Raw genomic sequence first — 115,343 nt, forward strand, 5'->3', positions numbered from 1 at the left:
AATGGATGTTGCAATATACTACGCTTCTGATCTAGAAAATAAGGAATCTCATAATCTTGCAGTAACGGTGCAATAATATGCTCATAATCAGACAACTGACGGACAAATACACCCATCTCTTGCCATCGTGCACCTTCTTCACGAGCAAGCCGGATCATTTCCCGAATAGCACTTTCTACTTCTGAACGACGATCAGGTGCAGCATACGTATAAATATCCTGACGTTCACCAGCTTGCTTAATATAAGGGGCTTGTTGCCAGCGATGAGAAGAACGATACGCATTTTCTAAATGAGCTAACTGCGGACTAGATTGAAACCGAACTGGGATATCCACACGGTTCTCTGAAAGATTCTCAACATCTATCGTAAAAGACTCATCAATAGCGTTAGCATACTGCTTTAATTTGATATAGGTAGTAGCTGTCTGGTGAAAAAGTTCCAATTCATGAGGAGGTTCACCATCATAAGGACGATCTAATGTTAAAGCAATCGTCACTGAATTGGCTTTTTGCAATAATGCTGCAATCACACCATATTCTTGTGGTGTAAAGCTATGAAATCCATCGATCCAAATATCAATATTATGAAGTACCTGTGATTCTGGAATCGCTAGCGCAAGATCGGTTAAAGTATTTTCTCCATCTACATACAATCCTTGCAAATCCTGTTCAAAGTCTTGATAAATCCGTTGTAAATCATGCAATTTATCAATTAATAAAGGAGAACGAGCTGAAGTCGACAACCGTTCACTATATTCATTTAACTGCTCTAAAGTAATCGTATGACGCTTAAATTCATTATATAATTCACTTAATTTACCGATAAACCCGAACTGATCACTAGACGTACCAAACATCCGTAATTGCGATTGATGTCGCTGAATAAGTCGATAAAGAAGCATTTTTTTACCTTCTTCACCAATCGGTGTTTTGGCACTTCCACCTACATCTTGTAGCACCCAATTCGCTAGACGGCGAAAACCATACGTTTGTACACGTACATTTCCTTTGGATTGATGAGAACGAACAAGTGCATATTGGGCTTGAAAAGAACCCTGTTCAGGAACCAGTAGCAAGATAGGCGATCCATCAGGTTGTTGTGTAATATTATCAATGATTCGCTTAGTAATTGTGGTCGTTTTGCCACTTCCAGAGCGACCTAATAAAAAATGCAATGGCATATGAGTTCACCCTTATTTATTATAGTATAGTCTTCACGATGCATAAAAATTGTTCTATTAGAGCGGTGCAATCGATGTTGACGTCGCAAAAACTCCTTTTTGTAGAACGCCGCACCTGGAAACTGCTAACCCGATAAGTAGCGAATATGTGTTCTATTTTATTATAAAAAAAGAATAGCCATCTGACAATGACTATTCGGCGTTGCTCTTGTTCGGATGTAGTTCTAACTCATAACGCTGACAGGCAATTTCAAACACATCATCATACGTAAACAGTATAAAATGACGCAGTTCCTTTAGCTCTTGCTTCTGCTGCGCTCGTTCCAAAAGTGGAGACTGACGATATTCCAACCAGTTCGACTTAATGTCCGATTGCCCTGGCGGTAGCTGATCACTATACAAATCGAGTTCTACCATATTAAAGTAGAACACCCCTTCAAAGCGAAGCGTGTACATGACAAAATCGTCTGACTCGCTTTTACTTGCTAGCGCACCATTAAACTCACCTGCTAACGTCATTCTGCGACCCAGCCCATAGTAAAGCTTATCCACATAGATCGCATCACGTCCATACAGATAACCGAGTGGCGTGATCACCGCTTCAATTTCACTTTTTTGCTCTGACAATGCAATTCCTCTTTCATGATCGATTTTATATTTATACATGATTTTTGTGAATGTGGATGTTGTAATTAAAATAAATGATTAATTATATATTTCAAAGCATATACAGTCTACTGTTTATTGTACTACAGAGACCCTAGATCAACAGCTAACATGTAAGAGGTAGCTTTAACATTCCAGAATCACGAATAGATTATTCAAGTCATCTAGCAATTTTATAAACACTCTATTAAAATTACGATTTAAAACGTTTTACTACGTACTTCAAAGATAGCGAATTTCAAATAATGTCCTTCGTCCACGCCCAAAATTTGTGGATGGTCTTTGCCTGCTGCACGCCATTCAATTAGACGTAATACTTTGCCAGCATCTTTGGCTGCATCTTGAATCGTTTCCAAAAATAGATCAGGACGCATATGATAAGAACAACTAGCTGTCACTAGATATCCACCTTCATTGACTAATTTCATGCCGTGTAAATTGATATCTTTGTATCCACGAACAGCACCTGCTACAGCACTTTTCGTTTTGGCAAAAGCAGGTGGATCCAAAATAACTACATCCCAAGAACGTCCACCCGCAGCAGTCATCGGTTTGGATGTATCTTGTTTGCTCTCTGCGCTACTACGTAATTGACGTTCATCTAGACCTTTAGCATTACGACGCAAATAATCAAAAGCATCATCGACGACAAACTCTACCCGATCTTCGAATCCGTTTAGACGTACATTTTCTTTGGCACTTTCGATTGCATGTGCCGAAATATCAAGACAAGTTACTTTTTTAGCTCCATAATGACACGCATGTAGCGTAAAGCTTCCGGTATGTGAAAAACACTCTAGCACATTTGCTCCATCCCAGTAAGGGAAATCTACAATTTTGCCATTGCGATTCATAGGCTTATGCGTTACATGTCCATCTATTTCTACTTCAGCCAATTCGATTCCGCTACGATCACCCCAACCAAGCATCAAAGGAGCAATCGAAGCACGATTTTCACGCTGATCAAAGAAATATCCTGTTTTCTGACCTTCCACAATATCGACTTCGATCAATAGACCATTTTCGGTAACGGTCACATGGCGAGGACATTCTCCGTACAATACACCTGTTACTTCTTCTAATCCTTCTAATTTACGTACAGACACATCGCTACGCTCATAGATACCAAGCGGCTGCATCACCTGTACCAATGCATCAATAATAGGTTGACGACAAGCATCCATACCTAACGTCAATAATTGTACAACCAATACTTCGCCAAACCGATCAACAATCAATCCCGGTAGAAAATCAGCTTCTCCATAGACCAAACGATACGCATTTTCAGTAGGCAAAAAACGATTACGATGTTTAAGACAGCGTGTAAATCGCTCTACAAAAAAAGCAGTATCCATTTCTTCTAAAGGTTGATACGATACAACCCGTACAGTGATCTGCGAAGCAGGATTATAATATCCTGTAGCTAAAAAGCGCTTCTGATGAGTCAGTACACTAACCAATTGCCCGGGAATAGGATCTCCTTCAACCGAAGCAATCTCATTTTGAAAAACCCATGGATGAGCTTGTTCTAATCTTTTTTTACGTTTGGGCTGCAATATCACGCTTGCCAATAGTGTTCCACTCCTTTTTTGTGTTCCTGCTAATCATTTATAATCGTTACCCTTTGTTAGCGTTCATTTCGCCAGTTTCATACATAATACATGCCAGTGCTGTCATTGCCGCTGTCTCGGTACGCAAGATACGTCGTCCTAATCCTGTAACGATAGCGCCACTCGCCTCAGCCGCTTCTACTTCTTGTTCACTAAATCCACCTTCAGGCCCTACGACAATCATCACACGTATCGCTTTGGATGCAGTCGTATCTTTGGTCAGCAATAACGATTCAGCAAAAGGTTGAACAACATCTCGAAGCTGATGCCCGTTTTCTTTTTCATAACAAAAACAGATCAAATCATAATCTGCAAACTGCTTCAATAATTGCTTCCACGATACAGGTGAATCGACCTGCGGTACACGACTGCGATGACTTTGTTCTGCGGCTTCTTTAGCTATTTTGCTCCAACGTTGAATCCGTTTCACTTCTTTACGTTCATCATATTGGACAACAGTACGCTCAGATAAAAACGGCAGAAAAGAAGATGCACCGATCTCTGTACATTTCTGAATAACACTTTCCATTTTATCGGCTTTGGGCAGACTTTGAGCAACTGTCACAAATACGACCGGTTCTCCATGTTGCTCTAATCGTTCTACGATCGACGCAGTCACTACGCCTTCGACAAGTTCTGTAATTTCAACCAATACATCTAAAGATTGACCGTTACAAGCAATCACTTGATCGCCTATACGGGATCGCATCACTCGACTAATATGACGCGCATCTTCACCAGTAATACGTACTTCTTGCTCGTCAAACTGGTCTGTGGGTACAAAATATCGCTGCATACTTCATCTACTTTCTATGTGCATTTGATAACGTGCTAACTCAAGTTAATATCATACAACTTTTAAAGGGACAGGGCTAGGTGTAATGTATCGTTCACCTGCTTCTGTCCCTTAGATTCAGTTACTTTTTAGTTCGATCTGTACTGCATTTATCCACCAAAAATGATTTTAGCAAAAGTATAAAAACTAGTAGCTAAATAACCTGCAAGATTGTACAAAGGTTGAATCGTAACCTCACGCAATGGCTGTATAAATACAAGTAATAAAAATAATAACATTGCCCATTGCTCCACTTGTTGCAATTTAGCACTAGCACGTCTTGGTAACCAATCACTCAAAATTCTATAACCATCCAAAGGTGGTAAAGGAATTAAATTAAATACGAATAAGAAACAGTTCATAGTTACCATGTAATATACAAAAGTACCAATAGCAGCATCAATTCTATTATTCGCAAAAGAACCAATAATACCAAAATAATTTAAAGCATAATAAATAATAATAGTGAAAAGTGCTAAAACTAAATTACTAATAGGACCTACAGCAGAAACTATGATTCCCATTAATCTTGGATTTTTAAAGTTCTCACGAGTCACTGGCACAGGCTTTGCCCAACCAAAACCTGCAATTAGCAATAAAATAAGTCCAAATATATCCATATGAACTGCTGGATTCAAACTCACGCGTCCAAGCAAACGAGCTGTAGGATCACCTAGTTTATTTGCAAAATAAGCATGCGAAAATTCATGTACTGTAAATCCAATAACTATTGCTAAAACATAAAAAGGTAATTCATTTAATCTTACAAATAACAATTCATTCAAAAAATCCATTCCTTACCTCTTTCTCGCAACAAAGGCAATCCAATCTTCATCCCGATGTGCGCCTTCGATAATAAATCCGGCAGCTTCTAAAGCTTCACGAACAACATCTTCTTTATTTTTATAAATGCCTGATGCGATATATACACCGTCCGGTGTTAGTGCTTCATATACATCTTCAATAAATAACAAAATAATTTCTGCTAAAATATTAGCAACTACCACTTGCACCGGTAACGTTACATTCAGCTTGGTTGTTGCATCTGCTTTGAGCACAGATAACAAATCACTTTCAAAGACAGTGATCTCTTGTTCCAATCCGTTCAGATGCGTGTTTTCTTTGGCACTGGATACAGCTACCGGATCAAGGTCAAGCGCAAGCACGCTTTTAGCTCCTAATTTAATGGCTCCAATCGCCAAGATACCCGATCCTGTACCTACATCAATGACTTCTTCTCCGCCTTTGATCACCGTTTCGAGTGTGCGTAAGCAAAGAGATGTTGTAGGATGTGTCCCTGTACCAAACGCCATTCCCGGATCTAATTCAATAATCTTTTCGATATCACTCTCAGGTGTGTAATCTTCCCATGTCGGCTTGATCGTTAGACGCTCAGAGACACGAATCGGTTTGAAATATTGTTTCCACGCATTCGCCCAATCTTCTTCGTCAACCGTTTTGAACGACATCTCTGCTGTACCGACTTCAATATCGAATTCATAAAGTTGTGCTATACGTGCACGTACTTCTTCCATCAGAATATTCATATCGGTTTCTTCTGCAAAATAACCTTGTACCACTGCTAATCCTTCAGGAATATCATTAAGCGGAAGTTCGTACCATTGTCCATATGAAGTATCGCGTGGCTTGTTCAATGTACCTGATTCTTCAATCGCTACACCACCAGCTCCAGCTTCATGCAGAAAGTTAGAAATCATTTCTACCGCTTGCTCTGTTGTATGTATAGTTAACTCATGCCATAACATTATTAATTTCCCCCTAATAGTAAAACATACGTACGATTTATTGTACTACATCTGTACGCCCAAATTCAAAATTCTCTTTCACACATCATTAACAACCGAATGAAAAGCCCGGCTCATAAAGAACCGGGCTTTCTACTCAGAGATTCTATGATTTAATCACCGCGGAAAGCACGTTTTACACGATCAAAAAAAGATTGCTCATTTTCATGAGTGTGCTCACCGTTTAATGCTCCAAATTGACGAAGCAAATCTTTTTGCTCATCACTTAGATTGCTTGGAGTTACAACAACCACTTTGATATGTTGATCCCCTTGACCTACGCCACGTAGACGAGGAACACCTTTTCCTTTAAGACGGAAATACGTTCCTGTTTGCGTACCAGCAGGCACTTTAATTTTCACTTTTTCATTCAATGTAGGGACTTCAATCTCATCACCCAAAGCTGCTTGAGCAAATGTGATTGGAATCTCACAATAGATATCATCATCTTCACGCTCGAAGAAATCATGCGGTTTAACGCGGAATACGATATATAGATCACCTGGAGGACCTCCACGTGAACCACCTTCGCCTTCACCGTTAACTCGCATTTGTGCGCCGTCATCTACACCGGCTGGAATACGAACATTGATTTTGCGTTGTTTTTGTACACGACCTGTACCGCCACAAGTACCGCATTTTTCTTCAATAATCGTACCTGATCCACCACAGTTAGAACAACTGCGACGGTTAACCATACGACCGAATGGTGTATTTTGTACCACTTCTTCTTGACCGCTACCATGACAAACGGAACATGTTTTAGGTTGAGTCCCTTTTTTGGCACCTGTTCCGTTACATGTATCACAATTTTCAGTACGGTTAATCGTAATATCGGTTTCTTTACCGAATACCGCTTCTTTAAATTCAATCGTCATCGTATATTGAAGGTCATTACCACGTTGTGGAGCATTGGGATCACGCTGTCTGCCTCCACCACCAAAGAACATATCGAAGATATCGCCAAATCCTCCTCCACCTGAAGAGAATCCGCCTCCGCCCATGCCCTGGTTAGGATCGATATGACCAAATTGATCATATTGAGAACGTTTAGAAGAATCGCTTAATACGTCATATGCTTCTTTTACTTCTTTAAATTTCGTTTCTGCATCTGCTTCTTTGTTTACGTCTGGATGATATTTACGGGCTAGTCCACGATATGCTTTTTTAATTTCATCATCGGAAGCACTTTTGCCTACACCTAGCACTTCATAATAATCGCGCTTATCTGCCATCGTTCCACCTCGACTCCTTGTAATATAGATATCTTATTTCGCCAAATCTGTATACACTTTATAATCTGTCGCACATTAGCTACACAATATCCAAGTGTATCCTTATAAACAAACGAAAGTCAAAGCACGGGATGCCCCGGCTTTGACCTTCCCACTTCATAAATGTTATTTATGTGGTGCTGATTATTCTTTATCTTTTTTCTCGTCTTCGTCAACCACTTCGTACTCAGCGTCAACAACGTTATCTTTTTGAGTGGTTGTGCCTTCAGCACCTTCTGCTGCTTGACCTTCTTGTGCAGCTTGCTCATACAATTTAACAGCAAGAGCTTGAGCCACTTCACTTAGCGCTTCTGTAGCAGATTTGATTGCTTCTACATCGTCGCCTTCCAAAGCCGTTTTCAATGTTTCTTTAGCTGCATTTGCTTTTTCTACTTCAGCTGCATCTGCTTTTTCGCCAAGATCTTTGATTGTTTTTTCAACAGAGTAGATCAATTGGTCACCACTGTTTTTAACTTCAACCAATTCTTTACGTTGACGATCTTCGTCAGCATGAAGCTCAGCATCTTTCATCATACGTTCAACTTCTTCATCGCTCAAGCCGCTAGAAGATGTGATTGTGATTTTTTGGCTCTTACCTGTACCTTTATCTGTAGCAGATACATTAACAATACCGTTCGCATCGATATCAAAAGTAACTTCGATTTGTGGTACGCCACGAGGAGCAACAGGAATATCACCCAACATGAAACGGCCCAATGTTTTGTTACCCGCTGCCATTTCGCGTTCACCTTGAAGTACATGGATTTCTACACTTGTTTGGTTATCAGCATATGTGGAATATACTTGTGATTTACTTGTAGGGATCGTTGTATTACGCTCGATCATTTTAGTAAATACGCCACCTGCTGTTTCAATACCAAGAGACAATGGAGTTACGTCAAGCAAGACAACGTCTTTAACATCACCAGTCAAGACACCTGCTTGTACAGCAGCACCCAATGCTACAACTTCATCAGGGTTAACACCTTTGTGAGGGTCTTTACCTGTTAATTTTTTGATTGCTTCTTGTACTGCTGGAATACGTGTAGATCCACCAACCAATACAATTTTGTCGATTTCGCTAGCGCTTAGACCAGAGTCTTTGATCGCTTGACGAGTAGGTCCAAGTGTACGCTCAACCAATGGAGCAGCCAACTCTTCGAATTTAGCACGAGTTAAGTTTACTTCTAAATGCTGAGGTACGCCATCTACAACAGTGATAAACGGAAGAGAAATCGTCGTTGTTAATACACCAGACAATTCTTTTTTCGCTTTTTCAGCTGCATCTTTCAAACGTTGTACTGCTGCTTTATCTTTACTCAAGTCCAAGCCTTGATCTTTTTTGAATTCACTTACCAAATAATCGATAACCACTTGGTCAAAGTCATCACCACCAAGATGATTGTCACCACTGGTTGCTTTTACTTCAAAGAATCCGTCGCCTAGTTCAAGGATCGATACGTCAAACGTACCACCACCAAGGTCATATACAAGGATCGTTTGATCTTCTGATTTTTCCAAACCGTATGCAAGCGCTGCTGCTGTAGGTTCGTTGACAATACGTAGTACTTCAAGACCTGCAATTTTACCAGCATCTTTTGTTGCTTGACGTTGGCTATCGTTGAAGTAAGCAGGAACAGTGATAACTGCTTGAGTTACCGTTTGACCCAAGTAAGCTTCTGCATCTGATTTTAATTTTTGCAAAATCATAGCTGAAATTTCTTGTGGGCTGTAGCTCTTATCATCAATAGATTCTTTGTGATCTGTACCCATATGACGTTTGATTGAGCTAATTGTACGGTCAGGGTTAGTGATCGATTGACGTTTTGCTGTTTCACCAACAATACGCTCACCGTCCTTTTTGAAACCTACAACAGAAGGAGTTGTACGTGCACCCTCTGGATTTGGGATAACGACAGCTTCGCCGCCTTCCATTACTGCTACACATGAATTTGTTGTACCTAAGTCAATACCAATTACTTTACTCATCGCAAAACTTCCTCCTAGCATCTATTTAATATATTTTTAAAAGTTGTTGTAATCATACATTCAGCAATAATACATCTTAAAGAAAAAGTTGTATTAGCTACTTACTTTAACCATTGCCGGGCGAAGTACTTTATCTTTCAGTACATAACCTTTTTGCAATTCTTCAACAACGATACCTTCTTCATGCTCATCAGACTCGACTTGCATCACAGCCTGGTGAAGTTCAGGGTTGAATGGTTGCCCTACAGCGTCCATTTGTGTCAAGCCTGCTCCTTTAAGCACTTCGTCCAACTGACGGAAGATCATATCAATACCTTTGTTAAATGATTCTAGTTCAGGGCTTTCCGGCTTAGTCGCCATAGCGCGTCCAAAGTTATCAACAACCGGAATCAACTCGGTAATCAATTGCTCGGAAGCATATTTCGCCAAGTTTTCTTTTTCCTTTTGTGTACGGCGACGGAAATTATCAAAATCCGCTTGAGCACGTAGAACACGTTGTGTCTGCTCTTCTAGTTGTGCCTGTACACGTTCTAATTCAGCTTTGGATACCATTTCATCTGATCCAGTATCGGCTGTTGTAGAACCTTCTGTTGCTTCAGGAGCAGGTACTTCGCTCTCTACAGCTTCAGTTTCTGTATGATTAACCGGGATTTCTTGCTCCGATTGATTATTTTCTTGAAAGGATTGCTCTTTATTCAAGATTGTTCACCTCCTTAAAATACGTTAATAACAGATTATTATATTTATATTGAAATAGTATCTACTAGCGATACCAATGATTCAAAATTTTAGTCATATCACGAGACAATACATTTAGAATACCGATTACTTTAGCATATTCCATTCGTGTAGGTCCCAGTATACCAATCGTTCCTAACGATTCGCCGTTCACTTCATAAGTGGCTGTAATTAGACTACAATTTTCAAAAGCCTCATGTCTATTCTCTGTACCTATACGTACTTGAATACCATTTGGTGCCGAAGCTTCGGTAATTATTTTGGAGAGTGTTGGAGTTTCTTCGAGTAGATCAAGAATACTTTTCACTTTATCCATATCTTTAAATTCCGGTTGAATCAGCATATTGGTAGCACCGCTCAAAAAAATCTTCTGTTCTTGATCCTGATCAAAAGCAGCATTGAGTGTACTCATCACTTCTTCATAATGATTCATATGGCGCTGCATCTCTTCTCCAATTTCTGAAAAGATACGTGATTTTAGTTTATACAGAGGAACGCCGATCAATTTGCTATTCAGTAAATTGACTACCTGTTCTAATTCAGAAACAGCGACACCTTCTGGAATACGAATTTTACGGTTTTCTACTTGTCCGGTATTTGTCACTATAATCGCTAGCGCTGTCTGGTCATCCAGTGAGATTAACTGAAAATGACGTAATGATGTATTAAACACTTCAGGCCCTAATAGAATCGAAGTATAGTTTGTCATATGCGACAAAACCATAGCAGCATGCTGTATAACCTGCTCTGCGGCTGTTAATTTCTCCGTAAAAAATTGTTTGAGTTCTTTTACATCTGAAGCGCCGATCGGTTGAAAAGGAGTCAGATGATCCACATAATAACGATATCCTTTATGAGAAGGAATACGTCCAGCTGAAGTATGCGGCTGTTCTAGAAAACCTAACTCTTCTAGATCCGCCATTTCATTCCGAATCGTAGCCGGGCTGTATTGCACATCGCCACGTTTGGATATACTGCGGGACCCGACAGGCTCTGCCGAACGAATATAATCATCCACGATCGCATTTAGAATCATCTTTTGACGCTCGGTTAACATGTAGTTCCCTCCTTCTAATCATATCCAGTTTGATCTTGAATTTGATGTAACACTTTTGCTTATCGTTAGCACTCAATCAACATGAGTGCTAACGACTAATACAAAAATACCAAACTGACTCGATTATTGTCAAGTTAGTTTGGCTGTTTTTTAATATATATTTAATTATATGGCTATACTTTTTGATTTATACAGCAATAACTTTCAAAACAGCGATTTCATCACAACAATGTTGTTTGGGGCAGTGAACGCAATCTGTCCATACTTTTTCAGGAAAAATGCTAGTATCTACGACTTCAAATCCATTCTTTTTGAAAAAAGAAACTTCATACGTCAAAGCCATCACTTTAGGAAGTTTTCTAGCAGCAGCATGTTCAAGTAGTGTATCTACTAACTTGGAACCTATACCCTGCCCTTTATGACCATCTGAAATACCCAAAGAACGGATTTCAACAAGGTCTTTACCTAATTGACAAAGTGATCCACAACCGACCAACTCGTTATCAATCTCAGCGACGACAAAATGTTTCAATTGACGTTGCAACGCCTCACGTGAACGCGGAAGCATAATCCCTTGCTCGGCATAACCTGCAATCATTTGATACAGTGGTTCGACATCTTCCAGTACTGCTGCTCTACAAGTCACTACGGCAGGCATTTTGCTTTCCTCCTCATAAGGTGATGCGGATCTATTGAGACTATTTAATCATTTGATCTAATCCGTATACCATTTATGTTTGTATTTTTAATTTGAAATGTTTATTTAAAAATCGCTTTTTATTTAATAGATCATTGGAATTGTAAACTGTCCTCATATACTTCAATATTTAATCTTATAAGTGAATACGTATAAATATACATTAAGATGAATGATATTTCAATAGATTTTTAGAAGAAATTTATATTATTTTTATCGGATAATGACATTGCTTTTGATTATAGTTTTTTTGATTTACCATAAAAATTTTAGCTTTACATTCATATTCTCTATATCAATGAGCTGATCTATCGGTATTTTCTGTTGATGCTTGTTTATATATAGATCACTTTTATGTTATACGCTTTAGATTGCACGATATATTAGTTACCATTTAACCAAATTCGCATTAATTATTCATGTAATTGCATAATTTCGGTTTTATTTAGCTGTTTATTATCGATTTTTATGTAAAATACAAACAAAAAACCTGAAGAATTGCTCTTCAGGTTTTTACTATATCGTTATATTATTGAGCAGTTTCTGCTTCGTGCACTAGACTGCCTACAAATTCTCCAAAAACATCGTTACCGAATAACAGCCCTTTTTCGCTTAATTTATAACCTGCTGTTGTCGGTTCAATTAAAGCTAACCGTAATAATTTTTCAATTTGCGGACGGAAAATATCATCTAACTGTGCTCCATCAAATTGACGTACAAAGCGTTCTTTGGATACTCCATCTAACAAGCGCAAGCCTACCATCATAAAGTCTTCCATTGCTTCTTCGCGATCTACTTCAAACTGTTCTAATCGCGGTAAGCCTTTCATTGCGGCTTCATTGTAAGGATTTACACCTTTGATATTCATATGACGCTTCCCGCCAACATACCCGTGCGCTCCTGCGCCAAGCCCATAATAATCTTCATTATGCCAGTAAGTGGTATTATGACGACTGCTATAGCCCGGTTTGGCAAAATTACTGATCTCGTACTGCTCGTAACCTGCTTTTTTCATGCGTTCCATCAGAAGAAGGTACATATTCAATTCATCATCTTCATCTGGTAATGGAAGTTGATTTTTTTGGAACATTGTATGGAATAGTGTATTTTCTTCAACTTTCAAGCTATAAATCGAATAATGAGGCAAATCTAACTCTAACGCACGATCAATACTGTATGACAGCATATCTAAAGTCTGATTCGGTAAACCAAACATCAAATCGATTGATAAGTTATTTAAGCCTACTTTACGTGCATTTTCCAGACTACGATATACGTCATCAATATTATGGATACGCCCAATCCCTGTTAATAGCTCATTTTGAAATGCTTGTACGCCAAAACTTACACGATTGACTCCGCCAGCTTTCATAATTGCCATTTTTTCCAGATCGGTTGTACCCGGATTCGCTTCCATTGTAAATTCGATATTTTTAGACCAATTTGGAAAATGCTTGCGAATACTTTGTAAAAAGTATTCCATTTCGTCGTTTTTGAGAACAGTTGGTGTACCTCCACCAACAAAAATCGTATCAATAACCCCAGGTGGAGTCTGTTGTACTGTATATTCCATCTCACGTTCCAACGCCCGTAAATAATCCATTACTGGCTGATCTTTGAGAACATAAGAATTAAAGTCGCAGTAAAAGCACTTATTCGTGCAAAAAGGAATGTGCATATAGATCGCACGGGGCGCGTCGCTGTGTACATTGCTATTCATGACTCTTTTTCCTCCCCGTTTGTGGATAGTAGTGTTGCTAATACGTTTCATAGTGACAAGCACTTATACTGGCATGTGCTTATAATACCAAGCGCTGATAGTAAGATATTTTGCTTTGCAAAAATCATTTTGGATTGAACTTGGTCGCACTTATACTGCCAAGTGCTAGGACAAAAGGGAAAGCCTTGCGGCTCTCCCCGAATGATCCTAGTATTGCAATTATCGTAGTACAAGATTAGAAGAAGTACTTATAGTGCCAAGCGCTGAACGTAAGATATTTTGCTTTGCAAAAATCATTGTTGGATTGGACTAGAAGAAGTCGCGCTTATGGTGCCAAGCGCTAATCGTAAGATATTTTGCTTTGCAAAAATCATTGTTGGATTGGATTAGAAGAAGTCGCGCTTATGGTGCCAAGCGCTTTAATCATCGATTTTTAGTACTGCCATAAATGCTTCTTGAGGCACTTCGACATTACCGACTTGTTTCATCCGTTTTTTACCTTCTTTTTGCTTGTCTAGCAATTTACGTTTACGAGAAATGTCACCGCCATAACATTTAGCCAATACGTTTTTACGCATCGCTTTAACCGTTTCGCGGGCAACAACTTTGGTTCCGACAGATGCTTGGATAGGAATCTCAAACATTTGACGCGGAATCAATTCACGTAATTTTTCACAAATAATCCGTCCGCGATGATATGCACGTTCGCGGTGAACGATAAAGGATAGTGCATCGACTTGTTCGCCGTTAAGCAAAATATCCATTTTCGCCAGATTCGATTTGCGGTATCCAGACACTTCATAATCAAACGAAGCATACCCTTTAGTACTGGATTTCAATTGGTCAAAGAAGTCATAAACGATCTCAGACAAAGGCACTTGATACGTAATCGTTACACGAGTGGTATCCAGATATTCCATGTTTATAAATTCGCCACGCTTATTCTGACACAATTCCATAACTGTACCTACATAATCGTTCGGTACGATAATAGATGCTTTGACATAAGGCTCTTCTACATATTCGATCTTGCCCACTTCTGGATAGTTCGAAGGGTTGTCGATCGTCATGACATCGCCGTTAGTCAATGTTACTTTGTAAATAACACTTGGAGCGGTTGTAATCAAAGGAATATTGAACTCACGCTCAATACGCTCTTGAATAACATCCATATGAAGCAGTCCTAAGAATCCGCAACGGAAACCAAAGCCAAGTGCACTTGAAGATTCAGGCTCAAAGCTGAGCGAGGCATCATTCAATTGCAATTTCTCTAAAGCTTCACGGAGATCGATATAATCGGAAGATTCGATAGGATACAGTCCGCAATATACCATTGGATTGATTTTGCGATAACCTGGTAAAGGTTCTGGTGTTGGATTCTTAGCATCAGTGACCGTATCACCGACACTGGTATCGCCAACGGTTTTGATCCCCGCTACAATAAATCCTACATCCCCTACGTTCAATTCATCGACAATCGCCATCCGTGGCATGAATGCCCCTACTTCAATAACTTCAAATTCTTTACCTGTTGCCATCATTTTAATTTTGGAACCGGATTTGATTTTGCCATCAATAACACGAATATAGACAATAACGCCTTTATACGGATCATAATGAGAATCAAAAATCAATGCTTTAAGCGGCTTATTCGGATCTCCTGTAGGTGCAGGTACTTTTTGTACCACTTGCTCCAAGATTTCCTTAATACCGATTCCTGCTTTGGCAGAAGCCAGTACAGCGTCGCTTGCATCCAGTCCAATAACATCTTCGACTTCTTGCTTCACCCGTTCAGGATCAGCACTTGGAAGATCGATTTTGTTGATGACTGGCAAAATTTCTAGATTGTTATCTAATGCCAAATAAACGTTAGCTAACGTCTGAGCTTCGATACCTTGCGCCGCATCAACGACAAGCAAAGCGCCTTCACAGGCTGCTAGACTACGAGATACTTCATACGTAAAATCGACGTGTCCCGGTGTATCAATCAGATTCAGCAGATATTCCACACCATCATCTGCTTTGTACACAAGACGAACGGCTTGTAATTTGATCGTGATTCCACGTTCACGTTCCAAGTCCATTTGATCGAGTACTTGTGCTTGCATCTCACGCGAAGTGAGCGCGCCTGTATATTCCAAAATACGGTCAGCCAAAGTGGATTTACCGTGGTCTATATGCGCAATGATTGAAAAATTACGAATTTTTTGTTGTCTTACTGACATATCAGTCATGCCTTACCCCCAACACAAGCCTGAAATATACTGCTGATTATTGAAAAAAATCAACAATCCCATTAATCCGTTTATTATAGCAGTTGAGCGATTTTACAGCAATCCCACATCTGAAATATCATTGCTTATAGTCAATAATGGTATTGCATTTGCCTAGGGTACATGATAGAATATTTAAAGTTGTGAAGAATACGTATATGCTCTACAGGAGGTGAATGTAATTGCCTAACATTAAATCCGCGGTGAAACGTGTAAAAACTAGTGAAAAACGTCGTGCGTTGAACGCTTCTCAGAAGTCTGCTCTTCGTACAACAGTTAAAGCTGCTGATACTGCACTTGTGAATACTGATGTAGAAGCTGCAAAAGCTGCTGTAATCGCTGCTTCCAAGAAGCTTGATAAAGCTGCTACTAAAGGTCTTGTCCACAAAAATGCGGCTGCTCGCAAAAAATCCCGTTTGGCTAAAAAACTAAACGCGATTTCTAGCCAAGGCTAAATTTCGTGCAACAGATGATTGAATGTATTCATCATCTGCATATGATAAACCCCTGCTTCGGCCATTCCGAACAGGGGTTTATTTTGTTGCTTTGAAGTCACAAAAAAAGGCTTACCCACAGATGATAGATTGCGGGTAAGCCTTTTTTATTTATTTTGGTATATATTATTTTTATACATTGCTTATGCAACGCATCTCAAGCTCCCAAACGTAACAAAAACATTTCCAGCCCCAATACTTTATCGATCGCTCCTGTTTTCATCTGATAATCCAATCTGGCTAGATGTGCCAAAATCGAGCGTAATTTCTGACTATCGAATTTGCGAGCCTGTTCACCGGCTAACTTCACTACATACGGATGCAGACTTAATTGAGAAGCCATCTGCTGTTGCGAATAATTCTGCCCTGCTAATTCTTTAACTTGCAACATAATTCGGAATTGACGAGCAATCAGAGCGGCAATTTTAATCGGCTCTTCACGTTGTTTTAGTAAATCATAGAAAATAGTCAAAGCTTGCTCTAAGCGAACAGCAGCAATCTGCTCGACTAATGCAAATACATTTTGCTCTGTACTGCGTGCAACAAGGTGATGCACATCTTCTACTGTGATTGTACCGCCTTTGCCTGCGTGTAGACACAGCTTATCCATCTCTGCCGCTAAAATACCCAATCCTGTCCCTGCAGACTGTACAAGTGCCTCTGCGGCGGTTGTAGAACATTCACATTCTAACTTTTTAGCATGACGGATCAACCATTGTAACAATTCGTCTGCACCCATTGGTTGGAACGGTAAAAGGCAAGCTGATGATGATTTGAGCGCTTTGACTATTTTTTTACGCTCATCTAACTTTTCACCCTGTACCCAGAAAATAATAATACTGTAATCAGCAGGATGTTCCATATATTTAAGTAACGAATCGATACGATGTTCGATTTTGGTATCTTTGCCTGCTGTCAGCACAGAAGAATCTTTCACAATCATTAATTTGCGCGGCACCATAAAAGGAATCTCTTCTGCTTCTTCAATTACCGTTTCCAGCGGTGTATCTGCAAGATCGTACTGAGCCAAAGCAAAGTCTTTATGTTCAGGTTCGATCAGTTGAGCTGTCGCAAAATCAATAAATTCACGAATACGATATTTTTCATTGCCATAGCATACATAAATAGCGGCTGGCTGATTATTTTTAATATCTTTACTTGCTGTTTTTAAGTCCATACTCCGTCCCCCCAAGTTCGTCCTTTTTATTTTAACGGAAAAAGGAGCATACGACAAAGAACTTTCCAACATACTCGGAAAGTTCTTTGTTTACACTTGTTATCACGTACATCGATATTACTGAAGTCCGGCTGTAGAAAGTTTATACCATTTGGTTTTGCCTTCTTTAGCTACTTGATAATTAAATGTTTTGCCATCTTTGGTCCATTGACCGTTTAACCACGTACCATCAATTGTAGCTGTAGCCACGACAGTGCGACCATTAATATTGTTTTTGGATAAGCTATCGAGTCGCAACGTATTCGATGTGGTTAACACCACGGCAAATGATGAACTCGGAGATACCCACTCTTGTTCTTGTTGTATCGTATTCGTACTAAATGAACGAACTTTGCTATCATCTTTGGCTTTAGAATCAGCTTCCGGTGCTAGACTATACGTTTTAGGTTTGGCATCATTATTGGATGCCTCAGGCGTAGTGCCAGAAGCATTGTCTTTAGATGCTGAACTATCTTTGGATGAACTATCATCTGTACTTGCTTTTGGTGCTACTGGAGATGATGATTCATCGTTATTTGCAGTACTTGGGGTAGTGCTGTCTGTTGATTTGGAACTGTTGGAAGAACTGCTATCTGCTGTTCCTTCATCTGTCCCTGTTGCAGGAGATGATTCGCTCGTACCACTACTATCTGTATCTGGTGCGATTTGTTGCTCTCTCATCAACTGATCTTCATTGTTGCTTGTACCATTGCCTGAACTCGGCGGACTTGATTCTGGTGCAGTCTGGGAACTTGCTGGCGGATTGCCTCCCTTGTTGCCTGAAGAAGGAGTGCTTTCCTGGCTAGTGCCTGTACCTGTATCAGGAGTCGATTTATCCGGCGTTGTTGGTTGTTGATCTAATGTTCCACTTCCACTGTCAGGTGTTACTTTTTGTGATTCTTCAGACTGTGGTTGTGTGTTCGTTTCAGGTGAAGTTGTTGATTCAGGCGTATTGGTTGCAGGTGCTTGTAAGGTAGCATCTTGTTCAGCTTTCGATTTCGCTGCGCCTGTTTCTTGATCTTTGGTCTGTTGCTCCATACTTATCGCAGACGGTGCTGGTCCTGCATCTGAAAGTGTTTTGGGTTCATAAGTTGCAATCGAAACTCCAAGAATAACACCAGCAGCAACCAGTCCACCAATCGTTCGTACTGGCAAGCGATCTCGCCATGAACTGCGCTGTCTACGACGTTCTGTAAATTCATCTTGTTTCTCATGTTGCGGTTCCATAATGCCAATATCAGAAGCAATCTCAGCACGACGTTCGGCATCGATATCATCTAAAGTAGGTAATATAGAATCGACTAGACTAAATTTGGGTTTGACATCAGGTAATTTCTCAAGCTGTAAAGATAAAGCGCTCATTATTCGAAATGTATCCGCATCATCAGGATTATTATCGATATGGCGGAACAGGATATCAGCATCTTCCTCGCTTAGATCACCGTCCAAATAGCGGTTCATCCATTCTTCCGCTACTTCACGTTTCATCCAGTCACTCCTCCTTTCTCATAATCTGCAAGCAGACTCTGTAATTGTTGACGGGCACGAAACAAATACGATTTCACAGTATTCAATGGCAAATCAAGACAATCTGCTATTTCGTTATAGGATAAATCTTGAATATAACGGAGTACAATAACGGTTCGGTGATGCTCCGGTAATTGATTGATCGCTTCACGTACATCTTCTGATGTATAAGCACGCATAACATCGTGTTCTACATTATCGCGACCTTCAAAAACCATCTCATGCTCATCAATCGAGACCGTCGGCTTGCTACGTCTAAATTTATCAATACATACATTTGTTACGATTCGTTGTACCCATGTTTTGAATTGTGCTTTTTCTTCATAGGAACCGATTTTGGTATAAATACGGATCAAAGCTTCCTGAGCCGCGTCTAGAGCATCTTGTTCATTATTTAAAATGTAATATGCCGTTTTGTAGACATGATGTTCTATCTCTCTTAATAGGGTGATTAGAGCATCCCGGTCTCCCGCTTGGGCGGCCTTGATGAGTCCCTGCTCCACCACGGAGGATCCCCCTCTCCTTACAACTATTCAGACGCAATCTATTGCCTAATAGTTGCAGTTATTTTCAAATTAATTTTAATGTTTTGATTCATTTGAATAATTAGTGGTCTACGCGCTTTATCTTGCATTGCTGGAAGATGTGAACTCTGTTGTTATAAAGACTTACCCTATGTAGGATTCATCCGAATCGAATGCACAGATGTAAACGGTTCAAGACTGTATTTAGAATAACAGAAACACTTGTATTCGTCATCCCGACAGCGGAGATGAATACAAATACAAGTGTATACATTAGCTTATCTACAATACAAGTATTATGGTAAAGGATACATGACCCGCTGTAACATTTCTCCATCTGGATGTACTTGAATCTGTATTTCTCCTTGCAGATCGGTTCGGGCGACTTCTGAATCTACCTGTTCTATTCGCTCTAGTACTTCTTCTGTAGGATGACCATATGTATTGGTAGCTCCTACAGAAATAACAGATAGAGCAGGTTGCCAGTACTGTAGCCATTCACTGGAAGAAGACGTTTTGCTACCATGATGTCCAATTTTGAGTACATCAATAGGAAAAGTAGACTCCGCTAATGATGCTGTAAAAACGGAATTATTTTTAAAAGTAGAAGATTGTTGAAGCTGATATAAAATCCCTTGTTCTTCTGCTTGATCTGCATCTCCTGTAAACAAAAAATGACGTTGATTCATCGTAAGTAAAAAAACGACAGAATAATGATTTTGATTTTCTTCGCGTGGTAATCCTTTGGTATAGGTAGATGTTGCATTCCTTTGATTCGGCGTTTCCGGAGCTAAAAAGGTTAACGTTGTCTGATCATCTATCTGTAATTCACTACCCGGTATAGGTGCAATCAAAGGAATCTGTTGATCCAGTATAGTCTTCATTAAAGGATTGAGACTGTCTCCATCCGGTAAAGTACCATTAAAAATAAAATGATGTACAGGAATCTGTTCGATAACAGCTTGCAATCCTCCTGCATGATCATGATCACCATGAGTTAAAAGTACAGCATCTAAATGATGTATCCCTCGTTTTTTCAATAATGGCACAAGTAACTTGTTGCCGATCTCGTATGGATTCTTTCGTTTTCTCCATTCTTGTCCAAGACGTTCAAATGTCATCGTTCCGCCACCATCTACTAGTATCTGTTTTCCTTGTGGCGTAGTAATCAAAATGCTATCTCCTTGTCCGACATCTAAATACTGGACTGTTCCTGCTCCTGAAGTGATAGGTTGAGTATATCCATACACAATTAAACCCATCATGACTAAGCCACTTGCACAACAAGCTATATACCTACGCTTCATCCATGGAGATATATAAGAGATAGTATGCCAACTAGATTGTATTTTACGCACAAATCCCAAAGAAGATTGAACATGATAACTACTATATTTATTAAAATGATTTGCTACAAAAAGACGTTGATCTAACGGCTGAGTGTAAGCCTCTTGCTGATTAGTGGTATCACCATTTTTCAAAGAAAGATGCACAGATTGTTCGCGAAATTGCCACTGCATTATATGTTGTAGACAACGCAAACCTGTATACAGCATTACATAATATAACAAGATCCATAGGATAGACGGTGAATACCAGATTGTTAACATTCCGGGTACGATATCGATCCAATCTACCAGATGAAATGTCCATGTATTAATCCATGAGATCACATTGCCTAAGCTATTCGCTACTGGCAACCACAGATAACTAAGAGCAAGTACAAGCGACCCAGCAGGCAATACAATCAAACTTACAATTGGAACAAGAATAAAATTAGCAACCGATGATAAAATCGAAAACTGATTAAAATAATAAATCGTTAAAGGAAACGAAATCATCTGAGCTACCCATGTTACTGCTAACGCTCCTGCCCATTTGGGTGGTAGCTTCTGAAGCAACGGTTGAACTAACGGCACAAAAATAACTAATCCAGCAGTCACGATAAAAGATAATTGAAAACTAACATTCAGTAAATAATAAGGTTCATATAACAACATTCCTATACAAGCAGCACATAATATATGTAATCCATCTTTGAGTATTCCACGACTAAGCGCATATAGACCAATCATTCCCATTATTCCTGCACGAACCGCTGAAGGAGAAGCACCTGTTAATAACACATAAATAGGCAGTAACACTATGACAATTAAGCAAGCCCGTTCTTTGGTGATCTTCATCTGACGCAATAACCACAACAAAATCGCTGTATAAATCGCTACATGCAGACCGGATATAGCAAGAATATGAGTTAATCCTTGTCTGGAAAAAGAAGCAAATGTCTCGGGATCAAGGTCACCGGAATCACCTATCAATAACCCTTTCATATATCCACGATCATGATCATCAAATAGCATATCAATTCGCGCTCCCAAATTAGCTCGAACTTGATCGTTATAACGTAATAATTTCCATGTCCACATCGTTATTTGAGATAAAGGTACAGTTGTCTGTGTTAGCGATGTTGCTCCTTTGGCGCTAATAATCCAGTGGACATATTGAGTACGTAGATAATGACGATAATCAAATGTATTAAAATTACGAGCTTCTCCAGGCACTTTCCATATCCCTTGAATCTTTACATGGTCTCCACGTTGCCATAAAGCTACTGTCTGTAATTCTGCTTCAGTTGCTAATTTCAGTTGAATTCTTACCTTTTCTGGTGTAGTAAGTGATTGATTTTCTTGTAATTGATATATATTCATAAAAAAAGTAACCAGATCTCCATCGACTTTGATCGGACTGGCAATTATACCTTTACCTTGCACCGGCTGGTCGATCATCTGTGACTCTTGGAGTTGAAGTGTAGCCGGAATATCACTACTATTACGTACTTCATTCCAGTGCCAGTAGATTGACGCAATCAACATTACAGAGCCAAGTATAAGTATAGAACGTTGAACCTGCGGAAATATCAGATACGCTGAAAATAAAATCAAACTTAGTCCGCTCAATACCCACCAGATATATTCGCTTGTTAGACAAGCGATCATGCTTCCTCCAACCCATACCACGCATAAAGCAACCAGTGGACGTGTTTGCAATACTTCTCTCTCCGTTCTTATTTGTTTTTCGAAAAAGAAATCAATCGTTCTATATGATTATGATGTGATGCAACAGGCATTCTATTCTTGAGAATGGCTATTCTATGCTCTATATTCATCTTGCCCTCTACGCAAAAAAAAGAACCATTACCTTACTAAGCCACGTCCATCTTCTACAGATGTTGTGTACTTACAAGATAATGGTTCTTCCATATATCGTTCCCTATTTGCGATGAGGGCAGATGAATCGTATGAGATTAGCTGATTACTGTGGTATCAGGTGGTGGATTGTAATGATCCAACTGACGGAAAATAATACCTTTTTGCTGCATCATAGCTGTAACTTTGCGCGTATCTTTAGGATAAGGACGATAATACACGATCTCAACAATACCACTATTGGCTAACATATTTGCACATGTCCAACAAGGCTCATCGGTAACATATACGACCGAACCTTCGCGGTCAGCACGATCGGTAAAAAGGAGTAAATTCTGTTCAGCGTGAATCGTACGGATACAACGTTGCTTTTTGACCATTGTTTCCACACCATCTACTTTGACCAGTTCTACTTCTTCTGAGATCATACAACCATCTTCAGAACAGTCAGGTACACCCATTGGTGCTCCATTATAAGCGGTACCGAGTAACTTTTTACCTTGTACCAGTACTGAACCAACATGGCGACGTGGACATCGTGAACGTGTCGAGACCATATGAGCAATATCCATAAAATACGTATCCCAATCTTTACGTACCACTCTTACTCCCCCTTACATCCCCTAAAGCTGTACATAAGGCAATATCTTGGCTAACATTTTGCTACCGATTCCTTTTACATTATCCAGTTCATTCACACTGCGAAAAGCGCCATGCGTATTGCGATAATCAATAATCGCTTGTGCTTTCTTTTCTCCAATACCCGGCAATTCAGTTAGTTCAGACAGACTCGCATGGTTAATACTAATCTTGCCATCCTGTGTGCGGGCTGATGGTGCTGGATTTGTAGCAACAGTCTCGGTATTCGATGATGTTGAACTTGTAGACTCTGATGTTGCGATCGGAGTCTTGATCGATGGTTGCTGACTTGTAGAAGCAGTTTCAGTAACGACCGTATCTTTGGCTTTGGCTACCTCGACTACCTTCTCTTTAGGAGAATCTGTTGCTGATGAGGTTTCACCTTTGGAGCGATCTGTCTGATCTGTTGTTGCTTTGGATGTAGATTCATCCAAAGTCGAACTTGGTGTTGTCGTTACTACCTGATCTTCTACAAGTGAAGCTTGTGCTTGTTCATGTAAAGCTGTCCATTTGGTTTCTTGATCGCTGGATTGTAAAGTTCCAAACACAATCAATCCTGTTCCAAGCACCGCGGAGACTACCGCTGTCCACATGATATCCCGTCTCATAATGACACCTCTGCCGTCGGGATTCCAGTACATTACCGGAATCCCGGTAATAGACTCCCATCGCATAGGAGGTTAAACGATGTTACTTTTGTACGTTCAGATCAAACAATACATATATTAGCTATATCAATCGGTCAGTGATTAGTTAGCAACAATATTAACTAATTTGCCCGGTACAGCAATTACTTTACGAACTGTTTTGCCTTCAATCGCTTGTTGAACTGCTTCTAAGGATAGTGCAGATTCTTCCATCGCTTTGGCATCCAGATCTTTAGCAATTTTGTTACGTTGTACAATTTTACCATTGACTTGAATAACAATTTCTACTTCAGATTCAGTTGTCCATTGCTCATCAAATGTAGGCCATTCTACATACGTAATACTTCCTTCGTGACCCAGACGAGCCCATAGTTCTTCTGCAATATGTGGAGCAAGAGGAGATAACAATTGTACGAATTTCTCCATTAGATCACGTGGCAATACGTCTGTTTTGTAAGCATCATTCACAAAGATCATCAACTGACTAATCGCTGTATTGAAACGAAGTCCGTCTAAGTCTTCTGTTACTTTTTTGATCGTTTTGTGAGCTGTACGTTTGAATGCTTCATCGCCTTCACCGTCTGTGATTTTGGCATTCAATTGTCCTTCATCTGTAATAAATAGACGCCATACACGAGATAAGAAGCGATACATGCCTTCTACACCATTTTCATTCCAAGGCTTCGTTGCTTCAAGTGGTCCCATAAACATTTCATATAAACGTAATGTATCTGCACCATATTCGCTAACGATATCATCTGGATTAATAACATTACCACGAGATTTACTCATTTTCTCATTGTTATTACCTAGAATCATCCCTTGATTGACAAGCTTTTGGAAAGGTTCTTTGGTATCGACTACACCGATATCGTATAGCACTTTATGCCAGAAACGAGCATACAATAAGTGAAGTACAGCATGTTCTACTCCACCGATATATAGATCGACAGGCAACCATTCTTTTTGTTTCTCTGGTGAACACAAAGCATCATCATTATGTGGATCAATATAACGCAAGTAATACCAGCAACTACCTGCCCACTGTGGCATCGTGTTTGTTTCACGACGTGCTTTCATCCCTGTTTCTGGATCGATCGTTTCTACCCAGTCAGTGATATTAGCTAGTGGTGATTCTCCTGTACCCGAAGGTTTGATCTGATCGATATCAGGAAGCAATAAAGGTAATTCTGATTCAGGAACAGTCTTCATCGTTCCATCTTCTAAATGCAAAATAGGAATAGGCTCTCCCCAGTACCGTTGACGGCTAAACAACCAGTCGCGTAGACGATACGTAACTTTACCTTGTCCCTTACCATTTTCCTCAAGCCATGCAATCATTTTGGCAATCGCATCTGTTGTATTTAATCCATTTAAGAAATCAGAATTCACATGTTCGCCTTCGCCTGTATACACTTCTTCTTGTACACTGCCTCCAGCTACTACTTCTTTAATTTCCAAATCGAATTTTTTCGCAAATTCCCAGTCACGAGCATCATGTGCAGGAACCGCCATAATAGCGCCTGTACCGTAACCTGCAAGTACATAATCAGCGATCCAGATTGGTAATTTCTCGCCACTTGCTGGATTAATTGCATAAGCACCTGTAAATACACCTGTTTTGTCTTTTGCTAAATCTGTACGTTCTAGATCACTCTTATGTGTTGCTTGATCTTGATACGCTTTGACAGCATCTTTTTGCTCAGGTGTTGTAATCACATCGACTAACTCGTGTTCAGGAGCCAATACGCAATATGTTGCACCAAATAAAGTATCTGCACGTGTTGTAAATACGGTTAGATTTTTATCGGTTCCTTCAATATCAAAATGCACTTCTGCACCGACAGATTTGCCGATCCAGTTACGCTGCATATCTTTGATACTTTCGGTCCAATCCAATTCTTCCAAATCGTCCAAAAGACGCTCTGCGTATTCTGTAATACGTAGTACCCATTGACGCATCGGTTTGCGGACAACCGGATGTCCTCCGCGTTCACTTTTGCCATCAATAACTTCTTCATTCGCAAGTACTGTTCCTAAAGCTTCACACCAGTTCACAGCGACTTCATCTACATAAGCAAGCCCTTTGTTATACAATTGGATAAAGATCCATTGTGTCCATTTGTAGTACTGTGGGTCAGTTGTGCTGATCTCACGATCCCAATCATAAGAAAATCCTAGTGATTTAATTTGACGGCGGAAATTATCGATATTTTTGAATGTAATATCACGTGGGTGTTCGCCTGTATCCATTGCGTATTGTTCTGCTGGTAGACCAAACGCATCCCATCCCATCGGATGAAGTACATTAAAACCACGCATACGCTTGTAGCGAGACACGATATCTGTAGCTGTATATCCTTCAGGATGCCCTACATGCAGACCTGCTCCAGATGGATAAGGAAACATATCCAATGCATAAAATTTCGGTTTACCTGGTTCTTCTTGTGTTTTGAATGTTTTGTGTTGATCCCAATATCCTTGCCACTTCGGTTCGATCTGCTGTGGATGATAACCAGGTTGAGTTGTTTTTGAATCTGTCATCAATGTGTCCTCCTTCGATCTTAACGATCGTGTGTGTCTGTCGTATACCTGTATTTCATTCATAGCTTACTGCTCATATGCGACAAAAAAACCTCTCATCCATAGCGCATAATATCGCTAGGGACGAGAGGTTGTGTCTCGCGGTACCACCCTAGTTAGTGAACAAGCATACTTTGCTATCCACTCACTTAGTTGCCTGATAACGGTAGGAAGCCGATGTCGTTCAGAAATAGGATAACTACGCTGACTATGTACTGATAAAAATAACAGCGTATTCCAATATTCTTGCAACATATCTCCAAGGCGAGTTCATATCAGCATCATATCGACTTGCACCACCCGTCGACTCTCTATCATTACATGCTTACTAATATTACTATTCCTTTTCACTGAGCATTGTATTATAAAATATAACAATAGCTCTATTTTAAAAAATTCGCCCTGGAAAGTCAATGATTACGCAATATTCTCTTGTACTTTACGTTTACCGGCTACTTTAGCAGCATCTTCTTCTGGAGTTGTAATAAACTTGGTAATAATCGCGCTGATAAAGTAAAGAATCGCGAATACCCATACCACTCCTTCTGCACCGATCACACCGATAAAAGCAAATGCGATAGCAGGAGCAATAAACGCCGATAAACCAGCACCTAGATTGACGATAGACATCGCAGGGCCTTTGTTGCCTCCTGCTACGGATGGAGCAAGTGCTGCAATAGGAACATAGCCCGCTAACAATCCACCCCAGATAAATCCAACAATCGTGGTGATCCACAAGTTACCGTTTGTCCATTCAGGGACATAGAACAATAATAATGTGAAAATACCACAACCTACTCCACCGAACCACATTACGGTCTGTCTCCAACCAAATTTATCACCAATAATACCGAATAATAAATTAAACACGATATTTCCTAAAAAGATCGTTCCCCAGATGTTCAACCATGTACCTGTTGCGATTCCGTATTGTGCCATATGTAATGGTAAAAATACAGGGAATCCGTAAGAACCTACGCTATTAATAACCCGTACAATACCGCTTAATCCAACTTTGGGATGGGTTTTGACGATCGTTAATCCTTTACCCAATTCGCGTAACGTTTCACGAGCGTTGCCTGCTTTTTTGGGTAAACGGTCACGATTGATCAACAGAGCAAAAATAGCACCGATTCCAGCAAGCACAACAGCACTCCATAACGTCTGCATATATCCTAGATTTTTGATCGCATAACTGGAATAATATGCACCTAATACAAACATCCCGCCTGAGTAGGCTACCCAGAACCAGCCAATTGCTGTACTTAATTTGTGCTCAGGACTACGATAAGTTACCCATGTTAAAAAAGAATAAGCAAACAATGGATACCCAAATCCTTTAACCGCATACGTTAATAACATAATAGGATAATTTAGATCGGTTATACCAAAAGCGATAAAAGCAGATGTACCGATTACATAAGCGATAAATCCAATGAACATTGATTTTTTGGCTCCAAATGCTTCTAAAAATACGCCAGAAAACCATGACGCAATTGCTAGTGTAATACCATATACCGTAAATAAAAGACTGGCATCCTGCACGCTAAGCCCTCGTTCTACCAGATAAGGGCTTAACCAACCTGCTTCTAATCCATCTCCCATCATAAAAATCAATACTCCGAGATATCCCCATACTAATGTTTTGGGAATCCCTATACGATCTAATACGTTCATGACATACACTCCTTTTTCAACTTTACTGGTAAGCTACTGTTCTCAAATACTACTTTCAGATGAAGAAGTCGTTGTCGCAGACTCCGCTAATTGTAATTGTGCAAAAAAGAGCTGCGCCTTATGCCATTGTTGGTAATCTTTTTGCAATGCCTCAGAAGATTGTGGTTGAAATGTAGTGATCTGTTCTGTCTGAGTAGACTGTATATCCAAAGCTTCATTACAGATATAAGCTGCTCCTACAATCGAAGCATGTTCAAATCCTGTGCGGATACGGATTTCTTTACCTAATAGATCAGCAATACTTTGAATAAGTGTACGGCTCTGTAGTCCTCCTCCACATGCCCAAATATACGGACGATCCAGCAAGACCACCTGTGCCAATTGATCGAAATTCACTTTGATAGAAAAAGCAATCTCGTGTAATGCTGATCTGACAAAATGAGCCCGGCTTAATTGATCTGACAGCGGAGCATCGAATAGAAATCCGCCACGTACCCGCGCATTTTTGGCAGAAGATAAATAAGAACCTAATGCTGCTACACATTGACTTTCTTCCAGTTCATTCATCTCTTGCTCCATCATGGCGTATCCTTCATTGGGATAGAAAATAGATTGCAATTTCTGATAGTTCAGACCGGTGATACCTGGATTCGTTTCGATCAAAAATTGATGTGGTGTTGTATACGCATTAATCCAAGCTTGTGCTGATTTATCTGTTGTAAATGTATCTGTAATCTTAGCGATAGGTGTAGTTGTACCGGATACAATAACAATATCTTCTGCTCCTGCACCTGTACTATGGATAGCCAATTGCGTATCCCCGCCACCTACGATAACAGGTGTATCTACAGGCAAGTTCAATTCTGCTGCTGTACCCGATGTTAATGTCCCGAGCACGCTACCTGAAGGTATTAATGAAGGCAACACTGTTGGTGCAATGCCAAAGGTGTGACACATTTCTGTAGACCAATCACTATGTTCTACATTATAGAGAAGAGTCTCACATGCTTGAGACGGTTCGTAACTTAACACACCACTAAGCGCATACGTTACCCAATCGCTAATACTGGTAAAACGATTCAATCGTTGATACTGCTGAGGATGACGCTCCCGTAATCCGACTAATTTCATTGCTGAAAATAAAGCAGACGGTGCTCTGCCTGTGATCGGATAAATAGAAGCTTGGTCGCTATAGTGTTCTTCCCACTCACGTCCCCGATTATCAATATTCGGTAATCCTAGATAAGATTCACCTGCTTCATCAATCAGTACGATACCTTGACGCTGGCTCGTTGAAGTGACAGCGATAATCTGAATATCAGGAACGTTAGATAGTGCTACTTTAGCAAGCCCTGCAATCTGTTCCCACAGTACTTCCGGTATAAAATGACGTGCATCTGGATACTGATTGTCATTGTGATACAAAATATCAGCTCGCTCAATCGACAATACGTTACCGTTGATATCGACAACAGCTACACGAGCATTACCGGTACCGATATCAAAGACTAGATAGGCTTGTTGTGTCATCGTTAATATCCTCCAAAATCGCTTTATTATAAAGTACTTTCACTGCGGTGTTATGATGCTCAAACCACTCTATGAGTGCCGTATTCATAATTTCTACATGATGATCTTCAACTTCATAAGTGGCACCTGCTAAATGTGGAATTGCTAAAACATTTGGCAATGAAATCAGTTCATAATCTTTAGGAAGTGGCGGTTCTTGATCAAACACATCGATAATCGCTCCACGAATCTGATTTTGTTGTAATTGTTCAACCAGTGCATGATGATCTACTACTACAGAACGGGCAGTATTTACAAAAATGGCGTCTTTTTTCATTGATTGCAATAATTCTGTACCGATTAATCCTTTGGTATCTTCGGTTACAGGTAAATGAATCGATACAATATCGCTTGTAGCAAATAACTCAGCTAACGATACTTTTTGATCACGCGGATCAGGGCTGGTTACATAGGGATCGTAATAACGAATATCACAAGGGAAGCTCCGTAGTATGCCTGCTGTACGCTGGGCCACTGCTCCAAAACCAACCATACCGACTGTTTTGCCAGCCAGTTCATTGCCTTTAAACTTGAGATAAGCAGTTAAGCTACCACTTTGCCATTCCCCTGCTTCTAACCATTGACTGGATGAAATAATACTGCGTAAAAAGGTAATTAGACTACCGACTACCATTTCAGCTACAGCTTGTGCATTACGTGCTGGCGTATAGAAAACAGGAATACGACGATCTGTAGCTACAGGTACATCTACATTAGAAGGAGTTCCTCGACAGACACCGATAAATTGCAATTGAGGTACAGCTTTAATCACCTTTTCAGTAATTTGATCCAATTCTGCAATAATCGCATCTGCTCCGGTTGATTGTAATAAAGAGATTAATTCATCTTCTTGATAAGCTTGCCCATGATCTTTCCAGCAACGGTAAATGACTTCTCCAAACGTATCTGCTAGTTGTTGACGACCTTGCTCATGATAAGGGGCAGTAATTAATATTTTCATTATTCAATCTCCTTTGGTACACTTAGGTGCAGTGTTATTTAAGTGAAGCTTTAAAGTAAGAAAGTGACTTGATATAGAGAGTTCTTGGTTTGCTACTAATAACGTCATCATTTGACAATATAATCAACTGACTCACCGACAATATACAAAAAACCTCTTTCCCACATCAAGGAAAGAGGTTCGCTATCTATTCATTATAATATTCAAATCATACGAATAAAATAATGCAATAATTCATCCTGCTTTCCTATCTCCCAAGCGATTCAAGCTTGCTGGAATTGGCACGTTTTTGCCGAGGTTTCATAGGGCCAGTCCCTCCACCTCTCTGGATAGAAAATCTAATGTATGTAGTTGTCGAAAAAAACTTGCAAATCGATATCAGACACGATAAGGTATAAAACATCTAAATTTGTCGAATTCGAAATAATTTTCTTTATTCTAATTAAACCTAGTAAAAAAGTCAACATTAAATCTAAAATTTAATTTATGATAGTTTATAACGTATTCAAAGTCTATTTCTGCCATTATTAAGGTATGGGTATTACGAAAGGAGCATGATGTATGTCTAGTTATGTTGATCAACAAGATGGAGTATTTCCTTCAGTCTGCTCGCTCGATTGTCCTGATCAGTGCGGACTGCTTGTTCATAAAGAAAAAGGTAAAATTATCAAAATCGCTGGAGATCCTAATCATCCTGTTACCAAAGGGAACATCTGTAACAAAGTTCGTAATATGACAGAACGTATCTATGATACTAAGCGCCTGACTACTCCGCTCAAGCGGATCGGAGCAAAAGGCGAAGGTCTTTTTGAACCTATTTCTTGGGAAGAAGCGATTACTACAATTACTTCCAAGTGGAAAACATTAATATCCACTTCCGGCCCTGAAAGTATTCTCCCGTATAGCTTCTATGGCAATATGGGCAATCTATCTGCTGAAGGGATGGATCGCCGCTTTTTCCACCGGATGGGGGCAAGTCTTTTAGAGCGCACCATTTGTACAGCCGCTGGTTCAGCAGGTTATAAATATACAATGGGTGGCAGTATTGGTACCGATCCTGAAGATACGGTAGATACAAAGCTATTTATTTTCTGGGGCATTAATGCAGTTAGCACTAATATGCATCAAGTGACTTTAGCGCAACAAGCTCGCAAAAAAGGCGCTAAAGTTATTGTGATCGATGTGCACAAAAATCAAACTGGACGATCTGCGGATTGGTTTATTCCGATTTTGCCAGGAACAGATAGTGCACTCGCTCTAGGGATGATGCATATTTTATTTGCTGAAGACAAAGTGAATGAGGATTTTATGAAGCAATATACAGTAGGACACGAACAATTGCGTGAGCATGTAAAGCAATATGACCCTGCTACTGTATCCACAATTACAGGCGTGCCTGTCGATGATCTATATCAATTAGCTCGTATGTATGGCGATGCTAGCCCTGCTCTGATTCGTATCGGAAATGGTCTACAACATCATGATAACGGCGGGATGAATGTACGTACGATTGCCTGCCTACCTGCTATCACAGGACAATGGTTAGTACGCGGTGGCGGTGCTATTAAGTCTAATACGTTCCAACTAACATTTAATGAAAATGCATTACAACGTCCAGACTTATTGGCTAATCGCAATACTCGTTCTTTTAATATGAATCAATTGGGACGGGTATTATTAGAGGAGTCTGAACCTGTGCAATCGCTATATGTGTACAATTCTAATCCAGCAGTTGTGACTCCAGAAGCTACGCTTGTCAGACAAGGATTAGCACGAGACGATTTGTTTACTGTTGTGCACGATCTCTTTTTAACTGAAACAGCTAAATATGCAGATATCGTTTTGCCAGCAACATCTGCTTTTGAAAATACCGATTTCTATGCTTCGTACTGGCATCATTATATGCAGATTCAACAACCAGTTGTTGCTCCATATGGAGAAAGCAAATCCAATACCGAAGTATTTCGTTTGCTTGCTAAGACCATGGGTTATGAAGATGAAGCATTACAAGATAGTGATGAGCAGTTAATTCGGCAAGCGCTGGATCATCCTGCTAATCCTGCACTGAAAAATATTACGTATGATTCATTAGTTCAGCATCAATATGTCAAAGCAGATCGACAATATATTTTCCCGGATCGTCTGCCTACACCAAGTGGCAAAATTGAACTATATTCAGCCGATATGGAACGTGATGGATTACCACCACTACCAACCTATACACCACTTCATGAGCAGGGCACTCATCCTTATATTTTTGTACCGGGGCCTAATCATAACTTTTTAAATTCAACCTTTTCGAACAATGCCAAACATATCGGTCTTGAAAAGTCACCCAAGCTATTTATGAATACAATAGATGCGCAAAATGCTGGTATTGAAGATGGCGACTGGGTAACCGTCTGGAATGAACGGGGGTCTTGTGAACTGCTTGCTACTGTAGGTGAACATGTATTGCCCGGCGTTGTCGTCAGCCAGGGGCTATGGGCAGACACTGACAATCAGCAAGCTACCCATCTAGTCAATGCACTCACGTCAGATCGCTTGGCTGATATGGGCGGTGGTGCAACCTTCTTCTCCGGTCGTGTCGATGTAATCAAAAAATTAAGTTAACTCCTTTTATCCAATAATCGTTCACTTCACACACTATGGCGTTCGATTAACGTATAAGGAATCTGTCGCTTGACCGGCATGATAGTAGCATCAAGGCTACGTTCATAAAATAAAGAAAACGCTTGTCTGCCGATTTCTTGTAAATTCTGATCGATCGTAGTGAGTTGTAATCCGGCAGAGATCGGTTGGTTATCATACCCGATAATTGCTAACTGCTCAGGAATACGCAATCCATATTGACGTGCGCCTAACATAACACCTGCGGCGGCTTCATCCCCTGTTACAATTAACGCAGACGGAGGTGACTCCATAGTCGCAATCCGCTTGGCAATCTGTTCACCATCACTCATATGGATACAATCTGGAAAAATCCACTCCTGATACACTTCAAGCCCTGCGGCATGGAGTGTATTTTGGTATGCACGAAATCGCTCCTGACTGCTTGCACTTGTTTTGCGACCGATACAATAACCGATACGAGTATACCCATGATCTAATAAGTACTGAATCCCGCTACAAAAAGCTCCATAATGATCGGTATATACAGCGGATAGATTGGATTCTTCTGTATATTCGCAGACAACGATCGGCCCTGAATCACTGTATGATTGTAATTCTGCCCAGGGTAATACACGTGAACATGCAATGATTCCATCCACCTGTCTTGTACTGAGCATATGTAGATATTCTCGTTCTTGATCTGGATTATACGAAGTCTGACATAGCAATACATGATAACCATATTGATAAGCTTCTTCCATCACACCTGCAATAATAGCGTGATAATACGGATGATGACTAAATGGTAAAATCAAACCAACCGTTTTGGTTTTACCACGAATCAGATTAATAGCTTGTGAATTAGGGGTGTAGCTATTTTGCTCAATGACCTGTTGTACCCGTTCTCGTTTATCTGCTCTAACATAAGGATGATTATTGAGTACTCTAGATACGGTAGACACCGAAACTCCTGCTTGCTGGGCGATTTGCTTAATATTGACCATAAGTGACTCCTTTCTTGTCATCATAAATCTTACACGATTACTTGTATCATAGCTCAAAATAAGACCAACGATAAACAACCGCCTGTTTTCTTGAACATTCTATCCAAGACAAGGCGGTTGTTATACATATCATTATTAAATTATAACTGTTCTCCGTTACTTTCAATTACTTGCTGATACCAGTAATAGCTTTTCTTCGGAATACGACGCATATCTTTTTCACTATCTTCGTCACGATTGATATAGACGAATCCATAACGTTTCTGATAGCCATTCAACCAGCTTAACAAATCGGTAAATGACCAACTGCAATAACCAATTAGATCTACACCGTCAGCAATCGCTTCACGACATTGTTCCAAATGAGAACGCAGATAATCGATGCGATAATCATCTTGGATACTTCCATCAGCTTCTAGCTTATCGAATTCGCCTAATCCATTTTCAGTAATAAAGACAGGCAGTCCATAACGGCTCGTAATACGACGTAATCCAATTCGCAAGCCGATTGGATCGATCGCCCAGTCCCAATTTGACGTTTCTAAATGAGTATTAGGCTTTGTTTTGTATAGACCTGGTCGTCCTGTATCTTCATTACTTCCTTTTTGTCCGGTAGTATTCATTTTGCCTTCAGCGACACCATCAATCGGATTAAATTCATACGTAATCGTCTGATAATAATTAACACCGACAAAATCAGGAATCCCTTTAGTTAATAATTCGATATCGCCTTTTTCAAATGTGGGAGCCAAACCGTGCTCTTCCAGATAACGAAGTGCTACCTGTGGATAATGACCCAGACAATACGTATCCAGCCACCAGTTATTTTGAAATTCTTCTGCATTCTCATACGCCAACATATCACGAGGCTGACTACTAGCCGGATAAGAAGGAGAATAAGCAAAGCTAGGGCCAATTTTACCGTTCGGTACGTAGTGACGGAAAGATTCGATCGCTTTGGCATTAGCTAGAAAAGCAATATGATTGGCTTCATAAAAACGTTTGCGATCATGCACACCCGGTGGATGCATCGCTGTAATAAACGCATGGTTAGAATTATAATTTTGCTCATTAAGAGATACCCAGTACTTTACTCGATCTCCATAACGTTTATACAATGTAATACAGTATTGATTGAAATCTTCGATCATTTCTCTGGATTCCCAAGCTCCGTATTCATCTGCGAGTGCTTGTGGAGCATCCCAGTGGTATAACGTTAATACCGGTTCGATCTGATTAGCTAACAATTCATCAATTAATTGATCATAAAAGATCAAGCCTGCTTCATTGACTTCACCTTTACCCTGTGGATAAATACGTGGCCAGCTAATCGAAAAGCGGTATGCTTTAAGACCTTGTTGCGCCATTAGAGCAATATCTTCTTTGTAACGATGATAATGATCTACAGCTACATCTCCATTGGTACCTTTGAACGTTTTGCCCGGAATTTTGGTAAATGAATCCCACATCGAAGGTCCTTTACCATCTTCGTCCCAAGCACCTTCTACTTGATATGCCGCCGAAGCTGATCCCCATAGAAAATCAGTCGGGAACGCTTTTTTCTGTTCGTGATGCATTTGTACTCCTCCTTCAAGCTAATGATGCTTTTATGATAAAGTATGAAATGCATTTCAGATCAAGCTTTGTTTATGATAGTGGCTTAGCTAATTGTACCTGATTCCGTCCAGCCGACTTGGCTATATACAATGCTTGATCTGCTTGTTCAAACATGTTTTCAGGCTGATCCTGCGGATAACAACTTACACCGATCGATATCGTAATATGAATCACTTGTCCATCGTCTAATTGAAAATCGTGAGCTTCGATCTTTTTACGAATCGATTCTGCTATTTTTAACGTTTTTTCGATTCCACAGTCATTTAAGATCGCAGCAAATTCTTCTCCGCCTTTACGAGCACAGTGATCATTAGAACGCATAGCCTCTTTTAACAATTGAGCTATTTGAATCAATACCGTATCTCCATTTAAATGTCCATACGTATCATTAACATCTTTAAAATAATCAATATCTAAAAGGAGCAAACCAAAAGGTTGTGGATAATGCACCAAATTTATCGTTTTTTGTTCAAACATTTTTTCAAATGCACGTGGATTATGAAGCCCTGTCAAAAAATCAAGATTGGCTGCTTCACGCATTAATAACAATGCATCATCGGTACGTTTCATATAACGAAGTAAATAATAAACAAACAATACCCCGGGAATATAAAACGCTGCAAAGACTATAATCGGAAAAAAGGAGTGTTCCCCTAGTACAGAAATTACAGATAAAGCATATACACACAAAATCCCGATCATCATGCGTAGCCAGTAAGATAACGCCAGCTCTTTGCCTTTTCTCATAAATAATCCTGTAATCACAAACGTAAAGATCGCATTAAAAAATCCGATAAATGAACTAAAATTGATAGGGTCTATTAAAAATAAGCGATACACTCCAATAATGACAGCCGTGATCAAACTACTTAATGCTCCACCAAAGTAAAACGACAATATAATAGCCACCTGACGAAGATCCAGTACTATCATAGGTGACAAACGAAAAGAGAAATATTTAGTCAATAAAATTCCAATTATTCCCGCAATAACACCGGATAGCAATTTGACATACAATGACTGGATATTGATTCGTTTACTCAGCCATTTTAATATTAAATTACCAAAAAAGAGTGTAGTTGTTAGAAATGTAAGGTTGTTCAGAAGCGATTGAATAATAGTCAGCATCTCAAAATCCTCATCTGTGAATTTGCAAAGCAGTATAGATTATTATATCAAAAAAAGCTCCCTATACTGGGAGCTTCTATTAAATCATATCATATTATTTAATCGCTACAAAGAATAATCTAGCAGCATCTTCCCCAGCTTCTACCCATTCAAAATCAGCATAACAATGCACATCTCGAAAACCGGCTTTGATTAATTCTGTTTTCAACCATTCTGGATCATAAGAACGTTGAACATGAGTTTCTTCAAAACGTTCATACAGCGCATGACGCTCTTCACCTGTACGGGCAAAAATCGTCAAATGATGCTCAATCTCGGTACGAACTTGATCATATTCACATGTCCATAAATACGAAACAGAACGCTCATCTAACATAAAGGGTTGCTCTTCATCATAACGGCGTAATGTCCGCGGATGGTGGACATCAAAAACAAATGTACCGCCTGATTTGAGCCCTTTGTATGTCGATTGAAACGTATCAACGATATACTCGGGTTCTGTTAAATAGTTCAAACAATCGCAAAACGAAATTACGCTATCGACCGGTTCAGGCAACATCCAGTGCGTCATATTTTGACACACCCAGTTCACACTACCGTTTTGAAAAAGGCGATGTCCTTGTGGAGTCGATTCTAGCTTGTCTTTCGCTACAGATAACATATCTGATGATAGGTCTATTCCTGTCACCTGGAAACCTGCATTCACAAGCGGAATCGTAATACTACCGGTTCCACATCCAAGTTCTGCCACTGTACGAGGCATACCATATTTATCCCAGACTTCACGCACAAAGCGTAGCCAATCCGGGTAAGGCATATCTGCCATTAATTCATCATATACATAAGCAAATTTCCGGTACGACAATACGCTAACCGTCCTTCCGTACATCTGCAATATCGATTACAGAATGATCAATTCATACTACTAACGGCTAGTCTTTAAGATTGCTTTTCTTCTTCAGATGAAGATGCTTCAGAAGAATCTGCTGGCTTAACTAGCATCGTCCAGTTTTCTTTCTGCTCTACAATACCTTCGCGCATCAATTTACCAAGTGCACGCTTGAACGCAGATTTACTAATGCCAAATCGTTGCTTGATAATATCAGGTGTAGTGGTATCTGAATACGGCATAGCTCCATCAGGACGTTCTTGTAAGAAAGCAAGTAAGCGCTCTGCATCTTGATCGCGGCCCACTTCTTTACGAGGAATCATCGATAGATTCACACGTCCATCTTCGCGAACTTGTGTTACACGTACATTGACTTTTTCACCGAGACGAAGCATACGACTGCGCTCGCTTTGATGAATCATACCCAATGCTCCAAATCCAAGTACGCCACCTTCTACAATCACAAATGTTCCCATTTGTAATGGACGATAGACTTGTGCATCTAACCACAGGTTCACCCATGATTCAGGAGCGTGAAAAGTATGCTCCATAAATTCAAGTTCACCTGCTAATTTAGCACGTAGACGACCTTGACGATCATGCTCCATCATCACATAGACTTCATCGCCTACTTGCGGACGAAGTTCTTTGAGTTCTGGCATTTCGCTCAAAGGTAATAACAACTGACGACCTAGTCCCATTTCAAGAAAAGCTCCTAGACGTGGATGTAGATCAGCTACAGTTAGCTTTGCCATTCCACCTAGTGTCAAAAATGGCTTTTTCATCGTTGCTGCTAGACGGTCTTCGGTATCATGGAAAATAAAGACTTCGATATGATCGCCTATTTTGATTTTTTTGGTGATTTCACTGTAATGAAGCAATACATCGTTTTCTCCATCGGATAGAAAAAAACCATACGGCGATACTTCACGCACCAATTCAAGCGTTAATACTGTACCGGATTCAAAACTCATACGTTCTCCATCACTTTAGCATCTGACCACAGACGCTCGATATTATAGTATTCACGCTCATCACGATGGAAAATATGCACGACGACATCGCCAAGATCCATTAGTACCCAACGAGCTGCATTCACGCCTTCCATACCACGGATCTCTGCTTTGGCATCATGCATTACTTTACGGATTTCACTTGCAATCGCTTGTACTTGTGTATCCGAGTTACCATGACAGATTACAAAATAATCAGCGATCATGGATACACCACGTAAATCTAGTGCTACCAGATTGCTTGCTTTTTTACTTTCAGCTGCTTCTACAGCAAGTTGCAATAATTGTTCAGGATTCAATTTCATTAAAGTTCCCCCTCGAGTTCTAGCTGTTTGACCAAATCGTTGCGAGATAAAACCGTTAACGGAAAAATAACTTGTCGTCTAGCCAGCAATAAATGAATCGTCGAATCAAATCCAGCTACCAATCCAGCTTCAAGACTATGCTCAGCTAGACTGCGAATATGATCTACTCCTGGAAAATCACGTCCAGGTTCTATATAATCAGCCAAACAAATTACTTTCTCCAACACAGTCATACCGACACGTCCAGAGGTATGATAACGAATCGCATTCAATATTTCTTCATCGTCCACACCGTATTCTGTCTGTGCCGTATATGCTCCCACTTCAGCATGCCATAACGGCTTGTCATACAATAATAGTTCATCATTTAACGCTTGTTCGCGTAATACTTGTTCTTGACGTTCAGTACTCCAATATTTCGCTACATCATGCAAAATGGCAGCAATCTCTGCTTTGACCGGATCAGCGCCATATCGCTTAGCAAGTACAATTGCTGATTGCATTACACCTTCGGTATGCTTCCAGCGTTTTTGTGGCATTTGAGCGGATACAGATGCCTTCAACTCATCGCGTGTCAGGTTCATAGATACCGCTCCTTTGTATATATTCATTCACTAGATCATGTACCATATAACGAACAGATTTTCCTGCTGCTAGACGTTCACGGATATCTGTAGATGAAATATCAACTTGTGGCATATTCACCAGCACTACTTTTTCCTGCAAATAATCCGGTAAATCTTCTTTACGAATGACCGAACCCGGACGACCTACACCGATAAATGTAAGCACCTGTGCCAGTTCTTCAATCCCATGCCATTGTGTTAAAAAGTTCACCATATCTGCACCGATAATAAAAAAGAATTCATGCTCTGTATACCTTGCTCGTAATTCACGAATTGTATCAATTGTGTAGGATACGCCTCCGCGGACAAGCTCTATATCCAATGTACGAAAAGCAGGATTCGTTCCTACTGCAAGCTCCACCATCTGAAGACGTTCGTCTCCTCCAGCTCCCGCTTCGTGCTTATGCGGCGGAATATGTGACGGCATAAACCAGACTTCATCTAACGTACAACCTTGAAGCGCTGCTTCTGCTGCTAACATATGACCGATATGCACAGGATCGAATGTTCCACCCATAATACCGACTTTCATGAATACACCACCGAATACGATTTTATAATAAAAATAAGATCAATTACGCTTTTGGTAATTCAATTTGTTTGTGGTCTTTGGATTCTTTGTACAAAATGATTGTACGCCCAATCACTTGAACCAACTCGGATTTAGTGCTTTTTGCTAATTCTTCTGCCAAATCTTTTGGTTCTTCCAGACAGTTGTTTAATACTGAAATTTTCATCAATTCGCGCGTTTCAATCGCATCCAGTACATGACGAACAATCCCGTCATTCATACCGCCTTTACCGATTTGAAAAATCGCATCCAAATGATGAGCTTGTGAACGCAAAAAGCGTTTTTGTTTTCCTGTTAACATATATTTCTCCTTCAATACCTATTCTTTTTGATGATTCATCGCTTCTAGTAAAGCACTACGCATCACAGATATAGGCGCAGGTTCCCCTGTCCAATACTCATACGCATAAGCCCCTTGATAAACAAACATACCTAATCCACCAATTACCGTACAACCACGACTTTTAGCTTCACGTAACAAACGCGTTTCTAACGGATTATAGATCAGATCGCTAACGACAATTCCTTCTGGAATTTGACGCTGTTCTAGTGGTGTATCATCACTATTCGGTGACATACCGATCGAGGTTGTATTAATAAGTATATCGGTCTGCGGAAGAACTTTATCGAGTGTATCGTAGCTACCACTTTGTACTTGTAAAGTGTCATGACTGAACTCTTGAGCTAGTTGTTCAGCTTTATCCAATGTACGATTAATGATCGTTACACTTGCTGGTTCTTCTCGCAACAAAGCATATACTACTCCACGCGCAGCACCACCTGCACCTAGAATCGTAATATGTTTACCCGATAACTCACTATTTAATTCTTCTTTTAGAGATCGGACATAACCGATACCATCGGTGTTATATCCTTTTAATTTGCCATCTTTGATAACCACTGTATTAACAGCGCCACAGCATATCGCTGATTCATCCAGTTCATCCATCAATTTCATCATTTCAACTTTATGAGGAATGGTGACATTGAATCCGCTAAAGCCTAGCGCTTTGGTACCTGCTACAGCTTCAGCAAGATGCTCTGGCTTCACATGTAAAGGAACATACATCCCCGGAATACCTGATGCTTCCAACGCAATATTATGCATAGCTGGTGATTTGGAATGCCCGATAGGATCTCCCATAACACCTAACAAAAGCGTATGATGAGATGAATTTGTTTTCCGGTTTGTCATTGTATAGTTCCTCCTGTGAATTAAGATAGGCTTACATTAAATCAATGATGGACGCATCATTACTTTGACACCTTTAGGTAAATGAATAGCAGCTAATGCGCCTGTACTGCCGTTCACTTTGATCCAACCCAAGCCTGAAATAAATAGATCGTATTGTGAGCCGCGAGGAACACGGAATTCATGACGTGTCCATTCTGGCAAGTCTGCTAAATGTTCTTTGGTTGGAGGTGCAAGCATTACTCCTGCATGATCTGCAAATAAGTCATCTGCACGTTCCAATTTGGTACGATGAATTTTGAGACCGTTATTAATGAAGCAAGTAAATGATTGACGACCACCTTCAAGGTAATCGAATCGTGCCATCGCTCCGAAAAAGAGTGTCTGACCTTCATTTAATTGGTATACCATCGGTTTAAGCGGTTTGTCTGGCATAATCGCAGCCAAATCCTGCTTGGTTACGAGTTCCGTATAACGAGATTCATATACTATTCCCGGTGTATCAATAATAAAATGTCCATCATCTAAAGGAATATTCACAGTATCTAACGTTGTACCCGGATAACGAGAAGTGGTTAGTTCTTCTTCCAGATCACTATAATCCGAAATTAGACGGTTGATCAGTGTAGATTTCCCTACATTGGTCGCTCCAACTACATACACATCACGATTTCCACGCATCTCACCTACAACTTCAAGAATACGCTCAAATCCTGTATTTTGCTTGGCACTACAAAGAATGATTTCTTCGGTTTTGAGTCCGATTTCTTTCGCTTCTTTTTGTACCCAGTTACGCAATTTGTTCCAATTGGTGACTTTCGGCAACAAATCAATTTTGTTCACAGCTAAAATCACAGGATTATTGCCTACAAAACGTTGCAATCCTGAAATAACGCTACCCTGAAAATCGAACAAGTCGACAATATGGATTACCAGTGCATCTTTTGTGCCCACTTCACTGAGCAATCGCAAGAATTCGCTCTGATCTACCGTTACTGTCGACGATTCATTATAATTGCGGATACGGAAACAGCGCTGGCAGACTAGAGGTGTTCTTTCTAGTGCTTGTGCTGGTAAATATCCTGGTAATTCAGGCGCGTCCATCTGTAGTGTAATACCGCATCCACTACATTTCGCACCAGCGGTAAGACCGCTTTGTTCTGTCATTTATTGTTTTCCTCCTCGGACCATAGTCCTTTTCTACGCAGTCGTTTTCTGGCAAACCGTTCGACCTTACGGTTAACTTTGGTTCTCCAACCTTCATCAGCAGCAGCGATAGGCAATACTAGAATCGTAAATAAACCGAGTCTGTTGCCACCATATACATCTGTTAACAATTGGTCGCCGATAACAATAGTCTGTTCTTCGCTCCATTTCATCAGCGTCATTGCTTTGCGAAATGGTGCATTGGACGGCTTGCGTGCCGCATGCACAAATTTGATATCCAGTGGTGTAGCAAATAAGGATACCCTGCTCATATTGTTATTCGAGACGATAATCAGCTCGAAGCCGTATTTTTTTACTTTAGCAAACCATTCAATCAATTCCGGTGTCGCATTTGGCGCTTTGGCACCAACGAGTGTGTTGTCTAAATCTGTAATGATTCCACGATAACCTTTGGCATACATTGCTTCTAGATCAATATCAAATACAGTATTCACGCGCAACTTGGGTACGAGCATCTCAAACAAGCTTTATTCACCTCGGTTTCATACGACAAACTATATCATAAGTGTAACCTATCTGACAAAAAGAAACGCCGCATCAGCGGCGTTTTTTTGTAGGATCTATCAATAGTTTGTCCAACGTTTTGAACAATCATTCAGCCATCCACCATTATACTACTTTGTAGCCCTTTTGCGCCATCTTTTTCGCAAGTTTTGCAGATGATGTTGCATAGAGGTCCACTCTTCCTCTGTAATCTGATCTGGACTGTATTTCGCTTTTTCAAACAATTCAAGTAAAGGTGTTAATTGTGCCGCCAGATCAGGGCGTACCTCTTCCCACCTGCTTACCGATTCACGCAATGTTTCATATGAACGGCGATCCATGCCATGACGTTTCATCCATGCTAACCAGCGTTTGGATTCAGCCATAATTTTTTGCTGTGGTGTCAAAGCTTCGCCTTGACGCATACGCATAATCATAAAGCTTAGTTCACGACGATAACGAATAATCATTACCGCTGCCCACGCAAGTATTACACTGCTAGCAATCCAGATGACAGAAGTAGGTACAGCAGGCTCGTTATCTTGCACAGGAGTAGCTGTTTCCTCTTCTTCTGGTGTTTGTTCTTCTTCCTCTGGTTCAGGTGTTGGAGTATCATCGGATGGAGTCTGCACTGTTTCTGTTACCATCGGCATATCGAATCCTGGTGTTGCTTCGATCGGTACCCATCCATAATCGGCAAAATAAATTTCTGCCCATGAATGTGCATCTGCATTAGTGACTGTGTATTCTGTAGCTCCATCCGGGAAATAGTCGCTAGTGACATAACCGGAAGCTTGTCCGGGAGCATATCCTTTAACCCAGCGTGCAGGAATATCTAATGAGCGTGCCATCATGACCATCGCTGTAGAATAATAATCACAATATCCTTCTTTGACTTCAAATAAAAAGCTATCTACAAAATCACGACTTTTTTTCTTTGATAAATCAGGATTGTTAGTATAAGCAAAGTTATTTTGCAAATACTGTTGCAATAACTCTACTTTTTCATAAGGTGTATCTCCAGAAGCTGTTACTTCTTTGGCTAGATTGCGTACACGATCTGGCAATTCAGAAGGCACTTGAAGATACTGGTCTAGCGATTTGTCTGCATACAATTGATTGAATGTTTTCTTTTCCAGTTCTTTGACAGGTATAATCGGCACTCTGGAAACGAGTGAATACGATTCTGGAAATTTACGATTCTGACGGGTAGGGCTCCAGTGAATTTCACCGGGGTTACTGCGCCAGTCCAATTGTGATGTATCTGAACCGCCATCTACATCGGTAACTCTGCCTATCGTATAAGCACCGAATAGTACAGGATAGGTTACATTATCTTCAGACAACATCTTCACCTGTTGCTTAACGGTTTTCTTTTCAACATCTGAAGATTCATCCAGCGGAAGCTCACTACCCGCTTCTACCGACTGCAATTCACTCCAACCATTGCTAGAGCGATCAATCCAACCTTCTCCTGAATAGACAGTACGCGTTTCTCCGCGCCAATAACTACGGCTGGTAGTGCTGACTGTCATTACCGGCGTATAGTCAAAATTAAATCCGCCACCCAGATTGGAATCTTCGCGACTGTATCCTGAAGAAGCTCCTTGTCCATTTAACGGGTTAGAACCGTTGACCGTAATGACTGCTTCTCCGCGCCAATTTTTCCATGCCGTATACGGATCTTTGAGCGTAGGTTGGACTTCCGGTACATTGACCCCTACCAGTAAAATGATCGAGAAAATTACGGCGATATTAAAAATAATTTTGAGCGGATATCGACGTAGATGTTTCCATCCTTTGGGGAATCGTTGCTGAAAATAACGAAAATGATTACTGACCAGCCAGCCCATCCCTGCAAATACAACCCATGCTACTTCTTCCCACATCATGGACGTGGTAAAAGAATCTAAAATAGATAAAGCCGCAATATTCGTACCGACAAACATAATAATTGCTCGGCGTGATGAACCGATTCGTGCAGAGACTTCGATCAATACCCATGCAGATAATATAAACCACAGATACGGGGAAACAGTATCTACAAATGTCTCTACATTGTCTGTTAACGAACCTTCTTGCCAGCTATAAAAACCGTAATGATCAAGCACATAATAGACTGTACCTAACACAGCAAATAATTTGATAATCAGTCGATATATGATTTTGAGCGGGATTAAAATATCAATAATCGCTACAACCGCCATTGTTGCCAATACCAATGGAGTCGTTTCTTGATACCAGACTCCATCTGCATAATTAATCCATTGCAGTGCAATAATAAAAACCCATACTAAAGATAATGAATAGTACCAAGAGCGACTTATACCATTCCACCATTTTTTCAAATCGCTCCACCTCCCAACGCAGCTGGCAATTGCTCTAATGAAGAAATAGGATAACAGGATACACCGCGTGCATGAGCAGACTGTGACCAGTTAATCACTGCTTCTTTATTTTTTTCTATAGAAGGATGAATTAAAAATTGAAGTGGTGTCATCTGACGTATACGAGCAAATTGAAAAATCTCCCACACTTTCTCATTCATCAACGGCGTAATCAGAATAAATAAAGTTCCTGCTGGAAACATACGCGCATGATCTTCCAGTTGATCGAGCAAGCGACCTTTGCCATCTGCGACTACATCTACTAGATGCAGACGCATTCGCTGACGTTCTCCTATATGATCTGATGGCAAAAATACACCTTTGTTCTGTCCGGTCGTAAATAACCCCATTCCCATTCGTTCCCGCACCCCATAATCAAGCATAGATGCTGTTGTCGATACTGCTAATTCAAAAGCAGCATCCGATTCATAATGATCAGCTATTGCATCAAGCACTAAGATGGTTTTGGGTAACGATTCATGTTCAAATTCTTTCGATTTCCAGTTGCCTGTACGTGCAGTCGCTGACCAGTGAATACGCGAAATTCGATCTCCATATACATAATCACGTACCCCGTTGATCTGGTTCGTTTCCGGTCGTGACATTAATTGCGAAGTTTGCTGTCCACCAAGTCTGGAATAACGTGATCCCATTTGCCAGTTCGGGATAAAAGCGATCCGTGGCAACACCAGAAATTCACCGGCCGCTGTGAACTGCCCTTTATTTTCAATCAATCCAAAAATATCTTCACTGATACATTCGGTACCATAAAAGCGATAACGTCCTCGTTCCAGCGGAGGAGTCTGAAATAACAGCTCTCCTTTGCCTCGCATACTCGGAATCAGACTTTCTTCAAAAGACCATGATTCTCCATTATGACGCTTAAGCGTTTCGCGAATAATAACATATGGTAATGGTAAAAATCCCGGAATCGTCACATCCAGACGCACCTGTACCTGATCACCAGCAAGAATCATTTCTCCCTGATCTCCTGCTGTCGACAAATGACGCTGACCATGTGCGCGTCCGACTCCTCGAAAGCCACCACCAATTAAATATAGCGATAATAAAGAAACCATAACAAATAACATGACTGATGTTTTGCCACCTTGAAAAAGCACATAAAACAAACATCCAATCCATACCATAAACACCAACCATAATTTGGATGGTTGGCGTTTCCACTGCAAATTCAGACGCAAGTATGAAAATAAGGCTCTCATACTTATTGTCCCATAGATACAGGAGCATGAATTTGCTCCAAAATCTGCGCTACAATTCGTTCAGAACTCATACGCTCCATACGAGCTTCTGGACGTGGAAGAATACGGTGTGGAATCACATAAGGTGCTAACTTTTTGACATCATCAGGCAGTACATAATCACGATTCTGTATAAAAGCATAGGCTTTGACAGCCATCATAAAGGACAACGTTGCCCGTGGACTCGCGCCAAGCAACACCGATGCGTGTTCACGTGTATGACGGATAACACTGACCAGATAATCGCTAACCGATTCATCTAAATGAACATTGCGAATCTCCTGCTGAATATCAGCGATATGCTGCATATCTGTTACCGGTTCTAAGCGATCCACAGGTTGTCCAGCAGCGCCATGACGAAGTAAATTACGCTCTGTCTGCTCATCCGGATAACCCAATGTAATTTTCATCATAAAGCGATCCAATTGAGCTTCAGGCAACATATATGTTCCTTCAAAATCAATCGGATTCTGTGTTGCACATAACATAAATGGATGTGGCAATGGATGTGTCTCTCCATCTACTGTCACACTGCGCTCTTCCATAACTTCTAATAAAGCGGATTGTGTTTTGGTCGTTGCCCGATTAATTTCATCGGCAAGCAAAATATTCGTCATTACCGGACCTGGACGGAAATAAAACTGCTCATCCCGGGGATGGAAAATAGAAACGCCTGTGATATCACTTGGTAAAATATCTGGATTACACTGAATACGGCGATATTGTCCACTCATTGATTTAGCGAGTGCTTTGATCATTTGCGTTTTACCTGTTCCTGGAACATCCTCAATCAGAACATGTCCTCCAGCAAGCAAAGCGGTAAGTAACAGCTCTATTTCAAATGATTTGCCTAATATACATGATTCTAGATTGGATCTTACAGCTGCAATAACTTGCATCGATTCTTTGCGTGCCGACATATATATAAAACCTCCTGCTTCTGGTTCATATTGTTATATTATGATGTAATGACTCTAACTTTGTGAAAAATGCGTATATAATTATATTGTACATGAACGATAAGTCAGAGTCACTTTAATGGCTGATTACAATTTGAAGTCAAGGCAAATAATTGGACATTTTTCGACATGAAGTTCATACTATAACAAAGAATAACACTGTTAAGGAGTGACCTACGTCAATGGATCAACAGACGCTTCAGATGTTCAAACAATTAACCGAATTCCCCGCAGTATCGGGTTTTGAAAGAGAACTTCGGCATTGGGTTAAAGAGAAAATGGAACCTTATACCGATGAATTTGTACAAGATCGATTAGGTAGTTTATTTGGTGTTATTCGCGGTAATGAAAATGGACCGAAAATGATGGTCGCAGGTCACTTTGATGAAGTTGGATTTATGACAACAGGAATCACCGAGCAAGGGCTGATTCGTTTTCAACCTTTAGGTGGATGGTTCAGTCAGGTGGTACTTGCTCAACGTCTGCATATTATTACCGATAACGGCCCTATTGTTGGAGTGGTCGGTTCTACTCCTACTCATTTACTAAGTCCTGAACAACGCAACAAACCAGTGGATATCAAATCGATGTATATTGATATCGGTGCAGACGATCGTGCCGAAGCTGAACAAATGGGATTGCGTCCCGGACTACAAATTGTACCGATCTGTGAATTTACACCCATGGCTAATCCCAAAAAAATCATGGCAAAAGCTTGGGATAATCGCTATGGAGTCGGTCTTGCTATCGAATTGTTGCAAGCGGTTCATGGCGAAAAGCTTGGCGGTACATTGTATTCAGGAGCGACAGTACAAGAAGAACTCGGGCTTCGTGGTGCACGTACAGCGGCTCAGTTGATTCAGCCGGATCTGTTCTTCGGACTGGATTGTAGTGCTGCTAATGATATGACAGGAGATCGTAATGCTTTTGGTCATTTAGGCAAAGGTGCGTTATTACGCATTTATGATCCGACCATGTTTACGCATCGCGGAATGATTGAATATATTCAAGATACAGCAAGTACTCATCAGATTCCAGTACAGTATTTTATTTCTGCGGGTGGAACAGATGCGGGACAAGTGCATGTCAGCGGTACAGGTGTGCCTTCTAGTATTATCGGTATTTGTGGACGGTATATCCATACCTCATCTTCTATTATTCATACCGATGATTACGATGCCGCCAAAGAATTACTGATTAAGCTTGTTAAAAATATGGACGCTTCTACGTATCAAACTATGTTAGATCGTGCTTAATCTGCTAGATTAGATGTAGTCATTCTTTCTATTCCTATCTTTTTACTTAATAATATACGTCCCAAACCGATTATTAGATCTCTTTATAAGAGAAAAGTAATCGGTTTTTTTATCATCTCATCTTCTATGTCTCTATGATTTTCTAACTAAATATGCCATCCATATGCCGACTTTTTCTTGGTTTAATCTACATAACTCGTCATTTGTATTTATTAAAAATAAGACTGTATCCACCAACCGTTTAACCCTATCGGCACATGTAATTCAGTACAATACGCTTTATAATGATGAACAAACTAGACAGATAAAAGGAGAGAACTCATGACTGCAAAGACTGTGCTATACCAAAAATGGTCTAGACATCTGATATTGTTGACTGTATTTTTGATGCCTCTAGGTTCGTTTGTCTACTCTACACCTGTAATTGCAGAAGAAGCTTCTTCTACTTCTGCATCTAACAGCGTATCCACTCTATCTGATGTACCTACAGTTACTCAAAATGTATACGTTTCTCCTAAAGGAAGCGACTATTTGGGTTCAGGAACTGTACAAGCTCCTTATCGCACTCTTCCCAAAGTTCGCTCTGTGTTACGGGATACGTATAGTGAAAGACCTGCTGGTGGTACAACGATCTGGTTACGAGAAGGCGAATATGAACTATCTGCTACATTAGAACTGAATGAATTAGATTCAGGTACTGCTGAGCAACCGATCACGTATCGTAATTATCCTAATGAACAAGCGGTGATTACCACTGCCAAAACGATTGATCCTAGTCTCTGGAAACCACTTAATGCGGAAGCAACAGCTCGTGTTCATCCTGCTGTCTATGCTGATCAATTAGTAGAATTAGATGTCCAATCGTTAGGGCTTAAAAATACGTCTGGCTTTCCCGGAGGAACAACATTTACCAAAGAATGGGGTATTGTCGATCTGATTGTAGATGGGGTACGCGAACCGATCTCTCAATGGCCGAATCCTCAGCAAAAAATAGGCAAAAATCGTGCAGGTTGGGTCACAATGAATGGTTCTGCTGATCCGCAGTCATTTTATTATGGCGAAGGTGGACAACCGAAAGATGGCATTACAACTGACGAAGTGAATGCCGATCAGACTGATCGGACTGCACGCTGGCAACGTTCTATCGAACAAGGTCATGATTTGTATCTCAAGGGATTCTGGCGTACCGATTTTGATCCGGTAACTAGTAAAGTCGAAAGTATTGATACAACACGTCATATCGTTCGGTTGGTCGATATTCCAGAAGGCGGAATCGGTTCGAAATGGAGCAAAGAAGTTCCATTAGTTCCTTCTACTAATCCATCTCCCTCTGCGACAGTTGTTCCCTTTACTGTGCCCGATCAATCTCCGGTAACGATTCATGATGATACGTATGTGACAAAAGATGTCTATGTAACTCCAGATGTCTATACCCAGCCAAGTGTTCCCTTCTCTCCTCTGACTGTCACTTCTGTTACGTATCAAGTGTATCGAGTCGGTACAGGTACAGAAGAATGGCAAGCTCTAAATCTGTTAGATGAGATTGATATGCCTGGCGAATGGGCTTTGGATTTTAAAGATCAGAAAATCTACTATTATCCTGACAGAGATATTAATAAGCAAAATATTATTATTGCTGATCGTACCGGCCCTATTATCAAATTAACGAATGCTTCTTACCTTAACTTTGTCGGTCTGACGATTGAAGGTGGATTGAATAATGGGATCGAAATGCAGAGCTCACATCATATTTCACTGGACAGCAATACCATTCGAAATATAGGTGGCGGTGGTGTTCTTGATTATTACGGTCATCACAATGTCATGCAAAATAATACTATTTATGAAACAGGAAGTTTTGGGATGAGTATCGGTTATGCAGGTAATCGTGATACTTTGACTCCAGCACAGTCTGTGATTACGAATAATCATATTCATAATACCGGTACCCTGATTGCTTTAGAAGGATTAATTATTACACAGTCGATAGGTATGACGATCAGTCACAATCTGATTCATGATGTGCCCAAGCATGGCATACGATATGTGTATAACAATGATCTGTTATTTGAATATAATGAACTGCATCATATTTCACTGGAAGATGGTGATGCAGGTGCTTTCTATACCGCTCAAGATTGGACTTCCTATGGTAATGTATTGCGATATAACTATGTACATGACAGTCCACGTGCCAATGGCTTTTATGCTGATGATGGAGATAGCGGAGATACATTTACTAACAATATAGTCTCCGGCGTATCCAAAGCTTTTCTTTTTGGCGGAGGTCATCATAACCGGGCAACCGGAAATCTGATTGTTAATGCCACATCCGGTATTCAGATTGATGATCGCGGAATTGCTCGTAAATATACAGCAGATAGCACTTATGCGGAACAATTAATGGCTAAAAATCCTGTAGCAGAACCCTGGAAAACGTATGGACGAGTTCTAGCAGATACGTATGGATATGACAGCAATCTGTGGCAAAATATACTGAATTCCAAGTGGCATCCCGAATATCCAAACGGTACACATTTCAAAGATAATGCAGTTGTTCAGTCAGGCGCTCTCGTTATTCCCAAAAAAGGAGCAGTCATTATTCAAAATAATCCAAGAATTAGCAGTATACAATCGGCTAAGCTGAATCCTACTACGACAACTGGCGTCTATACAGAAAACCCAACTATTCTTGCGATCTTTCCAAATATCAATCAAATTTATCCTCAAATAGGACTGCAAAAAGAAAATACTACTTCTACCTCTTCTTAATTGATATATCTTATTCACGTTAAATCAATATCATTTCAATCTAAATAGCCAAAAGCTTCAGACGCTGATCTGAAACTTTTGGCTATTTTCTTATATAGGAGCTATAGTCATCGGGGCTAATGCTTGCTGACTGAATAGGAAGGACATACTAATATACTTTGATTTTATATCGCATTTGATACCTATAAGAATGAGACATTAAGGCGGTTATCAGTTGTTGAGACATATACTATACTGAGGGTGGCTAAAGAAACACTAACACTTTCATTTTACTCTTCTATATCTCTTCTACTTCTTCCCATTCCTTATTCTACTATTCATTCTATTTGTTCAAGTGATTTGCACTTCATTACATTTTACTTTTCTTGATCTTCTTTCTAATACGTGTATAACGAAATGATTGATCAAGAATTCATTCCAAACTATAAATGACCTAATAACCCTACTCGATCATAATAAAACAGCTACCGTTAGCCATGTTAGAGTACATCTATTTGTTTATCACCTATTGATAACAATAGCATCAAGGATATTTAGGAGGAAAATATAATGACAACAACTACGAAATGGGTAGCATGGATATTATCTCTCAGTCTTATCATTACTCTTCTACCAACAGGGCAAACCAGTTATGCTGCAACAACTCCTATGCTTAGTAGCGGAAGTACAGTTGCAACTAACGTGAACGTATATGTCGATCCAACTGGAAATGATGTTACAGGTACAGGCACCAAATTAGCACCTTTCAAAACACTATTCAAAGCTAGATCAACAATACGTGCATATAAAGGCAATTTACCTGCTGGCGGTGTTACCGTTTGGGTGAAAGGTGGAACGTACAATTTAGCAACAACGTTCGATCTCAATGCCCAAGATTCAGGCACACCTGACAAGCCAGTCATTTATCGCACCTATCCTGGAGAAACGGTTACGTTAACGACAGGCAAAGGAATTGATCCAACATCATGGCAACCGCTAAGCGCAGATGCAGCAGCACGTGTGAATCCTGCGGTTCAACCAAGTAAACTACGCGAGCTCGATGTAGCTTCGCTCAATATACAGAATATTGCTGGTTTTTCAGGCGGCACAACATTTACAGAGCAATGGGGTATTGTTGATCTGATCGTGGATGGTATTAGACAACCGATCTCTCAATGGCCTAACGAAGATCAAAGTATTGCAGCAAATCGTGCAGGTTGGGTGACAATGAACGGTTCCGCAGATTCCAAATCTTTTTATTACGGTGAAGGCGGTACACCAGAAAATGGAATCTCAGATGATGAGGTTAACGCAGATGGTACTAATCGTATCCAACGCTGGAAAGCTTCAATGGCTAAAGGACATGACCTTTATCTTAAAGGATTTTGGAGAACAGCTTGGAGCCCTGTCACTAGCAAAGTAGGCGCTATTTATCCAGATGATAATATTATCTCTCTATACGATATTCCAAGTGGCGGTATGGGCGATAAATTTAGCAAAACAGTCGTAACCAATACATTAAAAAGTTCAACTGTAAGTATGGATGTCTATCGACCTAATCTAATGGCTTCTTCTGTACAAGCAGATGTGTATGCACCGGTCGTGTCTACTCCAAGTACTCCGATGTTCAATGTAACTTCCAGTGTGTACGGATTAACTGATGATCCTTTTATTCCAGATACAAGTGTTAGTTATCGAGTCGGTACAGGCAAAGAAGAATGGAAAGCAATTAACTATTTAGATGAAATCGATGTTCCTGGTGAATGGGCACTAGATTTTAAAGATGGCAAAATTTATTACTATCCTACAGGTGATATTACTAAACAAATCATTACTTTATCTGATAACAAAGCATCGATTATCAAAATGAGTGATGCTTCTTATATTCAATGGCTTGGATTTACAGTTGAAGGCGGTATGGGAAACGGGATCGAAATGCAGCGTTCTCATCATATGAAGATTGCTGGAAATACAATCTGTTATGTCACAGGTACAGGGATTGTCGATTACTATGGCAATAACAATCTGATTCAAAGTAATGATGTCTATGAAATTGGAGCCGCAGGAATCTCGATGGGATACTCTGGCGACCGTACTAATCTGGTATCAGGTAATTCCAGAATCACAAATAACCATATTTTCAATATCGGAACGTTGGTTAGTCTGGAAGGTATCGTTATCCGTGAATCAGTCGGTACTAAGATTGATCATAACTTGATCCATGATACACCGAAGGCGGCAGTTAAGTATACTTCAGATAACAACCTTTTGTTTGAGTATAATGAAATCCACAATACGTCTTTAGTAGAAAGCGATTCAGGTGCTTTTTATACACCACAGGACTGGACTTCTTATGGAAATGTTCTTCGCTATAACTTTATTCATCATAACAAACGCTCGCATGGATTTTATTTTGATGATGGAGATAGCGGTGATGTGGTGAGCAAAAATATTATCCAACAATCTCAGATCGCTTTTATTATGGGCGGTGGACACGATAATCTGGCACAAAACAATCTGATTATTGCTTCCAGAGCAGCAGGACAGATTGATGATCGCGGAATTACACGTGGCTATACGGCTACAGGCGCTTATGCTCAGAATCTGATTAGCAAAAATCCAACTTCTGGCGCATGGCTACAATACGGCAAAGACCTAAAAGCGACGTATGGTTATACCACCAATCTATGGGCAGATATTCTTAACCCTGACTGGCATCCTGAATATCCAAATGGTTCTTCGATCTCAGATAATGTATTTGTTCAGACAGGTGCAGTGACTACACCCAAAAAAGGATCTTTTACAGTCGCTAATAATGTGATTCTAAATACTATTGCTGATGCTCAATTTTATAATGCTAACACGATGGATTATCGTACCAATAATGCAAGTATTCTTAGCAAATTCACTGATTTAAATACGGTTTTCCCACAGATCGGATTATCTCAAGATGAATACAGAGTGCAAGTAATTTCTAGATCAGCTTCAGGCGGAATGAGTAATCATTAAAATGAATAGGAATTTTCATATTATTGTGAACTTTTTATGAATATAGTAGGTCTTATCTGCTCTCTCCTGCTACTTGCGATTCATAAAATAAATTGATTTCTGGGGATAATTGGTAACTAACCATCTTAATTATCCCCCTTTTTATCAGAAAAAGTCGATTTTTAACTTAAATTAACCAAATTTATCTATAACCATTACAAAATGGGCAAAAGTATCCGACAAAGTAACTAGTGAACCTAATTCGATAATTATAAAAGCAAATATCCACTTCCAATAGACCTGACCTATAGGTAAACCATATTTCAATATGAAAGGATGTTTTATAATGTTTAGAAAGACGCCGTTAGCGATGTTAATGGTGATAACTACACTACTTGTTAGTACTTTGTTGTCACCTGATTTCGCTTTTGCAGATCGCACAGTCAATGGAAATGTTGTGACCTTGAGTAGTGGAGCCACTACCAATACAGGTCTTAATATCTACGTAGATGGTTCAGTAGCTGCTTCAGGATCAGGTACTAAAGATGCTCCATTCAAAACGATACTTGAAGCTAGAAATGCTATTCGTGCCAAAAAAGGAGTTTTACCCGTTGGAGGAATTACAGTATGGGTCAAGGGCGGCACATACAAATTCACTTCTACACTCGATCTGAATGCTTCCGATTCTGGAGCACCTGGTAAATCGATCGTCTATCGTACGTATCCTGGAGAGAAAGTTATTATTTCTAACGGTACATCTGTTGATCCTACTCTCTGGAAACCATTAAGCAGTGACGCACAATCAAGAGTAAATCCAAAAGTAAGTGCAAGCAAATTAGTTGAGCTTGATGTGAAAGCTATGGGACTTACGAATATTAACAGCTTCCCTGGTGGCAATTCTTTTTCCGATAAATGGGGCATTATTGATCTAATTGTTGATCATGAACGTCAACCGATCTCACAATGGCCGAACCCGGGTGAAATGGCTGGTTCCAAACGTGCAGGCTGGACAACAGCTAACGGTTCTGCTGACGCTAAATCTTTTTATTACGGTGAAAATGGTATTCCTACAGATGGACAAACTGATGATGAATTAAATGCAGACGGAACCAACCGTTCTGAACGTTGGGCATCTTCAGTCAATGCAGGACATGCTCTTTATCTTCAAGGCTTCTGGAGAACAGTATGGAGCCCGGTAACAAGCAAAGTACAAAGTATTGATAATGGAGAAGGAAGTATCTCTTTACTGGACACACCTTCAGGTGGTATGGGTTCCAAATGGAGTAAAGATATTGCGAACTCTAATCCAGTGTACCGTACAGGAGATGGAACCGAAGAATGGCGTGCGGTTAACTATCTAGATGAAATTGATGTTCCCGGTGAATGGGCGCTTGATTTCAAAGATGGTAAAGTATACTACTATCCAGATGGCGATATCAAAACAAAAGATGTAGAGATTGCTGATAATGCGACACCGATCATCAAAATGTATGCTACTTCTTATCTTCAATTACTAGGCTTCCAATTAGAAGATAGTATGAGCAACGGTATCGAAATGCAAAAAACAAATCATATTACAATAGCTGGTAATACGATTTTGAATGTAAGTGGTGGCGGGATTGTAGATTACTATGGTAGTTACAATCTAATTAAAAGTAATGATATTTATGATACAGGTGAATTTGGAATTAGCTTAGGTTATGCCGGTGACCGAACAACTACATTTACCAAATCCAATACACGTGTTACCAATAACCATATTCATCATACCGGTCTACTCGCGCATCTTGCTGGTATTATCGTACGGGATTCTAACAATGTATGGATAGATCATAATCTAATCCATGATGTTCCCAAAGACGGTATCCGTTATGTAAGCAGTACAAACTTAACGTTTGAATTTAATGAAATTCATAATACCGCATTAGTAGAAAGTGATACAGGTGCTTTCTATACTGCACAAGACTGGACTTCATATGGTAACGATCTTCGTTATAACTTTATTCATAACAATGTACGTGCTAACGGATTTTATGTCGATGGTGGCGATGCAGGCGATAACTTCTATAACAATATTATTCAAGGTTCTGATCGTGCATTCCAATTTAACGGTCATCACAATATCGGTCGTAACAATGTGGTTGTTGCTTCTTCCAAAGTACAGATTGAGAACCGTAGCGATGTGCTTACAACCGATGTAGTGGCTAATGCGATTATGACCAAAAGCTATGGTGTAGGTAGTAGCTTTGCTGATGGATTGCGTTCCAAAAATCCTGCGTCTGGTGCTTGGGCAAGCTTTGCAAATGAACTCAAAACACGTTATGGCTATACCGATAACTTATGGACCGATATGCTCAATGCTAACTGGCATCCAGAATACTCTAATGGTTCTAAATTAGTCGATAATGCACTAGTTCAAGTAAATAGTGTGATCAAACCCAAACTAGGCAATATTACGATTGAAAAAAATAATATTATTCCTAAAGTAACTGATGCTAACTTCTTCAATTACAGTCAAATGGACTTACGTACAAACAACAGACAAATTCTTGATAAATTCCCGAACTTGAATAGCATTTTCCCTCAAATCGGATTGCAACAAGATATGTATCGTATTCGTGTCGTAACTCGTGCTGAGACAGGCGGATTCACCAATCACTAAGCTGCTTTAACTTTTTAGATCATCAGCCGGGCTCTTATGTAGTCCGGCTTTTTGCTGTGTCCAATACCTCCTGTTCTTCCCTCCTCTCTATTGCCTGATTGATTAGTTATCAGACTGAACGGGTAAAAGCACTATGAATCCGAACGACACGAAGACGATACAGACTTATAACAGGAGGAATTCATTATGCTAGGTAAAAAAACAATTTTTATTACAGGTGCAGGTAGCGGACTTGGTAAAGGTGCTGCTCTAGGACTTGCCAAAAAAGGACATAAAGTTATTGCTTCTGTTGAAATTATTCCACAAGTGACTGAACTTCGAGAAGAAGCGAAAGCGCAAGGACTCGATATTGAAGTCATCAAATTAGATGTCAATAAACCACTTGACCGTATTCAATTGGAAAAATATGATTTTGATGTATATGTAGCAAATGCAGGGATTGGTGAAGGTGGCCCACTGGCTGAGATTCCAGTTGATAATATCCGCCAAATTTTTGATACCAATGTATTTAATTCGTTAGAAATGGTACAGATTGTCGCACGCCAATTTGTCGCTAAAAAGAAAGGTAAAATTATCTTTGTCAGCTCTATCGCTGGACTTAGCGTAACTCCTTATCTGGGTGCATACTGTGCTTCCAAACATGCTGTAGAAGCTATGGCACAAGCACTTAAAGAAGAACTGAAAGAGTTCGGTATTCAAGTCGCTACAATTAATCCTGGTCCATACAAAACAGGATTTAACGATAATATGTTTGAGCAAAAAGAAAAATGGTATGACGAGAAAACGAACTTTACCAAACGTTCTGATCTGGCAAAAGGCGAAAAAATGCTAGCTCAACAATTCGATCCACAAGACATGATCGACAAAATGGTAGAAGTGATCGATGCGAAGCACCATCCTTTCCGCAACGTATATCCTGAGCCATCTGAACAACAAGTAAAAGAATATCAAGCTAAACTTTGGGAAGAAACAGTCTAACTCTGGTACTGTTTTGAGTTTATCCAATACTTTATCCAAAGCACACAGCGCAGGCATAATCACTGCCTCTACTGTGTGTTTTTGTATGTAATTTCAACGGTAATGATTCTATCTTCTTCTATAGACAAAAGATCACTAGAGTACTTTGAAGTACCTATCGCACTTCAAAGTGCGTACTTCTCAACGGTTGCATTATCCTGCAAGCTAATCATGTAACTTATTATGATTAAAGGAGTGCAATAGATGAATAGAGTAACCCATTCTTCTCGTAAAGTAGCGTTAGTTGTAGGGGCAAATGGAGTGATTGGTAGTAATCTGATTGATCATTTATCGACATTACCGAATTGGGAGATTATCGGGTTATCCCGTCGTGGCGGTGTATCTACAGATCGTGTTACTTATGTATCGGTAGACCTTTTTCAACGTGATCAAATAGATCAAGCCTTACAATCATTTCCTACGATCACTCATATTTTTTATGCGGCATATCAAGATCGTCCCACATGGGCAGAATTGGTAGAACCTAATCTGAATATGCTAATCCATATCGTAGAAAGTGTAGAGACTATTTCCCCTACGCTTCAACATGTAAGTCTGATGCAAGGTTACAAAGTCTACGGTGCTCATCTAGGCGCATTCAAAACACCTGCACGTGAATCTGATGCAAGTCCGATGCCACCTGAATTTAATATGGCTCAGCAGAACTATCTTATGCAACAACAGCAAGGGAAAAGCTGGACATGGTCTGCGCTCCGTCCTTCTGTCGTGTGTGGATTTGCTGTAGGTAATCCTATGAATCTAGCGATGGTGATTGCGATCTATGCCACTATTTCCAAAGAACTTCAATTGCCTTTGCGATTTCCGGGTAAGCGTGGAGCCTATCACAGTATTCTCGAAATGACAGATGCCGGATTACTCGCCAAAGCTACAGTCTGGGCAGCGACTACTCCTGCTTGTGCGAATCAGGCTTTTAATATTAACAATGGTGATTTGTTCCGCTGGGAAGAGTTGTGGCCTACCATCGCTACGTATTTTGAGATGGAGACAGCTCCACCTTTATCCATGAGTCTGGATACGATGATGAAAGACAAAGAAGCTTTGTGGAACGATATCGTTACCAAATATGGATTAACTGCTTATACGTATGCAGATGTATCTTCGTGGGCGTTTGGTGATTTTGTATTTTCGTGGGATTATGACTTTTTTGCTGACGGAAGCAAAGCACGTCGATTCGGATTTCATGAATATGTAGATACAGAAAAGATGTTTATCGCTATTTTTGAAGATTTTCGCAAACGTAATATTATTGCCTGATCTTATCGTGTACAACTTATCAAAATAATCGTGTATTCCTTTCTTCCAGACAACATTATAAATAAATTACACTATATATGTAGAAATGGATACTTTTCCTCTATATGTATCGTCTATCAAAAGCCGACCTTAGTGATAAGGTTTCGGCTTTTGACGATTTATATCACTTGAGAAGGAGACTCTACAATACGAGCTTGATCGCCATACTGTCTATGTAGATGAACTTCTCCCCATTTACACATCATATGAAGTAACTCGGTGAGAGTTGTTCCATACTCGGTTAATTCATACTCTACTTTGGGAGGCACTACATTGTAAGACGTTCGCAATACTGTCCCTGCTTCTTCCAGTTCACGTAACTGCTGGGTTAACATTTTTTGAGTAATCGTTGGGATTAACTTTTTCAGTTCGCTAGTTCGTTTTTTACCAAACGTCAGATGAAATAAAATCACAGGTTTCCATTTGCCACCGATTACTTCTAATGTGACTTCAACTGCTGTATTATAGACTTTTTCTTCGTCTTTCATAATATAGTCCACCTTTCTGACTAAAGTAGGTTGATACCTTAATAAAAACAGTTTCTCTGGGATATGCTATGGTAATCTTACTACATTCGCATCACAGATACACGATATTTGACAGTTGTTAGTGATTCTACCTATACTAATGCCAACTCATTCTATATCAAATTATATTTACAAGGAGGTGTTCGCTTGAAAGCATCAAGTTCGCGGATCATCCTTTTGGGATTGGTATTATTCGCTTTATTGGCAGGAGTATTATACTACAGTCTTCATACTAAAAAAGAAGCATATCCGTTAAGTAGTGGAGCTGTAAAGGAGTCTGGAGTGAATATCTATATCGCCAAAACAGGTAATGATCAGACTGGAAATGGTAGTAAAACCAAGCCTTATGCTACATTGCAACAAGCTCAGAAAACGATTCGTGCCTACAAAGGTAAACTTCCTCAAGGAGGCATAACGGTCTGGGTGAAGCAAGGGAATTATCTCATGGATTCTAGCTTTCAACTGGATAAAAAAGATTCAGGTACAGCCGCTTCTCCAATTACATATCGTACTTATACAGGAGAACAAGTTACGCTTTCTACAGGCAAGCCAGTAACGGATTGGCAACCACTCAGTCAGGAAGCTCAAGCTAGAGTTCATCCCAAGATTGATCCCAAGCAGCTAGTAGAATTGGATGTACGCAAATTAGGAATGAAGCATATCAATGGCTTTGCAGGCGGCACTTCATTTACAGAACAATGGGGCATTTTGAATTTATTTGCCAACAATCAAATGCAACCTATTTCCCGTTGGCCGAATACAACAGAAGTAGCCGGCGGACAACGAGCAGGCTGGGCAATCGCTCAAAGTGTCTATAATGCTCAATCTTTTTATTATCAAAAACCAGGTTCTTCAAGCACTAATATTTTAGATGAAGATGGAACCAATCGTTCTAAGCGCTGGCAGAATGCGATCCAAAACGGTCATTCTATCTATTTACAAGGTTTCTGGCGTACCCTTTGGAGTCCAGCCAGTATTCAGATCAGTCAAATCGATCCAGCTCAAAAAACGATTAAACTTCTCGATACACCACAAGGTGGAATGGGTTCTAAATTCAGTGCGATGGTTGCTCCTTCTGCTCTATCAAAAACAACCAATGAGCAAAATGACAACAGCAGTACACCTTCTACGTATCGTGTTGGTGATGGTTCTGAAGAATTCCGAGCCCTTAATCTGCTAGAAGAAATCGATACACCTGGAGAATGGGCTTTGGATTTTAAAGATGGCAAAATCTATTACTATCCTCCTTCGGATATTCATAAATTGCAGACAGTAATCGGTGATCAAGATACACCTATCGTTACTATGGATGGTACCTCTTATGTACAATTTAAAGGATTCACATTACAGAATAATATGGGCAATGGCTTTGAAATGAAAAGAAGTCATCATATTACGATTGCAGGCAACAATATTCGCAATGTAAATGGTGGAATATTAGATGTAGATGGTCATCATAATATGTTCCGTAGTAACAATATTTATGATACGGCAAGTTTTGGGATTAGTCTGAATAGTGCAGGAGATCGCGCTACATTATCGTCTGCCAATACGCGAATTACCAATAATCATATTCATCATATCGGCAAGCTGATCCATCTGGAAGCGATTATTATTCGTGATTCAGTCGGTGTACGGGTCGATCATAATTTACTGCATGATGTTCCCAAAGATGCAGTTCGCTATGTATTTAGCAATAAGCTGTTGCTTGAATACAATGAAGTGCATAATACATCACTGATCGAAGGCGATACCGGTGCTTTCTATACCGCTCAAGACTGGTCTTCGTATGGAAATGTATTACGTTATAACTTTATTCATCATAATAAACGCTCAAATGGTTTTTATGCGGATGGGGGTAGCAGTGGTAATACGTATGAATACAATATTATTCAAGATACATCACGCGCCTTTTTATTCGAAAATGGACATCATAATCTAGCGATGAACAATTTATTAATTAATGTACAATCTCTTGAAATTAACGATCGTTCTAATCAGTTAAATTATGGATTAGGTAGCGATAATGCCAATCGTCTGCGAGAGCTTCAACCATTGACAGGCACCTGGAAAAAATACGGTGAACAACTTGCTAAAAAATACGGCTTAAAAGGCAATCTATGGAGCAGTGTATTAAATGATAAATGGAATCCTCAATATCCCAATGGCAGTAAGCTTAATCATAATGTGATTGTAGGTGCTGGTGGACAAATCAAATTGCCGAAAAAAGGTGATGTAGCAGCAGTAGGTAATACGACACTAAGTAGTACCTCAGATGCAGGATTTTATAATCTAGCTACCCTTGATTTGCGCACCAAAAATGCCAAAATATTAGAGAAGTTTCCTGACTTGAATACTGTTTTCCCAACGATTGGATTGTACAAAGATGAATACCGTACTAAAGCCTTTAATCGTGCAGATTCAGACGGTCTTTCTGACCATCAATCTACTTCTTAATTAAGAATATGGTTCATATTACTGACTGATCAGTTGTGCTCTAAGGCAATTGATCAGTCCTCTTTTTATTTTCAGACATTATACTACCTGCACTTGACAAGCAATCTATCGGTATGCTCAAATGGTTACAAAAAAGAAACTAATTTATGAACAAATTGAAATTTTATTAAAAAAGTATGAAATTATGCTTTGCTATATTTGCATCTGTATTTTATTATATAAAAGCATCCGCTGATTTTACCAATTTATATGTATTTTAGGAGGTGATTAACTAATTAAATCAAAATACCCATCACAGCAGGGATAAACCATCATCCCAACAACATCAATGGATTTTGAAATGGAGGGAATTTATATTTATGAAGAAGTTCCAGAAAATCATATCGCTCACAGCTATGCTTGCTTTGAGTAGTGCGATGGCGGTTCCATACGCATCGGCTGACAAAGTAGGAAGTCAAGAAGTTATCAATCTTGATAGCGGTGCTGTGACAAAAACTGGTTGGAATCTGTACGTTGATACAGCCGGAAGCGATACGGATGGGAATGGCACTAAAGAGAAACCATACGCCACCCTGGAAAGAGCACGTGATGCTATCCGCAGTCTAAAAGGCGACCTACCCGATTATGGAGTAACCGTATGGGTCAAAGGTGGAGAATATGAATTTTCCAACTTGCAATTTACAGCTGAAGATTCAGGTACACCGGATAAACCTATTATTTACCGTACGTATTCAGGTGAACAAGTGACATTAACCAACGGGATTCGTATTGATGCTTCCGATTGGAAACCGCTCAGTGCCGCAGCCAAAGCACGTGTTCATCCTGATGTAGATGCCAATGCCCTTTATCAGTTAGATGTGAAGTCACTGGGACTGAAGCATATTAAGCATTTTGAAGGTGGCACTTCGTTTACCGAAAAATGGGGTATTATTGATCTGATCTCTAACGGTATTCGTCAACCTATTTCTCAATGGCCTAATGTTACCGAATCTGTAGATGGACATCGCAAAGGTTGGACAACAGCGAATGGTTCAGCAGATGCCAAATCTTTTTATTATGGTGATGGTGGTATTCCTGAAAATGGAGATACAACAGATACGTTAGATCTGGACGGAAGCAATCGTGCAGCACGCTGGCAGAAGTCTTTATCTCAAGGACATGCTCTTTATCTTAAAGGCTTTTGGAGAACGGTCTGGAGCCCTTTGACCAGTTCTGTACAATCGATCGATACCAAACACAATGTCATCACACTTAAAGATATTCCTGATGGCGGTATGGGTTCCAAATGGAGTGCGGCAGTAACAGACTATGCTTCTGCTACCTCAGCCACAGCCAACACATACGGTGATGATTCTCAGGCGGCATCCAGTATTGCTCCTTCTGCTTCTGCAACAAGCGAGCCAGCAGCAGACGATGCATTACATGATACAGACTCTACCCCACAATCATACAAATTGTTTAATGCACAGGGTGAATCTGGATCTGTCCGCTTAAAAGAACAACTCACTGAAGATTCTCAATTAACGACAGAAGCGACTGATGCAGATCATAATCTATCGTTACCTTCTGAAGTTACTGAACATACAGGTAATGATGCAACCGTAACTGAACACAGTACCGATTCAGTGAAATTACCTTCATCCGTCAACAAAGATGTATATCAATCAGCAACTGCAAGTACGTACCTTACGCCTAGCTCTTATTCATCCAAAATCAAAGCTCCTTATCGGATCGGTTCAGGTACAGAAGAATGGAAATTGATTAATTATCTGGATGAAATCGATGTTCCTGGTGAATGGTCACTTGACTTCAAAGATGGTCAAATTTATTACTATCCTAAAGGCAATCTGAAAAGCCAAAACATTATTGTAGCTGACCAAGAAAATCCAGTGATTTCTGTCGATGGAGCTTCTAATCTAAAAATGCTAGGATTCACGGTTGAAGGTGGTATGGGTAACGGCATTGAACTTAAAAATACCGACCATATTACGATTGCAGGTAATACGCTTCGTAATCTAGGAAATGGTGGTATTCTCGATGTAGATGGGACGAATAACCTTTTCCAAAGTAATGATATTTATGAAACAGGCGGATTCGGTATCAGTATTAATGATGCAGGAGATCGCAAAACGTTAGAAGCTGCCAATAGTCGTGTCACCAACAATCATATTCACAATGTAGGGGATCTGACTCATCTGGAAGCGATTCTGGTGCGTAATTCAGTCGGCGTCAAATTCGATCATAATTTACTGCATGATGTGCCTAAAGATGCTGTTCGTTATGTGTACAGTAACAATCTGGTGTTTGAGTACAATGAAGTGCATAATACGTCCTTGATCGAAGGCGATACAGGCGCATTCTATACCGCTCAAGATTGGGCTTCTTATGGTAATGTACTTCAATACAATTTTGTTCATCATAACAAACGTTCTAATGGATTTTATTCAGATGGTGCAGATAGTGGCGATAACTATCGTTATAATATTGTGCAAGGTTCAACCAAAGGCATTTTGCTCAATGGACATGACAATATCGCTAACAACAATCTAGTGGTCGATTCCAATATGATCCAAGTCGATCAACGGGGCGACAGTAATTCTCATGGTGTGAATAGTATCTATGCCGATCAACTTCGTGAAATGAATCCAACAAGCGGCGTATGGAAAGAATATGGAGCCAAATTGCAAAAAATGTATGGTTATGATCATCCATTATGGAGCAGTATTCTTGATCCGAACTGGCATCCTGAATATCCGAATGGTACAAAAATGAATAACAATGTAATGGTCAATACACCGAATATTGTTGTTCCCAAATTAGGCGATGTTGCAGTAGAAGGTAATCAATTTATCTCTAGTGTTAGCGGTGCAGGATTCTACGATTATAGCAAAATGGATTTGCGTACAGACAACAAAACCATTTTAGCGAAATTCCCGGATCTGAATGAAGTTATGCCTAAGATTGGACTAAGCCAAGACGACTATCGTACCAACGTAGTAACACGCGCAGAATCTGGTGGATTAACGAATCACTAATTCAATATTCCTTATCTATATTATTTATCTATTCATCTATATAAGCAGAACCTTTAGATCAATGAGATGATTCTCTGATCTAAAGGTTCTTTTTTAGTTTTCTTTTGGAGTTTCTTTCTTTTTTACATAGTTACTATATTTTTTTCATGGAAAAGACTTGTAATTAATTTTCTCCATGTTATAATTATCTTAATATTAAGATTTCAAATGTAAGCATATTTATAAATAGATCGTTTGACTTTGAGGAGGATATTCATTATGGAATTATTAGGTATTCATCACGTTTCGATTATGACAGGTAAAGCGGAAAAAAATTACGATTTTTATACTAAAGTTATGGGTATGCGTTTAGTGAAAAAAGGAGTTAATCAAGACGATACTACTTCGTATCATCTATTTTACGGTGATGCTGTTGCTTCTCCTGGTACAGAATTAACTTTCTTTGATTTACCGGGTATCGGACCTAGCTATCAAGGGGTATCTAGTATTTCAGCAACATCTTTACGAGTAGCGACAACAGAAGCTTTGCAATACTGGTCTGATCGATTTGACCAATTGAATGTGACTCATGAAGAAATCAAACAACGTGCTGGACGAGATACATTGGCTTTTCAAGACTTTGAAGGTACACGCCTTATTCTTGTAGCCGACAACGGCGAACAAGGTGTAGCGGCTGGAACAGCTTGGGATCAATCTGAAGTACCTGTAGAATACGGGATTCTTGGACTTGGACCAACTACACTAACACTAGCTCAACCTGCTTCGACCATTATGATTCTGACTGAAGTGATGGGATTCCGTCATACAGGCTCATATCCTTCGCTTGCAGGCGATTTTGCAGATATTGAAGTCTATTCTACTGGACAAGGTGGCGCAGGCGCAGAAGTCCATATCGAGACACGTCCTGATCTACCACATGCACGTCTAGGTCGCGGTGGTGTCCATCATGTAGCGTTCCGTGTACCAGATGAGTCCGAATATGATCTATGGTCAGACAAATTATCCAAATTAGGTATTCCTAATTCAGGTAAAGTAGATCGTCACTACTTCCGTGCTCTTTATTTCCGTGAACCGAATGGTATCTTATTCGAATTATCCACAGACACACCAGGATTCGATATTGATGAATCGATGGATTCGTTAGGTGAAACCCTTTCTCTGCCTCCTTTCCTTGAAGGCAAACGTGCACAGATCGAAGCTAATCTTCGTCCGCTTGTACTGGATGAAGTATAAGATAAACAACAGAATAAAAAATAATCTAATCATCTTCTAATAATAGAATATACACAAAAAGAGCAACTCTTAAATGAGCTGCTCTTTTTGCACTTCTTTTTCCCATATCGTACTGGGAATTTCTTTTTTTAACACAGGTGCAACTTCTGTTGCAAATCGTTCAAGCTGTTCTAACTGTTCTGTTTCGGTTAATCCATCTACGCTGATACTTAATGCCTGATGTCCAAATGCTCGGTAATAATCTAGAATTTTCTCAATGACTTGATCAGGGCTTCCGATAAGAGCCGGACCATTTGCAATATTATCTTCTAAATCTACAAAAGGCGATTGATTGTGCTTCGCAGCATCTGTAGACTGAAAATGATCATAATATGGACGATAACGACGAATAGCTTCTTCACTCGTATTCGCTAGATACAGGCTTCCTGCTCCTGCGCCAACAATGGCTTGAGATGGATCATGACCATAATAAGCTAACCGTTCCCGATAATGATCAATTAATGCTTTATATTTGTCCTGTCGATGAAAAGAATTGGATGAGAAAATCGGTTCTCCATACTTGGCTGCCAATTCTGTAGAACGTGTACTTGAGGCACTTCCATGCCAGATTGGAATCGGCGATTGAAATGGACGCGGTTGACTTGTAAACTCATTCAATGCCGGACGATATTTCCCCTGCCAATTCACCTTTTCTTGACTCCATAATTGTCGTAACAATTCATATCTTTCTGCTAATGAATCCCATTGTTCTTCTTCAGTGATTCCGAATAATCCATAATGGCGCGGATCGTTCCCTTTACCAATAATCAATTCCAAGCGTCCATTAGATAAATGATCAAGAGTAGCATAATCTTCTGCTACTCTTACCGGATCAAGCACACTTAATACCGTTACAGTCGTCAGCAAACGGATACGTGATGTACGTGCTGCGATTGCAGTCAGCACAATAGCAGGTGAAGAAGACAAAAAAGGTTCTCCATGTCGCTCACCTACACCATAAGCATCATACCCTAGACGCTCTGTTAACTCTGCTTGTTTTAATATATTTTGGAATTTCTGTTGTGCTGTTAAGGTCTCACCTGTTAGCGCATGAGGAAGGTTCGCAATAAGACTGAATACGACAAATTTCATATGTTAATTACCTTGAGAAGAGGTTTGTTGAATTTGTTCTGCTTGCTTACGTTCTTGCAAATAAGCTTCAAAACGCTCGGGATGAACCACTTTACGCATTAAATGCATCGGTCCTTCTCCTTTGCCTGCATCTCTAGCTCGTATACTTTCATATCCTCTACGCTCATACATCGGTAATAACCACGGGTGTTTTTCGGCTGTACCGAGTGTCACCGCAGGTGCTCCTACTTCATCACGAATAATATGTTGTTCGACCCAGTTTAACAATTTGCTACCTGCGCCGGTTCCTTGTACATTCGGATCAACTGCAAACCACATAATAAACGGTAATCCTGTCTCAGCTGTTAATTCTTTGACCCGTTCAGGATCAGCCAAAGTTACAGTTGCTACAATCAACCCATCTTGTTCTAACACATAACATTTATTATGCGTAATATTGTCTTGAATCAATGCTAGATCAGCATGAGCTGCTGGCCATGTTAATCCTAATTCACGAATAGTTACATAGGCTTCATACGTGATATGAAGTACACGCTCTGCATCTTCCAATGTTGCCAAACGATAAATGTCACTCAATTCTGTCACCTCTTTATTCCGACTATGTTCATCAGATTATTATATTATAATCTAACATTGATTATACCACTTTTCTAATTGATTTTTTCTATAGGTACTTATGGAGCCTATCAATTCATAAGCTACAGTGTTGGGGAATCGATAATCGTTAAACGATTCCAGATCTGTTGCCAATTTTTCTGTTGAACACGTTGCTGATAAATATGAATATCTCCTCGACTCTGAAGAAAGCGTGGATTGACACGGATCTTCATTTCAAAAACATCCCTTAGTCCACATGGAGCGACCAGAATCAATTGATCCTGTTCATCTAATCTAATCCCTAATGCTGTAGCAGTTTCTGGAAAACATGATATCGCATCAACGGTAGAATGATAGGGCGCAATCCGATTAGCAATATGCATGCGTGCTTCATTTTTCACTGACCATGGTAATTGTGGTTGTATCCGGGAAAGCTCTTGTTCCCATACTTTTTCTATTTCTTCATCTAGATCACTAGCATCATAATAGACCACATCAATATCTGATAATGGTGTACGAGGTTCTATCTGATGAAGTTGATCCCAGATTTTCGAACGCACAAATCCAGCGCATACCCAACTATCTGGCAATCCTAGATCCCGTACATTTCGCAAAATCTCCATCATCCAGCAATCAGCAGTGATCCATTCTATAATAATTTGGTGTATCATCTGTTCGTGATCGCTATGAGGTACAGGCATATCTATTATCTCCTTTATAAAAAAGATTTAAGATCGTCTATCTTTTCGTTTGAACTATTTACTTGCTTTTGAATTGCATCTTTCATATAGCGGGCAAATTCTTGTAATTGTATAGTCTCTAACGCAGTAGAATCACTAACTCCTTGATATTGATCAAGGCAAGTCTGGATAAGCTTGGAATATGTAGCAGGAACATGTGTTAATCCCCACTCTCCGCCTTCTTGTTTGGAAGAAATTACATTTTCTCTGAGGAAAAATAAGATCCGACACAGATTGAGTGTGAAATATACAGGTGATGCAACAATATCGTCTTCTACATGTTCAATATCTGCCAAAATCGAGCGAATATACCACTGTGGATCAATAGGTACAAATACTTCTTTGATCTCTTTGCCATATAGGGTTACACCTCGATCATACGTTACAAATATATGAGCTGCTAGATCAGGATCTTCTGCTCCTTCACAGACATATTGCTTATCTGTTCGATACTTTTCCCGGTGATATGCAGAATAATGGAATTCAAATGGAGTAGGATATACAAACTGCTTCACATCGTTTTCCAATAATATACTTATCTCAAATCCACTACTAGACATCAGATGTTCTTCTAATTTCAAAAGTCTGTTAGCGATATGGAGCTTTGACGAACGATTGACTTTCTGTTGCACAATAACCAGCAAATCGATATCACTGTGATGCGGATGAAAACCACCCATCGCTAAAGAACCATGAATATAAATGCCTACCAAATTATGCGCCAATTCTTCTTGAAATAAATGAATAATGTCTGCTACACCATAACAATTATTTGATATCATCGCTTGAATGTCCACTATTCTCTACTCCTTTATTCGATATCTGATGCAATATCTTCTATTTTGTACTGTCTCTGTTATGTACTCCTTCTACTAATAATATACCAAAAAGGCATCCCTAACTTTCCAGGAATGCCTTGGGTATGATGTTCTACTGATAATCCACTTCTTCGGTAAAATGAATCTGTTGCAATCGCTCTTGAATCCGTTGAATTTCAGCCGACGTTAGCGGTGCGTTGGGCGCAATTTTGTAATTACGTCCGGTCACATAGCTCACTTCTGTATGACTATCAAAAGCATACGGTGTCTGCGGAACAGGTGTTTTCGTATAATCGGTAAAATCGATCACCGACCATGCTTGATCTCCATCTTGTTTACGCAAAATAAGACGTTGGTACGCATTTTCAGTCCATAAATAACGAGTATCGGCTGGTGAATTATTGCCATCTAAAGCTGTTGTATATCCGGAGCCTCTGAACATTAATGTAAATTGGGATTGATGATTGGTCGCTCCTGATTGGGTGCGATACGTTTGACCAAGCTCATTAATCCCTACAATACTCACATCACGTCCTGCTGGAAAATGATCGACAAAGTCTTTCCATCCATTGAACAAGTTATCATGACGTAACACCCAGTTTGTATCAATCACTATAGATAAATAATTAACTGTATTCATCATTTGATACGGATTATCGACATATTGCTGTGCTGTATATAGTTGAGGCTCAGCATTCGAATCTTTCACATACGGATCACCCGGATGAATCGTCCAACGGGAGGACTTTTCCACATACCTTGAACCAATCGGGTCGATCGTGACAGGATTCATAAATACAGCTCCGCTATTGTCTACATCTCCTTGCGCTGGCACTAATGGATTATATTGATTCGACCAGTAAGGCATTAATGGCGAACCTTCTCCAAATAATTGATTCACATTATACTGTGTCGCTGCCCAGCCCATATACGAAGTGATCTCAAAATGATCTTTGAGCCATGTCACCTGCTCTGGATTGACGGCAAAGCTAGACAATGAAGTAGGACGATATGCTACCGGAATACTGGTAAATACTGAAGGTTGCCCTACTGTACCTGATTCATGCAACGCATTCATAGCATTATAGCGATACATATACAACCACTCATTCATTTCATTGCCCCATTGTGCTAATGTATAGTGATTGTTCGGATAACCTGACAAAATACCTACTTCATCTCCATACAGATCCACATACTGTAATACTTGTTGTAATTGTGGACGATTGCTTTCTTGGAAAACAAAATTGTTATCGATTGCCCATGTAATGTGTAAATGCGGATCAATCTGTGCCAGCATACTACGCATCTGTTGCATTTCAGCTAGTGTCGTCGAAGAACCTGATCCTCCTTCTAACATCACAGATACAGCAAAATATTGCTTTCTACGTTCACCTGCTACGACTTTCAGCTCAAATTCTTTATTTAGATATACGCTGGTCGAAGGTGAGGTTACACTGATTTGAAACGGAATTGTACTGCCTACAGGCGGAATATTATGCACATTGATAATACGTCCCTGTTCATCAATAATTCCTGTATCATTTTCAAATCGAATATGCAGGTCGGCTGGTAAATACTCAGGTGCAATCGGCTGACCGTACACATCTTGAAGCACATAACGAATACGCCATGAATCCAACTTGAGCGATACCGATTGATCTAACGTATACGTATCCATATAAACAGAGCGAATGACACGATCTGGCTCCGCTTCCGGCTGTTCTACAGGTGGAGTTACTGGTGGTGGTGATTTGATAGTGACCATCACCATCGTCGTGACATGAAGATCAAGCTTCGCTTGTGGTGATACAAGATGAAGTGTGACCGGAATCAATCCACCTGTTGCGGGAATATGTTCAGGATGAATAATTTTGCCACGGGTATCAAATATATTTAATTTATCTTCAAATTGATACGTAAGATCGGATAATATTTTCTCAGGCCAAGCAATCTTCTGACCTTGATACCAGAAATAAAATGATAGTTGATAATTATTATATGTTGCTGGATCATTCCACAATACAGGAGCGTCTATACTCACACGATCAAATACAAATATAGGCTCAACTGGAGGTGAAGTTACTGGTGGAACAACAGGTACTTCAGGATCGGGTCTAGGATTATTTTGATTACGGTCTTTGTCTTTGGCATTTGCTCGTTTTCCTGTGATCTCAGGTGTTGTTTCTACTTTATCTATGGTTGTAGCAGGTGATTTACCGCCTATCGTCAGTACAGGTTGAAGGTCTGGCTCTGCCTCACTCGCTGGCTTAGATACAGGCTTATTCCCTTGCGCTAACAATTGCTTTGCACGCTGATGTAACTCATCTCCAGATTGTAGTACCCGATAAGCGACCAGTATAGCCGCCTGACGTTGAACAGGCTGTTTTGGTGCAAACAGATGTTGCTCATTTCCTTGCATCAAGCCTAACTGCTCCATCAGCCATACGCTGGACTTGGCATAATCTGAAATATCTGCTTGATCGGCAAATGTAGCTATGCCTTCTTTTTGCAAGGTATCGGTTAATCCTAGATAACGAGCATACCAGACCGCTATGTCTTGACGGGTAATCGATTGCTTTACACCAAATGTGGTTGCATTGATCCCATTGGTAATCTGATGTTGATACAATGCACTGACATAAGGAGCAGCCCAAGGAGAGACATCTGTAAAAGGTAGTACTGTTCCTGGTTCGGATGTCCAATTCAAGCTTTTAACAAAAACGCTCGCCCATTCCTGTCTGGAAATCGAGCGTTGCGGTTGAAAGCTTCCATCTTCATAACCTGTAATGACTCCTTGCGCGGATAATGACGTAATTGCATCAAAAGCATACGATTGTTTGATATCGGTAAATGCTTCTGTGCTAGTGGCTGAAACGCTTGTCGCATTCGTACATAATAGTAATATCATCAGCAAGCAAGCTACATACTGCCTCATGTGTGTTGACCCCACTTTGAATATCATAAGATTATTTAAAGCTTGTTGATATAACGAACAAGCTATAACGTTGTATTCACCTCCAAACACATCGTATGAACCTTTATTTCAAAATTAATACAATACTTTAGACCCATACATACTGGTATGTACTCTTCGAAGTAGGGTAAAAGTTGAACAACTATACTACTAATTTATTTACGTATATATCGAATTATACAACAATTTATCGGAATATTAAGGAAAGGTTTGAAGAAAAATCGAAAAAAGCCGCTTTATTATAAACGGCTTTTCGGTATTATGCATATAAATGGATATTTTGTTAGTTAATTCTTATTCTCTTGTCTACGGCGTCTTAATTCTTCCGTAATTTTACGTCCTGTTGGCGTTTGAGCGAGTCCGCCCCGAGCTGTTTCACGATGTTCACTTGGCATCGAACGTCCGACTTGTAACATGACATCGACCACTTCATCTGATGGAATAGCGCTACGTACTCCAGCTAGTCCCATATCTGCCGCTGCTAACGCATTTACTGCACCTAATCCATTACGAACAATACAAGGAATCTCGACTAACCCTGCTACTGGATCACAGATTAATCCAAGTGTATTTTTTAGAGCCAGCCCTACAGCATGCATCGCTTGTTCCGGTGTACCACCACGCATCTCAACCACTGCTCCAGCGGCCATACCTATTGCTGAACCGACTTCTGCCTGACATCCACCTTCTGCGCCTGAAATCGAAGAGTTGTTAGCAATCACATAACCGATAGCACCGGCTGCGAACAATCCTTGTACCATCTGTGTATCATCCCAACCAAAACGCTCTTGCGAACTGACAAATACTCCCGGAATAATACCACATGAGCCTGCGGTAGGCGTAGCGATAATCCGTCCCATTGAAGCATTCACTTCTGATACGGCTAATGCATAAGCCATCGCACGCGTCGCATCACTGCCTGACGATGTATCTCCGCTTAACATATAGTCATGCACACGACGTGCATCTCCACCAGTCAGTCCACTTCGTGAAACGGTATCTTCTGTGATTCCGCGCTCGACTGCTTCTTTCATCACCTGATAATAATCAGTCATTTGTTGAATAACGTCTTGCTCGCTTACTCCTGTTTCTTTCACTTGCTCTTCAATCATCAGTTCCGCTATCGTTAGTGAACGTTCTTCACATAACCGAACAATATCTTTTAATGTGCGAAATTGCATATCACACTCTCCTTTAAACTTCGTTTACTTCAAATCAATAACAGCTGCCCGGGTAACATAAGGCAATTGCAAAATCTGGTTAAGCACAGACTGGTCAGGTACAGTATCAAGTTCTATCACAGTCATCGCTTCTCCGCTACGTGCTTTGCGATCAACATCCATAAATCCGATATTCAGTTCAGCATCGCTCAGTGTACGTGTAATATCAGCAAGTACTCCTTTACTATCCATATGCTCAACTGCTAACATCGGATATTGGCCCGACCCGCGCACATCGAATCCATTTAACTCATGAATCTCAATATTGCCTCCACCAATCGAAGCACCTGCGACTTCGGCACGTTCTTCTCCATGCTGTACAATAATACGCACAAAGTTAGGATGAGGATAATTGCCTGTTCCTTTATCAAAAGAAATCGTAATGCCTTGACGATCCGCTTCTTCAGCTGCATCCGGTAAGCGATCATCATCGGTATCATAATCAAGCAAACCGCCTACTAGAGCAAGATCTGTTCCATGCCCCCAATACGTCTCTGCAAAAGAACCATACAAAATAATCTGTACATGCTCAGGACATTTGCCCAAAAAGTGTCGCGCTGCTCTACCCAAACGTGCTGCTCCTGCTGTATGTGAACTAGACGGTCCTACCATTGCAGGTCCAATAATATTAAATACATTTTTAAATCGCATCATTTTTCTTCTCCCTTATCACCAAAATATGCGCGCACAAAAAAAGACAGTGAATAGCCTGCGCGTGGCCTATTCCTCTGTCCTCGTTACCTGAGAGTTTAGACCGAACACAACTGTCGGTGGTACTCCTTGGGTGGCTCATATGCTCTCTCCAGAGTTGCATCCAATAGCGGTTCGGGTACCTGAGAGATTAATTAACCATCGCCAAATAGTTAGCTTGCTCCTTCGGTGGTGGATCACATACATCCACAGACTCTCCCTCTATCTTCATGTGCAGTTATTTATTTACGTGATTGACCTGATCTTATTAACGTGAATACGTTCAATATCTTTAGCTTAATTCAGCACACCTGACACTGTCAATTGATTGATTTGAAAAACAACTAATAAGTGGTAGACATAACAAAATCCTTTCCCGATATGCTCGAAAAAGGATTTTGCTAGTGAATCTATAGAACATTTTATCTTATATACTTGTAGATACAACTATCCTCTTAATAACGATTCAGCGCCATCTACAAATATCTCTGTACCTGTTACATGAGAAGCTTCACTAGATGCTAAAAACAGCACAAGGTTAGCTACTTCTTCGATTTTGCCAGGTTCACCTTTAAGCGGATGATCACCTTCAGGGAATTCCATAGGAATCTCTACTTCTTTTAGATCATCACTTGGATACGTATTATCATCGATTTCAGTATCGATCGCTCCCGGACAGATAGCATTGACTCGAATTTTGTAACGAGCCAGTTCCAATGCCGCCATTTTCATAAAAGCAACTTGCGCTGCTTTGGTAGAGGCATATGCAGAGAATCCTACATTAGAGAATACACGATTACCATTGATAGAACTTGTAATAATAATACTACCACCATTTTCTTTCAAATGAGGGATAGCATATTTTACAGTTGCAAATGTACCGCGCAAATTGATCTCTACCGTTTGATTCCAATCATCTATTTCCAAAGTTTCAATAGGAGCTTTGCTACCGTTGATTCCTGCATTAGCAAATACAATATCCAATTGACCTGCTTCAGACGCTACTTGTTTCATTGCACTTTCAATCATTTCTGGCTTGGAAATATCGCATTCGATTACATATGCTTTACCGCCAGCTTGTTCAATTTCAGCTTTGGTTTTTTCTGCATTTTCAGGCGTACGATCTAACATATATACAACAGCACCTTCTGCTGCAAATCGTATCGCTGATGCTTTACCTATTCCTGATCCGCCACCTGTTACTGCTGCTACTTTACCGGTTAATTTTGTTTCTGCCATGGGGATAAGCCTCCATATTTCAGAATTTGTCTTTTAAAGATAAACGTTGTAGCTCTATGATAACGTTATCTCGTTTCCTATTGTAAGTACCCTAGCAGACAGAGCAGTGAATCAGATGATTGCATATTATTCAGTGTGCTGAATAGAATCGTTCTTTTTCGGTTTGGGTAGAATCACAGAAAAGGTAGAACCTTTATTGGGTCTGGATACAAAATTCAATTCACCCTGATGATCTTTGACGATCCGCTCTGTAATATATAATCCAAGCCCTGTTCCTCGAATATTGTGCTTGGAAGCAGAACTTGCCCGGAAAAATTTTTGGAATATGCGACTATGATCTTCCGGTGGAATCCCGATCCCTGAATCTTTGATCGACACCGAAATATGATCCTGTAATTCGTTGATAACAATATGAACCATCGAATCATCTGAAGAGTATTTAAGAGCATTACTAATCAGATTTCGAAAGACTTGAATTAAGCGTTGCTGATCGCCGTTAATAAATACTTCATGCAATCCTTCATGGTGAAGCATGATACGGTCTCTTGATTCTGGATTCCATTGATCACAAATACCTTGCAACATTTCATATAGCGGAATATAAGTCATATGATACTCGGCATAATCGGCTTCGATCCGCTGAATATCTAGAAAATCATCTATTAAATGAGACAACCGCTGTCCTTCTTGATGAATCGTTTCTATAAAAGCATGCCTTTTTTCAATCGACATATCTTCATAGATCATTAACATTTCGATATAACCCATCATTGCAGATAATGGTGTGCGCAATTCATGAGAGACTACGCTCATCAATTCATTTTGCATCTGCTTCATATGCTCTTCTTCAGTGCGATCTCGAAAAACAAGAATCACACCATGTTCAATCTGTTGCACCGTATCTGTTACTGGAGTGACATAGAGCGATAGAATCTTTTCATTTTGTAACAATACCATCTCGCCTTGATTCCATGTGTGTTCTCCTTGCAAAAATCGCTCTAACTTTTCGATCCATAAAGACGTTTCGGTGACCAGTTGACTTTCTATATCACGTAACAATTGCTGGATAGGATAACCGGTATAATCTTTGATGGAAAATAGCGATAACATCGTCGGATTAATAAATGAAATAATCCCTTGAGAGTCACACATCACAATGCCTTCTTGTACCGATTCCAGTAAATTGCCGGTAATACTTTTTTGCTTTTCTGCTGCACCTTGTTCTTCTCGTAATCGATCGGTCAGCACTTCCAATTGACGTTCATGTTCATAACGCTCAGCTTGCGCTCTTTCTTGTTGCGTCAAGTCATGTACAAAAAATGTCTGAAACGAAGATTCTTCGGCTAGAATCTCACTGCGTGTTAATCCCACTTGAAAAGCTGTACGGTCTGCATGAATAGCTGTGACCGGGCAGTTGTTGTCTCCTGCTGGAATCGTATCTAGTAGTAATAATTCCGATAATGGTCTACCCATCACTTGTTCACGTGTATAGCCAAACATCTTTTCAGCGGCAGGATTAAACTCTGTTATTTTTTTCTGATGATCTGTTGAAATGATGCCATCGATAGCGTATTTGAGAATAGCACTTTTTTGAGCTTCACTTTCCGCCAGATCAAATGTACGTTCAACTACACGAATTTCTAAATTCTCTTTATCATGTTGAATTTGCAAAAACTGCTCTTCTAATACCAGTGATACTAATTTGAAGTTATCAATTAATGCGTGAAATTCAACAATATTACTATCCGGCCAATCTATCGGCTTATTTTTACTCAATTTATCAGGAATATTGTTAGACGCTTTGGCTAACTCCAGTAAAGACTTAGTAATTTTACGGCTAATCGGACCTGCCAACAAAATCGCTATCCCGATAACAATCAAAATCGTTGTAATACTTTGAATATAAAATATATAAATACGTTCTAAATAAAACGCCGCTGTCAATTTTAAAATTAATCGATAATTATGATCTAATGGAATATCCATAACAAAGTACGACTCCTGCCATCGCTCGATCAGGGTTAACCGATTTATAGGGAAATGATGAAAAATAGTAGCTCCATCTTTGGTAGTAGAAATAATCAAAGATTCATCATTTCTAGACTCTACAAGTTGTTGTGTCGTCTCGCTATTGAGCGTGCTATACATAGATGTACCTAACGGGCTTACGACAACTGAATCGATATAAAAGTTCTTTTTATATATGTTCATTAACGGTTTGGTTTTGCGCATATCTGACAAACTAATCTGTATATCTTGCTTATACACTTGTGAAGAACGTTCCATATATGAAGAATACAACCCTTGAATATCATAAAATTGTTGATGACTAATAACCACTAATAATAACAACGCTGTAAAGATAACGAAGGCAATTAAATATTTAAAAATAATACGTCCCAGCGAAATCGAATAGATCGGCTGATTGCCTATCGCTACCCGACTCATAATACTTTCTAACAAAATCGAAGCAATCAATAAATTAATAATGCTATTAAAACTTTGCTCAAGAAGAATCAATGCGATCATTTGAATATCAATAGGATGAAGACGATATTCATACATACCATATATCAGAGGTAGACCTATACATAACCAAAAGATCAGATCTGCTTTGAATAAAACTCCTCTGCTAAATCGCTTGAAGTACAAATGCAAAAATAAAATCTCCAAACCAAACAAGCCGGTCATAAAAAGATAAGACCCGCCAAATCCAAAAGGTATATTTATAGCGAGTAAAGCAGGCACAGCAAATCGTAATCCATATAACCGGAAAATAATCAGAAGTGCTGCGCTGCCCAGTGCAAACCGTAAATTTAAAGATAAGTCCAATTTAAAATAATTGCCTGCTATGCCAAAGATCGTTAAGATGATTGTTCCTATCAAAGGAGATCGGAACCAAAGAAGTATTCTGTATTTCATGACTAACGGTCCTTTCTACCACGGACAGCAGGTTAACCCGAAAGACCTTCTGATAACAAACCATCTGGAGTCACTCCAGGATATTCGTATCTTATAATGTCAGTCTCCGATACAGCTTTGCCTATCTGTGACTCAATAAATTCCAGTTCACCTTCAGAAGCACCAATACAATGCTTCATCCCCGGTTCTACAACGATAACATCACCTGGAGAGATCATCGTGATAACTCCATCAAGGCAGATATATCCTATACCTGATATAATCGTCCATACTTCTTTACGTAATTTATGTTCATGATAACTGATAAAGCGACCTGATGTAATCACGACTCGTTTGGTCACTGTCTCTAGCCCGCCTTCATCTTGCCGATGAGAAATAATCGTTTGTTTGCCCCAGAAGCGTTCTTCAAACCGCGGAGCAATTTCTATCTGTCCCACCATCTCTTTAATGCCTGTAGCATCTTCACGATTGGTCACTAAAATACCGTCAGGCCCTGCCACTACGATCACATTAGGAACATTCCATATACTTACCGGTATATCGAGTTCGTTAATAATACGAGTATCTTGAGATAAAGGAGAGATATATCCTGAACCGGTCACATCAAAATCCATTTCACGAATTAATGAATCCCATGTTCCCAAATCTCTCCATTCTCCATGAAACGGTAATACAGATATATGCTTTGTTTTTTCTACAACCGCTAGATCAAAACTTGTTTTGGGTAATGCTAAATAGTGCTTTAACAATTCATTATAGTTAGAGTTCCAACCTTGATTTTCAATATGGTCTAGCAAAAATCCTAAGCGGAATGCAAATACACCGCAATTCCACAATGCCCCTTTATGTATTAACGATTGGGCAGTGATTATATCTGGTTTTTCTAAAAAGGAGCAAACCCCAAAATATTCCTTATCCACCAGTTCAGACATCAATGGTACAATATATCCGTATTTGTCTGAAGGCTCCGTTGGAGAAGCACCCATTAAGACCATCTCATCACCAGACTTCTCCAATATAGATGGAAGCTTACGCAAATGCTCAAAAAACTCGTCACCGGCATAACCGTCTACCGGCATGACTCCTATCATTTCATCACGTGTAGCACCAGCATGATGATATAAATATGAAGCTGCTAAAGCGATTGCCGGAAACGTGTCTCTTTGCGCAGGTTCTTCAATAATCGTAGCATCGATACCAATTTGCCCACGAATCAGATCAGCTTGATACCCGCTAGCTGAAAAATAAGCTTGCTCTGACAAACCTGCATCTTGCAATTGTCTCCAGATTCGCTGTAGCATACTTTCAGGCTGACCTTGATGACGAAGAACAGGAAGAAATTGTTTGGGACGATTAACGTTCGATAAAGGCCATAAACGTTTACCTGACCCACCGGACAACAATATCATGCGCATATATGAAACCCTCTTCCGAAAAATGTAGTAAGAACTTAAAAAAACTGTTCATTTTAGCTGTTTCTGCCGAAAATAAATATAGGGAGTCGAATGATACTATAGTCCTATTCCATTTTCTCATGTATATTTTAAGAAAGTTCTCTTTTCCGTATAAAATTTCATGCTAATTGATTCGCATTTTTTTAACATTTGGATTACTTTCATTGTTTTAAAGCTGAAATTGCTATGTTTACTTGAAATTCTATTCTTGATCTTTCTATATATTTCGCTTAAATATCGTTGTATTAAGCATGTTATAGAATAGTAAAGGGAGATATTCAACAAGCCTATTATTTTTCATACAGGAGAGTGACAGCGATGTCTATCAAAGTTCTTCTTATTGAAGATGAGAAAAGTCTGGCAGATATGATTGCATTTTTTCTTCAAGAAGAAGGTTACCTTACCGAAATGATTCATGATTCCAAAGACGCTATTCAAAAACTGTTTCATTTCAAACCGGATATTATCGTAACCGATCTTATGCTTCCTGATATGGATGGAAGTGAATTAGTCAGTCAGATCCGCAAACAATCTACCGTACCTGTATTGATGATATCTGCCAATACGATGCTGAATGAGCGGATCAAGGCACTGGATAACGGTGCTGATGACTTTTTGTGTAAACCATTTAGTCTCAAAGAATTGGATGCTCGCATCAAAGCATTGCTACGTCGTAGTGGCCCGACTATTATTACCGAGCCCAAAGTCAATGTATCTAAAGACAAAAAAGGACGAATTTCTGTGAATGACTATCGTCATAGTCTGTTTGTCGAAGAACAAGAAGTTGAAGTCACTCATATCGAATTTGCGATTATGAAAGAACTGTATAATTACCCTGGCAAAGTCTTTACCCGCAATGAACTGATGGATCGTATTAAAGGAGGAGATCGCGCTTATCTGGATCGTACCATCGATGTACATATTTCCAGCTTGCGTAAAAAGATAGAGCGCGATCCCAAAAATCCTCAGCATATTCGTACAGTATGGGGTACAGGATATAAATATGTGATGTAATATCAGCTTATCATTGGATTGTTTTACATTCGCCTTCGCTTTTTCCAGCGTTTATAAGGAAGAATACAAGCGATACCAGCTAATATCCCTATACCGAACAGTATCCAGCCTATACGATAAGCAGAAGCTAGAATAATAACAACAGTGCCACTTCCACTGTCTTCGCTCATAAACCCAGTGGTCACGCCATTCACAGCCAATCTTGCTCGCTGAGTCTCTCCATTCAGGCGGAATTCCCAGAGCGGATTCGGCGATTCTGTTTCACGAATCAGCACTTGCTCATGATTCGGATTGCTGAGTATAAAACTTCGTTCCATCGAATTTTCACGATTGGCTTTGATTGTAGCTTTATGTGAAGGAACTGTAAAAAACTGATCGATATCTTGACCTTCAAATAACATGAATTGATCGACCATGATCATCGCTTTATACGGAATAATAGAGTAATTTTTAATTTGAAAAGAACCTTTTACTTTCTGATCTGCATGCGCTAGCATTTGGAACTGCATCATCGCGGTTCCGGCTGGCGCTTTTATAATTTGATCGTAATGGTTCCACTTCGTTTTATCCTCTTCTTCTACTTCATTAATATAAGAAGTCTGCAATATCTGAGAATCAGCATTCAAAAATACTAATTTCATATGACGCTGTTTGACATGTTGTGAGATCGCATCCAGAGTGACTGAATATTCTTCTAATGGACTAGCTTTCATTTTTTGAGAAGCATAGATATTCCAATCACAAGAATAACTAGGTGCATATTCGATCGACATGCCTTGAGCAGATATTACTTTGCGTGTATGACCGGGCTGAATATCTGTCATACATTCGGCTGAACTGTTTTGAAGCAAGCTTTCGCTCGTCTCTTCACTTGGCAGTACATTCACTTCATTCGCTTTCATCAAATGAATATCTTGATCGGTCGTTAGGGAAGGCACCTGACTATCCAACACCAATTTCAATTGATATGTGCCTTTCGTTAGCAACAGATCCTTGAACTCTATCCGCCCGTAATTACGCAGTAATCCTGGAATACTTAATTTTTGCTTGGCGAATCCATCTTGATCAGGCAATGTCTCGATAACTGTATTTTTGGTCGTAGTATTTTCTGTCGATCGGGTATATGCTTGATCACTTGTTATCTGGCGGGAAATGACTTCGCCTGTTTTTTGATTGATCCATTTCATCGTTAAGTTGCCTTGATATCCGGAAGGAATATTTGCCAAAATCGAGGCAGAATAGTTGGCTGTTTTGAGAATATCTACTTTTTTCTGCAATGTTCCTTGTTGATAACTGATTCCTCGTCCCATACTTAACAAAGGAAAAGCACGTTCTGTCTGCGTATTCCCTTGTCCGGAGAAATCATTTTCAGCTTCTAATGTAAAAAATAATTTACCTCGCTTCACTGCTTGCTCTACCGGAAATGATAACTTCTCTGCTTGATCGGTAGGTACAATCGCCAGTAAGTTGATCGCATTAAATCCTTTTACATTATTGACTGTAATCGCTGAATCTCCTGCGGGAAAATGATGTTCTCCCAGATCAATCCATTCAAACTGATTGCTTCCTTCATGTTGAGTAGTAATCTTCACCTGTTTGTCAGGCAATCCAAATACCAGTTCTCCACCTTGCTTGTTCATAAATACTCTCGCATACACATGGGATGTCTGCTCTTGCTCCATTTTTTTATGCATTGTAAATGTATTCGGTTTACGATATTTCCCCAGATCTAACAGCTGAATATCATGAATCCACCAGTAATTTTTTTGTTCAGGACGTTGCTGGGTTAACAGATCAATTCGCATCCATTTACTACCCGGTGGAGATACATATTCCCCGTAGAAATTCACCCCGTTGAAGTTATTTTCTTCCGAAGGAGCCACAACATAACTCACTCCAAGTTCATCCATATGCTCATCATAAAATCTCATTTTGACATGCATTTTATTGGTACCTCTACCTGAAGCAGTAATATTAAATTGATACGGATTATTTTCTTTGGCTTCGATCATGCCTGATTTAGCAACTTGCCAGATATTGTTGGCATCGCCTTTAATAATTTCTCCATGCAACGTAGGAACATCATTCAATCCCTCCAGAGGATTCGCCTGTACACTAAACATTTGCGGATTATCAGGTGTGAAGAACTTTTCAGTTCGTAATAATGAATCAAAATCGACAACAGTTCGTCCTTCAAGCTTGCTCATCTGATAAGGCTGTACGTCTAATTTTTCACTGGCAAAAGTGACTGCAATTCCTGCATCCATCTCCATATCGAATGAAAAATTTTTAATATTTTGTGAAGAAAGATACCAGAGCCAATCGTTGGTAGAAGCAAATGTTTTGGACCATTTTAAAAATGCATTTCCATCTTCAATCGCATCAAATGGACGTAAATAATCTTCTTCTGGCAATTGCGATAAAAATAAATCATTATACGAAGAAGCTTCAACATAATCGCCTTTACGTACGGTCTGAATCGTATTCAGCTTCGGATTCAGCGTAGTGAACAACACACCGAATTGATTGAAATTAAAACCAGGTTGATGGCTATAACTTTCCAAGCGACTATATCCGTATGGTGTAACCACTTTGGCAGGTAAAATATTCATATAATCAGGCGCCTGATCCAATTGAAAGATTGAAAAGATCGAATTTTGATACGTTCGCTTCAATCCCGCCTGATCTTCTAGCATCGATAATTGAAATTGTTGCCGCTTTTCCTGTCCTTCATATTCGTTATGATAGACAAGTTGATTAATGCCAAACGTAGAGAACAATGAACCCATTTTCGAGCTCAACCCATTGTCCAACATATACTCTAGAAAATTTATATAATACGTAATACTTGGATCGTTACCTTCATGATGAAAAATCGTATTTTTGGGCGAAGAATAGACTTGAAAATCACCGGTCGCTTTTTGCATCGATGTCTCGCCTTTATTCCAGTAAGGTGTAGCTACGCCGTTAAAACTCTGAATCATATTATCTGCGATCGGAAAATATAACGCTTTGCTATCATAACGATCAGGATCTGTTAATTTATTTGCCATTTCGGTATATTCTTTAGGCACTGTCACGGGCTTATAGTACCCTGCTACAAATTGCGTACGTAAAGGTGTTACATAAATAATCAGACACGCAATCACCGCTACAAAAGCAGTATGTTTGATTATTCGCTGTATTCTGGAACTTCCAAACCATTCAAGTAACTGTATAATCCCAAACGTCAACAGCACTCCAAAATTCAAAGCTATCAACCCAATAAATTTATTTGGATCACGAAAAACAGAACCGATCACAGGTGTCTTGGTTACCAAAATCACAAAAAATCCAGCAATCGAAGGAAAAGTAGTTCCAGTAGCTGCAATCAAGAAGAATAATGTTAATAAAGTGAAAATCAAAATAATTGGATTTTTGTGTGAACGAGTGACCATCGCATATCCGATAAGCAGTAATAACACCCCACCACCGATATAAAATACGATCGGTAGACTGGATAATGGAAACATAGGCCACCAGTAACTTAGCAAATAAGCAACATTTTTCAGTGTACTGTTACGGCTAAATAACGATAACGTATCGACCACATTGATATTGTGCTGGGATGCCTGTGCATCCATAAGGATACTTCCCATATACAAAGACAACCAGTAAAAACTTAATAAGCCGAAAAAACAGCCGAAAATGAGCCATTTACGAGCAAAATTAATATACAAAGGTTTTAAAAAAGCCCAACCATTTTGTCTATACGTCCATGTTAATTTGATTAATAAAAGAGCTGTAAAAAATGCTAAATAGATCATGCCAAAAAAGAAATAGTGAATCGCGGCTGCGCTAATAGTAAATACCGCTGCCAACATAAAAAGATCGATCCAATTCCGCTGATATAATTTATGTAGATGATAATGATGAATCTGTTGCTTCTGAAACTTCGGATCAAAACTACTAAAGAAAAATCGCAACACTAATGGAAACAGACTGTACCCGCACAATAAATAAATATGCTGAATACGAAAAACAACCCATGGATTCAGCGCATAAAATAAAGCTCCGACCACTATCGCAAAAATACGTGTTTTGGTAAAACTAGGCGAGTAATACACACTAACTAATCGCTTAGCGAAAGCATACATCGAAAAAGCAGAAATAAATAATAAACCTGTAATAAATGATTTGAGCAACACGGGGCCACTTTCCCCGAATGCTAATGATAATAAATAGAAAGGCAGAATATACAAAATACGTGGTGCATTAAATAAAGTAGACGTCGACCAGCGCTCATTCCATACCCCTGCAATTTCTTCTAGATAGCGATGAGAAGTTGCTCCAAAAGCGATATCGCTAAAAACAATTTGTCCGGGGCTATAAATAGGGAGTAAAAACAACAGGATGGCTGCCAGCATAATCATGACAGCTACCAGATCATAGCGATACATTTCGATCCATTTTTTCATACGACAGCCTCCTTTCTACTCTTATGTCTTATCTACTTGTTGAATACTGTAGCTAGAGATCACTTAATATAATCACTTCAGGCTACATCGTAATTAACGTCGTAATTGAATAATCGCTTGTAATCCGCGATCAGTATTACGTAATTTGAGCCGTCCACCAATCGTTTTGAGAAAAGCATCCATATGATACAGACTGATCGTATCTGCATTGTTATTTTGAGAATAATCTGACTGAAAATAATTCCAGCGCATCTTATCATCAATACCTCCACCTGTATCTTCTATCGTAATTACAATCTCTTCTTCTTCCATACATGAACTGATTTTAAGTGTTTTGTTCGCTCGCTTGGATCTGGGTGCAAATGCACCTTGTTCATTCATATCTGCTGGTGCTTCATAATGATGTGCCATCGCTGTTACTGCATTTTCGACCAATCCTTGAATCGTGCGATACAACATAGCAGATTGAGCAGCGATCGGAGATACAGGCTCCTGCTTCACGATCACTTCAATCCCTTTCATATCCAGCGCACGATTCGCCCATTTCAACGACTCTGTAATCACTTCATTCATATCGGCAAAATGAATACCTGCTGCACCATGCATCTTCTGCTCTAATTCTTCACGCAATTCTTGTACAGATAGAGCCAGTTCAGCAATATAAGATTCCTGCTTCAATCGTCCTTGTGTGAAATTCTGGTTCAGCTCGCGGAAAAATTCAAGTTCAGCGCGTGATGCAGAATCTCCTCGACTGGCAGAAGCTTCTAAATTGTCTGCTAAATTATTATAAAAACCAAGCAACTTCAGATCATCTCCACCTGTTAAGCGTGTTGTTCGATTCTGTAGTTGTTGTAACTGTTCTTCCATCGACTGCAACATCGGTAAATAGTACGTATCTTGTTGCTGTTTTAAATCTTCTTCACGACGTTGATCCCGTACTTGAGTATTGATGGTATTGTCTTTGATCACCCGTCTACGATAAAACACCATTACAATAGCCGCTATAAACAAAATCGGTATATAGATTAACAACATCCGATTTCGGAACTGATTCACATTTTTGACAGTATCGTTATCCATTTCATGAACAGCGATATACAGCGCATGATTATCATCAATACGACTGAATCCAATGCCGTATTTCAGATGATTGTCTTCGACTATTCCTGTGTTACCGTCTAGTAATTTCTTAGTAACTGTTGTAATATCGACTCTACCGATATCTGTTGATGTCCGTGATCCTACTACTTTGAATTCTTCATTATAGATTAATGTCTCATAATGGGTAGGATCAGCTATAATGCGTTGGGTTAACATAGCGGTATCAATCGTACGCACTGCAAATCCATTTTGGCTTGTGCCTTTGATCCGACAGATCATATATTGTACAGGTTGATTATTTTCTGTCGTAAATCCTGTAATCCCACAGCCATTTTGCAACGTTTGGATCTGTTTGACAGCGGCTTGCATTACCGGGTTATCATGTCCACCGATCAGTTCATATTGATTGTTCAGCACATAGAATTCACCTGGATTGCGTGTTATTCCATTGGTATAAGATCGTTTGGCATTATCCAATATATTTTTGCCAATCGTCGCTGCCAATTCATTAAGTTCTACTTGCCACGTCTGATACTGGCTATTGATATTGGTAGAAGTAGCTTGCACAATATCTTGCAGACGTGTTTCACTAATCTCGGTAATCTGTGTCTGATATTCACGAACAGCAAACCATTGGATTGCAAATAGCAATACCGCTGAAATGCCCATAACAACTGCATACAAAATCAGCCGTTGCCATATGGGTCTAATAAAAGCCCAACCTTTCATGACGATTTCTCTCCTTTGCGTTGCTCCAAACGATACAGTATCGCTTGCATAAGACATTCCAGTTCAAATGTAACCAATGGCAATCGTGCACACCATAAGTGCGGTGTTCGGCGTTGCAGTGCTGCAAATCGCACAGCATCTTCGGGTTCTCCGTAGCTAAGGAGCAACAGTTCGCAATGCTTCGCGATATACAGAAGGTCTAATTCTTCTTCCGTATACTCGCGAAGATTCACGATATAAATGTCGTAAGTTTCATCCATATGTTTGAGTCCATGAGATACAGTTAATGTCAGATTGGCATGCTGATTTCCTTGATATTGGTGAAATAAACGCATTCCTTTTTCCCATAGTGCATGCTCGGCTGAACTGAATCGTTCGCAAAATAAGCGCAGTTCGCAAGCTACACTCGTATCTTTTAAAAATGCCAAAATATTGATATTATACATGTAGTTCCTCATTTCTGAACCTATGATTGGAGTTATCCAGAGCTTATGAAAACCCAAAGTATTCTGTTTGTTGATGATAATAAGATGGTATTAACGATTCTTGAACGCTGGTTAGAAGAGGAAAATTTTCACATTCATATGGCTAATAACCCCAAAGAAGCTTTACGGATTATTGAGCAACACCACATCGATGTTGTTGTATCTGATTTGCTAATGCCAGGTATCGATGGGCTTGCTTTTTTAACAATGATGAAAGCAGATTATCCCCACGTCGTCCGCATTATTTTATCCGGTCATTTACATACACAATCGATGCTAGCTGCGATTAATCAAGTGGGAATTTTCAAATTTCTTACCAAACCGTTAGAACTCACTGACTCGTTGAAGCAGATATTTTATGAAGCATTACAACAAGCCGAACGAAATCAATTGGCTCACCATGCTGAGCAACAGTTCGCCAATCATTTATCGGCATTTATTATCGATATGATGAAGGTAACCGATCAACCGTATGTATTGCTCAATCATGATCATCTGGTTATTGCTCATCATCACTCGTTCGCTCACCTGTATACAGTCGGACAATCTCTGCTTCATCCGAGCTATGACGGTATTCAGTTAGATTCACATTCGTTGTATATTCCTCGTCACGAACTTGAAAATTATCAATCATCGATTTGCAATATCCGCCAGTTAACATTCGGAGATACTTTATTGCGATTTATTTATTTTCATTAATAGGTAACGATTGGGCAGAACGGGAACTGCTTTGCAAAAGTGCAGTTACCCCGAGCACGCTAAGGCAGATATACATCCATACCATTCCGACTGTTAACAACGGATGACATAGATAACAAATCAGATTGTCACGTGAATACAATACCGGACGGAAAAAGTACCATCGCTCTAACGCTTTGCGTAATCCTCCTTCTTCTGTAGAAAGAGTACGATCCATTACGGAGAAATAATACGCTTTTTTACGTAATACATCATTCAGATATACTTGCTTTTCATCATGGTAAATACGCGTAAAAGTAGCACGCCGAATCTCTCCGCCTTCTTCTACATAACGTAATGTCGGTTGAATTTCTTCAAATGCGATTTGATCGGCATTAAATCCACCTGTTGATTCATAAGCATCTATACGCCAGAATCTTGCTGCTTCTATCGAACGCTTACCCAGTTGCTCTCCTGCATTATTAATTACGTTACGTTCAAACACTTTCACTTTAGAAAAGAAGTTAGTTGCTGTTGAATAGGCTTCTTCCGGTACAACCAGTGCCCCCACTTCAGGATGTTCATTCAAAAATGAAGTGCACTGACTTACTAGCTGATTCGCCAAAATCATATCAGAATCAATCACAAATATATACTTTGCATTCAATCGCTGTGCTTCCTCAATCGCTGTAACTCGCGCTACCCCACGTTCTCCATGAGGCAATGCCAATACGGTGATCGGAACAATACTCTCTTCGGACAACTGCTGAATCGTCTGAACTGTATGATCGCTAGAACCATCGTCTGCAACAACGATATGAAGAGATTGATAATCATGCTGATTCATACAGCTACGTAGACAATCCACTACCGTTTGTTCATTATTGTACGTGGAGAAGAGGATGACGACTTTGTCCATGCTCTTGTGCCTCCTTTACCAGATGATCAACAAATGTATCGAATGCTGCTCCGGTATGATTAAAATGGAATTTAAGCGCATATTCATATGCACGCTTACGCATACCTGCATAATCTTCTCCGCCCATTGCGGCACGCTCCATTTGCTCGGATAATCCTTTTACATCGCCATGAAAGCAGAGATAGCCTGCTTTGCCAAAATCAGTCGCATCAACAAGCCCTGGAGAGTTACTAACAATACTTGGTGTGCCTACAGCCGCCGCTTCGGTTACCGTCAATCCCCATCCTTCACGTAAGGATGGAAATACCAATGCTTGCGCCCGGCTCATCAATTCAAGCTTGCGTTCTTCAGAGACAAATCCATGAAAAATCACATCTACTTCTGGATCATTTTCTTTACCGTACGTTAATCCATATTGATTCATAATCGGCAACAATGCACACTGTACATACTCTTCATTTGTGCGACCAGCAATCCACAATTTAGCCTGCGGAAATTTCTTTTTCAATTCGCCAAAAGCTTGAAACACCAGATCAATTCCTTTGTATTTCACAAATCGACCGACATACATAAAAGTAGGTTGCTCTTCTTTCGGTAAAAATTGCTCTGGCTGCCAGTGCTCAAATTCAATTCCTTCCGGCAATAAATGAACACGCTTGGCATCAAAGCCCAGTTGTAACAAATCATAACGAGTCGATGGTGATACAGTGATCGTCTGATCTTTTTGCGCTAACTTCAGCATCCATGGCTCTAGTGCATGACCGATATGATTCAGTGGAAAGCTAGCATTTTCATACCAGATCTCACGAGTTAATTGATGGATAAAAAAGATGCGTTTGGCTGGTTCTACCCAGAATGAAGTGAAGAATTGATGTGTATTGGATTGATTGACCACATAATCAATTTCGTTACGATGCTGACGATAATACCGAATCGCATGACCGATCACACTATAGATATTACCTTGACGAATATAGGTCACTCCATCGATCTCTTCTTCAGCCGGTAACCCTGCAAATTGAGGAGCAAAATGAATAAAACGATAGCGATTTTGCTGGGAACGTTTTAACATTTCATGAGTAAAAATTTCTGCGCCTCCACTTTTGGGAGAACGAATATCACGCCATGATAATAGTAGAATAGTGATTTGATCTTTTTTTACATTGATAGAATCCATAGTCTTGCTCCTTCAATTCAAAATAGTAGGGTCATGCGGCTGAACAGAATTGGATCGGATCGTCTGACGTGGATATAAATACCTCCACGCATCGATAATAAAATAAATAGCTAACACGCTATATAAGCAAAGTTCAGCATACAAAAAGCTTTGTGGGCTTGTATGCCATGAGCCAAATGAAATCAACAACAATATAGCTCCAGCAAGCATTCCCCACATAAATGTACGCCGTCCCATCAGTACGTGAACATGTACGAAAAAGAGCACAATCGAAAATAACCAGTATACCCAACCACCCAGTATTAAATATTGTTCTGCGGATTGATAGGCTTTGCCAAATAGTAATGGAATCGACATTGGAAAAATAAATGTAGTTCCGATATAGACACAGATCGCCGCGCAAAACATCAATCCACTGTAGATACCGATCAATTGACGTAATCCTTTTTTGTTATCACCGTTAGCTCCCAACTTGGGGATAAAAGCTGCGATCAGACTATACGAGACATAATAGACAAGTTGACTATATTTCAGTGCAATAGCATACCCACTGCTTTGTACAGGGAAATAATGCTGTACTACAATCATGTCGATAGAAATAAAAAACAATACAAACAGATTGGTAATCAGACTATCTGTAAAATCCTGACCAAGTGACTTCCAAATACCTGATAACTGATGGGTCTGTGCAGTTGTAGAAGATACTCTATGCTGACGAATACTGAATATCCATCCATGTATCAATGACAATAACATTCCTGCGCAACTACCAATCAATACAGCTTTTAATGTAAATCCTGAAGCTGCCAGTATAAAAAAGACCGTCAATTTACCAAGTACTTCGATATAATAATTAATGTTGAGCGCTAACATACGTTCTTTGCCTTGCATATCACCACGGGTCATACTCACAATCGTATGCAGGAAAACAAGTATGTAAAGGAGTAGTAATGAACTAGCATCAACGCCAAGCATCGAACGCAATACAGGTAAAAGCATCAATAGGATAATACATGAAGCCAGGCTCAATATTATGGGTGTTTTGATCAACAATGCACCTAAAGGCAATTGCTTGAGCGCTAATGTTCGATCTTCTTTTGAGACCACTTTGGCTGTTAACAGTTGAACCGATAAGCCCAGAACTGACAATAAAGCGAACAAAGCCAGTAACGCATTTGCTTGTCCATAAGCAGCCCCTGTTAAGTACCAACTAGCCGCAATATGAAAGAAAAAATTGAATCCGTTTAGTAACACATTAAAAAAAGGAAAAAAGATAGCACGTACCCGACTGATCATTTTAACGCACCCGCCGATCCAGTCGCCAGATATCGATTAAAGATCGCAAAAAGCGAGCTGAATCTTTCCACACTTCAATATGCGAACCTTCGCGGTCAATACATTTGACAGGAATCTGTAACACACGTAATTGTAATCGTTTGGCAATAAACATCATTTCCAGATCAACTGCTAGTCCAAGCTCTTGCTTTAGATGAGGAAACATTCGCTTTACGGCTACAGAACTCATAATTTTGAGACCGGTCTGTGAATCAATCACACCTGTTGGCAAAAATGGCCTACAAATCTGTCGTTTGCAAAAGCTGACTATTGAACGTACCAGTGACCGATTTTCGGCGGTCATGTCTTTGGTGCCAATCACTACATCGTAATATCCTTGCCTGACCACATTGATCATTTTGGCAATATCCTCGATAAAAAAGGAATCATCTGCATCGACAAATACATAATAATCAGCTTCTATCGTACGCATTCCTTCTAAATAGGTGCCTGCTTTGCGTGTATTACGCTCTAATTGCTGGGCTTTGAAAAGCGGGCTAGCATTACGATTAATTCGATTGATCACCATACTTGTTGAATGTTCTAACGATTCTAAAAGATGCTGCGTTCTATCCAAGCTTCCATCGTCTATGACATAGATAGAACCTTCTACCAGATGACTGCGAATAAACGTTTGCAACCGTTCTGCAAATTTTTTCACATGAATAAACCGCTCTTCTTCGTTGTACACCGACAAAATAAAAGCAATATGCGGGCTTTTAGCTGGATATTCGGGGTACAATAAACTTTGAATTTCAGAGAGCATTTCTTCGCTATGATTATCTTTCCAGTACAATAATCGCAATCGACCTACTCCTGTAATGCGCACGAGATGTTGATCACTGACAGGCTGAGCAACATCAGTAATTAACAATAGTGCCATTTGTGGAAAATACAGTCTGATCTGATTAGCCGTTTGTACAGTTCGTTCAGGATCTGTATACGCGATAATGCAACAACGTGCAGTCTCATACATTTCCAGTTCATCCGGTTGATCACAAAACGATGTTTCGTAAAAATAAATAACATTTTCGTAGTCAATATTTCGGATATGATCCGTAAAAATGGTTATATGTCCATGCATGAAAGTACCCTCCGTTTAGTGCGGATACCTTATTTTGTCTAAAAAGGATTAAAAATGTTTTTACTTTAGTATAAAAGTACTACTTCTATTTTTAATACTTTATTAACAAAATAACATATAATCATTGATATAAAAGCATTTTTTATAAATAAAAACTAAAAAGCAAGATGTTAAGAGTTTTATCTTTAGACCTATTTTTCTTAAAAATTAGAAATAAATGGTTCTTTTTTACTAGTACTAAAGATTTTTATTGTGTCAATAGGAAGATTTTCGAGTAATCGTTTCCAGCTTGTAAGGGATAGAGTATAATCATAAAGGCATAATTCTTCAAAAATAAACCAATATTATACTTATATTTAGGAGCACATCTATGAATCCACATGCAACCTCTAAGAGTCCTGCTATTCCTTTAGAAATTCTTTATGTGATTGGTATTCTGGCTATTTCGTTTTCTTCTATTTTTATTCGCTGGTCAGATGCAGAAGTATCGGTGATCGGTATGTACCGATTATATTTCACCAATTTACTATTATTACCGCTTGCGATTCGCTATCGCAAAGAACTATTTCGGATTCAGCCCAAAACATGGTTGATGTTAGGAATTTCAGGCTTGATGCTTGCTCTACATTTCCTGCTCTGGATGGGTTCGCTACGCTTAACTACTGTAGCTAGCTCCACTGTGATCTTGACACTGGAACCCATTATGGTCGTTATTGGCTCCTATTTTCTATTCCGCACCCATACGAATCGATTTATGATTATCGGTATGGGTATGGCTGTTATCGGATCGGTGGCGATCGGTTGGGGAGATTTTGCCCTTTCAGGAACAGCATTACAAGGCGATATTTTATCGTTTCTTGGTACGATTGCAGTGGCTATACATATGCTGATCAGCAAACATATTCGTTCTCATATGGAAGCTTTGATTTATAATTTCTGGGTGTTCTTTATTGCAGGTAGTGTAATGGCACTTTACAATCTGTTCAATGATATTCCGTTTACCGGTTATGCTGCTAAAGATTGGGGCGTATTCTGGTTACTCGCTATTGTGCCTACTCTATTTGGACATTATTTGTTTAACTGGCTTTTGAAATATATGAATGCTGGTGCTGTGTCTATGGCGGTATTGGGTGAACCCGTTTTTGCTTCACTGCTTGCTTTCTGGTTACTGGGCGAATCGTTAACAGGTATTCAATTAGGTGCTGGTGTATTGATTTTACTCGGAGTATGGGTATTTATTCGATTCGGTAAAGACAAAACTGAAGCGTTAGTACCTCCTGATCTGATGGCGACAGAAGAAGAAATGGTAGAGCGAGAGAAATAAAATGCAATACGATGCATAAATGATGTGCAATGAATTGGGAGTTCAACACTGCGGAGAAATAATCGTTCTTTTCGTCGCTGTTAAGGACAGATAGCTTGATAGATGGCTGAGCAGTCGATATCTATCCTTAAAGGCGAGCGCTTCGCTCTTCAGTACGATTATTTCTCCTCCGCTTCGCTTGAGATGATCATTTTATACACCTTAAAAATCTACAACAAGTATAGAAAATTACGGCTTGTATCATAGTATTTCAAGTTATTTCTTTTAATGAAATTTAAGTATGTAATATGTTTACTTTTACATTAAATCATTCTATTTGATTATTGTTAAAGTGAATCAAAAAAGGCTACTTCCGGATTAGGGAAGATAGCCTTTTTATCTACTTTTACGTGTACGATAAGTTGATCTTCGATTTGTTTGTTGTTGCCAGGGGGAAGAAAGAGTAACAGGTTCACTTTCAATGATGTCCATCGCTTCTTCATGATCGTTGGACTTGAAATCTTCGATCAATTGAATCAGATCGTTGCGATCCAGTAACTTTACAGCATTGACTCCGGCAAGTGTCTCACAAGCTTTGGTAAAATAAGAGGATGTGAGTACGATACATTTGTCAGCTTCATAATAACGCATCGACGAATAAATTTCTTGTACAGCACTGAGTCCGATTTTGTTATGTTCAGCATAGCATTTGGCTTGCAGTACGTTGCGTATTCCTTCTCGATCGGTAAATACCAGATCTGCTCCGAAATCTCCACTCCCCTGCGTTTTGTATGTATCTTCATATCCTAATTCGGTGAAAAAGTGGTATAGATAGCGTTCAAATTCTGATCCTTCCATCTGATCGATATCCTGCATCGTAATACGGTAAGGATCAAGCTGTTGTCGGCGTATTCTGGCTCTTCGGCGCGATATACTTTTGATTACAAGTATGATGATCAATATCGCAATTATCGCTATGCCCGCATAAATCCATAGCGAATACTGCGCAAACATGTCGTTGATATTCATGATGATGTTCTCCTCTAATTTATCGTTACCCTGAGTGTAACAAAAAAAGACTTGAACCGAAATACAAACGTTATACTGGAACGCTACTGGCTCAAGCCTTTTTCTAAAAGAGAGAGATAGATAAGTACAAGCAATAGAGAAAAAGAGTACTACAAGAATTACTAACAGGAATTATAAAAGGAAATATATCGTATAGTGAACTAGCTTTTCATTAAGCTTATTTTCGGTCTAATGTATATCTATTTTATTTCTTACGATAAACCATCTCTACTGGCATAAAGCTATCTTTTATCCACTATATTATTTGCGAGCAACTTCACTCTGATGTTCTATAATGTAGTTGATATAGTCTTTTGCACTTTGATTAATTTGTTGTTCTGTTGCTTGAAAAGATGCGCCAAACATAGCGAAGTGTGGCAACGCTATAGCTCCTATATGTTGCATACTGGCTTGAAATGGACTCAGTAATTGTTCTACTGTAAACATGACCGAACCTTCTGGACGATAATTTTCTTGCTTGTTTCCAATCGCTATCGCTAAGCCTATCTTTTTACCGTTCAGCTTATTACCAGACGATCCATACGCCCATCCATATAAAAATACATCATCTAACCACTTTTTGAGTAACGGTGGATAGCTATACCAGTAAAATGGAAATTGTAAAATAATATGGTCATAGGCTTCTAGTAATTGTTGTTCTTGAGCTACATTGATATTCCAATCAGGATACGCTTGATATAACTCATGAATAGTGACTTGATCCGGGTACTGAAGCAACTCCTGGTGCCAGCGTTTATTGACTTTGGACGTTGCAAGATTAGGATGTGCTAATATAATCAAAGTTTTCATCAGATCTGATTTCCTTTCGTTATGGGAGAATATTGCCATTATGATATAGCTTGACGGAAAAGAAAATACACACAATAAAGTCATGTACTTACTTTAAAGTGTGTATAGACTTTACCTTCGATCTGATGTAACAATAAAGAATCAAGCTTGTGATCAACGTTGATCCCAGCTCAATCTGAACAGCAAAATAGCTTAAACGGAGGGATATAGAATGAAGCAATATCATTTAGGTATAGAAGCGACACTTGAAATAATCGGTGGGAAATGGAAAGCTTTGATCATCTGTTTGTTAATGTTATCTGATAAGATGCGTACCAGTGAATTACAACGCAATATTCAAGGCATTTCGCAAAAAGTACTCATTCAGCAATTACGTGAGCTTGAACAAGATGGGCTAGTCAGTCGATATGTCTATCAGCAAATGCCTCCCAAAGTCGAATACTCTTTAACCGAATACGGCAGAACTGCCAATACTATTATAGAAATGATGTGTGCATGGGGCACAGAAAATATTTATATCCGCCAGCAACAAGGAGAAGACATTGAACTATTAGACAACGAATTAACGCAGGATTTTAAATACACTATATAAAGATCGCTTGCTATATAAGATAAAAAAGCACAAACAAAAAGCCATCTATAAGATGGCTTTAGCGATATCAATCACTACGCAATATTTAATTATTTTTTGCTCACTTTTAATTTCACACTAGTATTAGTATAGATCGCTTTGACACTATAACCTTTAGGTAATCCTGTTGTCGTGATCGAAGAGAATTGTCCATGTTGCACAGATTTCTTGCTGATTACAATTTTCATACCATTTGCTGGCACAAAGTTATTGGTAAAGTTCAATTGTAGCTTACCGTTATAACTAGCTTTTCCTTTGATTTTCAAAAGATCTGCTTTGCTTCCGATATTCAGTTCCAGTGTACCTTTAGCATTTTGTTTGAAATCACCATCAATCGTCCACATGCCAGTAGTCTGCTCAGCAAGTGTACCGCCCTGGTTCGTTACATTTCCACGTCCAAAGGCTGTCGCTGTGGTTCCTTCGAGTGTACCTTGCATCACCGTTGTATTTCCGCTAAATGTGTTTTTACCTTCTAGATAAAGCGTTCCTGTTCCCTTTTTAATCAGACCGCCTTTGCCGGCGATAGCATTACGCCAGTGATCTTCCTGATTGAATCCACCTTTGTAAGCATCCATCGTCACTGTAACATTACTCATAAATGCACCATATCCATCGGCTGCGGCAAATAAATTCAAACGTCCCCACCCTTCGGCATCATCCAATACAGGATAACCGGAAGGAATTCCTGTTGTTGCCAACACAGCACGACGCTGTTGGTCGTTCAAGTACGGCTGGCGGGTCTCTAACAATACTTCTGCCCCTTTAGGTACGGTTACAGGTTGGTCTTTAGCAGATACTTGCGGGAAATGGTATGTTAAGCGTTCGGTATACATTTTTTTATTTGCTTGGTAATCGCTGAAGCGGTCTGGCGCTGTTCCTGTTTGTGTTATTAATACTTTTTGAGCTTGTTGGTATGCTTGCTTTTTCAACTCTTTGTTCGCTGGATCATTCAAAATCGCCGCAGATAGAGCGGTCGCCATCACACGTCCACCCATCACATCAAAAGGAGAATGCATGCCTGCAACTATTCGGTTATTTCCAAGTTCAGAAGCACGCGTCAATAGCTCCTGATAGCGTTCTGGAACAGCATAAGCCATTGCAAAAGCACTTAAATATGCCGCATTCGTATGTCCACTTGGGAATCCACCATCAGACGTAGGATCAGACTTAATCTGTGGAACTAATGTTGGAATAACCAGTGCTGGCGAATCCCAACGGAAAGGACGTTTGTAATTGTAAAAGCCTTTTGCTGGATTGCTCGATGAATAATCTCCACGTAACTTGTTCACCAGACTGACAACACTTCCCAGACTGGAGTTAGGATCACCTGCATTGTTCCCTTCATCATCATACTTTTGCGTGGTTGCATCTGCCGGAACGTCTGTAATCGTTGTCGTGGCTCCTGCATCTTTGCGATACACATCTGTCAGTGAACCCAGACCGTCCATGACACTGTAACTCTGGTTGCGGCGATCATCCAGATAAGCCGCTTGCGCTTGACTGGCTGTACGCTTTTTGGCGATATCTATAACCATTTGAATATTCTGGTCTAAAATTTTATGATTCACTGCTGTACCAGAATCCCATGTCGTACCCGGTGTCCATAACTTTTCAAATCCAGATAAAACACCAATCACAGGATTCGATGACACAGACAGATGGTCTTTCGTATTGTTTTTATAATTTTCTACAAAATAACCCCATGCTGGCTTAACAGGAGTCAAAGCATCTTTGGCTTCTGCCGCATGCGAATAATGTCCACCAACCGTACCTGCGAATACAGATAACGTCAGGGATAGTCCTAGCATTTTGAACTTGGATAATTTCATAATAATGTAAATCCTCCTCAACATTGCGTATCTATGTACTTTCCACATCTTACGGTACTTTTGTTAACGCTATATCTGCTATTTATATGAAGTTTGTTAAACGTCTTTACTTATTCCAAATAGATACCTGTTGAAATATCATGTACACTATACAAAAAGACATTACAGTATAGAAGGAGCTACATATTATGCAAAATATAGTATCAATGAAATGGCTACTTGCTCGCTTATATGAACCGGATATGGTGATTGTAGATTGTCGGTTCTGGCTCAATGACAAACCTGCTGGGGCTATCGCTTATCAGGCAGAACATATTCCGGGTTCAGTCTATCTCGATTTGGAAACAGATTTGTCGGCTCCTGTTACAGCACATGGTGGTCGCCATCCGTTACCTAATGTAGATCAACTGGCACTCACTCTTGGCAAAGCTGGAATTCATTCAAATAGTCGTGTCGTGGTGTATGATGATAACAAAGGTCTTAATGCTGCTAGATTGTGGTGGATGCTTCATTATGTAGGACATGAGCAAGTGTATGTATTAAACGAAGGATTTACCACTTGGAAAAATGCGAACTTCCCTGTCACTAGCGATCAGCCTGTTGTGATTCCAACCACTTTCGTTCCAAATGTACAGCCTGAACTGTTAGCAGATATTGAAGAAGTTCGTCAGGTGTCTCAAGCTTATATTTCGGCAGAGTCTACTTCTTCTGCTCAGACGCAGGATAACGCTTCTTTGCCTGTACTGATTGATTCTCGTGAACACAAACGTTACTTGGGACTGGAAGAACCGATTGATTCCAAAGCTGGTCATATTCCTGGAGCAGTCAATTATTTCTGGTTAGATATTCAACATGGTGAAGAAGATCAATATGATGATGTGGAGCAGTTGGAAAAACATTTTGCAGGATTGGATAAAGAGCAGCCGATTATTGTGTATTGTGGTTCTGGGGTGTCGGCTTGTCCGAATGTGTTGGCGCTGAACGAAGCTGGGTACAAGAATGTGAAGTTGTATAGCGGGAGTTGGAGCGACTGGATTAGTTATGAGGAGAATCTGGTGGCTACTGGTGAGGAAAAGTAGCATTCTAAGATAGTTAACAAAGAAGCGAATCCAAGTCGTTATTAAGACCTGAATTCGCTTCTTTGCTGTTCTATCGTATTTATTCCCAGAAATGCTTCATCTCTCGATATCCCACATCCCACACCTTTTCATTTCCTTCTATCGTAATGGTAATTTCGTTCGCTTGTTCGAAATACCAATCAAATACTTGTGGCGTACGCAATGGATCATCTTTTTCGAAATTGGATAAAAAGATTTGTCGCCCGTCCACAGAAACACTTACACTTCCTTTCAAATCTTTTTGGTCTGGAATTCCATAATTTAAGTAAAAATAAAAATCTTTGCCACCAAACTTATAAGTATACGTTTCGGATTTCTTATTGTTTGCATCATATACATTAAATTGAGGAGTGATTTTTTGACCCTCTATTTTGAAAGGAAGCAATGCAATTTTTTTCGATGTGACTCCACTGCTGTTTTCCCACTCGTTTAAAGCAACAAACGATCCCGGATTTTTGGCAACAGCTTTATCGATTCCGGCACCGATTCCCCATGATACGACCAATAGTAAAATAATACAAATGCCCATAGTGATAACACTTCGCCAAGTACCTTTCATACGAATGCTAACGCTATAAGCCACGAAACCGATCACTGCGCCGGATGAATTTTTCAACACATCGCCTATATCGAAGCTTCCACGTAAGGTAAAAGCCTGTATAGTTTCAAGCACAAGGATAGACAACATAAACAAGATAATGAATCGAACAAATTTTATAGGATACAACAGTGGAATTAAGATGCCAAAAGGAATAAAAGCCGCCGTATTTCCTAGACTCACAATATCCATTATCGTTGGGTGTAAAAATTCTAACGGATTAGGCAATTTAAAAAAATTATCGGGTACAAAGATAAACGTGTAACTGTCAACTTCAGAATCGCCTCTACCAAAAGCAAAAAACATAAAATAAAGAATGAAGAGCGTATACAGCAGTGTTGTGGTGAGAATAAGTCTACGTCTTTTTAACATTGTTAGCTCCTTTGGAAAAAAATTGTTCAATACTCTGTATAAAAGACAGATTTTCGCTTTCTTTTGTATCCATTTCTTAGGAGCCTAGTATTGAACAAGTCATTAAAACCACAAAAAGTCTCGTGAAATAGCAAAAAAGGATTGATCCTATACCGCGACCAATCCTTTATATATTTACTTTTGTATTATTATTGTTATAGATTCAGTTAAGTATAGATACCAAGCTAAGAGCTATTTAGTTACTCCACTGTTTGTATCCCAAAACCGCAAAATTAAGATTCATACTTGACTTACATTTCTAAACGTATCTCCTTATGTATACTATTATTTTAAAGCTACACTGGCTTCTGTTAATCGATCTTGAGCTTCTAAATATCGTAATGTTTGTTCAATAACTTCATGATTTATTTCTTTCAATATAAGTAAATGACTAATATTAAAACCTGAAAGATGCGCTTGCTCTTCAAAATAATGTATCAGTTTAGAAGGAGTTGTGATTAGACACCATCGCTTACTTCCATCTGAAAAAATAAGATCAACCTCCAACAAATCATAGTCTATTGGATCATCTTCTGACTTCCATTCTTTCAAATACGGTAATGTGATATTTCCATCAATAAAATGGGCTTTAGATATCCAAATTAATCTGCCATGGTTACCAGATATTCTATACTTATCGTCACGCTCGTTGTTTACGATATATTGATTGCCTCTTTTAAGCGCATGCTCATATACACCTACACTACAGCAAGTTACAATCTGTTGATCCATAAATGGATTTACTCCTATCTTTAATTCAGTATTTTTGATGTCTATCGATACTTTATTACATTATAAAACCATTTGTTTAATTGATAAGAGAACGGTATACTTCAATAAATTCAAGAATATTGCTAATCATTTGATAACAAAACAACCGAAATATCTGCTCCACAGTTTCAATTTCTAATCACAGCGGGTAAGGAACATCTAACTGCATCTCTCCACTTTTCACTAAGGGTGAGTTGTGGTTTTTTATGATTGACTTTAATTATGCTAACGTATTCATAATGGCGTATCTACACGTCGAGAGGAGCAACATCATGACGGTTCAAAAAGCGCTGATTTCAGGTGCAAGTATTGCCGGGCTTAGTACGGCATTCTGGTTGAGCAAAGCAGGTTGGGAAGTTACGGTTATCGAACGTGCAAGTGCTTTTCGTGATGGTGGACAAAATGTCGATGTGCGTGGCATTGCGCGTGAAGTTCTTCAAATGATGGGCTTGGAAGATCAAGTTCGCAACCAGACGACAACAGAAGAAGGAACTGCATTTGTAAATGAAAAAGGGCAAATCGTCGGTGCATTTCCGGTAGAGGATTCAGATGGACTGACGGCTGAACTGGAAATTCTGCGTGGAGACTTGGCACGTATTATTTTAGATACGTTACCAGAACAAGTTCAGGTTCGTTATGGTGACTGGATCGAAAATATTGTAAATCGCAAAGAACATGTTGAGATTGACCTGCATTCTGGCAAAACCGAAATATACGATTTGCTTATCATCGCAGAAGGTGTACGCTCTAGAACACGGGATAAAGTGTTTGGAGATCGTGTATCCAGACGTGAACTGGGTCTGAATATCGCATATGGTACGATTGAGCGACAAACTGGAGATGATCGATGGTGGCGTTGGTATACAGCTACAGGTAGTCGCCAAATTTCACTTCGTCCTGATAATCAAGGAACGATACGTGCGATGCTCGCATTTAAAGATCGCGATCGTAATCTTGCATCTATTCCTTCAGAACAGGCTCGTACAGAATTGCGTACTATTTTTGCAGGAGCTGGCTGGGAAGATCAGCGTGTGATTGATGGATTTGCTACATCAAAAGATGTTTACTTTGATTACCTTACGCAAATTATGATGTCCACATGGTCAGAAGGCAGAGTATGTGTTACCGGTGATGCGGCTTGGTGTGTGACTCCTATCGGTGGTGGCGGATCATCGCTCGCATTGATCGGCGGATATGTTCTTGCGGCATTCCTATCACAACCTGAATCCAATGAAGCAGACGGAATAGCTATTTGTCTAAACAAGTATGAACAATGGATGCGCCCTATTGTAGATAAAGCACAGCATTTGCCGCCTGGAGCTCCCGATCTATTTTATCCTAAAACCAAACTTGGAGTCGGCACAATGCAGACCCTTGTACGAATCGCTAGTATGGGTCCTATTCGCAAACTTGCTTCCCGTATCGGTCATGTAGCCCGTACTGACCAACAACTACCTGATATCAGACTTGTACAGACAACAATATAAGTATTTTATTTATAAAATTCTCTGCACACATAAAATGGATATTATAATTGTATTGACCTGATGTTTAGCCTTCTTCATGTACAGGTTATCTCCTATAAAAGATACAGAACTTTGCTTTCTGTCCAATCTCTTATAGGAGAATAATGTTGTATATAATCAAAGTTTAGAATTTTCCTTGAGATACTCCGGTTATTTTTTCGATTATTTGAGGATCTAATTTTAATTCTATCATTTTTCTTATCAAATTATCTCTTTCAGTCCATATTCCAAATGCTTTCCCATTTTCAAATCCATCGTCTCTGGCTTCTTCAATATCTTTTGAAACATCCATATACTCACTAGTTAATTCACCGCACCACGAAGATTGCTCTTGATCATACATAATTTTCGCTTCTACCTGAATATCCTCAGCATATAAAATGATTTTTTCTCCATCGATAAGTTCAAAATAGTTCATATCAAAAGCAGGGATTCTTATTCTATTAGGATTAGGGTTATTAAAATCTGTACATATCTTTTTCATATTGTTCTCCTTCATTTGCCTGATGTGTACTTAGCAAGTTGATCATAAAGTCAAAAAGCTCTATAGAATATCTATGTTTATCGGTACAATGTGGCAATTCATTTCTAATCTTTCCTATATTACTCTCAATATCAACCGATTCGATAAAATGTACCAACCCCGGACAAAAGTCATTTAATGCTTTAAAATATCGTTTGTGCGGTTCAATAAATTGCAAATTCAATTCAAACCCTCTTCTTAACCGAGTAGAATCACCTGCTTTGCGTTGTCTGAGATTAGCTTCATCGGTATAAAGAACAAAATAGGTATCTGGAAACCCTAACTTCTGTTGCTCTATCAAAGGACGATAGAAACGTTCGACAAATGCCAAACTTTGCCCATCAAATAAAGTAAAATCAAAAGACCAGTTATACCAGAATGGTTGAAATAGATCGATATCAATAATAACTTGTGTATGTAATTCTTTCTCCAGCGCAATATTCCATCGATCCAATTGTCGCTCAAAAAACCATTCAGGATATGCTCGTTCTGGCTTTTCCCACCAAGCCGCAACTTCGGGAATGTGAAACGCTTGGTTTTCCCTAGCAAGTGCAATCGAAGTTGCCGTTTTCCCTACGGCACTTGCGCCTTCAATACTTATAATCGTCATAACCTATCCTTTCTTTCATTTTCTAAATTGTTTGGATGCAATAAAATCATAATAAACTGTAATACAATCATAAAGGGCTTGATATTCATTCTACAAGATAAGTACAAAAAAGAACTGATCATTGAAGATCAATTCTTTTGTATGCAACATATACATCGTATAACTATATCGCTATCTTTGATTCTCTATTGATGATAGCAAGCCGATACTTCCTGATTGACCTTCTAATCAGCTCGTCCACTGCTTATATCCCATAACTGAAAAATGGTTATTTGTGCTATTCACAATAATACGGAAGTTTTTATAGTCATTTTTAGGTAATTTCAAATGTTTTTTCTGGATTTTGGAATAAGGTTGGAATGGTGTTACAAATACAGGTTCCCATCCTTTGTCTGTCTGAGCTTCTAGACTAAAAATAACGACTTCTTTGTTTTGACCTTCGAAAGGAAAAATAGTGAATTGTACATCTGTTATTCCTTCCGCATTGATATTATCCAAAATACGTGGTGTAGAGCTAGCCACGAATGTATAAATAATATAATAATCCAGATCAGGTACAGGATCTCCTGGTTGTGGCGGTTCTGGTATAATAATCGGTGCTGCTTGCGTACTACTAGAAGGCGTTTCTGCAAAAGCAGTAGACGATTGACCTGCCAAAGCACCTACAGATGCGAGACTTAATGTTAAAGGAATAACTAAAAGATTTTTTAAGAAATGATTAGAAATTTTCATCATATCTTCCTCTCGTTATTATTATTGACTTACTGTGCATCTATTTGCTTCTATATTGCTGATCATCCTCCTTATTTTATTTGAATATAATTAACCTATTTAGTTAATTTATTCCATTTGAAATATATCATATTTAGAAATAAATGGATATAAAAAATAAAGAAATAAAGGTTATTTATTTCTGATTGAGATTCACATCACAAAAAAAGATCGCTCATAGAGCGACCCTTTTGTATTATTTCCCCACTGAAGCAATAAACTTCTCCAATGCTGTAGTATCAGCAATATTATGATTACATTCTTCATGATCTATGCAAATATACTGACCCACAGAAGCAATATTATCTGGTGATCCACTTGCTTTGATTTTTACATTAAAAAATCCTAGCTCACGATGTCGATTACAAAACATACAAAATCCTTTTTTGTTCATCGAAGTCATCTGTCCTTCAATCCCCACCATCTGATCTTGATACGGATACACGATATACAGACGATTTGTAGCAATATCTGTCCATCTTAAATACGTAGTATGTGTATAATCGATCATTTCTAGATTAGGTGTTTTGAGCTTTTTGGCTTTGGGAAATAGCTTCTGAATCTGCTTTAATGATACTTCTGGAAATGGAATCACATAAGCATCCAGTTCATCCAGATAATTTTCCAGATCATGAGTTGCTTCATAAGTAGACAACTGTTCTAACAGACTTTTTTGTTCTGGAGTTAAATGTTCAAAAGCTTGTATAACGTTCATAACAGCAGTTTCTCTAACCGTTTCTAACACTTTGCGATCGCCAACGCTACGCATCGTTTTCAACAGAAAGTCTGCCTGTTTTTTAATAAAATTTAATTGATCATTGTGAATAAATGGTGTTTGCATTGCTTTCAGCCCCTTATATTTATTAAATCATTCATAAGGTGCAAAGCCTACGTATACCCACATACGTTAAAAACCGGGCGATATCATTACATTTATCGCGCCCTACACAAAGATATGCGCCCCGTTTAGGCTTTGCGTAAGGCCTTTGTAGTGAACGAGCAATCTAGCACTGCTACCAACATTGCCACGGTATGACCCCCAATTCAATAGTATATGAAAAGTATAGCAGTAATTTGAATTTATTGACAAGTTATCGTCTAGCCTTGTTTTCAATCTACCTTCGTTTTTAATGACTTGATAATTGATCTACCAACTCTTCTAATTGCTTCTTATTGCGTATAATCACAACTTTTTTGTGTTGTTTCACTTGCTCCAATTTTTCTAATGTTTTAACTCGATTTCTTTTCCTATAATTCCATACCCATTTCAAAAAACCGATATCAAGCTTTTCGGGGCAATCTTCATTAAGATCAGGCCTTGTTCTGCCATGATACTGTATTCTTCGCTTCACAATTCGATACATACATAACCATCTAGGCATATCCAAAAAGACAATAACATCGGCTCGCTCGATCCGTATATCTAATGTTCTAGAGTAATTTCCATCTATAATCCACCGATCTGTAAGCGCAAATTCTGTGACTTTCTGATCCCATGCTCCCTGCTCTGTTGCTTGCCAGTAATAACGGTCTAGATGAATAATAGGTAATTGTAATATTTTATGTAACTTTTGTGAAAGAGTCGACTTTCCCGAACCTGAACAACCAATCACTATCACCCGATCCATGATATCTCCTCCTTTTTCCAGATATTGATTTTATATTGGAAAATTAATGATATCCATAGCGCTTATATGACTTTGTTACAATTCAAATGTTTCTATAATCAGTTGTGCCACCGTATCTGCGGATAGATTACTGTTATTGATTCGTACATAATGTTGCTGTTGTATCTCACCAGGTAATGAGTTGAGTCGATACGTTTGACTCGTTTCAATAAGTTCATTTTCTGACCATTGTATATTCCGCTTTGTAGGTTTGTGTAATAGTCTATGCTCGGTTTTGTTTCTTAGTTTGCGTTCTTCGAGATCGGCTTCAAGCTCTACGAAATAGATATCTGCTCCTCTAGAGCGAAAAAGACTTGTAACTTGTTCGATATAGTCCCAATCACTTTGTAGATCGAATGCCCATACATATGTAAAAATCAGTCCTTCTAAACTACTTTTGGATACTTCTTCAAATATCTCTTGCCTAATCAAATGTACCAATCGCTTGCCCGCAGATGTGCCATAATCGAAAAAGGTAGACACCAGATCAATCGACATATGATTGTGAAATAATTTGAAATTCGTTTTAGCTGCAACACTCTGACCAACTGTCATCTTCCCTACTGCTTGTGGACCAAATATGATCATAAATTTCATCATGATTCTCCTATTCGTCAGCTTTCACTATTGCATAGTACACATCCATGACATGTTATATAAATATCGTGCTTTTCACACTTTGGATATCCTATTGGAATCGTTGGTCGATCATCCCCTTCTTCAATCTCTGCCCACTCTAAATAATTTTTGATATCAACATGTTCTTCATTAAATACTTCAATCATTGAATAAAACTGCTGTAAGCAACTTATAATAAATTCTGGTTGAGGTTGATAGCTTAATTTTTCCCAACCTAGTCCATCTATTGCTTTTAAAATCACTTTCAATATAAAGCTTTTTTCTATCGCAAAATGTTCAATCATCCATGGCATTTCATCAATATCAAAACTCACTGTTCCCATACCAACAACAGATTGATCTCTTTGCGCTATCCAGATTGTCAGTTCTTTTTCACGATTGGTTTGCGCTAATAAAGAACCACTAATCGATAAAACTTCAACAAAAACAGATGTTAACCCGTTAGACATACCTATAGATTCGACACTATCATTCAACGCTGGTGGTAACGATATAGAGTTTGACATATTTTTGCTCCTTCAAAGCATAATAATCTAGCAAATAGATATATAAACTGATTAAAAATAATTAGCTATTTATACTTTACTTTAACGAATAAATAAACTATTTGATCTATTTTCGCTTTCATTATGTTTCTATCTACTCTTACTTATTAACTTGTTATATTGTTCCCACTCAAAATAAAAAGGACCGATAAGTATAGTTTTATTATCTGGCTCTAGCTTAAAATCTCTCCATACCATTAAATCTGCTTCTTTTTCTATCAAAACGGAGATAAATCCGCATTCTTCATCCCCACACCAGGGACAGACTAATAGTGGATATCTATAATATAGATCAGGATGCATCTGTTCTAATAACAAATAATCTAAGATTTGCTTTTGATACTCTTCACCTCCCCATCCTAACGCGGGAATCCTATCATATTGTTTTAGCATAGTATAAAGAGATTGGCCATCAATTACAAAATCAATAAAAGTCACATTTTTATTTCCCTCTTGTTGAGGATCGAACTCATCGTATCGCTGTGTACTTTGTAGCTGTAAATGATTGATGTTATGCATATATTCTCCTTGTTATGTATTTCTTTATTTAGTATATCAGCCCTTTTACCAGTTCAACATGCTCTTTTTTGTACAAATAAGAGATAAGACACTTTTCTATCTATTTATTTGATCTTTAATCTTAACCAAATCAATGAACCAAAGGAGAATCATTATGCAGCTTACAGGGAATACGATATTGATCACCGGTGGAAGTGCAGGAATTGGACTTGCTTTTGCAGAGCGTTTTTTGAAAGCTGGTAATAAAGTGATTGTCTGTGGACGACGTGAAGAGGTTCTGCAACAAGCAGAGCAACAATATCCAGCATTAATTACACGTGTATGCGATGTGGAAAATGAAGCCGAACGGATTCAACTATTGGATTGGGTCACCACTCACTATCCGGAAGTAAATGTGCTTGTTAATAATGCAGGTATTCAGCAACGCTTAAATGTATTAACAGCAGATGCTAAGAACCATTGGAGCGATTTTAGCAAAGAAATCACGATTAATGTTGAAGCACCTATTCACCTTTCAATGTTGTTTGCTTCTTATTTTGCGACTCAACAAAATGCTGCTATTGTTAATGTTACTTCGGGATTAGCTTTTACACCGTTTGTGATTGCTCCTATCTATTCAGCAACCAAAGCAGCACTCCATTCATTTACGATGAGTCTTCGATACCAGCTAGAAGATACATCAATTGAAGTGATCGAAATTGCACCTCCTGCTGTAAATACAGATTTAGGTGGAGCCGGACAACATACTCAAGGCGAGCCATTAGATGCTTTTGCAGATGGTATGTTTGAAGGATTAGCCGCAGGTAAACAAGAAATTGGTTACGGTTCTTCGGTAGATCGCCTACGAATGTCACGCGATGATATCGATAAATACACCAAGCAAATGTACGATATGACTAAAGGCTTTTTGAAATCATAAAATTTTTACAGTCCTAAACGTAGTACAATTACACAATAATTATTCCAAGTGAAGCTTATACTATTAAATCCAATCATATTTTGTTCTGTGTAGTACTCAAAAAAAGAGTCCCTCTGTAGTTTATACAAAGGGACTCTTTTTATTTTGTTTTACTTGCAGTAGTTCTTATTTAATTATAATAATTTATGCTTATTTCAATCATTACTTGTATGATATTTTGGATGTATCGTTATTGGGTATACTCATTTCTTAATCAATCATCATGCTATACTTGCTACGCTAACTTATGAATGAATACTTTTATTTTTCTCATAAAAACGCGCATTATGAGAAGACACGCCTGCCATATGAGAAGCATCCGGTTCTAGATACAATTTGGCTGCATTGACCGCAAGTACAGCATCATTAAATGCTCCAGCGATCAGTCTGACTTTGCTTCCATATGTGATACAATCTCCTGCTCCAAATACGCCTTGAATATTTGTACGCATACGTGCGTCTACAGATACTCCGTAATCTTCCCGTTCTAGGCCCCATTCCATCAGATTACCGAAATTACGATCGTATCCATGATTGACGATAACTTCATCTACTTCAATGTGTTGTAGTTCGTCCGTATGCATATGTGCAATTTCAACATATTCGATCTTATCTTGTGCACCATGTAGATGAGCAATGCGATAAGGGGTGTGTACATTGGCAAAAGATTTCATCTGAGCAACAGGGTGTTCATGCCCTCCAAATTCATCCCGTCGATGAACCACAGTCACCTCCTTTGCTAATCCAGCCAATTCATTTGCCCAATCTACTGCCGAGTCTCCACCACCAGAAATCAATACCCGTTTACCGGCAAAGCGAGAAAGATCGGTTACTGTATAGTGTAGATTAGTAAGCTCATACTGATTCGCGCCTTGAATATCTAGCTTCTGGATCTGAGTCATTCCTCTACCGATACATAATACAATGGTGCGTGTATAATGACGGTCGCCAGTTCTGGAAGTAAGCATTAACACACCATCTTCAAGACGTTCCAGATGAGCAATTTCTTGACCAAAGACAATTGTAGGTTCAAATGTTTGAGCTTGTTTCTCCAAAGATTGTATAATCTGCTCACAACGGGTAGGTTCAATTCCGCCTACATCCCAGACCAACTTTTCCGGATACGTACGCATAAATCCACCAAGTTCATGCTTAGCTTCAATAATCTTCGTACGCATCGCCCGCATGCCACTGTAAAAAGCAGCATACATTCCCGCTGGGCCGCCACCAATAATCGTAATATCGTAAATATCGAGCGGTTGAGTATTCATCTTATTTCACCAACTTTTCGACAACATTATTCATTAACAATACTGAACCAACAGGGCCTACTCCATGGACAAAATCACTTGTTTTCAACGGGAAAACATGATCGTTTTTGACAGCAGTTAGACTTGCCCATACTTTGTTTTCTTTTAACCTTTTCATCGATTCGGTATTATCGTGATCTTTCAAAATCCGATCTTCGACAAAAATATAATCAGGATTCATATCAGGTAAAGCTTCGAGTGATATTGGAGAAAACCAATCGGTCGAGTCTTTGATCGCTTCAGGGCTATGTAGACCTAGCGTTTGATAAAAGAATGCACTACTATTCGCAGCTTTGGGTCCCATTACACGATAACGTTCGGATTCAACACGCAAGATCAATACGGTTTTATCACCAATTGCTTGTTGAATTTGTTCTCTAGCTTGTTTGGCTTTGGCATCGAATGTGGCTAATACCTGTTGAGACACTTCTGTTTTATCGAAAATAGCTGCCAGATCAGGCATGGCTGTTTTCATTTCACTATCTGCATTAATCGCTACAGTTGGTGCAATTTTGGATAATTCTTCGTACGTACCCGGCTCCATACCAACACCAATGCCTACAATTAGATCAGGGGATAATGATAATAATTGCTCATAGTTGTATTGATATTGCTCTGCTTGAATCATTTGCACGCCATTCTTCTCAAAATAAGGTGCACGATAATCCGGCTCTACCTCAGGTACAAAAATAACCATCTGTGGCGGAACACCCATTTCAATCAAATACTCTGCATAGATCGAACTAAGCACCAGTACATTTTGGGGATGCTGTGGAATCGTAACTTCCCCGAAATAATCTTTGACTACTTTGGTACCTGTATCTTGCTCAGTAGCTGCTGCTGTATTAGCTTCTGTATTCGAACCGCTAGCACAAGCGGATAACAACAAGCTGCATATCATGACTAGTATTCCCCAACTTAACAACCGACGCGACATATCTGTATCTCTCCTTATATGATAATGATTATTATTATCATATAGTATCAGACAACAACTCTTCCTTACATGGGGAATCGTGCGTATTGATTTGAATTATTGTGCACTCTTTTACAACTCACCTGTCAGATTAGTCACAATTTCATTTAACAACATCTTATATCCTGTAATCCCTCGTCCTTCTACCCATAGACGTGTATCCATATCGAACACTTGATGTTGTTGAACAGCCTTTAACTGTTGCCATACATCACTTTCTAGCAATTTTTGCATACTCTCATCGGTACTGAACTGCTCTATCATTCTTTTTTCTATAAACAGATAATCAGGATTGGCTGACAATAACAGCTCTAATGTACAAGGATTGAACCATGACTTGCCTTCTTGTAATACTTCGGGTGCACTCAATTCCAATTGGCTATATAGTAACTTAGCTACACCAACAGCATCTACACCTAAATAACGATAACCGTAAGGCTCTATTCGCAAAACCATAATCGTTGCTTGCGCATCAATGATAGGTTGAAGCTTTTGTCTGGCGATCTCGATCTCTTGTTCTAAATGAATTTGAATCTGCTCTGCTTCTGCTTGCTTGTGAAATATAGACGACAATTGTTGCAGTAACGTTAGCACATCAATACTCAAGTTCGTAATAAAAGGGGCTATCGCACGTAACTGTTGTCTCACTTCTTCAGACCAGACATTACCGATCAGCAATTCTGGATTTAGTTGCTGAATCTGCCCAATATCTTGTTCATACTGTGCCATCTCTACGATCTTTACACCATGTGCTTCAAATTGTTGTAATTGATGAGGTGCTAATAGAAGCGGTGTCACTATCACTGCATAAGGGATAATACCGAGATTGATCATGATATCAGCGCAGGTTGCAGAAAGGCATACTATTTTACGAGACGATAGACTTCCTGCATACAGACTTGGCGATACACCGACAACCTGCTTGAATCGTCGGCTAAAATAATGCGTATCTTCAAAACCAGACTGTTTGGCAATGTCTTGCGAATTAGTCTGGGTAAAGATCAATTGTTCTTGCGCACGATACATACGGAAAGAAGCCAGATAATCAAGCGGTGGCTTTCCATATCGTTCACTAAATTTACGCGAGTAATACCAGGGGCTCACTCCGGCAATCTCTGCTAACTGTTTACGGGTGATCACTTGATCATAATGAGTATGCATATATTCAGCAGAACGGATAATGCCTTGCGTTAGCGTTTGCTGATCATCAGTTATATGATGTTGAGCTTGATATATATAGTTGAGCAATTCATAGATAATAGATGGATATTTTACTGATAATTCATATTGTGAATCTGAACTTTCTTTGCTCAAATGTTGACTGATATTCGCAACAACCCCACCTGTTAATTGCACTTTCTGATAGGTTCCTTCTGCTGGAACAGACCATAGATAAGGGCTCCATGTTGACGTATTTTCGGTCAGCACATATGTATTAAATTCAATGCACCAACCGGATAGATCAAGTTGACCACCTTCTAATACTTCAATCAAAGAATATGCTTCTACTGCAATCAATTGCCCAAATGATACTTGAATACGTTCACCGTTTATTTTCCAGATCGCTTGTCCATCTATAATAAGAATCAATGCTGGATATATAAAAGAATGGAATGCTCCTACAGACATCCATTGATGTGTTAACGATTGAGTCGATTTCCATTGTACAATCCACTGATTTTCAACTGACATTCTAACTTCCCTCACGATCATTCGTATAAGCTTGCTGTTATGAATATTTGAATTGAAGCTCAATTTACTTTTTTGTGTATTGTATCATATGCTATAAAAAAATAAGCCTACCTCTACAGCATCGTTCACTGTACAAGCAGACTTATAGGTGTATCTATATGGTGATTATATTATGCTTGATTTAAAATCTCGCGGAATCCTTCTTGAAGTGGTGTATTCGGATGACCTAATACTTTTGCGAAATCTTGACTTTCTACAGCCAGTGAACCTTCGCGGATCGCTGTTTGGATACCCACTACAAAAGGAAGCGCATCAGCAGGTACGCCTGCTTCTTTCATGACTTGTTCATACGTAGCATCATCTACTTGTTGAACAGGAATATCTTTTCCGCTCACTTCAGCCAAAATGGCTGCTAGTTCTTCTTGTGTCAATAATGGACCTGATAATTCATAGACTTTATTATTATGACCTTCATGAGTTAACACATTCGCTGCTGCTTCTGCATAATCACGACGAATCGCCCAGCCTACTTTACCATTTCCAGCAGATGTTAACCAGGGAGCACCTTGTAATGCAGCTTGAATCGTACCCATTTCATTTTCCAAATACCAGTTGTTACGTAGAATAGCATATGTGATTCCTGAGGCGACCAAAGCATCTTCGGTTTGACGATGATCTTCGGTTAAAAAGAATGTACTTTCCTGTGCATTCGGTGCACTGGTATAAGCGATAAAGCTAACGCCTGCGGCTTTGGCGGCATCGATAGCAGCTTGATGTTCAGCAACACGATTTCCCGGAGATGTAGAGATCATAAGCAATTTATCAACACCTGCAAAAGCGGAAGCTAACGTCTCAGGACGGGCAAAATCACCTTCTCTAACTTCTACACCTTTGGCG

The 115,343-nt window shown here is 39.5% G+C and carries 91 protein-coding genes, 2 riboswitches and 1 other annotated feature (2 of these 94 cut by a window edge); of the genes, 18 read left to right on the top strand and 73 right to left on the bottom strand.

Annotated features, from left to right (window positions below; translation table 11 throughout):
- The 13 genes from addB to lepA form a co-directional block, all read right to left on the bottom strand.
- Positions 1-1,181, bottom strand: partial view of a helicase-exonuclease AddAB subunit AddB gene (gene addB, locus PQ456_RS15670; RefSeq protein ID WP_273613122.1) — the beginning only. Its footprint begins 2,371 nt before the window's first position; 1,181 of the gene's 3,552 nt are visible here — the first part of the coding sequence; its start codon is at positions 1,179-1,181; the stop codon falls past the left edge of the window.
- Positions 1,182-1,373: 192 nt separating this feature from the next.
- Positions 1,374-1,847 (bottom strand): hypothetical protein, encoded by a 474-nt coding sequence (locus tag PQ456_RS15675; RefSeq protein WP_273613123.1) that lies wholly within the window; start codon positions 1,845-1,847, stop codon positions 1,374-1,376.
- A 200-nt stretch (positions 1,848-2,047) separates the two neighbouring features.
- Positions 2,048-3,418: a class I SAM-dependent rRNA methyltransferase gene (locus PQ456_RS15680; protein WP_273613124.1), complete on the bottom strand. Its 1,371-nt coding sequence runs from the start codon at positions 3,416-3,418 to the stop codon at positions 2,048-2,050.
- Between the two features lie 46 nt (positions 3,419-3,464).
- Positions 3,465-4,253 (bottom strand): 16S rRNA (uracil(1498)-N(3))-methyltransferase, encoded by a 789-nt coding sequence (locus PQ456_RS15685; protein ID WP_273613125.1) that lies wholly within the window; start codon positions 4,251-4,253, stop codon positions 3,465-3,467.
- A gap of 149 nt (positions 4,254-4,402) precedes the next feature.
- Positions 4,403-5,086, bottom strand: a complete 684-nt coding sequence (locus PQ456_RS15690) for a site-2 protease family protein (RefSeq protein WP_273613126.1) — start codon at positions 5,084-5,086, stop codon at positions 4,403-4,405.
- Positions 5,087-5,089: 3 nt separating this feature from the next.
- Positions 5,090-6,058 (bottom strand): 50S ribosomal protein L11 methyltransferase, encoded by a 969-nt coding sequence (prmA, locus tag PQ456_RS15695; protein ID WP_273613127.1) that lies wholly within the window; start codon positions 6,056-6,058, stop codon positions 5,090-5,092.
- A 152-nt stretch (positions 6,059-6,210) separates the two neighbouring features.
- The gene (gene dnaJ / locus PQ456_RS15700) at positions 6,211-7,332 is read right to left on the bottom strand and encodes a molecular chaperone DnaJ (protein WP_273613128.1); all 1,122 of its coding nucleotides are present in this window, start codon (positions 7,330-7,332) and stop codon (positions 6,211-6,213) included.
- Positions 7,333-7,515: 183 nt separating this feature from the next.
- A complete protein-coding gene (gene dnaK, locus PQ456_RS15705; protein ID WP_273613129.1) occupies positions 7,516-9,360 on the bottom strand; it encodes a molecular chaperone DnaK in 1,845 nt (614 codons plus the stop codon).
- A 93-nt stretch (positions 9,361-9,453) separates the two neighbouring features.
- The gene (grpE, locus tag PQ456_RS15710) at positions 9,454-10,059 is read right to left on the bottom strand and encodes a nucleotide exchange factor GrpE (protein WP_273613130.1); all 606 of its coding nucleotides are present in this window, start codon (positions 10,057-10,059) and stop codon (positions 9,454-9,456) included.
- A gap of 64 nt (positions 10,060-10,123) precedes the next feature.
- Positions 10,124-11,155: a heat-inducible transcriptional repressor HrcA gene (gene hrcA / locus PQ456_RS15715; RefSeq protein WP_204823218.1), complete on the bottom strand. Its 1,032-nt coding sequence runs from the start codon at positions 11,153-11,155 to the stop codon at positions 10,124-10,126.
- 187 nt (positions 11,156-11,342) lie between these two features.
- Complete coding sequence (locus PQ456_RS15720) at positions 11,343-11,813, bottom strand: N-acetyltransferase (protein ID WP_204823217.1); 471 nt, start codon at positions 11,811-11,813, stop codon at positions 11,343-11,345.
- 568 nt (positions 11,814-12,381) lie between these two features.
- The gene (hemW, locus tag PQ456_RS15725) at positions 12,382-13,572 is read right to left on the bottom strand and encodes a radical SAM family heme chaperone HemW (protein WP_273613131.1); all 1,191 of its coding nucleotides are present in this window, start codon (positions 13,570-13,572) and stop codon (positions 12,382-12,384) included.
- 419 nt (positions 13,573-13,991) lie between these two features.
- Positions 13,992-15,806 (bottom strand): translation elongation factor 4, encoded by a 1,815-nt coding sequence (gene lepA / locus PQ456_RS15730; RefSeq protein WP_273613132.1) that lies wholly within the window; start codon positions 15,804-15,806, stop codon positions 13,992-13,994.
- 221 nt (positions 15,807-16,027) lie between these two features.
- Between lepA and rpsT the strand changes: the two genes are divergently transcribed.
- Entirely contained in the window at positions 16,028-16,300 is a 273-nt protein-coding gene (gene rpsT / locus PQ456_RS15735; RefSeq protein ID WP_204823214.1) for a 30S ribosomal protein S20, read from the top strand.
- Between the two features lie 196 nt (positions 16,301-16,496).
- Here the strand turns inward: rpsT and holA are convergent, their stop codons facing one another.
- The 10 genes from holA to PQ456_RS15785 form a co-directional block, all read right to left on the bottom strand.
- The gene (gene holA / locus PQ456_RS15740; RefSeq protein ID WP_273613133.1) at positions 16,497-17,516 is read right to left on the bottom strand and encodes a DNA polymerase III subunit delta; all 1,020 of its coding nucleotides are present in this window, start codon (positions 17,514-17,516) and stop codon (positions 16,497-16,499) included.
- A gap of 117 nt (positions 17,517-17,633) precedes the next feature.
- On the bottom strand, positions 17,634-19,043 hold the full coding sequence (locus tag PQ456_RS15745) for a hypothetical protein (RefSeq protein WP_273613134.1): 1,410 nt from the start codon (positions 19,041-19,043) through the stop codon (positions 17,634-17,636).
- Positions 19,040-19,588 carry an RNA polymerase sigma factor gene (locus PQ456_RS15750; protein ID WP_204823211.1) on the bottom strand — a complete coding sequence of 183 codons (549 nt, stop codon included), beginning with the start codon at positions 19,586-19,588 and terminating at the stop codon, positions 19,040-19,042. The genes PQ456_RS15745 and PQ456_RS15750 overlap by 4 nt, the downstream gene beginning before the upstream one ends.
- Positions 19,589-19,902: 314 nt before the next feature.
- Positions 19,903-22,653, bottom strand: a complete 2,751-nt coding sequence (locus PQ456_RS15755; protein WP_273613135.1) for a DNA internalization-related competence protein ComEC/Rec2 — start codon at positions 22,651-22,653, stop codon at positions 19,903-19,905.
- A gap of 257 nt (positions 22,654-22,910) precedes the next feature.
- On the bottom strand, positions 22,911-23,414 hold the full coding sequence (locus tag PQ456_RS15760; protein ID WP_273613136.1) for a deoxycytidylate deaminase: 504 nt from the start codon (positions 23,412-23,414) through the stop codon (positions 22,911-22,913).
- Between the two features lie 21 nt (positions 23,415-23,435).
- Positions 23,436-24,059, bottom strand: a complete 624-nt coding sequence (locus PQ456_RS15765) for a ComEA family DNA-binding protein (RefSeq protein ID WP_273613137.1) — start codon at positions 24,057-24,059, stop codon at positions 23,436-23,438.
- A 141-nt stretch (positions 24,060-24,200) separates the two neighbouring features.
- Positions 24,201-26,642 (bottom strand): leucine--tRNA ligase, encoded by a 2,442-nt coding sequence (leuS, locus tag PQ456_RS15770; protein ID WP_273613138.1) that lies wholly within the window; start codon positions 26,640-26,642, stop codon positions 24,201-24,203.
- A 116-nt stretch (positions 26,643-26,758) separates the two neighbouring features.
- Positions 26,759-27,041: a binding site (T-box leader), on the bottom strand.
- A 57-nt stretch (positions 27,042-27,098) separates the two neighbouring features.
- Positions 27,099-28,358, bottom strand: a complete 1,260-nt coding sequence (locus tag PQ456_RS15775) for an MFS transporter (protein WP_273613139.1) — start codon at positions 28,356-28,358, stop codon at positions 27,099-27,101.
- Positions 28,359-28,400: 42 nt separating this feature from the next.
- A complete protein-coding gene (locus PQ456_RS15780) occupies positions 28,401-29,888 on the bottom strand; it encodes an FGGY-family carbohydrate kinase (RefSeq protein ID WP_273613140.1) in 1,488 nt (495 codons plus the stop codon).
- Positions 29,860-30,888, bottom strand: a complete 1,029-nt coding sequence (locus tag PQ456_RS15785; RefSeq protein WP_273613141.1) for a 2-hydroxyacid dehydrogenase — start codon at positions 30,886-30,888, stop codon at positions 29,860-29,862. The genes PQ456_RS15780 and PQ456_RS15785 overlap by 29 nt, the downstream gene beginning before the upstream one ends.
- 244 nt (positions 30,889-31,132) lie before the next feature.
- Positions 31,133-31,224, bottom strand: a riboswitch (SAM riboswitch).
- A gap of 225 nt (positions 31,225-31,449) precedes the next feature.
- On the opposite strand from PQ456_RS15785, the gene PQ456_RS15790 reads away from it, so the two are divergent.
- Entirely contained in the window at positions 31,450-33,501 is a 2,052-nt protein-coding gene (locus PQ456_RS15790) for a molybdopterin oxidoreductase family protein (protein ID WP_273613142.1), read from the top strand.
- Between the two features lie 26 nt (positions 33,502-33,527).
- On the opposite strand, the gene PQ456_RS15795 is transcribed toward PQ456_RS15790, so the two are convergent.
- The 15 genes from PQ456_RS15795 to PQ456_RS15865 all read right to left on the bottom strand — a co-directional run bounded on the left by PQ456_RS15795 (position 33,528) and on the right by PQ456_RS15865 (position 48,125).
- Positions 33,528-34,505, bottom strand: a complete 978-nt coding sequence (locus PQ456_RS15795) for a LacI family DNA-binding transcriptional regulator (protein WP_273613143.1) — start codon at positions 34,503-34,505, stop codon at positions 33,528-33,530.
- A 140-nt stretch (positions 34,506-34,645) separates the two neighbouring features.
- The gene (locus PQ456_RS15800; RefSeq protein ID WP_273613144.1) at positions 34,646-36,082 is read right to left on the bottom strand and encodes a glycoside hydrolase family 1 protein; all 1,437 of its coding nucleotides are present in this window, start codon (positions 36,080-36,082) and stop codon (positions 34,646-34,648) included.
- A gap of 70 nt (positions 36,083-36,152) precedes the next feature.
- Positions 36,153-37,250, bottom strand: a complete 1,098-nt coding sequence (locus tag PQ456_RS15805) for a GGDEF domain-containing protein (protein ID WP_273613145.1) — start codon at positions 37,248-37,250, stop codon at positions 36,153-36,155.
- Between the two features lie 94 nt (positions 37,251-37,344).
- Entirely contained in the window at positions 37,345-38,139 is a 795-nt protein-coding gene (locus PQ456_RS15810; protein ID WP_273613146.1) for a class I SAM-dependent DNA methyltransferase, read from the bottom strand.
- A gap of 50 nt (positions 38,140-38,189) precedes the next feature.
- Positions 38,190-39,113 carry a CvfB family protein gene (locus tag PQ456_RS15815; RefSeq protein WP_273613147.1) on the bottom strand — a complete coding sequence of 308 codons (924 nt, stop codon included), beginning with the start codon at positions 39,111-39,113 and terminating at the stop codon, positions 38,190-38,192.
- On the bottom strand, positions 39,110-39,457 hold the full coding sequence (rsfS, locus tag PQ456_RS15820; RefSeq protein ID WP_069329867.1) for a ribosome silencing factor: 348 nt from the start codon (positions 39,455-39,457) through the stop codon (positions 39,110-39,112). The genes PQ456_RS15815 and rsfS overlap by 4 nt, the downstream gene beginning before the upstream one ends.
- Entirely contained in the window at positions 39,457-40,041 is a 585-nt protein-coding gene (gene yqeK / locus PQ456_RS15825) for a bis(5'-nucleosyl)-tetraphosphatase (symmetrical) YqeK (protein ID WP_273613148.1), read from the bottom strand. Before yqeK ends, rsfS begins: the two co-directional genes overlap by 1 nt.
- Positions 40,022-40,615 carry a nicotinate-nucleotide adenylyltransferase gene (gene nadD, locus PQ456_RS15830; protein WP_273613149.1) on the bottom strand — a complete coding sequence of 198 codons (594 nt, stop codon included), beginning with the start codon at positions 40,613-40,615 and terminating at the stop codon, positions 40,022-40,024. The genes yqeK and nadD overlap by 20 nt, the downstream gene beginning before the upstream one ends.
- Positions 40,616-40,658: 43 nt before the next feature.
- Positions 40,659-40,955 carry a ribosome assembly RNA-binding protein YhbY gene (gene yhbY, locus PQ456_RS15835; protein WP_069329869.1) on the bottom strand — a complete coding sequence of 99 codons (297 nt, stop codon included), beginning with the start codon at positions 40,953-40,955 and terminating at the stop codon, positions 40,659-40,661.
- Positions 40,956-40,973: 18 nt separating this feature from the next.
- Positions 40,974-41,849: a shikimate dehydrogenase gene (gene aroE / locus PQ456_RS15840; protein WP_273613150.1), complete on the bottom strand. Its 876-nt coding sequence runs from the start codon at positions 41,847-41,849 to the stop codon at positions 40,974-40,976.
- A 36-nt stretch (positions 41,850-41,885) separates the two neighbouring features.
- Positions 41,886-43,013: a ribosome biogenesis GTPase YqeH gene (gene yqeH, locus PQ456_RS15845; RefSeq protein WP_273613151.1), complete on the bottom strand. Its 1,128-nt coding sequence runs from the start codon at positions 43,011-43,013 to the stop codon at positions 41,886-41,888.
- On the bottom strand, positions 43,010-43,537 hold the full coding sequence (locus PQ456_RS15850; RefSeq protein WP_273613152.1) for a YqeG family HAD IIIA-type phosphatase: 528 nt from the start codon (positions 43,535-43,537) through the stop codon (positions 43,010-43,012). Before PQ456_RS15850 ends, yqeH begins: the two co-directional genes overlap by 4 nt.
- Before the next feature lie 150 nt (positions 43,538-43,687).
- Positions 43,688-45,904, bottom strand: coding sequence for a DUF4129 domain-containing transglutaminase family protein (locus PQ456_RS15855; RefSeq protein WP_273613153.1), 2,217 nt, complete (start codon positions 45,902-45,904; stop codon positions 43,688-43,690).
- Positions 45,901-47,166 (bottom strand): DUF58 domain-containing protein, encoded by a 1,266-nt coding sequence (locus tag PQ456_RS15860; RefSeq protein WP_273613154.1) that lies wholly within the window; start codon positions 47,164-47,166, stop codon positions 45,901-45,903. Before PQ456_RS15860 ends, PQ456_RS15855 begins: the two co-directional genes overlap by 4 nt.
- Positions 47,167-47,168: 2 nt before the next feature.
- Positions 47,169-48,125 (bottom strand): AAA family ATPase, encoded by a 957-nt coding sequence (locus tag PQ456_RS15865; RefSeq protein WP_273613155.1) that lies wholly within the window; start codon positions 48,123-48,125, stop codon positions 47,169-47,171.
- Between the two features lie 221 nt (positions 48,126-48,346).
- Between PQ456_RS15865 and PQ456_RS15870 the strand changes: the two genes are divergently transcribed.
- The 6 genes from PQ456_RS15870 (at position 48,347) to PQ456_RS15895 (ending at position 60,113) form a co-directional block, all read left to right on the top strand.
- Entirely contained in the window at positions 48,347-49,420 is a 1,074-nt protein-coding gene (locus PQ456_RS15870; RefSeq protein ID WP_273613156.1) for a M42 family metallopeptidase, read from the top strand.
- A gap of 321 nt (positions 49,421-49,741) precedes the next feature.
- The gene (locus PQ456_RS15875; protein ID WP_273613157.1) at positions 49,742-52,192 is read left to right on the top strand and encodes a right-handed parallel beta-helix repeat-containing protein; all 2,451 of its coding nucleotides are present in this window, start codon (positions 49,742-49,744) and stop codon (positions 52,190-52,192) included.
- A gap of 549 nt (positions 52,193-52,741) precedes the next feature.
- Positions 52,742-55,180 (top strand): right-handed parallel beta-helix repeat-containing protein, encoded by a 2,439-nt coding sequence (locus PQ456_RS15880; RefSeq protein WP_273613158.1) that lies wholly within the window; start codon positions 52,742-52,744, stop codon positions 55,178-55,180.
- Between the two features lie 325 nt (positions 55,181-55,505).
- Entirely contained in the window at positions 55,506-57,821 is a 2,316-nt protein-coding gene (locus tag PQ456_RS15885; protein ID WP_273613159.1) for a right-handed parallel beta-helix repeat-containing protein, read from the top strand.
- 186 nt (positions 57,822-58,007) lie between these two features.
- The gene (locus tag PQ456_RS15890; protein WP_273613160.1) at positions 58,008-58,799 is read left to right on the top strand and encodes an SDR family oxidoreductase; all 792 of its coding nucleotides are present in this window, start codon (positions 58,008-58,010) and stop codon (positions 58,797-58,799) included.
- A 243-nt stretch (positions 58,800-59,042) separates the two neighbouring features.
- The gene (locus tag PQ456_RS15895; RefSeq protein ID WP_273613161.1) at positions 59,043-60,113 is read left to right on the top strand and encodes an SDR family oxidoreductase; all 1,071 of its coding nucleotides are present in this window, start codon (positions 59,043-59,045) and stop codon (positions 60,111-60,113) included.
- Positions 60,114-60,271: 158 nt separating this feature from the next.
- On the opposite strand, the gene PQ456_RS15900 is transcribed toward PQ456_RS15895, so the two are convergent.
- Positions 60,272-60,640, bottom strand: a complete 369-nt coding sequence (locus PQ456_RS15900; protein ID WP_273613162.1) for a winged helix-turn-helix transcriptional regulator — start codon at positions 60,638-60,640, stop codon at positions 60,272-60,274.
- Between the two features lie 186 nt (positions 60,641-60,826).
- Here PQ456_RS15900 and PQ456_RS15905 point away from each other — a divergent pair, with 186 nt between their 5' ends.
- The 3 genes from PQ456_RS15905 (at position 60,827) to PQ456_RS15915 (ending at position 67,404) form a co-directional block, all read left to right on the top strand.
- Positions 60,827-63,136: a right-handed parallel beta-helix repeat-containing protein gene (locus tag PQ456_RS15905; RefSeq protein WP_273613163.1), complete on the top strand. Its 2,310-nt coding sequence runs from the start codon at positions 60,827-60,829 to the stop codon at positions 63,134-63,136.
- Between the two features lie 359 nt (positions 63,137-63,495).
- The gene (locus tag PQ456_RS15910) at positions 63,496-66,171 is read left to right on the top strand and encodes a right-handed parallel beta-helix repeat-containing protein (RefSeq protein WP_273613164.1); all 2,676 of its coding nucleotides are present in this window, start codon (positions 63,496-63,498) and stop codon (positions 66,169-66,171) included.
- A 258-nt stretch (positions 66,172-66,429) separates the two neighbouring features.
- Positions 66,430-67,404, top strand: coding sequence for a ring-cleaving dioxygenase (locus PQ456_RS15915; RefSeq protein WP_273613165.1), 975 nt, complete (start codon positions 66,430-66,432; stop codon positions 67,402-67,404).
- Between the two features lie 69 nt (positions 67,405-67,473).
- Here PQ456_RS15915 and PQ456_RS15920 read toward each other — a convergent pair whose 3' ends face one another.
- From PQ456_RS15920 to PQ456_RS15965, 10 genes are all read right to left on the bottom strand, one after another.
- On the bottom strand, positions 67,474-68,535 hold the full coding sequence (locus PQ456_RS15920; RefSeq protein WP_273613166.1) for an LLM class flavin-dependent oxidoreductase: 1,062 nt from the start codon (positions 68,533-68,535) through the stop codon (positions 67,474-67,476).
- 3 nt (positions 68,536-68,538) lie between these two features.
- The gene (locus PQ456_RS15925) at positions 68,539-69,111 is read right to left on the bottom strand and encodes a GNAT family N-acetyltransferase (protein WP_204823179.1); all 573 of its coding nucleotides are present in this window, start codon (positions 69,109-69,111) and stop codon (positions 68,539-68,541) included.
- A 122-nt stretch (positions 69,112-69,233) separates the two neighbouring features.
- Positions 69,234-69,833 carry a nucleotidyltransferase family protein gene (locus PQ456_RS15930; RefSeq protein ID WP_273613167.1) on the bottom strand — a complete coding sequence of 200 codons (600 nt, stop codon included), beginning with the start codon at positions 69,831-69,833 and terminating at the stop codon, positions 69,234-69,236.
- A 14-nt stretch (positions 69,834-69,847) separates the two neighbouring features.
- Positions 69,848-70,669, bottom strand: a complete 822-nt coding sequence (locus PQ456_RS15935) for an aminoglycoside adenylyltransferase domain-containing protein (RefSeq protein ID WP_273613168.1) — start codon at positions 70,667-70,669, stop codon at positions 69,848-69,850.
- 133 nt (positions 70,670-70,802) lie between these two features.
- Positions 70,803-73,628, bottom strand: coding sequence for an S-layer homology domain-containing protein (locus PQ456_RS15940; RefSeq protein WP_273613169.1), 2,826 nt, complete (start codon positions 73,626-73,628; stop codon positions 70,803-70,805).
- Between the two features lie 326 nt (positions 73,629-73,954).
- On the bottom strand, positions 73,955-74,848 hold the full coding sequence (gene sdaAA, locus PQ456_RS15945) for an L-serine ammonia-lyase, iron-sulfur-dependent, subunit alpha (RefSeq protein WP_273613170.1): 894 nt from the start codon (positions 74,846-74,848) through the stop codon (positions 73,955-73,957).
- Positions 74,849-74,872: 24 nt separating this feature from the next.
- Positions 74,873-75,538 carry an L-serine ammonia-lyase, iron-sulfur-dependent subunit beta gene (gene sdaAB, locus PQ456_RS15950; RefSeq protein WP_273616337.1) on the bottom strand — a complete coding sequence of 222 codons (666 nt, stop codon included), beginning with the start codon at positions 75,536-75,538 and terminating at the stop codon, positions 74,873-74,875.
- Between the two features lie 160 nt (positions 75,539-75,698).
- Positions 75,699-75,809: riboswitch (glycine riboswitch) on the bottom strand.
- Positions 75,810-76,024: 215 nt separating this feature from the next.
- Entirely contained in the window at positions 76,025-76,816 is a 792-nt protein-coding gene (locus tag PQ456_RS15955; protein WP_273613171.1) for an SDR family oxidoreductase, read from the bottom strand.
- 126 nt (positions 76,817-76,942) lie between these two features.
- Complete coding sequence (locus tag PQ456_RS15960) at positions 76,943-79,738, bottom strand: PAS domain-containing sensor histidine kinase (RefSeq protein WP_273613172.1); 2,796 nt, start codon at positions 79,736-79,738, stop codon at positions 76,943-76,945.
- A 32-nt stretch (positions 79,739-79,770) separates the two neighbouring features.
- Positions 79,771-81,153 carry a sugar phosphate nucleotidyltransferase gene (locus PQ456_RS15965; protein ID WP_273613173.1) on the bottom strand — a complete coding sequence of 461 codons (1,383 nt, stop codon included), beginning with the start codon at positions 81,151-81,153 and terminating at the stop codon, positions 79,771-79,773.
- A gap of 357 nt (positions 81,154-81,510) precedes the next feature.
- On the opposite strand from PQ456_RS15965, the gene PQ456_RS15970 reads away from it, so the two are divergent.
- Positions 81,511-82,206, top strand: coding sequence for a response regulator transcription factor (locus tag PQ456_RS15970; RefSeq protein ID WP_204823172.1), 696 nt, complete (start codon positions 81,511-81,513; stop codon positions 82,204-82,206).
- 23 nt (positions 82,207-82,229) lie between these two features.
- Here the strand turns inward: PQ456_RS15970 and PQ456_RS15975 are convergent, their stop codons facing one another.
- The 3 genes from PQ456_RS15975 to PQ456_RS15985 form a co-directional block, all read right to left on the bottom strand.
- Positions 82,230-86,663 carry a UbiA prenyltransferase family protein gene (locus PQ456_RS15975; RefSeq protein WP_273613174.1) on the bottom strand — a complete coding sequence of 1,478 codons (4,434 nt, stop codon included), beginning with the start codon at positions 86,661-86,663 and terminating at the stop codon, positions 82,230-82,232.
- A gap of 93 nt (positions 86,664-86,756) precedes the next feature.
- A complete protein-coding gene (locus tag PQ456_RS15980; RefSeq protein ID WP_273613175.1) occupies positions 86,757-88,493 on the bottom strand; it encodes an ATP-binding protein in 1,737 nt (578 codons plus the stop codon).
- Positions 88,490-88,939 (bottom strand): hypothetical protein, encoded by a 450-nt coding sequence (locus PQ456_RS15985; RefSeq protein ID WP_273613176.1) that lies wholly within the window; start codon positions 88,937-88,939, stop codon positions 88,490-88,492. Before PQ456_RS15985 ends, PQ456_RS15980 begins: the two co-directional genes overlap by 4 nt.
- Before the next feature lie 45 nt (positions 88,940-88,984).
- Between PQ456_RS15985 and PQ456_RS15990 the strand changes: the two genes are divergently transcribed.
- Entirely contained in the window at positions 88,985-89,677 is a 693-nt protein-coding gene (locus PQ456_RS15990; RefSeq protein WP_273613177.1) for a response regulator, read from the top strand.
- On the opposite strand, the gene PQ456_RS15995 is transcribed toward PQ456_RS15990, so the two are convergent.
- From PQ456_RS15995 to PQ456_RS16010, 4 genes are read right to left on the bottom strand one after another with little or no spacing between them, the layout of a single operon-like run.
- Complete coding sequence (locus PQ456_RS15995) at positions 89,661-90,575, bottom strand: glycosyltransferase family A protein (RefSeq protein ID WP_273613178.1); 915 nt, start codon at positions 90,573-90,575, stop codon at positions 89,661-89,663. The genes PQ456_RS15990 and PQ456_RS15995 overlap by 17 nt on opposite strands.
- Entirely contained in the window at positions 90,538-91,752 is a 1,215-nt protein-coding gene (locus PQ456_RS16000) for a glycosyltransferase family 4 protein (protein WP_273613179.1), read from the bottom strand. Before PQ456_RS16000 ends, PQ456_RS15995 begins: the two co-directional genes overlap by 38 nt.
- A gap of 12 nt (positions 91,753-91,764) precedes the next feature.
- Complete coding sequence (locus PQ456_RS16005; RefSeq protein WP_273613180.1) at positions 91,765-93,048, bottom strand: MATE family efflux transporter; 1,284 nt, start codon at positions 93,046-93,048, stop codon at positions 91,765-91,767.
- Position 93,049: 1 nt separating this feature from the next.
- Positions 93,050-94,171 (bottom strand): glycosyltransferase family 2 protein, encoded by a 1,122-nt coding sequence (locus PQ456_RS16010; protein ID WP_273613181.1) that lies wholly within the window; start codon positions 94,169-94,171, stop codon positions 93,050-93,052.
- A gap of 370 nt (positions 94,172-94,541) precedes the next feature.
- On the opposite strand from PQ456_RS16010, the gene PQ456_RS16015 reads away from it, so the two are divergent.
- Positions 94,542-95,495, top strand: coding sequence for a DMT family transporter (locus PQ456_RS16015; protein WP_273613182.1), 954 nt, complete (start codon positions 94,542-94,544; stop codon positions 95,493-95,495).
- 375 nt (positions 95,496-95,870) lie between these two features.
- Here PQ456_RS16015 and PQ456_RS16020 read toward each other — a convergent pair whose 3' ends face one another.
- Positions 95,871-96,503 (bottom strand): restriction endonuclease, encoded by a 633-nt coding sequence (locus tag PQ456_RS16020; protein WP_273613183.1) that lies wholly within the window; start codon positions 96,501-96,503, stop codon positions 95,871-95,873.
- Between the two features lie 300 nt (positions 96,504-96,803).
- Positions 96,804-97,352, bottom strand: a complete 549-nt coding sequence (locus PQ456_RS16025) for an NAD(P)H-dependent oxidoreductase (RefSeq protein WP_273613184.1) — start codon at positions 97,350-97,352, stop codon at positions 96,804-96,806.
- Between the two features lie 211 nt (positions 97,353-97,563).
- On the opposite strand from PQ456_RS16025, the gene PQ456_RS16030 reads away from it, so the two are divergent.
- Positions 97,564-97,944, top strand: coding sequence for a winged helix-turn-helix transcriptional regulator (locus tag PQ456_RS16030; RefSeq protein ID WP_273613185.1), 381 nt, complete (start codon positions 97,564-97,566; stop codon positions 97,942-97,944).
- A gap of 89 nt (positions 97,945-98,033) precedes the next feature.
- Here PQ456_RS16030 and PQ456_RS16035 read toward each other — a convergent pair whose 3' ends face one another.
- The gene (locus PQ456_RS16035; RefSeq protein ID WP_273613186.1) at positions 98,034-99,812 is read right to left on the bottom strand and encodes an acid phosphatase; all 1,779 of its coding nucleotides are present in this window, start codon (positions 99,810-99,812) and stop codon (positions 98,034-98,036) included.
- Between the two features lie 188 nt (positions 99,813-100,000).
- On the opposite strand from PQ456_RS16035, the gene PQ456_RS16040 reads away from it, so the two are divergent.
- The gene (locus PQ456_RS16040; RefSeq protein ID WP_273613187.1) at positions 100,001-100,891 is read left to right on the top strand and encodes a sulfurtransferase; all 891 of its coding nucleotides are present in this window, start codon (positions 100,001-100,003) and stop codon (positions 100,889-100,891) included.
- A 79-nt stretch (positions 100,892-100,970) separates the two neighbouring features.
- Here PQ456_RS16040 and PQ456_RS16045 read toward each other — a convergent pair whose 3' ends face one another.
- Together PQ456_RS16045 and PQ456_RS16050 are read right to left on the bottom strand one after the other, a co-directional pair.
- Positions 100,971-101,900 carry a VanZ family protein gene (locus PQ456_RS16045; protein ID WP_273613188.1) on the bottom strand — a complete coding sequence of 310 codons (930 nt, stop codon included), beginning with the start codon at positions 101,898-101,900 and terminating at the stop codon, positions 100,971-100,973.
- A gap of 324 nt (positions 101,901-102,224) precedes the next feature.
- A complete protein-coding gene (locus tag PQ456_RS16050) occupies positions 102,225-102,671 on the bottom strand; it encodes a hypothetical protein (protein WP_273613189.1) in 447 nt (148 codons plus the stop codon).
- A 311-nt stretch (positions 102,672-102,982) separates the two neighbouring features.
- Between PQ456_RS16050 and PQ456_RS16055 the strand changes: the two genes are divergently transcribed.
- The gene (locus tag PQ456_RS16055) at positions 102,983-104,197 is read left to right on the top strand and encodes an FAD-dependent monooxygenase (protein ID WP_273613190.1); all 1,215 of its coding nucleotides are present in this window, start codon (positions 102,983-102,985) and stop codon (positions 104,195-104,197) included.
- Between the two features lie 163 nt (positions 104,198-104,360).
- On the opposite strand, the gene PQ456_RS16060 is transcribed toward PQ456_RS16055, so the two are convergent.
- The 8 genes from PQ456_RS16060 to PQ456_RS16095 form a co-directional block, all read right to left on the bottom strand.
- Entirely contained in the window at positions 104,361-104,720 is a 360-nt protein-coding gene (locus PQ456_RS16060; RefSeq protein ID WP_273613191.1) for a hypothetical protein, read from the bottom strand.
- Positions 104,695-105,369: a hypothetical protein gene (locus PQ456_RS16065; protein ID WP_273613192.1), complete on the bottom strand. Its 675-nt coding sequence runs from the start codon at positions 105,367-105,369 to the stop codon at positions 104,695-104,697. Before PQ456_RS16065 ends, PQ456_RS16060 begins: the two co-directional genes overlap by 26 nt.
- Before the next feature lie 228 nt (positions 105,370-105,597).
- Positions 105,598-106,101, bottom strand: a complete 504-nt coding sequence (locus PQ456_RS16070) for a hypothetical protein (protein WP_273613193.1) — start codon at positions 106,099-106,101, stop codon at positions 105,598-105,600.
- A 235-nt stretch (positions 106,102-106,336) separates the two neighbouring features.
- A complete protein-coding gene (locus PQ456_RS16075) occupies positions 106,337-106,981 on the bottom strand; it encodes a FusB/FusC family EF-G-binding protein (RefSeq protein ID WP_273613194.1) in 645 nt (214 codons plus the stop codon).
- A 286-nt stretch (positions 106,982-107,267) separates the two neighbouring features.
- A complete protein-coding gene (locus PQ456_RS16080) occupies positions 107,268-107,768 on the bottom strand; it encodes a P-loop NTPase family protein (protein WP_273613195.1) in 501 nt (166 codons plus the stop codon).
- 75 nt (positions 107,769-107,843) lie between these two features.
- Positions 107,844-108,404: an AAA family ATPase gene (locus PQ456_RS16085; protein ID WP_273613196.1), complete on the bottom strand. Its 561-nt coding sequence runs from the start codon at positions 108,402-108,404 to the stop codon at positions 107,844-107,846.
- A gap of 17 nt (positions 108,405-108,421) precedes the next feature.
- Positions 108,422-108,952, bottom strand: coding sequence for a hypothetical protein (locus PQ456_RS16090; protein WP_273613197.1), 531 nt, complete (start codon positions 108,950-108,952; stop codon positions 108,422-108,424).
- 129 nt (positions 108,953-109,081) lie between these two features.
- Entirely contained in the window at positions 109,082-109,510 is a 429-nt protein-coding gene (locus PQ456_RS16095; protein ID WP_273613198.1) for an oxidoreductase, read from the bottom strand.
- A gap of 154 nt (positions 109,511-109,664) precedes the next feature.
- Here PQ456_RS16095 and PQ456_RS16100 point away from each other — a divergent pair, with 154 nt between their 5' ends.
- Positions 109,665-110,429, top strand: coding sequence for an SDR family oxidoreductase (locus PQ456_RS16100; RefSeq protein WP_273613199.1), 765 nt, complete (start codon positions 109,665-109,667; stop codon positions 110,427-110,429).
- 284 nt (positions 110,430-110,713) lie between these two features.
- Here PQ456_RS16100 and PQ456_RS16105 read toward each other — a convergent pair whose 3' ends face one another.
- From PQ456_RS16105 to PQ456_RS16120, 4 genes are all read right to left on the bottom strand, one after another.
- On the bottom strand, positions 110,714-111,739 hold the full coding sequence (locus tag PQ456_RS16105; RefSeq protein ID WP_273613200.1) for an NAD(P)/FAD-dependent oxidoreductase: 1,026 nt from the start codon (positions 111,737-111,739) through the stop codon (positions 110,714-110,716).
- A 1-nt stretch (position 111,740) separates the two neighbouring features.
- Complete coding sequence (locus tag PQ456_RS16110) at positions 111,741-112,715, bottom strand: ABC transporter substrate-binding protein (RefSeq protein WP_273613201.1); 975 nt, start codon at positions 112,713-112,715, stop codon at positions 111,741-111,743.
- Between the two features lie 111 nt (positions 112,716-112,826).
- A complete protein-coding gene (locus PQ456_RS16115; RefSeq protein ID WP_273613202.1) occupies positions 112,827-114,446 on the bottom strand; it encodes a helix-turn-helix domain-containing protein in 1,620 nt (539 codons plus the stop codon).
- A gap of 170 nt (positions 114,447-114,616) precedes the next feature.
- On the bottom strand, positions 114,617-115,343 hold the 3' portion of the coding sequence (locus PQ456_RS16120; RefSeq protein ID WP_273613203.1) for an SDR family oxidoreductase. It continues 128 nt past the right edge of the window; the window shows 727 of its 855 coding nt (coding positions 129-855); the start codon falls outside the window, past its right edge; the stop codon is at positions 114,617-114,619.

The sequence above is a fragment of the Paenibacillus kyungheensis genome, from assembly GCF_028606985.1.
GTDB lineage: Bacteria > Bacillota > Bacilli > Paenibacillales > Paenibacillaceae > Saccharibacillus > Saccharibacillus kyungheensis.

What these genes read in the sequence shown, in the direction of transcription:
- PQ456_RS15940 (WP_273613169.1), bottom strand. Translation starts at nt 73,628, where the DNA reads ATGAGGCAGTATGTAGCTTGCTTGCTGATGATATTACTATTATGTACG.
- PQ456_RS16095 (WP_273613198.1), bottom strand. Translation starts at nt 109,510, where the DNA reads ATGCATAACATCAATCATTTACAGCTACAAAGTACACAGCGATACGAT.
- PQ456_RS15930 (WP_273613167.1), bottom strand. Translation starts at nt 69,833, where the DNA reads ATGCCTGTACCTCATAGCGATCACGAACAGATGATACACCAAATTATT.
- sdaAB (WP_273616337.1), bottom strand. Translation starts at nt 75,538, where the DNA reads ATGCGATTTAAAAATGTATTTAATATTATTGGACCTGCAATGGTAGGA.
- dnaJ (WP_273613128.1), bottom strand. Translation starts at nt 7,332, where the DNA reads ATGGCAGATAAGCGCGATTATTATGAAGTGCTAGGTGTAGGCAAAAGT.
- PQ456_RS15995 (WP_273613178.1), bottom strand. Translation starts at nt 90,575, where the DNA reads ATGGACAAAGTCGTCATCCTCTTCTCCACGTACAATAATGAACAAACG.
- PQ456_RS16045 (WP_273613188.1), bottom strand. Translation starts at nt 101,900, where the DNA reads ATGTTAAAAAGACGTAGACTTATTCTCACCACAACACTGCTGTATACG.
- PQ456_RS15920 (WP_273613166.1), bottom strand. Translation starts at nt 68,535, where the DNA reads ATGAAATTTGTCGTATTCAGTCTTATTGCGAACCTTCCTCATGCGCTA.
- PQ456_RS15785 (WP_273613141.1), bottom strand. Translation starts at nt 30,888, where the DNA reads ATGAAAATATTAATTACTGCCCCTTATCATGAGCAAGGTCGTCAACAA.
- rsfS (WP_069329867.1), bottom strand. Translation starts at nt 39,457, where the DNA reads ATGAAATTGAATCCTGAACAATTATTGCAACTTGCTGTAGAAGCAGCT.
- PQ456_RS15860 (WP_273613154.1), bottom strand. Translation starts at nt 47,166, where the DNA reads ATGAGAGCCTTATTTTCATACTTGCGTCTGAATTTGCAGTGGAAACGC.
- PQ456_RS15960 (WP_273613172.1), bottom strand. Translation starts at nt 79,738, where the DNA reads ATGAAATACAGAATACTTCTTTGGTTCCGATCTCCTTTGATAGGAACA.
- PQ456_RS16040 (WP_273613187.1), top strand. Translation starts at nt 100,001, where the DNA reads ATGCAAAATATAGTATCAATGAAATGGCTACTTGCTCGCTTATATGAA.
- PQ456_RS15980 (WP_273613175.1), bottom strand. Translation starts at nt 88,493, where the DNA reads ATGAAAGGTTGGGCTTTTATTAGACCCATATGGCAACGGCTGATTTTG.
- PQ456_RS15875 (WP_273613157.1), top strand. Translation starts at nt 49,742, where the DNA reads ATGACTGCAAAGACTGTGCTATACCAAAAATGGTCTAGACATCTGATA.
- PQ456_RS16035 (WP_273613186.1), bottom strand. Translation starts at nt 99,812, where the DNA reads ATGAAATTATCCAAGTTCAAAATGCTAGGACTATCCCTGACGTTATCT.
- PQ456_RS15775 (WP_273613139.1), bottom strand. Translation starts at nt 28,358, where the DNA reads ATGAACGTATTAGATCGTATAGGGATTCCCAAAACATTAGTATGGGGA.
- lepA (WP_273613132.1), bottom strand. Translation starts at nt 15,806, where the DNA reads ATGACTGATATGTCAGTAAGACAACAAAAAATTCGTAATTTTTCAATC.
- PQ456_RS16115 (WP_273613202.1), bottom strand. Translation starts at nt 114,446, where the DNA reads ATGTCAGTTGAAAATCAGTGGATTGTACAATGGAAATCGACTCAATCG.
- PQ456_RS16020 (WP_273613183.1), bottom strand. Translation starts at nt 96,503, where the DNA reads ATGAATATCAACGACATGTTTGCGCAGTATTCGCTATGGATTTATGCG.
- PQ456_RS16055 (WP_273613190.1), top strand. Translation starts at nt 102,983, where the DNA reads ATGACGGTTCAAAAAGCGCTGATTTCAGGTGCAAGTATTGCCGGGCTT.
- PQ456_RS16010 (WP_273613181.1), bottom strand. Translation starts at nt 94,171, where the DNA reads ATGCATGGACATATAACCATTTTTACGGATCATATCCGAAATATTGAC.
- PQ456_RS16070 (WP_273613193.1), bottom strand. Translation starts at nt 106,101, where the DNA reads ATGAAAATTTCTAATCATTTCTTAAAAAATCTTTTAGTTATTCCTTTA.
- PQ456_RS16030 (WP_273613185.1), top strand. Translation starts at nt 97,564, where the DNA reads ATGAAGCAATATCATTTAGGTATAGAAGCGACACTTGAAATAATCGGT.
- PQ456_RS15975 (WP_273613174.1), bottom strand. Translation starts at nt 86,663, where the DNA reads ATGAAAAAATGGATCGAAATGTATCGCTATGATCTGGTAGCTGTCATG.
- PQ456_RS15985 (WP_273613176.1), bottom strand. Translation starts at nt 88,939, where the DNA reads ATGTATAATATCAATATTTTGGCATTTTTAAAAGATACGAGTGTAGCT.
- PQ456_RS15865 (WP_273613155.1), bottom strand. Translation starts at nt 48,125, where the DNA reads ATGTCGGCACGCAAAGAATCGATGCAAGTTATTGCAGCTGTAAGATCC.
- sdaAA (WP_273613170.1), bottom strand. Translation starts at nt 74,848, where the DNA reads ATGCAATTTCGCACATTAAAAGATATTGTTCGGTTATGTGAAGAACGT.
- PQ456_RS16060 (WP_273613191.1), bottom strand. Translation starts at nt 104,720, where the DNA reads ATGAAAAAGATATGTACAGATTTTAATAACCCTAATCCTAATAGAATA.
- yqeK (WP_273613148.1), bottom strand. Translation starts at nt 40,041, where the DNA reads ATGAACCTGACACGCGATGAGTTGAAGGCATCTGTATCCGCTCAAATG.
- holA (WP_273613133.1), bottom strand. Translation starts at nt 17,516, where the DNA reads ATGGACTTAAAAACAGCAAGTAAAGATATTAAAAATAATCAGCCAGCC.
- PQ456_RS15685 (WP_273613125.1), bottom strand. Translation starts at nt 4,253, where the DNA reads ATGCAGCGATATTTTGTACCCACAGACCAGTTTGACGAGCAAGAAGTA.
- PQ456_RS15765 (WP_273613137.1), bottom strand. Translation starts at nt 24,059, where the DNA reads ATGAGACGGGATATCATGTGGACAGCGGTAGTCTCCGCGGTGCTTGGA.
- PQ456_RS16015 (WP_273613182.1), top strand. Translation starts at nt 94,542, where the DNA reads ATGAATCCACATGCAACCTCTAAGAGTCCTGCTATTCCTTTAGAAATT.
- PQ456_RS16050 (WP_273613189.1), bottom strand. Translation starts at nt 102,671, where the DNA reads ATGGATCAACAGATTGTAACTTGCTGTAGTGTAGGTGTATATGAGCAT.
- PQ456_RS15965 (WP_273613173.1), bottom strand. Translation starts at nt 81,153, where the DNA reads ATGCGCATGATATTGTTGTCCGGTGGGTCAGGTAAACGTTTATGGCCT.
- PQ456_RS15810 (WP_273613146.1), bottom strand. Translation starts at nt 38,139, where the DNA reads ATGTACGGAAGGACGGTTAGCGTATTGTCGTACCGGAAATTTGCTTAT.
- PQ456_RS15990 (WP_273613177.1), top strand. Translation starts at nt 88,985, where the DNA reads ATGAAAACCCAAAGTATTCTGTTTGTTGATGATAATAAGATGGTATTA.
- yhbY (WP_069329869.1), bottom strand. Translation starts at nt 40,955, where the DNA reads ATGTTAACAGGAAAACAAAAACGCTTTTTGCGTTCACAAGCTCATCAT.
- PQ456_RS16075 (WP_273613194.1), bottom strand. Translation starts at nt 106,981, where the DNA reads ATGCAAACACCATTTATTCACAATGATCAATTAAATTTTATTAAAAAA.
- prmA (WP_273613127.1), bottom strand. Translation starts at nt 6,058, where the DNA reads ATGTTATGGCATGAGTTAACTATACATACAACAGAGCAAGCGGTAGAA.
- PQ456_RS15885 (WP_273613159.1), top strand. Translation starts at nt 55,506, where the DNA reads ATGTTTAGAAAGACGCCGTTAGCGATGTTAATGGTGATAACTACACTA.
- PQ456_RS15780 (WP_273613140.1), bottom strand. Translation starts at nt 29,888, where the DNA reads ATGACACAACAAGCCTATCTAGTCTTTGATATCGGTACCGGTAATGCT.
- hrcA (WP_204823218.1), bottom strand. Translation starts at nt 11,155, where the DNA reads ATGTTAACCGAGCGTCAAAAGATGATTCTAAATGCGATCGTGGATGAT.
- PQ456_RS15900 (WP_273613162.1), bottom strand. Translation starts at nt 60,640, where the DNA reads ATGAAAGACGAAGAAAAAGTCTATAATACAGCAGTTGAAGTCACATTA.
- PQ456_RS15795 (WP_273613143.1), bottom strand. Translation starts at nt 34,505, where the DNA reads ATGGTCAATATTAAGCAAATCGCCCAGCAAGCAGGAGTTTCGGTGTCT.
- PQ456_RS15815 (WP_273613147.1), bottom strand. Translation starts at nt 39,113, where the DNA reads ATGAGTTTTGAATCCGGTACAGTATTAACGCTTGAATTGGTGCGTGAA.
- PQ456_RS15970 (WP_204823172.1), top strand. Translation starts at nt 81,511, where the DNA reads ATGTCTATCAAAGTTCTTCTTATTGAAGATGAGAAAAGTCTGGCAGAT.
- PQ456_RS16000 (WP_273613179.1), bottom strand. Translation starts at nt 91,752, where the DNA reads ATGGATTCTATCAATGTAAAAAAAGATCAAATCACTATTCTACTATTA.
- nadD (WP_273613149.1), bottom strand. Translation starts at nt 40,615, where the DNA reads ATGAAAGTCGGTATTATGGGTGGAACATTCGATCCTGTGCATATCGGT.
- PQ456_RS16025 (WP_273613184.1), bottom strand. Translation starts at nt 97,352, where the DNA reads ATGAAAACTTTGATTATATTAGCACATCCTAATCTTGCAACGTCCAAA.
- PQ456_RS15800 (WP_273613144.1), bottom strand. Translation starts at nt 36,082, where the DNA reads ATGCATCACGAACAGAAAAAAGCGTTCCCGACTGATTTTCTATGGGGA.
- PQ456_RS15880 (WP_273613158.1), top strand. Translation starts at nt 52,742, where the DNA reads ATGACAACAACTACGAAATGGGTAGCATGGATATTATCTCTCAGTCTT.
- yqeH (WP_273613151.1), bottom strand. Translation starts at nt 43,013, where the DNA reads ATGACAGAACAAAGCGGTCTTACCGCTGGTGCGAAATGTAGTGGATGC.
- PQ456_RS16005 (WP_273613180.1), bottom strand. Translation starts at nt 93,048, where the DNA reads ATGATCAGTCGGGTACGTGCTATCTTTTTTCCTTTTTTTAATGTGTTA.
- PQ456_RS16080 (WP_273613195.1), bottom strand. Translation starts at nt 107,768, where the DNA reads ATGGATCGGGTGATAGTGATTGGTTGTTCAGGTTCGGGAAAGTCGACT.
- PQ456_RS15690 (WP_273613126.1), bottom strand. Translation starts at nt 5,086, where the DNA reads ATGGATTTTTTGAATGAATTGTTATTTGTAAGATTAAATGAATTACCT.
- PQ456_RS15805 (WP_273613145.1), bottom strand. Translation starts at nt 37,250, where the DNA reads ATGCTGACTATTATTCAATCGCTTCTGAACAACCTTACATTTCTAACA.
- PQ456_RS15895 (WP_273613161.1), top strand. Translation starts at nt 59,043, where the DNA reads ATGAATAGAGTAACCCATTCTTCTCGTAAAGTAGCGTTAGTTGTAGGG.
- PQ456_RS15955 (WP_273613171.1), bottom strand. Translation starts at nt 76,816, where the DNA reads ATGGCAGAAACAAAATTAACCGGTAAAGTAGCAGCAGTAACAGGTGGC.
- PQ456_RS15890 (WP_273613160.1), top strand. Translation starts at nt 58,008, where the DNA reads ATGCTAGGTAAAAAAACAATTTTTATTACAGGTGCAGGTAGCGGACTT.
- PQ456_RS16085 (WP_273613196.1), bottom strand. Translation starts at nt 108,404, where the DNA reads ATGAAATTTATGATCATATTTGGTCCACAAGCAGTAGGGAAGATGACA.
- PQ456_RS15910 (WP_273613164.1), top strand. Translation starts at nt 63,496, where the DNA reads ATGAAGAAGTTCCAGAAAATCATATCGCTCACAGCTATGCTTGCTTTG.
- leuS (WP_273613138.1), bottom strand. Translation starts at nt 26,642, where the DNA reads ATGACAGATTCAAAAACAACTCAACCTGGTTATCATCCACAGCAGATC.
- PQ456_RS16100 (WP_273613199.1), top strand. Translation starts at nt 109,665, where the DNA reads ATGCAGCTTACAGGGAATACGATATTGATCACCGGTGGAAGTGCAGGA.
- PQ456_RS15870 (WP_273613156.1), top strand. Translation starts at nt 48,347, where the DNA reads ATGGATCAACAGACGCTTCAGATGTTCAAACAATTAACCGAATTCCCC.
- aroE (WP_273613150.1), bottom strand. Translation starts at nt 41,849, where the DNA reads ATGACAAACCGGAAAACAAATTCATCTCATCATACGCTTTTGTTAGGT.
- PQ456_RS16105 (WP_273613200.1), bottom strand. Translation starts at nt 111,739, where the DNA reads ATGAATACTCAACCGCTCGATATTTACGATATTACGATTATTGGTGGC.
- dnaK (WP_273613129.1), bottom strand. Translation starts at nt 9,360, where the DNA reads ATGAGTAAAGTAATTGGTATTGACTTAGGTACAACAAATTCATGTGTA.
- PQ456_RS15790 (WP_273613142.1), top strand. Translation starts at nt 31,450, where the DNA reads ATGTCTAGTTATGTTGATCAACAAGATGGAGTATTTCCTTCAGTCTGC.
- PQ456_RS15675 (WP_273613123.1), bottom strand. Translation starts at nt 1,847, where the DNA reads ATGTATAAATATAAAATCGATCATGAAAGAGGAATTGCATTGTCAGAG.
- PQ456_RS15720 (WP_204823217.1), bottom strand. Translation starts at nt 11,813, where the DNA reads ATGCCTGCCGTAGTGACTTGTAGAGCAGCAGTACTGGAAGATGTCGAA.
- PQ456_RS16110 (WP_273613201.1), bottom strand. Translation starts at nt 112,715, where the DNA reads ATGTCGCGTCGGTTGTTAAGTTGGGGAATACTAGTCATGATATGCAGC.
- PQ456_RS15915 (WP_273613165.1), top strand. Translation starts at nt 66,430, where the DNA reads ATGGAATTATTAGGTATTCATCACGTTTCGATTATGACAGGTAAAGCG.
- PQ456_RS15745 (WP_273613134.1), bottom strand. Translation starts at nt 19,043, where the DNA reads ATGAAACGTGAAGTAGCGGAAGAATGGATGAACCGCTATTTGGACGGT.
- PQ456_RS16065 (WP_273613192.1), bottom strand. Translation starts at nt 105,369, where the DNA reads ATGACGATTATAAGTATTGAAGGCGCAAGTGCCGTAGGGAAAACGGCA.
- PQ456_RS16090 (WP_273613197.1), bottom strand. Translation starts at nt 108,952, where the DNA reads ATGTCAAACTCTATATCGTTACCACCAGCGTTGAATGATAGTGTCGAA.
- hemW (WP_273613131.1), bottom strand. Translation starts at nt 13,572, where the DNA reads ATGAATAGCAATGTACACAGCGACGCGCCCCGTGCGATCTATATGCAC.